Here is a 114503-nt window from a genome sequence, read left to right on the forward strand (position 1 = left end):
AGTCACCCGTAAGTGATGGCAAAATCAGCCGCCGTTGAATCAATTAGCGACGCGGGTCGTTATCGTTTTGCGGGTAAGGTTTGCCATGGCCATTGTCATTACCACGGTCATTGTCACGACCGCCGTTATCATGATGGTTACCATTGTCATGGTGGTCACCGTCGTTACGATTATCGCGTTCACCGTGGAACGGGTTACCATCCCGATCGGGGCCACGATGATCGTAGCCACGCGGCGGCGAGGATTGCCAGCGGCCACCATCCCAATACATACCCCGATTGTTGCGTTCCCCCATGCCACGCCCCTGGTGCTCATGCCACCATTGCGGTGGACGCCAGTCATAGCCATCCCAATAGTAGCCACGACGGTCCTGATCCCCCAGATGCACCGCAACCCCCGGCACGTTGATATCGATAGAGACATCCGCCTGCGCAGCCACCGGCAGCAATAGCGGTAAACACACCAGCAACAGGATCTTTTTCATTGTACGCTCCGACTTTATTTTTCTTGCTGAGGGGGTTATATCAGTGTGCTTATTTTACGCCTATCTCACCAATGCCTATTTTCGGATCGTTTTCATCTCCCTTACACATTCCATACATTTTATTTTTTGAATAAAACAGCCGCTAACAACATTTAACGAATAGCTGACACACCGAATGCCGCACGCTATTTATAATAAGAGCGACACCTACCAGAGAAATAATATTATGATTAAACGCATTGGACTGCTATTGACCGTTGCAGTACTGAGCACGGCGCTAAGCGCCTGCTGCTTCGGGCCTCACGGTGGTGGCCATCGTGGCGGTGGCGGACCGGGCCACTACTACAATCACTATTAACCTCCAGGGGCTTAGGCCCCTGATTTATTTCCACTCCCCATCAGAATATAAAATAAATATAAGAATAATCCGCAAACAATAAATTATTTAAATGTAAAGGGCTGACGTCAAGTTGATTGGATAGGCGTATTTATTTTCTATAGTCTAAGAATAAACCGAAAATTTCCTCTAAAAAGAAAAAGGCCGCAAAAGCGGCCTTTTTTGGTTTCACGCAACTTACTCTTTCGGGCTTGCGTTCTCTACCCGACTTTTCAGCTTTTGCCCTGGACGGAAAGTGACCACGCGACGCGCCGTAATCGGAATGTCTTCGCCGGTCTTCGGGTTACGCCCCGGACGTTGGTTCTTGTCACGCAAATCAAAATTGCCAAAACCTGACAGTTTAACCTGCTCACCGTTTTCCAGAGCACGACGAACCTCTTCGAAAAACAGTTCTACCAGGTCTTTGGCATCCCGTTTGCTAAGCCCAAGCTTTTCAAACAGGTGTTCTGACATTTCAGCTTTAGTAAGCGCCATAGGTTCAATCCCTCAAGGATGCTTGGAATCGCTGTTTTAGAGCCTCTACACATTTTGCAACGGTAACGGCTATCTCCTCTTCTTCCAGTGTACGAGCGGTATCCTGCAATACCAGACTGATAGCCAGGCTCTTATAACCCTCTGCCACGCCCTTGCCACGGTACACATCAAACAAGTTTACGCCAACTACCTGATTTGCGCCAACTTTCTTACACTCTGCCAAAATATCTTCTGCGGGGACATTTTCAGCCACCACAACGGCGATATCACGACGGTTTGCCGGGAAGCGAGAAATCTCCCGCGCCTGAGGTACGGCGCGGCTTGCGACCTTGTCCCACTCCAGTTCAAACACCACTGTGCGGCCGTTAAGATCCAGTTTACGTTCAAGTTCCGGATGAACTACACCGATGAAACCTACACGTTCACCCTGGAAATAAATCGCTGCGCTTTGCCCTGGATGCAAGGCCGGATTAGCCTCTGCCTTGAACTGAATTTCGGATAATTTACCGGTCAGCTCCAGGACAGACTCCAGATCCCCTTTTAAATCATAGAAGTCGACTGGCTTACGCGCCAGATCCCAATGCTCTTCATGCGTATGGCCCGCAATCACCCCTGCCAGCATGACATCCTGACGGATACCCAGATTTGCCGCAGTATCAGGGACAAAGCGCAGGCCACTTTCAAACAGGCGCAGGCGCGTCTGCTGGCGATTCTGGTTATAAACCACCGCAGACAACAAGCCGGTCCACAGCGACAAACGCATGGCGGACATTTCTACCGAGATTGGGCTTGGCAGGATCAGCACTTCTTCGCCCGGGTGCAACAAGGCCTGCACTTTAGGATCAACGAAGCTGTAGGTGATTGCTTCCTGATAACCGTGATCGACCAGCATGGTCTTCACGCGTTTCAGCGTCAGATCTGCTTCGCGATGCTTGGTCATGATCAGGTCAGCGCGCACCGGTACATCAGGAATGTTGTTGTAGCCGTAAACGCGCGCCACTTCTTCCACCAGGTCTTCTTCGATTTCCATATCGAAACGCCAGCTCGGCGCAACTGCCAGCCAGTTATCGCCCTGCTCGGTCACCTGGCAACCCAGACGACGCAAAATGTCACTGACCTGCTCGCTTGGCACCACATGGCCAATCAGGCGATCCAGTTTTTCACGACGTAAGCTAATGGTAGCGCGCTTCGGCAACTCACTTTCGGTGGTTACATCGATAACCGGACCGGCCTGGCCGCCGCAGATATCAATCAGGAGGCGAGTCGCACGCTCCATCGCTTTGTACTGCAGCGCCGGATCAACACCGCGCTCGTAACGATGAGAAGCATCAGTGTGCAGACCCTGACGACGTGCGCGGCCGGTTATGGCCAGCGGGTTGAAGAATGCACATTCCAGCAGTACGTCCTGGGTGGATTCATTTACCCCTGAGTGTTCACCACCGAAGATGCCGCCCATCGCCAGGGCTTTCTGGTGATCGGCAATCACTAAGGTATCGGTATTCAATTTGGCTTCGGTACCGTCCAGCAACGTCAGAGGCTCTCCAACGTTGGCCATACGCACCACAATACCGCCTTCGATGCGGCTCAGGTCGAAGGCATGCATTGGCTGCCCCAGTTCCAACAGCACGTAGTTGGTGACGTCTACCACCGCATCTATAGAACGAATGCCGCAGCGACGCAGCTTCTCGCGCATCCACAACGGGCTGGCAGCCTTGACGTCGATACCTTTCACTACGCGGCCAAGGTAACGCGGGCATGCCTGTGGCGCCTCTACGCGGATCGGCAGCGTATCGTTAATGGTGGCAGCAACCGGGCTCATGTCCGGTTCAGTCAGGGCAACCTGGTTCAATACACCAACATCGCGCGCCACGCCAATAATACCCAGGCAGTCGGCGCGGTTCGGCGTTACACTGATTTCGATCGCGTTGTCATCCAGCTTCAGATATTCACGGATATCGGTGCCAATCGGCGCGTCTTCCGGTAACTCAATGATACCGTCGTGATCGTCAGTAATACCCAGCTCGGAGAACGAGCAAAGCATCCCTTCCGATGGTTCACCGCGCAGTTTGGCGGCTTTGATTTTGAAATCGCCTGGCAACACCGCGCCCACAGTAGCAACCGCGACCTTCAGGCCTGTGCGGCAGTTTGGTGCACCACAGACGATATCCAGTAAGCGATCGCCGCCCACGTTGATTTTGGTCACGCGCAGTTTGTCGGCGTTCGGATGCTGACCGCACTCAACGACATGGCCCACGACGACGCCATTAAAGGCACCAGCTACTGGTTCCACACCGTCCACTTCCAGGCCGGCCATGGTGATTTGATCGGATAATGCTTCGCTGCTGATGGCCGGGTTTACCCACTCGCGCAACCAGAGTTCACTGAATTTCATGTAATATTCCCGCCTTACTTAAACTGTTTGAGGAAGCGCAGATCGTTTTCGAAGAACGCACGCAGGTCGGTAACGCCGTAACGCAGCATCGTCAGACGCTCCATACCCATACCGAAAGCGAAGCCGGAGTAAACTTCCGGATCGATACCCACGTTGCGCAGCACGTTCGGGTGAACCATGCCGCAGCCCAGAACTTCCAGCCACTTGCCGTTTTTGCCCATCACATCCACTTCAGCGGAAGGTTCGGTAAACGGGAAGTAAGACGGACGGAAACGAACCTGCAAATCTTCTTCAAAGAAGTTATTCAGGAAATCATGCAGCGTGCCCTTCAGGTTGGTGAAGCTGATGTCCTTGTCGACAATCAGGCCTTCCATCTGATGGAACATCGGAGTATGCGTCTGATCGTAGTCATTACGGTAAACACGACCCGGCGCAATAATGCGGATTGGCGGCTGCTGCTCCTTCATGGTGCGGATCTGCACGCCAGAAGTTTGAGTACGCAGTAAACGCGTAGCATCGAACCAGAAGGTATCGTGATCGGCGCGTGCCGGGTGGTGCCCCGGAATATTCAACGCGTCGAAGTTATGATAGTCGTCTTCAATCTCAGGCCCAGTTTCTACGGAGAAACCCAGTTCGCCGAAGAAGGCTTCAATTCGGTCGATGGTGCGGGTCACCGGATGCAGCCCACCGTTTTCCATACGACGGCCCGGCAGAGAAACGTCGATGGTTTCTGCCGCCAGGCGCTCATTCAACGCAGCAGACTCCAGCGCATTCTTACGCGCGTTCAGCGCTTCCTGTACCGCCTGCTTTGCCTGGTTGATCACCGCCCCGGCCGCCGGGCGATCTTCTGCCGGCACGTCACGCAGCGATTGCATCTGTAAGGTAAAATGGCCTTTCTTGCCTAAATATTCGACGCGTACCAAATCTAACGCGGCAACATCCTGGGCATCTTCTACGGCTGCCTTGGCATTGGCAACCAGCTCTGCGAGATGTGGCATTGCTTTCCTCTTCCTCTGGCCGATATGGCTCTAAGTAATTGTTATCTATTATTCGAACACGCCTTTGGCTCAACTCCAAAGCATTTTAAGTTATAGCCCGGCAAATGACTGGAGATGGCCAAAAACAAAAAAGCCTCCACAGGGGAGGCTTAGGCGCTACTTTTCGTTTATTCTCTTACGCGCAAAGCCTCCTGAAATCAGGCGCTAAAGTAAAAAAAGAAACGAAAAATAACAGAGTTCATGATTGCGTTACCTTGTCGATGATTGTCCACCAGAGATACGGCGGCGGTCAATAAAAGTCAGTATTTGTAGCTGAAAAACAAAGATTAAAGAGGGAGCAAGCTCCCTCTTTAATAACTGACTTACGCCAGTGCTGCTTTCGCTTTCTCGACCAGTGCGCCAAAGGCCACTTTGTCGAAGACTGCGATGTCAGCCAGGATCTTACGGTCAATTTCAATAGAAGCTTTTTTCAAGCCGTTAATGAATTTGCTGTAAGACAGGCCGTTCACACGAGCAGCTGCGTTGATACGTGCAATCCACAGCTGACGGAACTGACGCTTACGTTGACGACGGTCACGGTAAGCATACTGACCTGCTTTGATTACTGCCTGGAAGGCAACACGATAAACGCGCGAACGGGCACCGTAGTAACCTTTCGCTTGTTTTAAAATTTTCTTGTGACGTGCGCGTGCAATTACACCACGTTTTACGCGAGCCATATGCTCTCTCCTAAAGTCTTATTCTAGATTCAAAAAAAATGGCTTATGCGTACGGCAGGCACGCGGTAACCAGGACCAGATCGTTTTTAGACACCATGCCTTTCGGACGCAGGTGACGTTTACGCTTGGTTGCTTTTTTGGTCAGAATATGACGCAGGTTAGCATGCTTGCGCTTAAAACCACCGCTGCCGGTTTTTTTGAAGCGTTTGGCTGCACCACGTACAGTTTTAATCTTTGGCATTTTAATTAAATCCACTTCGCATTGTTAAACAACGAATCAGTTAGGCGAATAAAACCCACACAACGCAAGCGCTGCGTGGGTTTTATTACTTGGAGGCCTTACTGCCTCTTCTTCGGTGCGAGCACCATGATCATCTGACGGCCTTCGATCCTCGTAGGGAAGGATTCGACAATGGCCAAATCAGAATCTTCACACAGGTCTTTACGGACGCGGTTAAGCACTTCCATACCGATCTGTTGGTGCGCCATCTCACGCCCACGGAAACGCAGGGTGATTTTGGCTTTATCGCCATCTTCAAGAAAGCGAATCAGGTTGCGTAGTTTTACCTGATAGTCGCCATCATCGGTACCAGGACGGAATTTGATTTCCTTGACCTGAATAACTTTTTGCTTCTTCTTCTGTTCTTTTGTCGACTTGCTCTTCTCGTAGAGGAATTTGCCGTAATCCATGATTCGACAAACTGGCGGTTCGGCATTTGGGCTGATTTCTACTAAATCAACGCCCGCTTCCTCAGCTTTTTCAAGAGCTTCATTCAGACTGACAATACCAATCTGCTCGCCATCGACGCCGGTTAGGCGAACTTCTTGCGCGCGAATTTCTCTGTTAATGCGATTAGGACGCGCCGGTTGAACTCGTTTTCCGCCTTTAATACTTTATTCCTCCAGTTGATGAAGACTACGGCTGCGAATCTCTTTTAGCAGCTTGTCTACGACTTCATTTACGTCCAGGCTTCCCAAGTCTTTGCCACGGCGGGTACGAACGGCAACTTTGCCTGATTCGACCTCTTTATCACCGCACACCAACATGTAAGGAACCCGTCGTAAAGTATGTTCGCGAATTTTAAAGCCAATCTTCTCATTTCTCAAGTCCGCTTTAACGCGAATACCTGCTTCCTGCAATTTTTTGGTCAATTGCTGGACATAATCAGACTGGCTGTCGGTGATATTCATCACCACCACCTGTACCGGAGCAATCCAGGTTGGGTAGAACCCTGCGTATTCTTCGGTAAGGATACCGATGAAACGCTCCATGGAGCCCAAAATAGCACGGTGAATCATTACCGGGACCACGCGATCGTTGTTTTCGCCAACATACGATGCGCCTAAACGGCCCGGTAAGAAGAAATCGAGCTGCACGGTACCACATTGCCATGCACGATCCAAACAATCATGCAGAGTAAATTCAATTTTAGGTCCGTAGAAGGCACCCTCACCCGGCTGATATTCAAACGGAATCCCGTTTTCAGTCAGCGCAGCGGCCAGATCCTCTTCCGCGCGAGTCCACATATCGTCAGTACCAATGCGCTTCTCAGGACGGGTAGACAGTTTTACCGCAATCTTGTCGAAGCCAAAGGTGCCGTAAACATCGTAGACCATTCTGATGCATTCGTTTACTTCGGCACGCACCTGCTCTTCAGTACAGAAGATATGGGCGTCATCCTGAGTAAAACCACGCACGCGCATCAGGCCATGCAGCGAACCTGAAGGTTCGTTACGGTGGCAGCTGCCGAACTCGCCCATACGCAGCGGCAAATCACGGTATGACTTCAGGCCCTGGTTAAAGATCTGCACGTGACCCGGGCAGTTCATCGGCTTGATGCAATACTCGCGGTTCTCCGACGAGGTGGTGAACATAGCGTCTTTATAGTTTTCCCAGTGGCCGGTTTTTTCCCACAGCACACGGTCCATCATAAATGGCCCTTTCACTTCCTGATACTGGTATTCCTTGAGCTTCATGCGCACAAAAGCTTCCAGCTCGCGGAAAATAGTCCAGCCATCGTTGTGCCAGAACACCATGCCCGGCGCTTCTTCCTGCATATGGTACAGGTCGAGCTGCTTGCCGATCTTGCGGTGGTCACGCTTGGCGGCTTCTTCCAGACGCTGCAGGTAGGCATTCAGCTGTTTCTTGTCTGCCCAGGCAGTACCGTAGATGCGTTGCAGCATTTTATTTTTGCTGTCGCCACGCCAGTAAGCGCCTGAAGTTTTCTGCAGTTTGAAATGATGACAGAAACGCATGTTCGGCACGTGCGGCCCACGGCACATGTCGACATATTCTTCATGGTGATACAGGCCAGGACGGTCGTCATGGCTGATGTTCTCATCCAGAATTGCCACTTTGTAGTCTTCACCACGCGCAGCAAAGGTATCGCGAGCTTCTTGCCAACTAACCTTTTTCTTGATGACGTCATAATCTTTGTCGGCCAACTCATGCATCCGCTTTTCCAGCAGATCCAGGTCTTCCTGTGTCAGGGTACGGTCAATATCAACGTCATAATAGAAACCATTGTCGATCACTGGGCCGATCGCCATTTTGGTGTCTGGCCACAGTTGTTTGATCGCATGGCCCAACAGGTGCGCACAGGAGTGGCGCATGATTTCCAGACCTTCGGCGTCCTTGATGGTGATGATCGCCAGTTGCGCATCTGATTCGATCAGATCGCCGGCATCGACCAACTCACCGTTTACACGGCCGGCAATACAGGCTTTCGCCAGGCCAGGGCCGATATCAAGGGCAACATCCAGAGGGGAAACAGGGTTTGCGAAATGACGCTGACTGCCGTCAGGAAGAGTAATAACAGGCATTAATAATTCCTTATCTACAGTGGTGACCCACACGACAGATCACATGCAGTACGAAAATTGGGTTGGGATTTAGTCAGTTAGGTTTCAGATCTCGCCCACAATTGCCAGATTGATGCCTAACCGGGTACACAGAATGGAAAGCATACCTTCACAGCCATATTTGGCTAAGTGGATACTATCACTAAAATTGTTTCGGATAAATAAACTGCAATTCAGATCCCGTCATCGAATAGCCACAGTTCGCGACGATAAATAGCCTTTCAGGTAACCGAGGGTAGCAATCAGGCACAGGGAATACCCCAAGACTTCACAGCCTTCTTCTACCATATTCTTCACCACCCGGTTGTAACCATCGAGCATCAATGTCTGCCACAGTAAACTGATGCCGAACAGCCGTGAAAATACCAAGATACACAGCAAACCAGCGCACATCATGCCGTAGCTCGGATGCGTTACAAAATGCACCAGCCCCTGCAATGTGGCCGCGACGTGACGTGATGCATACCCCAAACAAATCAGTGCAACCGCCAGAGCAAACCAAAGCCAGGCCCCATGCCAAAGCCTATCAAAAGCAAAATCCATCTCTCGAATCAACATGCACAGAAAGAAACCCCCGATCAACATCCATGCTGGCCGATAAACAGCATCCCTGTATGCCGCAATGAAAAAACTGGATGCGATAGCGGCAAGGATCAATTCCTGAGCGACTTCAGTTAACGAGGTTTCAAAAACAAAATTATGCAGCCAATGCACGTCGATAAACATCAGGCCCACCAAGCCAGCCACTAGCAGGCTGCAAAGCAGAAAGTGGCTTACTTTTCCCAGTAAAATTTGCAGATTATGTTTCATAGTCACTCTCGTTATTATTTAAAGCGTGCCTATGGTATTCGTCGGTACCTGGGGATCGTGGCAATTAATGCGAAATGGAACCAACTCGGGACCAACTCGCGGTGAAAGGGCCATAAAAAACAAAAACAACCCGCAAAACACCCTATGACAGTGCCGAAAATCACCGTATCGGAGCACGATAGAAAGAGCATCGCTGTTTTTCCCACTGACAAATCAGCTATGGCGAACATGCCCCGCTCCCGCTATTCTGATGCCACTAACGGCAGAGTTGAGACAGCATCCCGCATCATGAATCGGTTATTGAAGTTACTCGTTGGCGTCTGCATCCTGCTGGTGGCTATTTTTGCATTGTTACACCTGGGGGCAGACCGCCACCCAAGAGCCATTGCGGTTAACGAGCCGCCCATCGAGTGTGAAGATACGCAGGAGATAACCAGCGATTGTGTGAATGATGATGATGCCAACACTGACGTGCTTCCCGAGTTGACCCCCTCCAGCACTCAGGGATAATGAGCTGCAAACGCCATTCCTCTCTATTTACAGGTCGCTTTCCTCTCGTTGCCGCTGAACACGCGGCAGGTTAGGGTAAGACTTTTATGCGGCGTCACAACAATCATTGAAACAGGAAGTCTACCCATGACGAGTATTCTGCAGTTATTCCAGGCCATTGGACTGGGTTTGGTGCTACTGCTGCCGCTGGCCAATCCACTCACCACGGTCGCGCTGTTGCTCGGTCTTTCGGGCAATATGACGCGTGAAGAGCGCAACCAGCAATCGCTGATGGCTTCGGTCTACGTGTTCTTTATTATGACGGTGGCGTTCTATGCCGGCCAGTTGGTCATGAACACCTTCGGTATCTCTATTCCCGGCTTGCGGATCGCCGGTGGGCTGATTGTGGCCTTTATTGGCTTTCGCATGCTGTTCCCACAGCAAAGTGCGGATGAGGCCCCAGAGGTTGAAAGCAAAAGCATTGAGCTGCGCAAAAAAACCTCGACCAATATCGCCTTTGTGCCGCTGGCAATGCCCAGCACCGCCGGTCCGGGAACCATTGCGATGATCATCAGCTCGGCATCGAGCGTCAAAGAGAACACCCTGGGGTTTGCGCACTGGGTGCTGCTGGTCGCGCCAGTGGCCATCTTTCTGACGGTAGCCCTGATTTTATGGGCTTGCCTGCGCAGCTCTGGCGCCATCATGAAGCTGGTGGGTCAAAGCGGCATCGAGGCGATCTCACGCCTGATGGGATTCCTGCTGGTGTGTATGGGCGTGCAATTTATTATCAACGGCATATTGGAGATCATCTCCACCTATACCCCAGCCGTTGCCTGACCCATGAATACGGGCGCTACCCGCGCCCGCTTCACTTACTTACCTGCCGGCGCCTGCGCGCCTAAAATGCCCTTACCTTCCGGCACTTCGGTAAAACGACTGAGGATCTCGCTGTAGGTTTTCGCCGGATCCAAATCCTGGAACTGGTTCGGGTAGATAAACTTCGCCAAATACTCCAGCCCAACGATATTGTACGGGTGGTTGTAGAAATTGTGATAGATGCCGTAGAAGCGGCCGTCTTTTACCGCCGAAAGCTGAGCAAAGCCTGGGCGCTGTTTCATTCTGTTGAATGCAGCATCCACCTGCTGTTGCGTCACACCATAGCCAAAAGGCACCGCGGCGTTGGTTTTACTCGCCCACTGGGAGCCTGAGACAATATAGGCATCCGGCTTCATGCTGATCACTTTTTCAAGCGATACGTCGCCCGTCGCGCCCGGTAACAGTTCCGACCCCAGGTTGCGTGCGCCTACCGCCTCAATCATCCCACCCCAGCCAACATGGGCATGGGTGAAACAGCAAGACTCCAGCCCGTTTAGGCCTGCTTTGGCCTCAATAAACACCAGCGGCTTTGGCTCCACCGTTTTGGTTTTATCGAGGATGCTCTGATAGTGCTGCTGATAAAAGTCAGTGTACTGTTTCGCTTCACCTTCACGGTTTAGAGTTTCCCCCAGCAAGGTAATGCTTTTCGGGGTGTTCTCCACCGGTTTCAGCATGGTATCGATAAACAACACCGGGATATTCAGCGCTTGCAACTTGTCGAGTACGCCAGTCTGGCTCAGAGAAGGTTTGGAGCGTAGCTGCGCCACCATCAGATCAGGGTGTTGGGCGATAACGCTTTCCAGGTTAATCTCACCCTTGTCGCTAAACCCCATATCGATAATGTTCTTGGCTTCTGGCCACTTGCTTTGCAGAATTTTCCAGGTCTCGCCATCGCTCTTCTTTAGCAGGTTGTTCCACGCCACCAGTCGGGTAAAGGGATCGGCACGGTCCAGCAAGGCCAACGTCAGAATATCGCGCCCATCCTGCACCACAATGCGTTTCGGCTCTTGTTTAATCGTCAAGGTTTGACCGGCAGTATCAGTCAGGGTGAGTGGATAAGTGGTCGCCATCACCTGAGTAGAAAAGGCGCAGGCGAAAGCCAACAGGGTCATTCGACGGTACACGTGACACTCCTTAGCGTGGGAAATTAATCCGGAAATAATAATGAGAATGGCTCACATTATCAAAGAGAACGCCGGGAGTGTTTTCGGTTAATTGAAAAGAGATGTGAACAGCAACAAGGGGGTGCGCCGGAACCGGCGCACCCGTCAGGTTAAATCAGGCCGTAAATCAGCGCCGACAGCGCAATCAGCCCCATCACCAGCACAAATACATTGCTCAGCGCGCGGTAACGACGCATGGCGGGTACCCTACGCACCGCATACATCGGCAAAATAAACAGGATTGCCGCGATCAGCGGGCCGCTGATGGTTTCAATAATATGCAACGCACTCGGATTCCAGACCGTCGCTGCCCAGGTCAACAGGAATAACAACACGCCAGAAATACGGTGCGTTATGCGCGAGCTTAGCGGTTTGCCGACTGCGCGCGTCAGGCCGTCAATCAAACTGGTCGCCCCTTCGGTCACCCCCAGTGAGGTACCCAGATAGGACTTGGCCATCGCCAGCATCGCCATCATCGGCCCCAAATACGCGATCAACGGGTTGGAAAATTTGTTCGCCAGCGTGGTCAGCACGGTAATGTTTTGATCTTTCGCCTGCTGCATATCCTCGTGGGACAGGCTCAGCACGCAGCTGAAGACAAAGAACAACACGGTGACGCAGATCAGCACGTAACTGTAGCGCATGATTCGCGCGCAGCGGCGTTCAGCCAGTTCGCCATACAGGCTCTTTTGGGTTGAGGCAAAGGACGAAATAATCGGCGCATGACTAAAGGAAAACACCATGACCGGTACCGCCAGCCACAACGAATGCCACAGATCCGGGCTACTGAACTGAGTGTTCGCCAGCCCACTGACAAAGTTGGCGGTTTGCCAGGTCGGCATCAGGTACAGCGAAATGCCCATCAAAAATACCAGCAATGGAAAGACCAGTATGCCCATCGCCGATACGATGCCGTCTTTACCGCGCAGCAGCACCAGGTTCAGCACCACTACCACCGCCAGGCTCAGCCAGATACGTGGGGGTGACGTCAGGTGAAATTGATGAGTCAGGAAGCTGTCCAGCGCGTTGGTAATCGAAATGCTGTACACCAGCACGATCGGGAAGAACGCCATCAGGTACAGCACCATGATGATTTTACCGGCCAGCACGCCAAAGTGCTCGACCACCACATCATGGATATTGCCGTCACGGCTGGAGCCGGAAAGCACAAAGCGGCTCAGTGCGCGATGCGGTAAATAAGTCAGTGGAAAGGCAAACACGGCCATCAGCAACAGCACCAGTGGGCCATTTAAGCCGGCATTAATCGGCAGAAACAACGTACCAGCCCCCACCGCAGTGGCGTAGAGACCAAACATCCAGACGGTGTCCGTCTTGTTCCATTTGCCCGGCTGGGCGGAAGCCAGCGTGCCTGAATCAGGAGAAATCGTACTCATAGGAAAGCTTACCTTAATCTGCAGCGACAACGATTGCGCCTAACGGGATATCCTTCTCCGCGAATTTTTAATAATAATCAGTTAGTTAACTCAGAATTTCATTCTTATGCCTGGTAAAAGGACGGCAAAGGATAATTAAAAACGTTGCCCAGGTCTATCTTTCACTGGTTGAGTGGCTGTTTCGCGAACAATAATCGCTGTGAAAATCGACTGAGAAGCACAAAAAACCGGGGCCTCGAACGAGGCCCCGGGAGGATGACTTACTTGTTGGCGTCCGGATGTTCCGGTACGGCGGCGCTCCCCATCTCCTTCTGGTCTTTACGCACGCTGGCCACGTCTGAGGCGCTGACCGGCTTGGCGCTGTTACCCCAGCTTGAGCGAATGAAGTTAACCACTTCCGCTACCTGCTGGTCGTTCAGGCGCCAGCCAAACGGTGGCATGGTGATGTTGGAAACCGCCCCCTTCACCGCCGGCGTGGTGTTACCGGTCAGCACGATGTGGATCAGCGAGGTCGCATCTTCGGTCTGTACCACCGGGTTGCCCTTCAGCGCCGGGAAGGCACGCTTGTAACCCACACCATCGGTACGGTGGCAGGCGGCACAGTTATCGACGTACAGCGCCGCGCCGGGCTTGCTGTCGTCACCGCGCCACAGATCCTTGGCTACGCTGTCTTCTACCGGTGCGGCCTGTTGTTTGCCGTCTTTCGGCGGCAGCGTTTTCAGGTAGCGCGAAATCGCCGTCAGATCTTCATCGCTGAGATACTGCAGGCTATGCTCAACCACGTCGCTCATGCCGCCAAACACGATGGACTTATCGTTACGACCGGTTTTCAGGAACTCGGTCAGTTCGGCCTCGCTCCAGGTTCCCAGCCCATCCTTATTGTCACCGCGCAGGCTGGATGCCACCCAACCGTCGATCGGCGCATTGCTGCCGGACAGGTAGTTGTCACCGTCGTTATTGCTCAGCGCTTTTTCCTGCATGGTAATGCTACGTGGCGTATGGCAGGCACCGCAGTGGCCCAACCCTTCCACCAGATAGCGACCCCGCTCAATCACCGGATCGGCCTTGGTGTCCGCCACAAAGTCCGCCGGTGATGGCGCAAACATGCCGCGCCAGATACTCAGCGGCCAACGCATTGACAGCGGCCAGGGGATGTCGGAATCCTTGTTGGCCTGTTCTACCGCCGGTACGCCGTGCATGAAGTAGGCATACATGGCGCGCATGTCATCCTCTTTCACCAGCGCAAACGACGGATACGGCATCGCCGGGTACAGGGTGCTGCCGTTTTTGGCGACGCCCTTGCGTACCGCATTATCGAAGTCTTCGAAGCTGTAATCGCCGATGCCGGTTTTCTTGTCCGGTGAGATATTGGTGGAGTAAATGGTGCCGATCGGCGTTTCCATCGCCAGCCCACCGGCAAACTCTTTACCGCTTTTGCCGTTGGTATGGCAGGCTACGCAGTCACCGGCACGCGCCAAATACTCGCCGCGTTTGATCAACTCGCTGCTGACCGTGGCGTCCTGCGCCCAGACGGAAAAACTCAGTGCACTGAGAACCAGTGCGGGAACAAATGCTTTCATCAATCGCGTCCTTATGCCTGCACCAAAGGGCCTGGGTTTTTCAGATACTGCTCGCGAATAGCACGTGCAGACCAGTAAGCCAACGCGGCCACGGTGCCGGTCGGGTTGTAACCCAGCCCCTGCGGGAAAGCCGACGCGCCGATCGAGAACACGTTATGGACGTCCCAGCTTTGCAAATAGCGGTTCACCGCGCTGGTCTTCGGATCTTCGCCCATCACCGCACCGCCGTTCATATGGGTGGTTTGGTAGCTGGTGGTATCGAAATGACTGTTGGCATTTTTCGGGCTGCCAGAAATCAATTTCGGGTTCATGGCCTTGGCGATCGGGGCCATTTTGTCGTACATAAATTGCGCCATCTTGATGTCGTTTTCCTGCCAGTCGAACGTCATGCGCAGCAGCGGCTGGCCGAACACGTTCTTGTAGGTAGGATCGAGATCCAGATAGTTGCTGCGATAAGACTGGTGCGCGCCATGGGCATCCATCGAGACATGATGGGTATAGGCATCGGCCACTGCCGCTTTCCACTTACTGCCCCAGGCCGGGGTGCCCGGAGGGGTTGGCAAGCCGGAGATCGGTTTGGTGCCAGCCTGGTTGACCCAGAACGGCGAACCGCCAACGAAGCCAGCCTCGGCATGGTCAAAGTTGTCGGCATTGAAGTCGTCTACGCCCACACCATTACCACCGGCACCGATGAACGGGTTGGTAAACACGTCCTTGTCGAAAAACGCCTTGATGGTGGTCAGATTTTGGTACGCGAAGTTGCGCCCAACCACACCTTCACCGGTCACCGGATCGTAAGGTTTACCAATGCCGGACAGCAGCATCAGGTGAACATTGTGGAACTGGAAGGCACCCAGGATCACCAGTTCGGCCGGCTGTTCGACTTCACGGCCCTGCGCATCGATATAATTCACACCGGTTGCGCGAGATTTATCGTCGGTCAGGTTCACCTTCAACACGTTGGCGTTGGTGCGCAACTCGAAGCGTTTCTCCATGCGCAACGCCGGCAGAATATTGACGTTCGGCGAGGCCTTGGAATACATATAGCAGGCGTAACCACTGCAGAAACCACAGAAGTTGCACGGCCCCATCTGCGCGCCATACGGATTGGTGTAGGAATCCGAAGTGTTGGCAGAAGGCAGGTTATAAGGGTGGTAGCCCACGTCACGCGCAGCTTTCTCGAACATTTGCGCCGAGAAAGTATTCTTCTGCGCCGGCAACGGGAAGTTGTCGGAACGGTCTGCCGCGAAGGGATTACCGCCCTTAGGTGCCATTTTCTGGCCCTTGACGGTCCAGGCGGTGCCGGAGGTGCCGAACACTTTCTCCGCCTTGTCGAAGAAGGGTTCCAGCTCGTCATAGGTGACACCGAAGTCCTGGATGGTCATGTCCTTCGGGATGAAGCTTTTGCCATAACGTTCTTCATAGTGGCTACGCATGCGCAGCTCGATAGGATCGATGCGGAAATGCACGCCAGACCAGTGCAGGCCTGCACCACCCACGCCGGTACCCGGCAGGAACGCCGCCAACTGGCGGTAAGGCACCGCCGTCTGGCTGGTATTGTGACGAATGGTCACGGTGCTTTTTGACAAATCCTGGAACAGCTTGCGGCGAATGTTATAGGTCAGTTCGTCGATCACCTGCGGGTAGGAGCCGTCCGGATAGGTATCGCGCATCGGGCCGCGTTCCAACGCCACCACGTTGAGGCCAGCCTCGGTCAGTTCTTTGGCCATAATAGCGCCCACCCAACCGAAGCCGACGATCACCGCGTCTACTTTTTTCATTACCGTTGCCATTGTTACCCCCTCTCCCCACGAATTGATACCGGGGGTAAGGGATAACGTTCCCCTCGCTCAACCCAGTCCATAAAGTCGGCGCGCGCGCCCGGAAAATTAATCAGCTTCCAACCGACCATGTCTTTATTGCCGCCATGGATCGGATCGCTGAAGAAACCTTCGCGGGTGTTTTGCAACAAATAGGAGAAGAACAGCTTGGCAGGCAACTGCGAAAACTCAGCTTCGCCTGACTCAAATTTCTGCAACAGCGCGTCCTGCTGTGCGGCATCCAGATCGGCAAAAGCTTTACCGGCGGTTTTCTTGCAGTAGGCATCGGCATCGGCGATACCCAGGTTGTAGATCTGTTTCGGCACCAGTGGCAGTTGGTAACCCATTTCCTTCGGTACATCCGGGTTAAACGGCCCCTGCATATACCAGATGGATCCGGTCGCGTACGGGGTATTCATCTGACGATCGATAAACTCCGGCACGCCGGCTTCCAGCGCACCTGGGCCACGATCGTCGGCCGGAATCAGGCGTGCCACCGCCGCCTTGACAAAGGCCCACTCTTCCGGGGTAAAGAAGGTAGGCTGGTAGTCGCTTGTTTTTGGGGTGTCTGTTGCCGCGACCGCCGGTATTGAGGCTGTCAGCGCGCTTACGCCACTGCCGCCAATCACCGCTGCGGGAATTAAAGTCATCGATTTCAGCAGGAAATCGCGCCGTGAATTGTTAGTTTTATCGTCCGACATATCACATTCCATCCAAAGATAATCACAACTATTTAACCTCAACCTTGCGGTCGATGCGGGTTTTAAACATAAATTGTTACTTATTTGTATATTTATTGAAGGCCATAAAGTGACCAGATGCCACAATGTTACCGGTAACTTATTGAATGAACGTAAAGATTTGCGGGTTAATGTAAAATTAACTATTCGTGCGGTTTTTCAGGTAACAGGATGGGAAATAACGAAAAATGAGAAGTGCATCGCGATTTTACCGCGCGCCAATAAAAAAAACCGGCCCCATTAAGGGGCCGATTTAGCAAAGAAATCTGAACTAGGGCGACATTGCCTGGTAGGCGGTGGTCACCTTCCATAAATAACGTGGCGCCTGCGGGGCCGGATGCTTTTTCTGGATATGCTGATAGAACTCATCCGGGCTCATCTGATTGATACGATTCACCGCTACGCGCTTGTCCGATGAGAAGGTCCGTAGCATGGCGCCCGCCCCATTCACATAAGAAACAATGGTGGCGTAACGTAACGTCTGTGGATCGTTGATCCCGGCTAGCTGCTGGCTTTGAAGAATATTGATATAGGCCGTTCCCAGATCAATATTAACCGCCGGATCCTTCAACTCACGCGAGCTTGGCTGCCCGCTTCTTCCTTTCAGACGATAGGCGTCACGCCCGGCGGTTGAAGGTTTCAGCTGCATTAATCCCACTGCGTTCGAGGTACTGACTGCATTCGGGTTAAACCCGGACTCCACCTGAATAATCGCTTTAATCAACGTTTCGTCAACACCATAGCTGTTAGCGGCCTGACGAATGTAATCGTTATAGGCTATCGGTGTCCCTGTACGGTTAACCGGCGCCTGCGGGGGGGTCTTTAACCAACCGCCACGCGATGTGCCACTGCCTGAAATATTGGTTGCTGTTTGTGGGTCTTTGGCACAACCCGACAAAAGCAAAATTGCCGTCAGGCAACCTATTTTTGTTTTCACAGAATCCCTCACTCCTTTCAATGAGTTGCGTAGCATATACAACTTGTAAGGACGCCTGTACGCTTTTTTTGGTCTAATCTCAAGCTACTCGTATACCAAGAGGTGATTTATGAGTCAATCTGCAACAACGTGTTTTGTGGTGACTTTTCGCTACCCGGAAGAAGGATTAGCTGATTTGGCCAAGCTGACAGGACAATTAACCCTTCAGGGATTTGTCACGTCGGTGGCAGACGAAAATGGGGTTCCGCATGAGCTGGGCAGCAACAGTTTTGCGCTGATAACCCCACTGGATCAACAGGATGTGCAACTGCTGGCACAGAAGCTTGGGCAGGTCGCATTGGGTAAGACTCCTGAGGTCGATATTGTCACCTACGATAGCTATGCTAAGCGGTTACATACTGATACATAAAATGCTATAACTCACCGGGCGGTATTATTTTCCTCAATGAGTAAATAACCGGCAGTCTGCCGGCAGGTGATGCTTGACTTTGCTCTAATTGATATTGATAATCATTTTCATTTGAGCCAGGAGATGTCACCATGTTTATGAAACAACGCGCTTTTCCCCGCCTATCCCTTATTGAGATCAAGGGCTTTTTCCGCCCTGGCGCCCTACTGTGCATGTTACTGACCGTCGGCCTTGCCAGCCAGGCGGCATTGGCAGAAAAAAAACTGCGGGTGGTAACCACCTTTACCATCATTCAGGACATTGCCCAGAACGTGGCCGGTGACGCCGCCGTGGTAGAGTCGATCACCAAACCGGGCGCAGAAATCCACGATTACCAGCCGACGCCGCGCGATATCGTCAAGGCGCAGCATGCCGACCTGATCCTGTGGAACGGCATGAATCTGGAACGCTGGTTCCAGCGCTTCTTCGAGAACATCAGGCAGGTGCCTGCCGCGGTAGTCACCGAAGGCATCACCCCACTGCCGATCCGCGAAGGGCCTTATAACGGTAACCCGAATCCGCACGCCTGGATGTCTGCCAGCAACGCGCTGGTGTACATCGAAAATATCCGTAAGGCACTGGTACAACACGACCCGGCCAATGTCGAAACCTATAACCGTAACGCCAAAGCCTATGCCGCCAAAATTGCCGCCTTGGACGCACCGCTGCGCGAACGCCTGGCACGCATCCCAGCGGCCCAGCGTTGGTTGGTGACCAGTGAAGGTGCCTTCAGCTATCTGGCGAAAGACTATCAGTTGAAAGAAGTGTATCTGTGGCCAATCAACGCCGATGAGCAAGGCTCACCGCAGCAGGTTCGCCGGGTGATTGACACCGTGCGCGCCAACCACATCCCGGTGGTATTCAGCGAAAGTACCATTTCCGACAAACCAGCCAAACAGGTCGCCAAAGAGACCGGCGCAAAATACGGTGGCGTACTCTATGTCGATTCGCTGTCTGCGCAGGGTGGTCCGGTGCCGACTTATATCGACCTACTCAATGTCACCGTACAAACCATTGCCAAAGGATTTGATCAATGACCACCGAGGTTTTTGTCCGCCCTGAATTGAGCGTGGACGACGTTACCGTCACCTACAACAACGGCCATACCGCGATCCACAACGCCAGTTTCACCCTGAGTGGTGGCGCCATCTGCGCGCTGGTTGGCGTCAACGGCAGCGGTAAGTCGACCCTGTTCAAAAGCATTATGGGGCTGGTCAGGCCCACCAGCGGTCGCGTACAGCTCAACGAGCAACCGGTCGCGCAGGCGCTGAAGAAAAACGTGATTGCCTACGTCCCGCAAACCGAAGAGGTTGACTGGAATTTCCCGGTATTGGTGGAAGACGTAGTGATGATGGGCCGCTACGGCAAGATGAACTTCCTGCGCATCCCTTCCAAGGAGGACCGCCTGCGGGTCGATAAGGCGCTGGAGCGCGTTGGCCTGAGCGAACTGCGCACCCGCCAGATCGGCGAACTTTCCGGCGGGCAGAAAAAACGCGTCTTTCTGGCGCGGGCACTGGCTCAGCAAGGCACCGTTCTGCTGCTGGACGAGCCCTTTACCGGCGTCGACGTCAAAACCGAGAATGCCATTATTGATCTGCTGCGCGCGTTGCGCGATGAAGGCCACCTGATCCTGGTTTCCACCCATAACCTGGGTAGCGTGCCGGAGTTTTGCGACCGGGTGATCCTGATTAACCGTACGGTGCTGGCCGCGGGGCCGACTGAAACTACCTTTACCCAGAGCAACCTGGAACAGGCATTCGGCGGCGTACTGCGGCATATCAACCTGTCCGGCCCGGACCTGCACGACGACAACGATCCGCGCACCCTGACGGTGTTGACCGATGACGAGCGCCCGGCGGTGTTCTACGGCCACACCAAGAGTGACCCGCCTGCGCAGAGCCAGCCAAAGGAGAAACAACCCTGATGCTGGAACTACTGCTGCAACCCTTCAGTTACAACTACATGGTCAAAGCCATCTGGGTCAGCGCCATCGTCGGCGCCGCCTGTGCGTTCCTGTCGGCATACCTGATGCTGAAAGGCTGGTCGCTGATGGGCGACGCGTTGTCGCACTCGGTGGTGCCTGGTGTCGCGGGTGCCTATGCGCTGGGTTTGCCCTACGCCGCCGGTGCCTTCTTTACCGGCATGCTGGCCGCGCTGGCCATGACGCTGGTACGCCACGTCACTCGCCTGCGTGAAGACGCGATTATCGGCTTTATCTTTTCCACCTTCTTCGCCGTCGGCCTGCTGATCGTTTCGCTCAATCCAACCTCGGTTAACGTGCAATCGATTATCTTCGGCAATATTCTCGGCATCGCCGACGAAGACGTGTTGCAGGTCGAGATTATCATCGGCGTATCACTGCTGATCCTGTGCCTGGTGTGGAAAGATCTGTTGGCGGTGTTCTTTGACGAAAACCACGCGGTGTCGATCGGCCTGTCGCCGCTGCGGCTGAAGATCCTGTTCTTCACCCTGCTCAGCGCCTGCACCGTAGCGGCATTACAAACCGTCGGCGCAATTTTGGTGATCGCCATGGTCATCACACCGGGCGCGACCGCCTATCTGCTGACCGACCGTTTCAGTCGGTTGGTGATCATCGCCATCGTGATCGGTGCATTGACCAGCGGCTTCGGGGCTTACCTGAGCTTCTTCCTCGACGGCGCGACCGGTGGGGTGATTGTAACCCTGCAGACGTTGGTGTTCCTGGCCGCCTTTTTCTTCGCCCCCAAGCACGGCCTGTTGGCATCCAAACGCCGCGTAGCGCGTGAACAGACCGGAGGCCACTGATGGAAACCTTGTATCAACTGCTCAGCGAACCCTTCGCCTACCCGTTTATGCAGCGGGCGATCCTGGCCGCTATTTTCACCGGCGTAGTCTGTGCGGTGCTGTCCTGTTATCTGGTGCTCAAGGGCTGGTCGCTGATGGGCGATGCCATTTCGCATGCGGTGCTGCCCGGCATCGTGTTGGCGTTCGTGCTCGGTATCCCGGTGGTGATCGGCGCGTTTTTCTCCGGTATTTTCTGCGCGGTCGCCACCGGTTACCTGAAAGAAAACAGCCGGGTGAAAGAGGATACGGTGATGGGTATCGTGTTCTCTGGCATGTTCGCCTTCGGTCTGGTGTTGTTTTCACGCGTCGATACCGATCAGCATCTGAGCCACATTCTGTTCGGCAATATGCTGGGCATTACCGATGCCGAACTGAAGCAGACGCTGCTGATGGCCGGTATTACCCTGTTGGTGGTGTTGCTCAAACGCAAAGATCTGATGCTCTACTGTTTCGATCCCAACCATGCCAGGGTAATTGGCCTGCCGGTGAAGCTGTTGCACTACGGGTTACTGTGCCTGCTGGCGCTGACCATTGTCGCTTCGCTGCAGGCGGTGGGGGTGATTCTGGTGATTGCGATGCTGATCGCTCCAGGGATTATTGCCTTTATGCTGTGCCGCAGCTTCGATCGCATGTTGATGGTCGCCACGGTGGTTTCGGTGTTCTCCTGCGTGCTCGGCACCTTGATCAGCTTTCACATCGACGGAGCCACCGGCCCCTGCATTGTGATCGTTCAGGCGATTGTGTTTGTGATCGCCCTGCTCTACAGCAAGTTCAGACCGTTACAACGTCACGAAGAAAGCTTAATCAACGTCAAACCTTAAAACAGTCGGCGGTGCACAATAGCACCGCCGACTGATGTTACTGCTGCTGGTAGATATCCGGCCGGACAATATGCCAGACAAAATCCTCACGATTCACCGCTTCATAACCCACTTTCTGATACAGCCACGGCGCAGTGCCGGTCACCAGCATAATTCGTCGCAGCCGTTGCAGCACGGGGTGTTCCAACGTGCAATCCATTAGCCAACGCGCTAACCCCTGCCCCTGGTAATCCGGAGAGACAAACACATCACACAGATAGCCAAAAGTGGCGTAATCCGTAACCAGACGGGCAAAGCCAATCTGTTGTTGCTGATGATACAAACCAAAACACAGGCTGTTATCGATGGACAACTGCACCGTCGCCAGCGAAATGCCACTCGCCCAGGTCGAGGTGGTCAAAAAAGCGTGGGTAAAGGCGATATTTAATTCACTTTTATCACTGTTGATTCGGTATTCACCGCGTTGCCACTGCTGATTTTGCTCCATTAATTTCTCATCCCATTGATAGTGAAGGACTTCAAAAAAACACCCCTTGTCTCAGCCGCAGCTGGCCTGATAAACATCGCTCTCACGCCGACAAGTTGCAATATGCGACGTACTTAAATTAATCAATAGCGTATATACTTTGAGCAAACGCGGGTGGCGAGAAAATCGCCAGTTGTTGGTGCCAGCTGTGCGCCAGGTCGTGTTTTCTTCAGGCTAAAGACGCTAACCTAATGAATTCGCAGGCAACACAGAGGGGGTGTACCATGTGGCAAGCCGTTAGCCGTCTGTTGAGTGAACATCTTGGCAGCGCAGAAATCCGCGAAAGAACCGAACTGCCCGGGGGCGATATACATCCGGCATGGCGTGTGAGTTACGGTGACCACCAGGTGTTTGTCAAATGCGATGCCCGGGAACTGTTGCCCATCTTTACCGCCGAGGCCGACCAGTTGGAGTTACTTGCCCGCAGTAAAACTGTGCGGGTCCCGCAGGTGTACGGCGTCGGCAGCGATCGCGACTACAGCTTCCTGCTGCTGGAATACCAACCCCTGAAACCCTTTGATGCCCACGGCGCCTACTGTCTTGGCCAACAACTGGCTCATCTGCACAAATGGAGCGAACAGCCGCAGTTCGGTCTCGATTTCGACAACGATTTGTCCACCACCCCGCAACCCAACGCCTGGCAGCGCCGCTGGTCTGAATTTTTTGCCGAGCAGCGTATTGGCTGGCAGTTGCAGATGGCGGCAGAGAAAGGCATGACCTTCGGGGATATTGACGAGATTGTTGACGCGGTGTATCTCCGCCTACAGCACCATCAGCCGCAGCCTTCACTGTTGCATGGCGATTTATGGCCGGCCAACTGCGCTTTAACCGCCAACGGCCCCCTGCTGTTTGATCCGGCCTGCTATTGGGGAGACAGAGAGTGCGATTTGGCGATGCTGCCGCTGTATCCGGAGTTGCCGCCGCAGATTTACGACGGTTACCAGAGTGTCTGGCCTTTGGAGAATGGATTTATCGAACGTCAGCCGCTGTATCAACTGTATTACCTGCTCAACCGCAGCAATCTGTTTGGTGGCCAGCATCTGGTCAAAGCCCAGCGCGCGGTGGAAACACTACTGCATTCCTAGCCGCAATAAAATGAGGCGCTGAACCCAGCGCCTCAACCTCATCTCACCTTAAGCCGCGCTGGCCAGTTGGCCGAGCAGCTTGATGACAAACCAGGCGATTACCGCAATCACCACCGGCAAAATGTACAGCGGGAAGTATTGCAGCAAAATGGTGTGGTGCGGCAACGTTATACGTTCTTCCAACTGCGCACGGGTGTGCCCCTCACTGCCCTTGGCCTGCTCGAGGATCATCTGGTCCTCCAGGCCCTCGCGAATAAACTTCACCTGACGCGACATGCGCGCACCTGAAGCCTGCAAAGCCAGTCCGACAAAAATCAGAATATAAATCACGATAAACATGAAATTAGCACCGCTGAACAGGCTTTTTTCTACGTCAGGAACCGGCGAGTTATACCAGAAGATATTCAGGAACGGCGTATTGAAGCGCACCATATCGACCATCACGTGGACAAAATCCAGCATTACCGCATTGATGCCTTTAGTCTTTTCGCTGTGCTGATAAACAAACATCAACATTGAGATCAGCGTCGACAGCAACGCCGGGATAAAAACCACCCAGCCAAGAATACGTTTGATAATGGCGATACGCCCAGCCTGTTGATACGTCATGTATTCCCCTTGTAAGCGACGTAACCGTAATTGGCTAAGTCTACCTGTAGTTACTGAAACTCGCCCACCGTTTTCTTCACCGTTACTGTGCTACAAGCGTAGCCGGGATTATCCGAAATCAACAGCTTAACGACATCCGCGCGTTACCATTAAATAGTTATATAGTTAAATCAATCCGTTTAGACAGGAGCCACCATGATTCGGCTGATTATCTTATTGCTGGGTGCAGAGGCGCTGCACGGCCAGCGCCGCCTGCTGATGCTGTTCGGCTGGTTATGGATCTGCGTGGGCGCACTGATGCTGTTTGATGTGTTACAAGACGGTCGTTCGGTGCTGGCGTTAGATGCTTTGGCCGTCATGCTGGCCCTGGAGGGGCTGGTGGCGATTTCCGCCGCGCTGGTGATAGGTTCTTCCGCCAGCCGACCGGTGCTGCTGAAAGGCCTGGGGTTTATCTTTATGGCCTTTACGATTTTTGACGTGCCCGCAGACGATAACATCGTCGCTACGCTGGTATTTGGCAGTGCGCTGTTGCTTGACGGCGCGGTACGTATCGCCTCCTCGACGGTGATTCAACACAGCCGATGGAAACCGGTCGCGATCGCTGGCAGCGGTGAAATTCTGCTTTCACTGATGATTTTTATCGGCTGGCCGGCACCACACCGCATGACGGTGCCCTTTTGCCTCGGCGTAATGATCCTGCTTTCCGGTTGGGCGCTGCTGCGTATTGCACGGCGACTGGAAAGCTTTTCGCTGAATCAAAATAGGGATCAGTCAGGACTGCAATGGACGCACGATTCCATCCCGCTCAGCCTGTACGTCTGGACGCCAATAGGTTCGGCAAAAGACGCGCGCCGACGTTACATCGTCGACCGCTACATCGCTGCAGTAGACGGCGGCGGTAATATCTCAACCGGTCATGCCGCTCTGGCGCTCGATCCGGATCTGTATATTAGCCACTATCCGCTTAACGATATCAGCCACTCCGCACAGGATTTCCGCCAGTTGCTGCATTCCGGCGAGCAAAACAACGTCGACGGGCGTTTTCTGCCGAGCCTGCAACAAGAGGTGGCGGCCTGGTGCCCACCGGACAAAAAAATCCAGTTTCATCGCTATAACCCGACGGCGCTGCGCACTTTCTGGCAACGCTATCAGCAGGACGCCACCTACAACCTGACCCGTCGCAACTGTTCCACCACGGTGATTCGGGCACTCGACAGCGCGCTGGAGGGCGTACTGGGCGATAAGCATTTGTGGCGCCGTTTTCTGTTGCTGGTGCTCGATCCCAATCTGTGGATGCTGGCGATGCTGCGCAGCCGTGGCGAAAGCATGACCTGGACGCCAGGATTGGTGCTGGACTATGCGCGCATGCTACAACAGGTCACCGAGCGCCAACATCAGCGTTGGTGGTTAAAACTGCGGGAAGTGTGGCGTATCCTGCGCTTTGGCCGGGCTCAGCCCAGCAGGCAAAAGTTTTAGTCTCGCCGTCAGCGATGATAAAGTGTTGGCCACATTCACCGGCGCCGGCAAGGAGTTAACCGCTAATGGCCTATTCGCAACGCATTGAAACCGCTATTTTTGATATGGATGGTTTATTGATCGATTCAGAACCGCTGTGGCTACAGGCGGAACTGGATATCTTTGGCGCACTGGGGCTGGATTTGTCCGACCGCCACAAGCTGCCGGATACCCTGGGTCTGCGTATCGATCTGGTGGTGAAAATGTGGTACCAGGCCATGCCGTGGCAAGGGGTTTCGCAGGAGGAGGTCTCAGCGCGGATCATCGAACGCGCCATAGACCTGGTACGCGAAAAACAGCCGCTGTTGCCGGGCGTGCATCAGGCACTGGAGCTGTGCCGCAGTCTGGACCTGAATATCGGCCTGGCCTCGGCTTCGCCGCTGCATATGCAGCAGCAGGTGCTGCAGATGTTTGACCTTGAAGGCTACTTTGACCAATTGGTTTCCGCCGAGTATCTGCCTTACAGCAAGCCACACCCCGAAGTGTATCTGATTGCCGCCGAACGTCTCGGCAGTGATCCACTGCGCTGTATCACTTTAGAAGATTCATTCAACGGCATGATTGCCACCAAGGCCGCCAGAATGCGTTCGATTGTTATCCCGGCGCACGAGTATCGCGACGATCCGCGCTGGGCATTGGCCGACCATAAGCTCGAAACGCTGGAACAGCTGACGCCTGATCACCTGACGTAACCTTCACGGCATCGGTCTGCTCCCGGTGCCGTTATTCATACCCTTTAAGCCCCATCACCGCTTAATTTCAAAAAAAGCGCGCTGCATCATAAAATAAATAAAACGTTATTTCATTTATATTGAGTTAGCCTGCCGCTCTCTTTATGCTAGGGCAATAAGAAAGCGCCGGGCGATCGGTACAGGCTGTTACTGCCACGCAACCTGCTCCTGCCGCCCGGAGTTTTCTTCCTCCATTAGCCTTGCCAGATTAAAAACGCATACTCCTTTAGCACTGACCATAACAAGCCGTTGTAAAACCGCATAAAATAAACAATTGGTTACAGGGTAACTGCTTCCACTACTGGGAATTTTCCCATATACTGGATAAATTAACAGTTTATCAGCCGGAACTGCAGTATGACCGCGGAAGGACATCTTATTTTCTCTGTCGCTTGCGCGATTTTCGCCAAGAAGGCCGAGGTGACACCATCGCTTGCTACCGGCGACTGGTGGCATATTATCCCCGCCGCTCTGCTGACATCGTTGTTGCCCGATATCGATCACCCCAAATCGGTGTTAGGCCAGCGCCTGCGCTGGATCGCCATTCCAATCTCGCGTGCCTTCGGCCATCGCGGGTTTACACATAGCCTGCTGGCGATCGCCGGCGGCATGGCACTGTTCCAGCTTGACGTACCTCGCAGTTGGCCGATCCCGCCCGATGTCCTGCATGCGATGATAATCGGTTACTTCAGCCACCTGTTGGCTGATATGCTCACCCCCGCTGGCGTGCCCTTGCTTTGGCCCTGCCGCTGGCGTTTTCGCCTGCCGCTGCTAAATTCTCAGAAAGGCAACCAACTTGAGCGCGCCCTGTGCCTGTGTCTGGTAGCTTTCGCGATCTACTGGCAAGGCGGTTGCACCATTCCTGTGCAGTCCTATTTTGAACAAATAAAAAATATCAGACTGTGATCACAAAAAAATGGCCATTTAATACCCGCAAAGATTATTAATTAAACAAAATCACCAACAAAGTTATATCAAATTCCATTTGGATATAAGTGAGCCGTTACGCAAACTGTTACGATATTTAGTATCGCTACGCCTTGGTGCATAGCCATTTTTATATAAGAAAAAAATAATTGGAGACATTGGGGATGAATCTTCCGCTGGTTATTAACGTGGTGATTTTTGTCGCCCTCCTTTTGCTGTTGGCGCAAACCCGCCATAAGCAATGGAGCCTGGCGAAAAAGGTATTGGTCGGTCTGGCTATGGGCGTGGTGTTCGGTCTGGCACTGCAACTGGTTTACGGCTCCGATAACCCGGTACTGAAAGAATCCATCAGCTGGTTCAACATTGTCGGCAACGGCTATGTGCAACTGCTGCAAATGATTGTGATGCCGCTGGTGTTCGCCTCGATCCTGAGCGCGGTCGCCAAGCTGCATAACGCCTCTTCCTTGGGGAAAATCAGCTTCCTGACGATTGGCACCCTGCTGTTCACCACGCTGATTGCCGCACTGGTGGGTGTGCTGGTAACCAACCTGTTCGGTCTGACCGCAGAAGGCTTGGTGCAGGGCACGCAGGAAAGCGCGCGCATGGCGGCTATTCAGAGCAACTACGTCGGTAAGGTCGCTGACCTGACCGTACCGCAACTGGTGCTGTCGTTCGTGCCGAAAAACCCGTTTGCCGATCTGACCGGCGCCAGCCCTACCTCGATCATTAGCGTGGTGATCTTCGCCGCCTTCCTGGGTGTGGCTTCGCTACAGTTGCTGAAAGACGATAAAGAGAAAGGCCAACGCGTACTGGTCGCTATCGACACCCTGCAAGCCTGGGTGATGAAGCTGGTGCGTCTGGTCATGAAACTGACCCCGTACGGCGTCCTGGCGTTAATGACCAAAGTGGTGGCCGGTTCCAACATCCACGATATTGTCAAACTCGGCAGCTTCGTGGTGGCCTCTTACCTCGGTCTGGCCATCATGTTTGGCGTGCACGCGGTGCTGCTGGCCTTCACCGGCGTTAATCCGGCGAAGTTCTTCCGCAAAGTTTGGCCGGTGATCACCTTTGCCTTCACCAGCCGCTCCAGCGCCGCCAGCATTCCGCTGAATGTGGAAGCACAAACCCGTCGTCTGGGCATACCTGAATCCATCGCCAGCTTCTCGGCGTCGTTCGGCGCGACTATCGGCCAGAACGGTTGTGCCGGTCTCTACCCGGCCATGCTGGCGGTGATGGTTGCCCCTACCGTCGGCATCAACCCACTGGATCCAGTGTGGATCGCCACACTGGTGGGTATCGTTACCATCAGCTCCGCCGGCGTTGCCGGTGTCGGTGGCGGCGCAACCTTCGCCGCGCTGATTGTGCTGCCGGCACTGGGCCTGCCGGTCACGTTGGTTGCCCTGCTGATTTCGGTTGAACCGCTGATCGACATGGGCCGTACTGCGCTGAACGTTAGCGGTTCCATGACCGCCGGTACCGTCACCAGCCAGCTGATGAAACAGACTGACAAGTCCATTATGGACAGCGAAGACGAAGTGGAACTGGCTCACCAGTAAATTTCGTCGGCATTAAAAAACCGGGGCTGAAGCAGGCCCCGGTTTTTTTACGTCTGAAAAAAACGCTAAATTCAAAATAAAAAAAGCGCTGCCCATAACTGGCAACGCCATGAATTATTCGAACCCACGGGATCAGAATGGGTAGTCGTGATAGCCCATTTGCTCGGAAATATTGCGAGCGGCGGTATGCAGACGTTTGATGTAATCGGCTTTGGCATCTTCCGAGTAACGAATGGACGGGAACGAGATGCTAAGGCCGGCGGTTACCACGCCAAAGCGGTCAAACACCGGCACCGCAATGCAGCGCAACCCTTCTTCCTGCTCTTCTATGTCTTCACCAACCCCCTGCTCACGCACCTGATCCAGCAGCGACATCAAGGCCGAGGCATCGGTCAGGGTGTTTGGGGTGCTGCGGGTAAACTCAATTTTTGACAGGATTTGCGCCACTTCAGCCCGGTCACGCCAGGCCAACAGCACTTTACCGATCGCCGTGCTGTGCAGCGGGTTGCGACGGCCAATACGCGAATACATACGCAGGTTATACATGGCGTCGATTTTATGGATATAGACAATACTGTCCTCATCCAGCGCCCCGAGGTGAATAGCTTCGCGGGTGTGGCTCGACAGTTCGCGCATTTGGATATCCGCGCTGCGGATCAGATCGACACTTTGCAGCGACTTGGCTCCCAGTTCAAACAGCTTCAGAGTGAGTGCGTATTTTTCCGACTCGCCCTCCTGCGAAACATAGCCCAATGACTTCATGGTTTGCAGAAAACGGTAGACGGTGCTCTTGGACATCATCACCCGCTGGGAAAGCTCGGTTATGCCAATCTCACGTTCTTCGCCCAGCGCCTGCAAGATACCAAATACCTTCAGCACGGATGAAACCGCATCCGGTTGTTTATCTGAGTCTGCGTTAACCATAGTCAATATCCTACCCGGCATTTTCTGTTTTAAGAAATTTGAACACGGGTTTCAGTATACGCGGTACCCCGGAAAGCACGCAATCTGCCCTGGGGATAAATGCCTGAGAAGGAAAGAATTGAGCGCTCAGCCCTCATCGGTTATTACAATTGAGCGGGAATCTGTGGATGCAATCGCAGACGAATATGATTAGCATGGTAATACTCCCCCGAATTAATACCTTCGAGATCAACATGCGTTCTTGTACTGACGGCCTCCCCGTCCCACAACGCTATGGGGCCATCCTCGCCATTGCCCTGGGCATCACCGTTTCGGTGCTGGATGGCGCGATTGCCAACGTGGCGCTACCGACCATCGCGCGCGATCTGAATGCCAGCCCGGCCAGTTCCATCTGGGTGGTTAACGCCTACCAGTTGGCGATCACCATTTCGCTACTGTCGCTGGCCTCGCTCGGTGACCTGATTGGCTATCGTCGCATCTATCAGGCCGGTCTGTTGGTGTTTAGCATTACCTCGCTGTTCTGCGCCCTGTCCGACTCGCTGACGACGCTGACCATTGCCCGCGTGCTGCAGGGCTTTGGTGCCGCCGCTATCATGAGCGTCAACACGGCGTTAATACGCATTATCTATCCGCAGCGGTTTCTCGGCCGCGGTATGGGTATCAATTCACTGATTGTCGCCTTTTCCTCGGCAGCCGGGCCTACGGTGGCGGCGGCGATCCTGTCGGTGGCCTCCTGGCAATGGCTGTTCGCGATTAACCTGCCGATTGGTATCGTCGCGTTGCTGCTGGGGATGAAATACCTGCCCGGCAATAGCCAAAAAAGTACTAACCAGCGCTTTGATCCGACCAGTGCGGTGATGAATGCCCTGACCTTCGGGCTGCTGATCACCGCCATCAGCGGCTTTGCTCAGGGCCAAAGCCTGACGCTGATATTCAGCGAAATCGCCGCGCTGCTGGTGATTGGCTACTTCTTTGTTCGTCGCCAACTGCGTCAGGCGTTCCCACTGCTGCCGGTGGACTTGCTGCGCATTCCGATTTTCGCGCTGTCGATGGGCACTTCGATTTGTTCATTCGCCGCCCAGATGTTGGCTATGGTCTCGTTGCCGTTCTTCCTGCAAAGCACGTTGGGCCGCGACGAGGTTGCCACCGGATTGCTGCTGACGCCATGGCCTTTGGCGATTATCGTCATGGCTCCGCTTGCAGGACGCCTGGTTGAGCGCATTCATGCCGGGTTGTTAGGCTGTATCGGTCTGGCGGTGTTTGCACTGGGCCTGTTTTTGTTGGCGCTGCTGCCGCAAAACCCATCAGACCTGGATATCATCTGGCGCATGGTGCTGTGCGGTGCCGGTTTTGGGCTGTTTCAGTCACCGAATAACCACACCATTATATCCGCCGCCCCGCGCAACCGCAGCGGGGGTGCCAGTGGTATGCTGGGCACCGCCCGGCTGTTGGGACAGACCTCGGGAGCCGCGCTGGTGGCGTTAATGTTCAACCTGTTCCCCACCTCCGGCACTCATGCCTCGTTGATTCTGGCCGGTACCTTCGCTACATTGGCGGCAGCGGTCAGCAGCCTGCGCATTACCCAACCGCGAGCGCAGGCGGAGCCAAGCAGTCAGCAAGCCAAATAGCGGACATAAAAAAACCCCGGTAAACCGGGGTTTTTAACGTTCTCAGGGTTACTTCAGATACTGACCTGAACGCAGCGCCTCGATACGTTTATCAAGCGGCGGGTGCGACATGAACAGTTCGCTGAACGACTTGGACTTGCCGTTGATGCAGAACGCCATCATGTTGCCCGCTTCCTGCGGCTCATAGCTGGTTTTCAGCCGTTGCAATGCGGCGATCATCTTCTCGCGGCCCACCAGTTTGGCAGAGCCTGCATCGGCATAGAACTCACGATGACGCGAGAACCACATGGTGATAATGCTGGCCAGGATGCCGAAGACCAGCTCCAGAACCATCGACACGCCGAAATAGATCATCGGGTTGCCGTTGCCTTCCCCTTCGCCGTCACGGTTGCCCAGGAAGCCGGCGGCGGCCTGTGCGATCAGACGTGAGATAAAGATCACGAAGGTGTTCACGATGCCCTGAATCAACGTCATGGTGACCATATCGCCATTGGCAACGTGGCTGATTTCGTGGGCAATAACCGCTTCCGCTTCATCACGGCTCATGCTTTGCAGCAGGCCGGTGCTGACGGCGACCAGTGACGCATTACGGCGCGCACCGGTGGCGAAGGCGTTAATGTCCGGCGCGTGATAAATAGCCACCTGCGGCATGGCAATGCCTGCCTGCTGCGACTGTCGGCGTACCGTTTCCAGCAGCCAGTTTTCGGTCTCGTTACGCGGCTGTTCAATCACTTCCCCGCCGACGGAGCGCAGCGCCATCCATTTGGACATCAGCAGTGAGACAAACGAGCCGCCGAAGCCGAACAGACCGGCCATAATCATCAGACCCTGAACGCTACTGGATTGGATTCCTGTCAGGCTGAGCACCAGCCCGAAAACCAACATCACCGCCAGGTTGGTGAGCAGGAACAGAGCTATACGCATCATAAAATGTTTACTTCCTCATAAATGTTAACAAAACGCTGCCTCGGATACCCTAGATGGTATGGGCATTCGTCACAGTTTCAAGAGTGGCACGCCATTAACCTACTAAAAATACGAAACTTTACAAAAACGGCGTTCAAGCAATACTTTTCAAATTGTAAACGATTGTTGCGCAAAACGGTGGCTTTTTTGATGCAAAATCAGCGCCGTGGGTTATTCAAACGCCCAAGGTGAGTATAGGCAAACCCTTCGGCATATTTCAGCCCGTAACCCAGCGTGCGATCAAAACCGATATGAGCGCACCAAATCAACGCTGCCATCAGCCAGCCTGCTTGCTGGAACCCCAAAAAGGCAAGGCCACACAGCGCCGGTCCTATGTATGAATGGGCAATGTTATAGCCTATGGCCCCGGCCTTTTTACCCAACGCATAGGCCAGGAAAGAGATATCGGGTAACAGGAAGCAGGCAGCGAAAAGCCCCCAGCCATAGTGCTGGCTGTGATAGACCACTACCGACAGCATCAGGGCCAGCAGTGCTTCCAGCCGCAACAGTATCCCCATCGGGCGGGTTAAATCGCTCATCATGACCTCACAGTATGTTGACTGCCAACCCGCGCCCTCAGGCGCGCCCATTAAAAAACGCACCCGAAGGTGCGTTTTTCATTTACTGATACTCGGCTGCGTTATTTCGCCGCCGCCGGCTGCGCCTGATCAAGGTGCGCCAGATCCAGTGCGATGTGCACGGTTTCATCCAGATATGGGTCAGGTTCCTGGTAATCCTTCGGCAAATCTTCCAGGGCCTTCAGCGGCTTTTTACCGGCGCGCTGCAGGCGATCATTAACACGTTGCAGACGGGTAGCGTCATCATCGTGGTTCTCTTTCTCGCGCTGAACCAGGTTGAGTGAGACGATGTTACGCTTGTCCTTCAGCGCCTTGTAATGAGTGATATCCTGCGCGATGTACTGGAACTCAGGATCCTTGGCAATACGCTGCTCATGATCCTTCAGCAGTTCAGGCTCAAACGGCTTCATATCACCGGTTTTGGTGTAGGTCGCCGCATTGATACTGTCCCACGGCATGGCGTTATCTTCAAACGCTTCACCGGTTTCCGCCGGATCGACGCCGCTCGGCATCAGGATATCCGGGGTAACGCCCTTGCGTTGGGTACTGCCGCCGTTAACGCGGTAGAACTTCTGAATGGTGTATTGCACCGAACCCAACGCTGGCCACTCCGGACGCAACATCTGATCGTAAATGCGGTTCAGCGAGCGATACTGTTGTACGGTACCTTTACCGAAGGTCGGTTCACCGACGATCAGCGCGCGACCGTAGTCCTGCATTGCCGCGGCAAAGATCTCGGAAGCCGAGGCGCTGAAACGGTCAACCAGTACCACCAGCGGCCCCTTGTAATAGGTCACGCCGTCGGTATCCGCGTCTTCACGCACCTTACCGTTGTTGTCACGCACCTGCACTACCGGGCCGCTCGGAATGAACAAGCCGGACAGCGATACCGCTTCGGTCAGTGCGCCGCCGCCGTTAGTGCGCAGGTCGATGATCAGGCTCTTAACGTTCTGCTTGGCCATCTTCTGCAACTGAACTTTCACATCATCGGTCAGGCCCACGTAGAAGCCCGGGATATCCATCACCGCGACTTTCTCTTTGCCGACGGTCTTGATGGTCATTTTCACCGCGCGGTCTTCCAGACGGATACGCTCACGGGTCAAGGTGACCACTCGGGTTTTGGTGCCCTTGCCGGCCGGCAGGATTTCCAGGCGCACCTTACTGCCCTTCGGCCCTTTAATCAGGGAAACCACGTCGTCCAGACGCCAGCCGATCACATCGACCACAGGCTTGCCCGCCTGGCCAACGCCGACAATACGGTCACCCACGGTGATCGCCTTGCTTTTTGCCGCCGGGCCACCTGGCACCATGGAGTTGATCAGGGTGTAATCGTCATCCATCTGCAACACCGCACCGATACCTTCCAGGGACAGGCTCATCTCGGTATTGAACTGTTCGGTATTGCGTGGGGAAAGATAGTTGGTGTGCGGGTCGATTTCATGCGCAAAGGCATTCATCACCAGTTGGAAAACGTCTTCGCTGTTGCTTTGCGTCAGGCGCTTGATAGCAAACTGATAGCGCTTGGTCAGCGTTTCACGAATTTCCTTGTCGGTCTTACCGGTCAGCTTGAGGTTCAGCTCGTCATATTTGACTTTCGCATTCCACAGGCTGTCCAGTTCGGCCTTGTCTTTCGGCCACGGCGCTTTGCTGCGGTCGAGATCGATAGTGTCGTTGCCGGTGAAGCTCATTGGCTTTTCCAGCAGCGACAATGCATAGGTGTAACGCTCAAAACGGCGTTTCTGCGCCAGATTGTACAACGCGTATGGCGTATCCAGCTTACCGCTTTTCAGCTCTTCGCCCAGCTGATTACGCTTGCTGGCGAATTGCGCCACGTCGGAGGCCAGCAGCACGTTATGGCTGTAGTCCAGCATATTCAGGTAACGATCGAAGATCTTGCCTGAAAAGTCCGCGTCGAGGGTAAACTGACGGTAATGAGAGCGAGTGAAGCGCGAAGTTACGCGCTCACTCACCGTTGCATGTTGCGGTTCCTGCTGCAGCTGAGGCAGTTGATCGATGCGGATGTTGGCTGGTTCCGCTCCGTAACTGACACCCGCCCACAACAGACCCGCGACTGCTGTTAATCTGACAAATTTGTTCATGCCTTGGTTGGCCTCCGTATCAGAACTGCAAGTGTTCTGCGCGCACAATCATCGCCAGACCGGAAGAGAGCTGCACACGTACGCCATCTTTGGCGATTTCAAGTACGGTTGCATCCATCGCACTCTGGCCTGCTCTGACTTTGATTTCCTGGCCAATTTGCAGTTTAGAGATATCCGTGACTGGCACACGACGCTGCTGGCTTTCCTCTTTGACTTCACGAGGTTGGCGAGCGGGCTGTGGGCGAGTTTGTGGGCGCGGCTTGCGGTTCTCCGGTGCGGCTCCGCCTTCGCGACGTGCAGCAGGTTTTTTACCGGCTGGACGTGGACGACGAGGCTCCGCAGCGGCTGATTCACCGGCAGCTTCACGTTTTTTGGCGTTTTGCTCGGCACGCTGTGCCTGAACTCGCGCTTTTGCTTCTTCAAGCTGTTGACGGGCATGATCGACATGCTGCTGTTCCAGCTCACCGCACGGGTTGCCGTCCAAATCAACGCGCTGTGCGCCAACTTTGACGCCGTACAGGTAACGCCAGCTTGAGGTGTACAGGCGCAGTGCAGAACGCAATTGCGTTTTGCTTAGGTTCTCTTCCCCCTGAACACGCTCGACCAGATCCTGAAAAATACCGATTTTCAACGGGCGAGCTTCGCCCTCGGCGCTAAAGCAGAGCGGAAAACGCTCGGCAAGAAAAGCAATGACTTCTTTACTAGAGTTCAACTTAGGTTGATTTTCCATGAAATTTCCTGATTACAACGGGTTTGCCAACCAGCGCAGGCATGAACAGGCGTCATTATAATGACGCCATCGGTAAATGCCACGTTAACCGTAGATCAACTTGCCGTTACAGTGACATATTTCGCACTATCACACTGCTCCAGCTGCGCGCAAAGCCCCGCCACCACTGCTTCCAGGCCCCTTTCGTCCTGTTCGTCGAAACGTTGATAAACTGTGCTGTCGATATCGAGAACGCCGATAATCTGACCGCCAACCCTGAGCGGCAGCACAATTTCTGCATTACTGGCCGCGTCACAGGCGATATGACCCGGGAACTCATGGACGTCGCCAACGCGCTGCACGCGATTTTCCGCCACCGCACTGCCACACACACCTTTTCCAACCGGAATGCGCACACAGGCGATTTTCCCCTGGAATGGACCCAGCACCAGTTGAGCGCCGTCCATCAGGTAAAATCCGGCCCAGTTAACGTCATCAAGACGCTCATTGATCAGCGCACTGGCGTTGGATAACGCGGCGATAAAGTTGGTTTCCCCGTCGAGCAGCGCGCACAAATCACGTTTTAATTCCGCGTAGAATTGTTCTTTTGTCATGTGTTAACCATTAGTACAGTGAAGAAGGCCACTAGCCCAAGTCTTAAGCCCTATAAAATAAGCATTAAATGCGTATAGCCACAAGGTTAATCATCTGTTGCTTCACAAAACCCTACCGGGCAAGGTATGTTTGCCGCTCAGAAACCCTGTTTTGCCGCCCGGTGCTTGGCCCTATAAGGCACGGACAGATTTATTTTTCAGCTACGCTAATCGATACGGCGAGCTCTGGGGCAGTTTTTTGTCATGATGAAAATACACGCGATCACCGGCCCGCTATCCAAAACACGCCACCAACGCTGTTGCGAATGCGACCTGCTGTTTGTGTTGCCGCCATTGAGCGGCAAACAGGCGGCCTACTGCCCGCGCTGCGATGCCAAGGTGGTCAGTGGCCGTGACTGGTCGATGACCCGACTGACCGCCATGGCGGTCACCATGCTGCTGTTGATGCCCTTTGCTTTCAGCCAGCCGCTGATCAGCATCCGCCTGCTGGGGGTGCGCATTGACGCCAGCCTGCTGGAAGGCATCTGGCAGATGAGCCACCAGGGGGATCCTCTCACTGCCAGTATGGTGGCGTTTTGCACTATTGGCGCCCCGCTCACGCTGGCGTTGTCGCTGCTGTACCTGCGTTTCGGCCACGCACTGGGCATGAATCTGCGCCCGGTGCTGCTGATGCTCGATCGTTTGAAAGAGTGGGTGATGCTCGATATCTACCTGATCGGCATGGCGGTGGCGACAATCAAAGTGAAAGAATACGCCGATATTCAGGCCGGCAGTGCGCTGATCGCTTACCTGGCGCTCACCCTGCTCAGCATCCTGACGCTGATCCACGTCAATCTGGAACAGCTGTGGGAACGCTATTATCCGCAGGAACAACCGAAAGGCCTGCCAACGGCACTGCATATCTGCCTGTCCTGCCATTTCACCGGCTATCCAGACCAACGTGGGCGTTGTCCACGATGCCACATTCCTATGTGCCATCGGCAGCCCTACAGCCTGCAAAAAACCTGGGCGGCGCTGATTGCGGCGATAATTTTACTGATCCCGGCCAACCTGATGCCGATTTCCATCATCTACGCCAATGGCGCGCGAATGGAGGACACCATCTTCTCCGGAGTGGTCTCGTTGGCAACTTCCGGCAATGTGCCGATCGCCGCCATCGTGTTCATTGCCAGCGTACTGGTGCCCTTTACCAAGGTCATTGTGCTGATCACCTTGCTGTTGAGCATTCATTTCAAGACCTCGCACAGCCTGAGAACGCGTATTCGCCTGCTGCGCCTGGTCACCTGGATCGGCCGTTGGTCGATGCTCGATCTGTTTGTTATTTCGTTAATGATGTCGCTGGTGAATCGCGACCAATTGTTATCTTTTACTATGGGGCCGGCAGCCTTTTATTTTGGGTCTGCGGTTATTTTAACTATTCTTGCCGTAGAGTGGCTGGATAGCCGATTGATTTGGGATGCACATGCAACAGGAAACGCCGAATACACCGACTGAAGCGCGGGTCAAAAACAAGCGCCGTATTTCGCCATTCTGGTTACTGCCGTTTATTGCCCTGCTGATCGCGGGGTGGCTGGTCTATAACAATTTCCAGGAACGCGGTACCACAGTGACCATTGATTTCCAGTCCGCGGCGGGCATTGTCGCCGGGCGTACTCCGGTACGTTATCAGGGTGTAGAAGTGGGCACCGTACAGAGCATCAGCCTGAGCAAGGATTTGCACAGCATCGTGGTCGAAGTCAGCATCAAAAGCGACCTGGAAGACTCCTTGCGCGACGGCACCCAGTTTTGGCTGGTAACGCCCAAAGCCTCGCTGGCGGGCGTGTCTGGCCTGGATGCCCTGGTGGGTGGCAACTATATCGGCATGATGCCGGGCAGCGGGCAGCCAAAGACTCACTTCACCGCGCTTGATACCCAGCCCAAATACCGACTCAACACCGGTGAGCTGATGATTCATTTGCACGCTGACGATCTCGGCTCGCTCAACACCGGTTCACTGGTGTACTACCGCAAGATCCCCGTCGGTAAGGTATATGACTACACCATCGCCGAAGGCAATAAGGGCGTCACTATCGACGTACTGATCGACCGCCGTTTTGCCAATCTGGTGAAGGGCAGCAGCCGTTTTTGGAACGTCTCGGGCTTCAAGGGTGATTTCAGCCTGGCGGGAGCCTCGGTGCAGATGGAAAGCCTGGCTGCTCTGGTCAACGGCGCCATTGCCTTTGACTCGCCGCCTGACGGTCAGCAGGCCAAGGCCGATCAAAGCTATACCCTGTATCCGGATCTGGCACACAGCCAGCGCGGCGTGAACATCACCCTGGATCTGCCGAGCGGCAATAACCTGAGTGAAAACCGCACGCCGCTGATTTATCAGGGATTACAGGTGGGCACCCTGACCAAGCTGACACTGCAACAGGACAGTAAGGTCACCGGTGAACTGACCATCGACCCGTCGGTGGTGGATTTAATGCGCAGCGGCACGCGGATTGTCATGCGCAGCCCGCGCCTGAGCCTTAACGACGCCAAACTCAGCCAGTTGCTGACCGGCAATACGCTGGAACTGGTACCGGGCGAGGGTGAACCACAGCAGCATTTCAACGTGCTGGACAGCAGCGAAACCCTGCTGCAACAACCGGGCGTACTGACCGTAACGCTGAACGCACCGCAAAGCTACGGAATCGACGTTGGCCAGCCACTGGTGGTGCACGGCGTTAAGGTCGGTCAGGTAATGAGTCGTGCCCTGACGGACAACGGCGTGGTATTTACTGCCGCCATCGATGCCCAATATCGCCGCCTGCTGCACAAAGACAGCAAGTTCGTGGTCAACAGCCGCGTCGACGTCAAACTGGGCCTGGACGGCATGGAAGTGCTGGGGGCCAGCGCGCAAGAGTGGCTGGACGGCGGCGTGCGTATCATTCCCGGCAGCAAGGGCGAACCTGTCGGGCAGTATCCGCTGTATGGCAATAGTGAAAAGGCCGAGGCCGGTATTATCGGCAACAGCCCTGCGCCAACCCTGACGCTGACCGCCGTCAGCCTGCCGGACGTGCAGGCCGGATCGGTGGTGCTGTACCGTAAATTCCAGGTGGGCGAGATTGTTAACGTGCGTCCCAAGGCCAACGAGTTTGAAGTTGATGTTTATATCAGCCCGGAATACCGCAAGCTGCTGACCAACGAAAGCATTTTCTGGGCCGAAGGCGGGGCCAAGGTGCAATTGAACGGCAGCGGCCTGACGGTGCAGGCTTCACCGCTCAACCGGGCGCTGAAGGGGGCCATCAGCTTCGATAATTTGCAGGGCGTGACGCTGAGCAAAGGCGCCAAACGCATGCTGTACGCCACGGAAACCGCCGCCCGCGCGGTGGGCAGCCAGATAATCCTGAAAACCTACGACGCCAGCAAGCTGTCGCCAGGCATGCCACTGCGTTATCTCGGTATCGATATCGGCCAGGTAGATTCGCTAAAATTGGCGCCAGAGCGTAATGAAGTGTTGGTCAAGGCGGTGCTGTACCCGGAATACGTGCAGACCTTCGCCCGTCTTGGCAGCCGATTCTCTATCGTATCGCCGGAGATTTCCGCCGCCGGGGTCAGCAACCTCGACACCCTGCTGCAGCCCTACATTAATGTGGAACCGGGCCGTGGGCGCGAGCTGCGCAGCTTTGAACTGCAAGAAGCCACTATTACCGACTCGCGCTACCAGGACGGCCTGAGCGTGATCCTCGACGCCGCCGAAACCGGCTCGCTGCAGATTGGCACCCCGGTGCTGTTCCGCGGTGTGGAAGTGGGAACCGTCACAGGCTTCTATCTGGGCGCCATGTCCGATCGCATCCACGTCGCGCTGCGTATCAGCAAGAAGTACCAGTATCTGGTGCGTAACAACAGCGTGTTCTGGTTGGCTTCCGGCTACAACCTGCAGTTCGGCCTGACCGGCGGCGTGATCAAGAGCGGAACCTTCCAGCAGTTTATTCGCGGCGGCATCGCCTTCGCTACTCCGCCGAGTATTCCGCTGGCACCGAAAGCGACGCCGCACAAACACTTTATGCTGAATGCAGAAGAGCCAAAAGACTGGCGTGAATGGGGTACCGCCATCCCTAAAGAGTAAATTCCTCACCCTCTCAGGGGCTCGGCAATGCCGGGCCCCTACTTTTTTCGGTTTATGGTAAACTCCTGCCCTTATTTATTTTGATTGCTGCCAGAGAGCTCACCCCGTGGCCAAACCTGCCTGCGTTTTTTTGCCGCCCGCCTTTCTTGACGCGACGCGCGCCATCATGCCCGCCGACCTGTCGATGGACGATTTCATTGCCGCCTGCCAACGCCCACTGCGCCGCAGCCTGCGGGTTAATACCCTGAAGATCAGCGTTGCTGATTTTCAAACGCTGGTGCAGGACTATGACTGGCAGCTGGAACCCATCCCCTGGTGTGCGGAAGGCTTTTGGATCGAACGCAAGGACGAAGAACTGCGGCTGGGCAGCGCGGCAGAACACCTGAGCGGCCTGTTTTACATTCAGGAAGCCAGCTCAATGCTACCGGTCAGTGCGCTGTTCGCCGGGGCCGAAGCGCCACGCCGGGTGCTGGACGTCGCCGCGGCACCGGGTTCCAAAACCACCCAGATTGCGGCGTTGATGAACAACCGGGGTGGGATTGTCGCCAATGAATACTCTGCCAGTCGGGTCAAGGTGTTGCATGCCAATATCAGCCGCTGCGGCGTGAAGAATGTGGCCCTGACCCACTTTGACGGCCGGGTGTTCGGTGCGGCGTTGCCGGAGAGCTTCGACGCCATTTTGCTGGATGCGCCCTGTTCCGGTGAAGGCGTGGTGCGTAAAGATCCGGACGCCATGAGCAACTGGTCACCGGCCAGCGTCGCCGCCATCGCCGACACCCAGCGTGAACTGATCGACAGTGCCTTCCATGCTCTGGCCCCAGGCGGCGTACTGGTCTACTCCACCTGCACGCTCAACGCGCAGGAAAACCAGCAGATCGTCAACGGACTGCTGGCGACCTACGGCGATGCGGTCAGCATTGAACCGCTGGGTGAACTGTTCCCTGGCGCAGAGCGGGCGTTAACCGCCGAAGGTTTCCTGCACGTGTTCCCGCAAATTTACGACAGCGAAGGCTTCTTTGTGGCAAGGTTGCGTAAGCACCACTCCGTCACCGCGTTGGCAAAGCCAAGCTACAAATTGGGCAAATTCCCGTTCACTCCGCTATCGGGCAAGGATTCGGCCGAGATCGCTCAGGCCGCAGCGGCCTCCGGCCTGACCTGGGATGAAACCAGCCGTCTGTGGGCTCGCGATAAAGAAATCTGGCTGTTCCCAGCCGAGCTGGAAACGCTGGTTAATAAAATACGCTTCTCGCGTATCGGGCTGAAACTGGCCGAGCGTTTCACCAAAGGTTACCGCTGGCAGCATGAAGCGGTTATCGCACTGGCGGTTGCCGATGGCAAACAGCGTTTTGAACTGGATGCCACGCTGGCGCAAGAGTGGTTCCACGGCCGGGATCTGTACCCGGAGCCGCCGCCGCAGACCGATGAATGTATTGTTACCTACCAGCAACAACCGCTGGGCATCGCCAAACGCATCGGCAGCCGGATCAAAAACAACCTGCCGCGCGAACTGGTTCGTGACGGCGTGTTGGATTTCCATCAGTAACCCCCTGTAACTGGCCGGAAAACTCCGGCCAGTTAATACCGCTAATAATATTCCGACAGAAGCATATTATTATTCTGATCATTTTACGCTCCGGATATTCTCGTCCTTTCCATTGAGAAGATAACGACTTCCTTAAAAATAAAGAAAATTTTCAGCCTTTCACCAAGACATTTCCGACTTCTTATTCTATTAATTAAACTGTAAATAAATTAATGCGTTTATCCTTTTCTGGATGGCGTCTTTTGGGGCTCACCTTTAACACGGCAAGGAAAAAGACATGAAAAAAATTCTGATGGCACTGACCTCGGCAGCCACCTTGCTGTGCGCAAGCGGCGCAGCCAATGCAGCAGGCACTATTCAGGGTAACCTCGGGGTAACCTTAACCATCGGCGCGGGTTGCGTGGTCGGCGGCGGGAACAGCGCGGGGAGCGCCAACGACTTTGGTGCCATTAGCTTCGGTACCTATTCTTCCCTGTCCAACATTATCGACGCCAGCGCAACCGGTTCCGGCGGTGCAGGGACTTTGTCGCTGACCTGTACCACAGGTACCGCCTACACCGTGGCGTTAGACAACGGTCTGCACGTAGGCGCCGGTAACCAGCGCCAAATGGCCAGTACGGCAGGTGCCTTGATCAAGTACAACCTCTACCAGGATCAGACCCGCGCTACCGCCTGGGGCATAGGTTCCAATGCCCTGACCGGTAGCGGTACCGGCGCAGCGGTCCCATTGATTGTCTATGGACGTGTCCCGGCGGCTGCCACCACGCCCGATCCTGATACTTACAACGATACGGTGACCATGACGGTAACCTGGTAACAGTGCGGCAGGTTGTTTTGGGCTGTGGATTGCTGGCGTTAAGCCTGGCGGCGAATGCCGATAGCAAAACCGCCACCATTGGCGTCAGCGCCACCTTGTTGAAGGCATGCGAAGCCGGCAGCAGTTCAGGTGGCAATGTCAGCTTTGGTTCACTGGACTTCGGTACGGTCTATTTTCTCACGACCAGTGTCAGCGTAGCCGGCCAGCAAAACGCCGGGGCCATTCGCGTCAAGTGCAACAATGGCACCAGCTACAATGTCCTGCTTAACGGTGGGCAAAGCGGCAACACCGCTGCCCGCTATCTGAAAAGTGCCGCCGGCCAGCAGGTGAACTACAACCTGTATACCAACAGTTCGCACAGCATCATCTGGGATAACCTGACCGGGGTGTCGCAAACCGCCAACGGTCAGGATAACTGGTTACCGGTGTATGGCATGATCCCGGTGCAATCCACCCCGCAGATCGGCAGCTACACCGATACCGTGCAGGTCACCATCAATTGGTAACGGCAATGCGTATTTTAAGCGGTGGTTTACTGCTCTGGATGATAACGCCGCCAGTACTGGGCGACACCGGCGTCAACGATCAGCAAAAGACCCAGGCAATGACCGTCAATGCGACGGTGGTAAAAGGCTGCATCCTGGGTAGCGGCAGCAGCGACGTCACCACTTTTGGCAACCTCAGCTTTGGTCAGGTCTCTTCGTTAGCCAGCAATATCAGCATCGTTTCCAGCTCCGGAGCCGGTTCCGTACTGTTTCGCTGTAATCCAGGCCTGAGCGTCACGCTGGCGCTTGGCATCGGCAACAACGTCACCGGCTCCCTCTCCGCCGGACGCAAACTAAAAAACACCCTGACCCCAGAAACCCTGATTTATCAACTCTATCAGGACAGTAACTATTCCACCATTTGGGGCGATGGCACCAACGGCGGCAGCACTGAGATCGTTGCTGCCACCGGTAGCACCCAGGAAATAAAAGTTTATGCCCGTTTGTTCTCGACCAGTACCCTGCCCACCAGTGGCACTTACAGCGATACGGTCTTACTGACGGTCACTTATTAGTATTTTGAAATAAGGATTTAGCCATGCGTATACCCTTCCGACTGCCATTGACGGCAGCGCTGCTGATTGTCGGCCAACAACAGGCGCTTGCCGCCGCCTCGATCCTGATTTGGCCCATTGATCCGGTAATTGAAGATCAACAGCCCGCAACGGCGCTGTGGCTGGAAAACCGCGACTCAAAACCCGTCTATATGCAAGTTCGCGTACTCGGCTGGAAGCAAACCGCCGGCAAAGACGATTACAGCAACCAGAGCGAAGTGATCGCCAGCCCGCCGGTTGCCTCTATTGCCCCTGGCAAACGCCAACTGATCCGGCTGGTTAAGCAAACCCCGCCGCCTGCCGGCCAGGAGCGTGCATACCGTATTCTGATTGATGAAGTCCCGGTGAAAGATTCTGGCAACCCATCCGCACCCGATGGTGCACAAATGGGATTGAAATTCCAGATGCGCTATTCGGTACCGCTGTTTGTCAGCGGCAAGGGTGTCTGGACCAAGCAGGATTCAGAGAAGCCGCGCGATTATGCCACCGCCAGCCAACCACAACTCAGCTACCGCCTGTTGCAGCAAAGCAGCCAGCGCTGGCTGGAGGTACGCAACCAGGGCATCGTCCACGCGCGCATATCCAAAGTGACGATGCAAGGGAAGACGCTCAATGCCGGCCTGATGGGTTACGTGTTGCCCGGATCGCAGATGCGCTTTGCCGTACCGGCCTCTGGCAGCTTCAGCAGCGGTCAACTGCAGGCCACGGTCAACGACAATAAACGGCCAATAACCCTGCCTGCTTACTGAGTGTCAGGTGCCGTTAACCAGGATACCCTCACCCAGGCGTAACGGGTTCGGGCTGAAGCCGTTAGCCTTCGCCGTACTCTGCGCAGTGGCCACGCCGTGGCCACCGTACGCCTGCGCCGATGATTTACCGCCCCCGCCCAGCGCCATCAGCATGCCGGATACCACCTTGTATCTGGAGCCGGTGGTCAATGGTCGTCAGACCGGAAAGGTGGTACCGGTCAACTACCGAGGCGGCCACTATTACCTCACGCCGCAACAATTGCTCGATGCAGGCCTGCCGGTCGCGGATAAACAGGCGAAAGAAATTGCGGTCGACCAATTGGAGAAGGTTGACGTCACCTACAGCGGCGACACCCAGCAGTTGATGATCAACGTCCCCAACGACTGGTTACCCAATCAGAAATTCAACGCTCAAAACCCGTTGGATCGGCTGCCGGCACAAAGCAGCCTCGGTCTATTGTTCAATTATGATATTTATGCCAGTCAAAGCAGCGCTAGCGGCCAGCCAGGCTACCTTTCCGCCTGGAGTGAACAGCGGATGTTCGACGGCTTTGGCGTGGTATCCAACACCGGCATTTTCCGCGGCAGCTTTAACAACGGTGCCAACACCAGTGATCAGGGCAACCGCTATATCCGCTACGACAGCCAGTGGCGCTATAACGATGATGAACGTCTGCTCAGCTATACCGCCGGCGACCTCGCCACCGGTGCCCTGACCTGGAGCAGCTCGGTGCGTATCGGCGGCGTCCAGCTGGCACGTAATTTTGCCTCACGCCCGGATCTGATTACCTATCCGCTGCCGCAGTTTTCCGGCCAGGCAGCGCTGCCCAGCAGCGTCGATCTGTATATCAACAGCTATAAAAACAGCAGCACCAGCGTTAACCCTGGCCCTTTCACCCTCAATACCGTGCCCTACATTAACGGCGCCGGGCAGGCCACGGTAGTGACTACCGATGCGCTGGGCCGACAAGTCAGCACCGTGGTGCCATTTTATGTCGCCAGTAATCTGTTGCAGGCCGGCATGAGCGATTTCAGCCTGTCCAGCGGAGCGCTACGGCGCAATTATGGTATTAATTCAGCCGATTATGGACAATGGGTGGCCAGTGGCAGTGGGCGTTACGGCGTCACGGATTGGTTAACTTTGGAAGGTCGCGCCGAAGGTGCCGCAGAGTTGGCAGTGGGCGGCGCAGGGGCCAATATTCGGGTTGGTCAGTGGGGGGTATTTAATGCCTCTTACAGCTACAGTCAGGCCGGCGACAATGCCTTTAACGATTATCAACCTTCGCAGCAGCGCAACTACTACGATCCGCTGACCGGTCAACCCATCCCTCAGCCCGACACGCAGCCGGTCTATCAATACAGCACCAACCATGGCGATCAGAGCAGCATCGGCTACACCTACAGCAATCGCTATTACAGCCTGAATGCCCAGCGCATCCTGCGCAGTGCGGGTTTTGGCGATATTTCGGTGTATAAAAGCGACTATCGCCTGAGCCGCCGTACCGATCAACTGACCGGCAGTATTGGTCTGAACCGATTCGGTAGCATCGGTGCCGGCTATTTCGATGTACGCGATGCCATTGGCCTGCGTACTCGCCTGGTTAACTTCTCTTACAGCATTTCACTGTGGCGCAATACCAGCCTGTATGCGTCAGTGAACCGCGAAATCGGCAGCAGCGGCTACAGCGCCCAGCTGCAACTGTCTATCCCCTTCGACAGTTGGGGTACCGCCAGCGTCAGCGCCTCACGTGACAATGAAAACCGCTGGAACCAACGCGTCAGCTACAGCCGCGCCGCGCCGACCGATGGCGGTTTGGGCTGGAACCTGGCCTATGCCGATGGACAAAGCAGCGAAAGCTATACCCAGGCCGACATCACCTGGCGCACCCGCCTGCTCGAAGCCCGCGGGGGGATGTACGGCAACAGCGATGATTACACCCGCTGGGGCGAAGTGAGCGGTTCACTGGTGGCGATGCAAGGCGATCTGTACGCCACCAACACCATCAACGATGCTTTTGCTCTGATCTCTACCGACGGCTACCCGGACATTCCGGTACGCTATGAAAATCAGTTAATTGGCGTGACCAACGCCAAAGGCTATTTGCTGGTGCCGACCGTCACCTCCTATTACCACGCCAAATTCCAGATCGATCCGCTCAATCTGCCGGCAGACGTGGCGGTTCCCAGCGTGGAGAAAACCGTGGCTGTCCGCGATCACAGCGGTTTCCTGGTCGATTTTCCTGTCCAGCAAATCTCCGCCGCCGACATAAAACTGGTCGACACACAAGGGAAACCGCTGGCCAACGGCAGCGAAGTCGCGGTTATAGGTACCAACCAGCAAAGCTATGTCGGCTGGGATGGCATGGTCTATGTGGATCCGGTGCAACAGCAAAACCGCCTGAGCGTCATTCCGGCCGACGGCAGCGCCCCCTGTCAGGCGCAGTTTAGCCTGACCAAAACCCAGGGGATCCAAAGCATCGGGCCCATTGTTTGCCAGTAATTCATGATGGAGAAGAATATGATTAGTGGTTCCAAAGCGTTATTACTGGCGCTGCTGCTGCTCATCGGCCGACAAGCGCTGGCCGACTGCACCACCGCCAACGGCAGCGTCACCTTGCCAGGCAGCAGTACTTTCGCGGTTTATAATGGCTCGCTCAGCGCGCAGGGCACTGCCGGACTCAACTGCAGCGGCCTTGGCCTGTCATTGCTGACGCAAAATACCGTGACGGTGAAGATTAACTCCACCACGCACAATATGGCGCTGGCTAATACCGACGGTTCCGGCGATACCATTCCCTATCTGATTTACCCCGATGCGAATTACCAATATCCCTATAGCGTCGGCCAAACCATCGATTACAGTTCATTGAACCTGTTGACGCTGATCCTTATCTCCCCAAACGTCAACTTTCCGCTGTATATCAAGACCACCGCCGGGGCTAACGTCCGCTCCGGTACCTATACCGATACCGTCAATCTGGTATGGAACTACCATATTTGCGGCCTGGGCTTGATTGGGCTGTGCATCTGGTGGGATGGCACCAATAAACCCAGTACCGTGACAATTAGCCTGACGCTCACCAAAGACTGCCTGTTTGGCACCGCGCAAAACGTCAACTTTGGCAGCATGGCGCTGGTCGGGCAGTTTAACCCGGTGAACCAGAGCATCACCCTCACCTGCACCAAAACCGAGGGTTACAACACCTACTTTACCGACGGCAATAACCCGGTGACCGGCTGGCGACGCATGAAAAGCGGCACCAGTAACTATATGCAGTACCAAATTTACCTGCCCAACAGCACCACGGTGTGGAACAGCACCAACAAGCAAGCCGGGTCTGGTACCGGGTTAGCACAAAGCATTCCTTACCTGGCGCAAATCAACGCTGCGCAAACCGAAGTACCGGTAGGTACCTATCAGGACAACATCAGTTTTGTGGTGGAGTATTAAGCCCGGCCGGTAGCCACGGATCGTTAATGTTGCCAGCCTGTATTTTTTATGTGGCATTTTTTGCTCATTTGACTATGCTGATGAAGACGGCCTCAACTGGTCACACCTCATACCAGCAGATCAAACAAGGAGTTCCAATGGGCAAAAACGTGGTAAAAATAGGCAGTTTCGAGGTCGACGATGCGCATTTGTCCTCCTCGCCCGAGCAGGCCAGTACGCTGGCGATCCCTTGCAAGTCGGATCCCGATCTGTGCATGCAGTTAGACGGTTGGGATGAGCACACCAGCATCCCGGCGATACTCGATGGCAAGCAATCGCTGCTGTATAAACAACATTACGATCGGCAAAGCGATGCCTGGGTGATGCGATTGGAATGAACGACGACAAACTGAAGAACGCGCGGTGTCCCCTCAGGAGCACGGCGCGTTTTTTTATGTGATAGCAATACCACGGCCGGCGAAGAATCGACCAAAGCTGCTCAGCGGCAAAGTTACCTGTTGGCGCGTAGCCGGGCTGTCACCGGAAGGATTGTGAAAAGTCACACCGTCCCCCTCAACCGCGGTAACCAGCACCAGATGGCCGCCCCGCTGCGGTGGCGTTTGCTCGGGCCGGCGAATGCCGGGATGTACCGAGGCGATAAAATAACGCCGTTGCGCCAGTAACTGTGGCAACGTTGCTACCTCAACACCGACCCGCACCTCGGCCTCCAGGGCAAATTGCTCACGCACATAGTCGACAAATGGCGCGTAGATCAGCCCCTTGATACGCTCACCTTCCCGCACGTAAGCGCCGTACGGCAGACTGCGGCGAGCCAGTTCCAGCAGCGACGGCGCATCCCCATCGCGATGGGTCAGCACCATTTTCAGGCAGGCCATGCCACAGACGTGATTGGCCCACTCGATATATTCCGCCCGATCGCGTGCGCCACTGAGCGCCCAGTTGACATCGTCCGCCAGCGTCGCTCGACCGGCAATCAGCGCAGCGGCCAGTTCGGGCGTCGCCCATTGACAGACGTAAGGGACAGAGGAGGTCAAATCAGAAAGTCTCTGCCACTTTGAAATTCATCAGTACCAGCGTCATATCCGGTGAGAACAGCTCATATTCTTCAAAGAAGCTTTGCAGCTCTTTACGCCAGTAGGCCAGGGAACGGTCACCCTCACCTTCGGCAAAAGCATGGGCCTCATCAACCTGATCGTAGGTTTTCATTTCAACCGACGTCAGCTCTACCGCACACACCGGCTCGCCTTTACCATCAACCACCACAAATACATCACCGGCCAGCGGGATGCCTTCACCGTCAAGATTGGCGCAGGTGGCCGTCTTGGTACCGTTGAGGATCAGTTTGACTACCTCATCGGCCTGTTGCTCGGTGTTGCCAAACGCCCAACGTTCGGTGTTTTCGTATTTCTTCGGAATTTCGTTCGCCATTGCCATACCTTTATTGAATGAATCATTGTGCAGACAGAATAGTACAACGTATTCCCCGCTGCCTGCACCTGCCGAATTCACCCTCAATCTTCTAATCCCACAGCTTTACAGGCTATTTACGGTAAATCCCTGTGCCTGCACCTGGACAACAGGCATACTGTGGACGCAATTCACTCCATGGCTATCGACCAGGTGGCAAAATGAAGCATGACGACCAAAATTCCGATGACACTTTCAGCGCATTGTTAAAGGTGCTGGCAGTAGTGGTAATTGCTATCTTTATTATCGCCGTCTGGTATTTCAGCTGATCGGCAAAACAGGAGGCCACATTGGCAACCAAACGCATGCGTACCAAGCACTGGAAGATGTTTTTGATACTGTTGCTGATCTGTCTCGCTCTGCTGTTATTGCGCTGGGCGGCGATAGTCTTTGGCTAATGGCAGGGAGCAAAACAGATGGCAAAACGAAACGGCAACGGGGTACAGATCGCCTTACTGCTGCTGGCGCTGGTGATTTTGGTCTGCGGTATATTGATGATCACCACCGAGCTGGGTCATCAGGTACTCGAAGAGATAGACGATATTCTCGAGTAATGCCAGTGCGGCCGGACACTGGCTCACACCACCTTATCCACGTTCCCGTGCCGCGGGTTGTTTGCTTTCCGGCTCCAACAGCTCGCGCAAATAGGCAATCCGCGCCTCCCCTTGCGGCAACCACAGGCGAAACAGCCAATGTGGCACTTCTGCCGGCTGGCTCCGGCGGTGGTACACAGCCAGTTGTTCAATCAGTTTCATCATTCACCCTCCACAGTATCGACACTGTCAGTATTGGGTGAAAAAACCAGAAGAAATACTGATGGCTTATTTTTTATGCTTCCTGATTTAACATTGTGCGATCGGTACGGTGGCGAACCCCAGGCTCAACTGTTACATTGACCAAAAATCACCCAGCCGAGGTAAACGATGATGTTCTCGGAGCAGGAGATAAAACCCGTGTGGGATGAAGTGGCTCGCTTGATCGGCGACAGCGTGATGCAGTTACGCCATCGTGGCGAGGTTTTATCAGTAGAAACGTTGGCGAAACACCTGGCACAGCAACTGGCCGATTGTCACGATATTGAACGCCGGATCCTGATTGGTGCCGCGATCAACATGCTGAAAGATGGAAAATGAATCGCCAACCTAAAAGGTTGGCGATTCAGCAGAAGCCCGAGGTATGCAAGCCCGGCCTTCTGTACGTAATTATGTCAGGCTAACATGACGGAATTAATAGGAATTGTCGGGTTTTCCTCAAAATACCGAATTTTTATTGCTATCTGGCCTCAGGCCAGCACGAAATCACTGGTTTCCAGCGGCTGACCCACCACTTTCACCAGAAAATCGCTAGCGTCAAACCCACCGCCCAGATTGATGGCTAAATCGCTGACGTGCGCCTGCGCGTCGTAGCTCAGCATTGCCTCACCCGCCTTGCCGCTGAACTGACTGACAAATTCGATGCCATTATTGCTGCCGGTGTTAAACAGCGACAGATCAATTTTATCCTCACCACTGACAAAATCGACGATCCAGTCCGGCGCATCAGCGCGTGACTCGTTGGCAGCGAAATAAACGAAGGTGTCTTTGCCCCCATTCCCAAACAGATGATCCGACTCGCCGCCACCGTACAATATGTCGTCCCCGGCGCCGCCCAGCAAAATGTTATTGGTGTGGTTACCGATCAGCACATCGTTTCCGGCACCGCCAAACGCGTTTTCGATAGTCACGCCGGCAGCAATAGAAACGTTGCCCTTCAGCCCCCCCACGTCGGAGAAAGATTGCTCGTTGAGGTTAATACGCTGATTTTGGCTAAAGCCGGAGAAATCGAAGGTATCGGTGCCACCGGCATCCCAGGCGCTAAACACGATTTTGTCCTGAGCGCCGGTGGCGGTGAGGAAATCGCGATCGGTGTTGGAGTTAAAACCGTAGGTCGTATCCCCGCTGCGGGTGGTCATGTTGGCGCCATAGAAATGCTGGATGGCCGTAATGTCATTTAACAAGGGAGCGGAAGAGTAAGCGCCCTGAAAATCCTGGCCCGTGCTGTTTTCGCTGAAATAGCTCATCACGCTGTGGGCGCGACTGTCCTCAAAGTAGGTCGCGTCCTTGTTGTAAGTGATACTTACCCCCGGGGCGGCATTGTAATCCCCAGGGTGCTGCAACCCCAGCGCATGACCAATTTCATGGGTTAACGTCTGACGGCCATATTCGTTTTCGTTAATCAGGTTATTGGCGAACACATTACTTTTGGCGTTATACCAGGTCTGCCCCGCCACCGAGGCAGAAGTATCCGGGTTATAAGCGAAAGCATAAGAACCACGCGAGCTAACATCGAACAGGCCAAATTTAATATTGGCGCTTTGGGTATCGCTGGTTTCGGTAAAGGTGAGATTGGCAACATCTGACCAGGATTGCAGTGAGAGTTTCGCCTGCTCGCGCTGCTGCTGATTAAAGCTGCTGAACCCACTAATCGCCATGCTCGACATATTGCCCGGTGCCTGTTCCCAAAAGCTGTAACTCAGGTTAACCGCGGTGTCAGTCACGCCTTTGTCGTGCCAGCTCCGGTCGCCGCGGATCAGTTCCAGCCCGGCATTCTCAAAGCTTTTTGAGGGATGAATCACATTCAGCAACGGATCGCTATCGGGTTTATAAGCGCCCTGCAGGGCCAATACGCTGATAGCTTCAGCGGAGGCGTTAGCCGATTGATTACTTGATGACATACCTGTATCTCCATATTTGTCATTTCAGTGTGCCGAAGGCGTCACTGACGGATGGCCTTAACGGCCGTGGTCCGGTGCTGGATAAATACGGGGATATCGGTAATGCGGCTGGCGCCCTCCATGAGCACTCTTAATGAGAACGATAATCCCTTAAATAAAAGAATAGCCACTTTTGATTAAAATACAGAATTATCTGATAAAAAATAATCTCGTCGATTTCAAACCTGTTTGAGTGCTTATTATTAGTCAGTAGCAAAATAAAAAACCGGGGCCATTCGCCCCGGTATCCATAATTTAATCTGGCCTCAGATTAACCAACCCAACAATAGCGTGGCACCAATCACGGTGGAGGCACCGCCGATGCGCGTGGCGATTTGCGCGAACGGCATCAAGCCCATACGGTTGGACGCGGAAAGGATCGCCACGTCACCGGTCCCGCCTAACCCACTGTGGCAACAGGTGACGATGGCCGCTTCAACCGGGTACATTTTCAGGTAAGGTGCAATCAGGAAGCTCACCAGCCCCATCGACAGCACCACCGAACCGCAGACCACCACATAGCCTACCGAGAACACCGCCACCACGCTTTCCAGCGGTACGTACAGCATGCCCAGGCCAATCATCAGCGGCCACACCAGCGCGGTTGAAACAAACTTATAAAAACTGTGCGCACCGGTTTCCATTGAGGTTGGGATCACCCGGCAATATTTGCACAGTACCGCAAACAGAATCATCAGCACCGGGCCGGGAATATGGACGATGTGTTCAAACAACCCGCCGACAATAAAGAAGGCGCAAATCACCAGCAGCCCGCCGCCCATCAGCTGGAAATCAACGTTGCCAGTGCTTTCCTTGATGGCAAACACCGCGTTGTCCTGCGCCGACCGGATCAACATACCGTCACCGCTCAGTGCCTTGCGCTTCATCCCCAGGCGGGCCAATACGCCAGCCGCCACAATGGCGAAGATATTGCCCAGCACCGCCGCCGGTGCCAGCTGCGCTACGTACACATCCGGCGTAGAACCAAGGATCGCTGAATAGGCCAGCGACAGCGGCAGTATGCCCTCGCCGATACCGCCACCGATAATCGGCACAATGATAAAGAAGAAGGTGTGATAGAAGGTGAAACCAAACAGCTTGCCCACCAGCAACCCGGTCACCACCGCCGTTACCGTGCCGACCACCAAAGGCACGAACATGCGGATCATGCCCTGGATCAGGATAACCCGGTTCATGCCGAGAATGCTGCCGACCACCAGGCTGGCGATAACAAAATACAGCAGGTTGGCGTCTTTCATCAGCAGATGGACGGTACCCATCACGTTCGGCTGGAAGAAATTAAAATAGACCAGCACCGAAGGCACCATCAGACACAGGATGGCCGGGCCACCGATATCACGCAGCACCGGAATGCTTTTGCCCAAATGCGCCAATGCGAAACCCAGCGTCATAATTACCGCCAGGCCACCAATCATATTCTTGGGTAAAAAATTGGCATAAGCCGACACGGTGACAATGGCACAAATAGTGATAAACAACGCCACCGGCACGGCACCGATATTCATTTGTCGGATTTGATTAATCACCCCTGATGAATCAGGCGACAACGCCTCTTTATCACAGGCCATTTCTGCATTTATCTGTTTCATTGTTCACCCTGCTGACAAGTGTTCAGTATGGAGCGGATCATCCAATAATTTATGAAATCATTTAAACGGTTAAAGATTTCACCATCATAAATACGGTTGGATATTTTATTATTGATATTAAATGAAAATAGTAGACAGCCATGACGATATGATAAAAAATAAAAACACCAAACTAAATTCCGCCTTATTAATCCAATATTGTGAGCTCCCGCCGATGTTGGCTTTAATTAATTATCGTCAGCGTTTTGTAATTAAAATAATCAGGTTTGAATTCACTGCTATGCTATAGATGGAAGTAAAAATCCGTGCGTTTATTAATGAGAACCGGAACGGTAATTAGCTGAATCCGGTCAGCTGTACCCGAACCTGCTTCTGTACGCGGCACCGTGCAGAAAACAGGCAATAATATATGCCCCATGGCTTTCAGATTGTCGCCGCCAGCGCGACAGGCCGAAAGTCTGCAGGCATAGAACTAATAAGGAAGTAGGATATGTCTTCAATCGCGATTACCCCACAAACACTGGCCCGTTACGGCATCCATCAGGCTACCGACATCGTCCATAACCCAAGCTACGAGCAACTGTTTACCGAGGAAACCCGTGCCGACCTGCCGGCACTGGAACGCGGTACGCTGACCCGCCTGGGTGCGGTCAACGTCGATACCGGTGAATTCACCGGCCGTTCACCGAAAGATAAATACATCGTGCGTGACGACACCACGCGCGATACCGTCTGGTGGTCCGATAACGGCACCGGTAAAAACGACAACCAACCGCTATCGCCAGAAGTCTGGCAGCATCTGAAAACGCTGGTGGGTAACCAACTTTCCGGCAAGCGTCTGTTTGTGGTGGACGCCTTCTGCGGTGCCAATGCCGACACCCGCCTGAAGGTGCGTTTCATCACCGAGGTGGCCTGGCAGGCGCACTTTGTCAAAAACATGTTTATCCGCCCGACGGATGAAGAATTGCAGAATTTCGAACCGGACTTCGTGGTGATGAACGGGGCCAAATGCACCAACCCGGACTGGCAACAGCAAGGGTTGCATTCAGAGAATTTCGTTGCCTTTAACCTCACCGAGCGTATTCAGCTGATCGGCGGCACCTGGTACGGCGGCGAAATGAAGAAAGGCCTGTTCTCGATCATGAACTACCTGCTGCCGTTACAGGGTATCGCTTCGATGCACTGTTCGGCCAACGTCGGCGAACAGGGTGATGTGGCGGTGTTCTTTGGCCTGTCCGGTACCGGTAAAACCACCCTGTCCACCGATCCCAAGCGTCAGTTGATCGGCGATGACGAACACGGCTGGGACCATGACGGCGTGTTCAACTTTGAAGGCGGCTGCTACGCCAAAACCATCAAGCTGTCGCCACAGGCCGAACCTGAGATCTATCAGGCTATCCGTCGCAATGCACTGTTAGAAAACGTGCAGGTGCTGGCCGATGGCAGCATCGATTTCGATGACGCCGGCAAGACTGAAAACACCCGTGTTTCCTACCCGATTGAGCATATCGATAACATCGTCAAGCCCGTGTCAAAAGCAGGCCATGCGAAGAAAATCATCTTCCTGACCGCCGATGCTTTCGGGGTGCTGCCACCGGTATCACGCCTGACGCCAGAACAGACTCAGTACCACTTCCTGTCTGGCTTTACCGCCAAGCTGGCCGGTACCGAGCGCGGTATCACCACGCCAACCCCAACCTTCTCCGCCTGTTTCGGCGCCGCGTTCCTGACGCTGCACCCGACGCAGTACGCCGAAGTGCTGGTGAAACGTATGGAAGCCGCCGGCGCGCAAGCCTATCTGGTGAATACCGGCTGGAACGGCAGCGGCAAACGTATTTCCATTAAGGACACGCGCGGCATCATCGACGCTATTTTGAACGGTGAGATTGAACACGCCGAGACCTTCACCCTGCCGATCTTTGGCCTGGAAGTCCCGACCGCGCTGCCGGGAGTTGACCCTTCCATTCTCGACCCACGTAAAACTTACGCGGACGAATCGCTGTGGCAAGAGAAAGCCCAGGATCTGGCGCAGCGCTTTATCGATAACTTTGCCAAATACACCGTGACGCCCGCCGGCGAAAAGCTGGTCAGCGCCGGTCCCAAGCTTTAAGGCTGCAAAGGCACAATGGTATCTTTAGACGTCTGACAAAGCTTGTTATTAGGGAGAGCGTGCCGGAGGGGTCGTAGCAGCCTTGGCTGCCGGAGCGCCCCTCGGTGCGCTAGGCCCGAGTATCTCGTTCTAAAAGACAATTTAGCCATCAACCTCAAGGGGCCCGTCGGCCCCTTTTTTACGCCAGTTGCTGATCCAGATTGATCAGCGCCTGCGCCAGCACCCTGGCTCCGTCGGCCAACTGCTGTTCGGTAATCGACTCCTCTGGGCAATGGCTACGCCCGTTCAGACAGGGAATAAACACCATCCCCACCGGCCCGGTGGGCGCCATATACACCGCGTCATGCCCGGCACCGCTCGGTAGCCGACGGCTGGCCAACCCAAGCGATTGCGCCGCAGCGTCGATCGCCTGCATCACCCTTTCCGCGCAGGCCGTGGGCCGTGCCCGGCTGACATGCTGCAACTGCGCCTGTAACCCCAGACTCTGCAAACGTGGCAAACAGGTTTCCAGCAGCAATTCGGGGAAGCTGTCCAGTACCTGCTGGCTGTCGCTGCGCACCTCAAGCATCAATTCCACCCGGCCCGGTACCGCGTTGGGCACATTGGGCGTCATGGCAATCCGCCCCACGGTCGCCACCACATAATGCGGATTACCACTCTGCTGCGACGCTGCCGCATACGCCTGTTCGATCACCTGCGCCGCCCCCACCAGTGCATCGCGACGAATATCCATTGGCGTGGTGCCGGAGTGATCCGGCTGGCCAATCACCGTCACCAGCACCCGACGAATGCCGACAATGTGCGTCACCACGCCAATCGGCAATTGCTGACGCTCCAGCACCGGCCCCTGTTCGATATGCAACTCAACGTAAGCGGCGGTGCCGCCGGGCAAGCGCAGTGGCTGGTTCAGTTTTTCCGGCTGGGCGCCAATTCGCGTCATCGCCTGCGCCAGCGTTTCACCCTGCGAGTTCTTCGCCGCCAGCATGCCACTGTCCAACTCCCCACTCAGTGCCCGGCTGCCAACACAGGAAATACCGTAATCGCTGGGTTCCTCGGACAGAAAATCGATCACCTCAAACGGATGCTGCAAACTGATCGCCTGCTGATGCAGGCCATGGGCGATCTCGATGCCCGCCAGCACGCCGATAATGCCGTCATAGCGGCCGCCGCCGACCACGGTATCGCAATGCGAACCGGTAACAATAGGTGCCAAATCCTGGCGCAGCCCGGCGCGACGGCCGATCAGATTGCCCCCCTCGTCCAGCGTTACCGTCAGCCCGGCCTGCTTCATTTGCTCTGCCAGCCACAGACGCGCTTCGCTGAATAACGGCGTAAACGCACGACGCGTCCAGGGCACCTCCGGCAGTGTCATCTGCGCCAGATGATTAACCCTGGCCCACAAACGCTCACTATTGATTAATTCGGTCATTGGCCTTCCCCTTGAGCGGCATGCGGGCGCAAAAACTGGCCGGCACCCGGCGAATTAACAATCTGGCCGTTGGCGAATACCGCCTGGCCGCGACAATAGGTGGTTTCCACCCGTACGCTGAATTCCATCCCCTCAAAGGCGCTCCACTTCACCGCCGACAGGCTATTGGCCGGATCAAAGCGGTAATGTTCAGGCTTCAAAATAACGAAGTCGGCATCCATGCCGATATCAAAGCCCCCCTTGCGATCGTCGAGCAAAAAATGACGTGCCGGATTGCGGCACAGCAGTTGCACCACGGTGGTCGGTGCGATGCCATGCTGCTCGCACCCGGTCCACAGGGCCGGTAACAATGTCTCCAGCCCCGGTCCGCCGGAGGCATTTTTAAACACGTTGGCGTCCCCTTTGCGTTCCAGCCCCCAGCTGACGTGGTCGGAAGAAACAAAAGTGCAGTTACCCTGCGCAATATGACTCCACAACAATTCGGTTTCCGCTTTCGGGCGGATCGGTGGGTAATGCTTGGTCTTGGCACCAAACTGGTACGTGTGCTGTTCGTGGTTCAGCATCAGATACTGCACGCAGGTCTCAATGCTGACCGGATAGCCGGCTTGCTGATACATGCGGTACAACTCAAAACCGCGCGAGGTGGAAACGTGAACCGCATGGGCACGCGCACCGCTTTCTGCCCCCATCTCATAGATCAGCGCCGTTGCCAGATTCTCGATCAACGGCGTGTGGGCCCGCATAAAGGCGTCCCAACCGGTGTCACCTGCTTCGGTCATCCGTTGGATATTCTTGCGCGTCAGTTCCTGCATCTGGTTGTGTACCGCGCAGGCCAGCCCGGTCGGGGCGATCAACTGAAAAGCGTGCATCAGGTCGTCTTCATCTACCCGCGGGAAACGGCCGGGCGTCGCTTCAAAGGTAGAAAACTTGAAGGCGCAGACCCCGCCCTCGATCAAACCCGCCGCGGCATCAAAGCCGTAGGTCGAATTCAGGGTGCCGAACAACGCCACGTCAACATGGCAGTCACGCTCTACCTCGGCGATTTTGGCCTCCAGCAGGGCGCGGCAAGCCACCGGCTGCGGATCGTCATATGGCATATCGACCATTACCGTAATGCCGCCCGCCGCTGCCGCACGCGATGCCCAGCCCAGACCTTCCTGATTAGCCTGGCTACCCGAATGCACCTGCCCATCAATCACCCCCGGCAGGATCCACTTGCCATCGGCATCGAGCACCTGTGCCGCCTCGGGTGCCGGTCCGCTGCCGCTGCCAATGATTTTGCCGCCGGCGATCGCCAGCCAGCCGTCAGGGGTCACCCGCTCGGCATCCACCAGGTTGCCCTTGACCACCAGCTCTGGCCGTTGACTCAAATTCATAACGCCTCCCCTCTTTTTAATTCGTCCGACAATTGCATAAACATGCACGCTTCTCAGCTTTTCAATCGGCCGATTGTGCCGATACCAGGGCCAGTGTAGGGTGAGGCTGTCTATTCTGTCTTATGCTTGTTTATCACTCATGCATAACAAAATGTTAACCATGTGGAGGGCGCGTGCGTTTAAACCTCAAGCAAATCGAAGTGTTCCGAGCCATCATGCTGACCGGTTCCATCAGCGGCGCCGCCAAACTGCTGCATGTGTCGCAGCCCGCGGTATCAAGGTTGATCGCCTATACCGAGCAACGGTTAGGCCTGACCCTGTTTGAACGTATCAAGGGGCGGCTGTACCCAACGCCCGAGGCCCGCCATCTGTTTGTCGAGGTCAACTCGGTGTATCAGGGAGTACAGCGGGTTAACGAAGTGGCAGAAGATTTGATCCAAAACCGTATGGGCCACCTGCGCATCGCCTGCAGTCCAAGCCTGGGCCAGGGCCTGATCCCGAGCGCCATCGCCAGGTTCCACGCACAGTTGCCCGAGGCGCGGGTGATTTTGCACACCATGATCCCGGACGTGTTGCTGCAGGCGGTACTGACGCAGCAGGTCGAGCTGGGCGTGGCCTTTCTGCATGAAGGCCATCCGAATGTGCATTCGCGCCAGCTATACGAAAACCGGTTGGTGGTGGCGCTGCCTGCCACTCACCCGCTGACCGCCAAAAACGTGATTAGCATCGAAGATTTGATCGACCAGCCCTTTATTGGCTATGGCTCCGAGATCCCGATTGGCCAATTGGTGCGCAAGCTGCTGGATGACGCCGATATGATCCTGCGCCCTACCGTCGAGGTACAGCAGATCCACGTAGCCTGTGCGCTGGTGCAGGCCGGTGTGGGCATCGCGCTGATCGACGAAATCACCGCCAACGGGCCGGTATGGACCAACGTGGTTTTCCGGCCGATAGAACCCACCGCCAAAACCCCCATCAGCATCGTGCATGGTATGTACGAGCCCCTGTCACGCCTGGCCCAGGCGTTTATCGCCACCCTGGAGTCGGTGCAGATCCACTGGTCGCGCTAAGCGGTTTTGCCCCTCTCAATGACGCGGCTATCCAGCGTGATGGCGGTTGAATTCAATCCCCCACCAAATTGGTTAACATTTTGTTATACGTAGGTGATAAAAAGTAATGCGACATTTTGCCTGACCGCCCCCTAGTATCGAATTCCGGTAGCGCTGCCATTCACAGATTATTCATTTAAGCGCAATCTCACCGATACTTTCAGGAGCACAGACCATGGGGCGTGTTTTAACACTTAATGATGTGGAGGCCGCGGTAAAAGGCGGTTCGGTATTTGCCTGCGGCGGGGGCGGTTGGGTAGCCCACGGCCTGGAGCTGGGACAATTGGCGGTCACCATCGGCCGCCCGGAGCTGGTCAGCCTCGACGAATTGGCCGATGACGCCTGGGTAGCCACCGCGGCGGCGATTGGTGCCCCCGGCGGTTTGACCGACTGGCAGATGCTCGGCGTCGACTACGTCAAGGCGGTGCAACTGGTGCAGCAACAGCTGGGCGCCCCAATAGCCGGGCTGATGATCGGCCAGAACGGTATGTCCAGCACCCTCAACGGCTGGCTGCCTGCCGCCGTGCTCGGTTGTAAGGTGATTGATGCGGTCGGCGATCTGCGCGCCCATCCGACCGGCGATATGGGCTCCATCGGCCTGGCCTCCAGCCCGCAGCCGATGATCCAGGCCGCCGTCGGCGGCAACCGAGCCAATAATGCCTATATCGAGCTGGTGGTGAAAGGCGCCACGGCCAAAGTGTCACCGGTGCTGCGCAAGGCGGCCGACATGTCCGGCGGCTTTATCGCCAGTTGCCGCAACCCGATCCCGGCCGCTTATGTGCGCCAACACGCGGCTCTGGGGGGCATCAGCCAGGCGATCTCATTGGGCGAAAGTATTCTGGCCGCGCGGGGCAACGGCGTGGTTGATGCCATCTGCCGTCATACCGGTGGCCAGATTATTGGCAGTGGCGTAGTCACAACCAACAGCCTGCGTTATACCGAGGAGGCGTTTGACGTCGGCATCGTGACCCTCGGTCGGGGTAATGACCTGCGTCGTATCCACATCATGAACGAACACATGGCGGTAGAAGATGCGCACGGTGAGCGTATCGCCAGCTACCCGGACGTGATCACCACGCTCGACAGCGCCGGTAACCCAATCAGCGCCGGGCAATTGAAGCCAGGCCTGGAAGTGATGATTTTCCATATGCATCACTCTCAGTTCCCCCTCTCGTCGTCGGTCACCGATCCGGCAGTCTATCCCCCGGTGGAGAAAACCCTGGGTATCGATTTGCGCAGTTACCTGCCAGCAGGAGATGCCGCATGAAAAAAACCTTTGAGGTGACCTCTGGCAACACGCTGCGCTGCCTTGGCTGGCGCCAAGAGGCGCTGCTGCGCCTGCTGGAAAACGTGCTGGCGGTCGGTGAAAATCCGGATGATCTGGTGGTGTACGCCGCGTTGGGCCGTGCAGCGCGCGACTGGCCGTCACACGATGCCATCGTTCACGCGTTAAAAACCATGCGTGAAGACCAGACCCTGCTGGTGCAGTCCGGCAAGCCGATTGGCCTGCTGCAAACCCACGCCAACGCCCCGCTGGTGATCATGGCCAACTGCAATATGGTCGGCCATTGGGCGAAGGCGGAAAACTTCTACCGCTGGGAAAAAGAGAACCTGATCTGCTGGGGCGGTCTGACCGCCGGAGACTGGCAATATATCGGTTCACAGGGGGTGATCCAGGGCACTTATGAAATCTTCTCGCGCATTGCCGAACGGTATTTCGACAACGAACTGCGCGGGCGTTTTATTCTTACCGCCGGTCTGGGTGGTATGGGTGGCGCTCAGCCGCTGGCAGGCACCCTGGCCAACGCGGCAATTCTGACCATCGAGGTCAATCAGGCCAGCATCGACAAACGGCTGAAAAACGGATTTTTGCAGCACCAGGCGGCCAATCTCGACCAGGCACTGATGATGATAGCCGGCGCGCAACAGCGTAAAGAAGCCCTTTCGGTCGCGTTGCTGGGTAACGCCGCCGAAGTCTACCCGGCCATCCTGGCGCGCGGCGTGATCCCGGACATCGTGACCGACCAGACCGCGGCGCATGACCTGGTGTACGGCTATGTCCCCGCCGGTTACAGCCCGGAACAGGTGGCCAAACAGCGCGAGGAAGATATCCATGCGCTGATGGACGCCAGCCGTCGCTCCATCGTTCAGCATGTACAGGCGATGATCGGCTTTATGGACCACGGGGCAGTGGTGTTCGACAACGGCAATCTGATCCGCACCCACGCCCATCAGGGTAGCGTTGAGCGCGCCTTCGAGATCCCGATTTTCACCGAAGCCTTTCTGCGGCCGCTGTTCTGCCGCGCCATCGGCCCGTTCCGCTGGATCGCCCTGTCCAACAACAGCAACGATATTGGCGTCATCGATGACTACTTGCTCGAGCGCTTTGCCGACAACCGTATCGTCAGCAACTGGATCACCCTGGCGCGTCAGCATGTGCCCTTTGAAGGCTTACCGGCGCGCATCGCCTGGCTCGGCCACGGTGAACGCACCGAGCTGGCGCTGGAAGTCAACCGCATGGTGGCGGACGGCCGCCTGTCCGGCCCGATAGCCTTTACCCGCGATCACCTCGACGCCGGGGCGATGACCCACCCGAATATCATGACCGAAAAAATGAAAGACGGCTCCGATGCGATCGCCGACTGGCCGCTGCTCAACGCGCTGGTCAACTGCGCCTCAATGGCCGACCTGGTGGCGATCCACTCCGGCGGCGGCGGTTACAGCGGCTATATGACCAGCTCCGGCGTCACGACCATCGCCGATGGCAGTGACGCTGCAGCACAACGTCTGCAACTGTCGATGACCAATGACACCACCACCGGCGTGATGCGTTACGCCGATGCCGGTTATCAGGAATCACTGGATGAGATCGCTGACAAATCCTTGCCGTATATCTCACTGCCCCGCGGAGAATAATAATGATCAATAAAAGCACGCTTCCGCCCATCGCCCCCCTGCTGGTCGCCGATGCCGCCACACCGCGTAAAAACAGCGGCCGCAAGGCGATTGCCGCAGCCTCCATCGGCAACGCGCTGGAATGGTATGACTTCTCGGTGTACGCCTTCTTCGCGGTGTATATCGCGCAGAACTTCTTCCATCAGAACGATGCGGGCACCCAGCTGTTTGAAGCCTTCCTGGCCTTCGGTCTCAGTTTTGTTATTCGTCCGCTTGGCGCATTGGTGATCGGCGCTTACGGTGACCGGGTCGGCCGCAAGGCGGCTCTGACGTTGACCATCATGACCATGGCAGTCGGCACTGCAATCATTGCCTTTGCACCGCCGTACAGTGCCATCGGCATCGGTGCGCCGCTGCTGATCCTGTGTGGCCGGGTGTTGCAGGGCTTTTCCGCCGGTGGCGAAGTGGGCGGCGCGGCCGCATTTTTGATCGAGCACGCCCCCGCCCATCAAAAAGGCCAATACGCTTCATGGCTGCAGGCCAGCATGGGGATATCCAATATCCTCGGCGCGCTGGTGGCAACCGCGGTTACGCTGACGCTCAGCCACGAACAAATCGGTGACTGGGGCTGGCGTATTCCGTTCATCATCGGCCTGTCGATCGCACCGATTGGCCTGTGGATGCGGAAAACGCTGGAAGAAACGCCGCTGTTTGCCGAAGAGCAGGCGCGCCAGCAGCGGGAACCCCGCGTGCCGGAAATGCCGCTGCGCTTGCTGTTCCGTACCCATCGCCGCGCGGTGCTGCTCGGTACCGGGCTGTCGATTCTGTGGGCGGTAAGCATCTATGCACTGATCATCTATATGCCGATTTATGTTCAGCGAGTGATGCACTTTGAAAGCCACCAGGCGTTTCTGGCGGCGCTGATCGGCAACTGCTTTATGGTGGTGTGCTGCGTGGCGGCCGGGGCCTGGTCTGACCGTATTGGCACCCTGAAAATCCTGCAGGTCGGGGCACTGCTGTTACTGGTGGCCAGCTACCCGCTGTTGTTGTTGCTCGATGCCTACCACACCACCGCAATGCTGATCCTGGTGCAGACACTGTTTTGCATCCTGGTGTCACTGTTCGTCGGCGTGGCACCGGCGGCACTGTCCGATCTGTTCCCTACCCAGGTGCGGGCCAGCGGCATGTCGGTGTCCTACAACCTGGCGGTGACGGTGTTCGGCGGCTTTGCCCCGGCGATCCTCACCTGGCTGACCCAGAATACCGGCACCCGTTTTGCCCCTGCCTGGTACGTGATGATCGCCAGCCTGCTGGCCTTGGTCACCCTGTATTTGATCGCCCGTCACCCGGTGCGGCAGCCCTGAACACAACACAATAACGACATCATAATAATCAATAAAAAGGGTTCACTTATCATGCCAGGAAAACTCGCCTTATCGCTGCTGGCCGCGCTGACGCTCGGTTACAGCCAGCTTGGATTGGCCACCGTCACGCTCGACGGCCACTCCATTACCCCGCAGATGATCGCCAACGTCGCCGATGGCGAAGCGGTGGCCGTCGCCCCTGCCGCCATCAAGCGCGTGACATTGTCACATAAGGTGCTGATCGAGGCGGCACAGAACGGTTTGAAAATTTATGGACTGACGGTCGGCGTCGGGTTGAACAAGGATCGGCCCATGGTCGACGTGCATGGCAAGCTGACGCAGGAAGTGATCGACGCATCGAAAAAATTTAACGTCGGTCTGCTGCATGCCCATTCCGGCGGCATCGGTGAACCCATGAGCATCCGCGTGGCACGGGCCACCCTGGTCACCCGGCTTAATGGTCTGCTAAACGGGGGCGGGGGCGTTCAACCGGCGATTGTCGACACCTATGTCGCCTTTCTCAACAAAGGGATTACCCCGGTGATCCCGGCGGACGGTTCGGTGGGTGAAGGCGATATCACGGTGATCAGCCACATCGGGCTGGCGATGCTCGGCGAGGGCGAGGTCTATTATCAGGGCAGCAAAGTGGCCGCCAGTGCGGCGCTGCAGAGCAGCCAAACGCCGGCTATTACGCCCTATGCCAAGGACGCACTGGCGATCCTCAGTTCCAATGCCTATTCCGCCGCCAGTGGCGCACTGGCGCTGGATTCACTGGCCCATCTGATGCAGGTCAATACCCTGACCTATGCCCTGAGTTTGCAGGCGCTAAACGGCAACGTATCGCCGTTTCTGGCCAATACCCTGGCGCTACGTCCCTATCCGGAAGTGGCGGCGATGGGCAAAAACCTGCGTGAACTGTTGGCCGGTTCCAGCCTGTGGCAGCACGACGACAGCCGCCCGCTGCAGGATCCGCTCAGCTTCCGCTCCGGCGTCTATCTGCTGGCGGAACTTCAGCGTAGCTACCGGCAGGCCTACGATCAATTACTGGTGCAGTTAAACAGTTCCGACGACAACCCGGGGGTGGCGCTGAACGTCACGGCACCGTCACAGCGTCCGCAGGAGGCGGTCGGCTACGTGAGTGAAGGCAACCTGCAGGGCGCAGTGCTGCCAAGCGCTAACTTTGAGCCACTGCCGTGGGTGCTGGCCTTCGAACAGTTGGGACTGGCACTGGCGCACAACTCGCTGGCCAGCGCCCAACAGGTGGTCAAACTGAATAACCCGGCGTTTACCGGCCTGAGCCGCTTCCTTGGCACCGCACGCACCGTGCATGCCTTTGGCGCGATGGAAAAGCCGGTGATGATGCTGGCAATGCGCAATAAAGAGCTGGCGATGCCGGTGTCGCTCGATTACTTCCCGGTGGCCGGCGATATCGAAGACATTGCCACTAACGCCCCGTCGGTGGTTGAGCGCGTTCAACAGCAGGTGGATAACGCCTATCAACTGCTGGGGATCCTGCTGGTGCACGACGCCCAGGCGGTGAGCCTGCGCCAGCAGCGGCACAACGGTTTTACGCTCTCCGCGCCGACAGCGGCACTTTACACGGCGCTACGCCAACGGGTGCCGTTTATCGAAATCGATCGCCCACTGGCACCCGACTTCGCCGCCGCAGAGCAGGTGCTGCGCCAATACGGCAGGTAATCCCCAACTTTTTATCTCCCTTCCTGAACTCAGGGTGCCCCATGGCACCCTGTTTTTTTATCCAAATAAACAAAACTCATACCTCGTTAATCATTTTCCGGCAGACACCGGCAGCCACAGTCCCTAACGTGGTAACTGAGTCGTCAGCCAGGAATCACACAATTAGCTGTTTTTTATAAAATAAATGATATAAATATTCTGACAATGCCCACTGGCGCTCATTCAATACGTTTCCGGCCTGCAACCAAAGTTTTAATCCGATCACATATTAATAAAAAAAACAGAGAGCGTACCCGATGAGCAACCGCAACATTGTCGACGTCAAAGCGTGGATTGATTCCCGCCCTATTTCCGGCTATCAGTGGCTGGTATTGATTCTGTGTTTCGTGATCATTATGTTTGATGGTTATGACGCCGCGGTGATGGGTTTTATCGCCCCCGCACTGATTGAAGACTGGGGGATTTCGCGCGCCGAAATGGGCCCGATCCTCGGTGCTGCGATGTTTGGTGTCGCTTTGGGAGCGCTGATCGCCGGCCCCTATTCCGATCGTTTTGGCCGCAAGAAGATACTGCTGCTGTCAATCCTGTGCTTTGCGTTGTTCAGCCTGCTGAGCACCTTTGCCCGCACCCCGCTGGAAATGGCCTTGCTGCGTTTTCTTACCGGCCTGGGCCTGGGCGCGGTGATGCCCAACTGCGTCACGCTGGTGTCAGAGTATATGCCCGAACGCCGCCGCGGCCTGATGATCACCCTGATGTACAGCGGCTTTAATATTGGTTCCGGTGCCGGCGGGTTTATCGCCGCCGGTATGCTGCCGCACTACGGCTGGAAAGCGGTGCTGTTTTTCGGCGGCATCATGCCGCTGGTGCTGTTGCCGCTGCTGGTTTGGATCCTGCCGGAATCGACGCTGTATATGGTGGTACGCAACCACCACAAGGACAAGATTGCCCAAATTCTGCGCCGCGCCGGCGGGGTGTTCAGCGCCGGCACCACGTTCATACTGAAAACCCCGGTGATCCCAAAGAAAGCCCGCGTACTCCAACTGTTCAGTAATGGTTACGCCAGGGGCACAGTGGTGCTGTGGCTGACCTATTTTATGGGGCTGTTCGTCATCTACCTGCTCAACGGCTGGCTGCCGACCATCGTGCGCGGCGCCGGTTTCTCGCTGGAGCGCGCGGCGATAATCGCCGGTCTGTTCCAACTGGGCGGCACCCTGGGTGGCCTGCTGGTCGGTTACCTGATGGACCGCTTCGTCGCCAAACGGGTGATCGGACTGTTTTATCTGCTGGGCATGTTCTGCCTGCTGTCACAGGGTATCTGGGGCTTTGGCCCCACGCCGCTGGCGGTGTTGGTCTTTGTCAGCGGCATCTGTATCAACGGAGCGCAAACCGGTCTGCAGGCATTCTCACCGGCATTCTACCCCACAGAAATGCGGGCCACCGGCGTCAGCTGGATGCACGGCATTGGCCGCAGCGGCGCCATTATCAGCTCGTCAATGGGCGGCGTATTGCTGGGTATTTTCCCCGGAGCCACCAGCATTTTCATCATCCTGGCGATCCCGGCGTTACTGGCGGCGATCACTATCATTAATCATCAAAAGGCACATCCGGCTGAAATGGTTAAAGGCATCGATATTACCGACCTGCCTGCGTTGTCACGCACCATGAATAACCGGTAATTCTTATTAATACAGAGGTAGACGATGGCTAAGATCATTGGCGGACTGGCGGTGTCACACACCCCAACCATCGGTTTTGCAGTAGATCACAACAAGCAGAACGAAACGGCCTGGGCACCGATTTTTGACGGTTTCGCCCCGATGCAGCAATGGCTCGAAGAGAAAAAACCGGACGTGTTGCTGTATGTCTTCAACGATCACGTGACCTCGTTTTTCTTCGATCACTATTCGGCATTCGTGCTCGGCATTGACGACAGCTACGCGGTGGCCGACGAAGGCGGCGGCCCACGTGATTTGCCGCCGATTCGAGGCCATGCGGCGCTGTCGCAACATATCGGTGCCAGCCTGATGGCCGACGAGTTTGATATGTCGTTCTTCCAGGATAAACCTCTCGACCATGGGCTATTCTCCCCCCTTTCCGCCCTGCTGCCGTGGCAGAACGGCTGGCCAATGCAGGTGGTGCCGCTGCAGGTCGGGGTGCTGCAGTTCCCGATCCCTTCAGCCCGCCGCTGCTACAAGCTCGGTCAGGCTCTGCGCCGGGCGATCGAAAGCTTCCCGGAAGACTTGCGCGTCGCGGTGGTCGCCACCGGTGGCGTCTCGCATCAGGTACATGGAGAACGTTGCGGTTTTAATAACCCGCAGTGGGATGAGCAATTTGTCGACTTGCTGGTTAACGATCCGCAGCGCCTGACCGAAATCACGCTGGCGGAGTACGCCACCCTGGGTGGGCTGGAGGGCGCGGAGGTGATCATGTGGCTGATTATGCGCGGTGCCCTGTCGGCCAATGTCGAAAAGTTTCATCAGGCCTATTATCTGCCCTCAATGACCGGCATCGCCACGCTGATCCTGGAAAACCAGGCGCGCGAGGCACCGGTAGATGTCCATCAGCGCCAGCGCGACAAGATCAACCTGCAACTGGCGGGTGTTGAGAAACTGCCGGGTACCTATCCCTTTACCCATGCGCGCAGCCTGAAAGCCATCCGTATCAACCGTTTCCTGCACCGGCTGATCCAGCCGGCCTGGCGCGATCGCTTCAATAACGCCCAGCAGGCGCTGTTCGACGAAGCGCAGCTGACCCTTGAGGAACAGCAACTGTTGCGCGAACTCGACTGGCGCGGACTGATCCATTATGGCGTCAGTTTCTTCCTGTTGGAAAAGCTCGGGGCTGTGGTCGGGGTATCCAACCTGCATATCTACTCGGCGATGCGTGGCCAGACGCTGGAAGAATTCCAGCAAACACGCAATCAGCAGGTGTTGTATTCCGTTGCGGGGAAAGCGCCAAAATGACTATTTTTGACCAGCCGAAAATTGACTGTCACCACCATATTTTCGACCCAAAGCGCTTTCCCTATGCGTCAGACAGTGGTTACAACCCACAAGGTCACGAACTGGCAACCCTGGAACATTATCGCGCGGTGATGCAGGCCTACGGTATTCGCCACTCGTTGATTGTCGGCCCGACGTCGGCTTACAACACCGATAACCGCTACCTGCTGGCGGCACTGGCCGCTGGCGAAGGCCGTCACAAAGGTATTGCCGTGGTGCCGCGTGATGTGGACAGCCAAACGCTTGCCGGATTGCAGTCACAGGGCGTGGTCGGCATCGCGCTTAACGTGGCGATGCTCGGGGTCGAACCTTTCTTGCAGTTGGATCGGCTAATGGGGCAACTGGCAGAACTGGAAATGTTCGCGCAAATCCAGGTGCAGGACGACCAGTTACCGGCGCTAATGCCGCTGCTGGCACGCACCCGCACCCGGCTGCTGTTCGACCATTCGGGTCGGCCGGACGTCAGCGCAGGTCTTCAACAACCGGCTTTTCAGGCCCTGTTGTCGTTGGCACAGCGTGAGCACACTTACGTCAAGCTTTCCGGTCTGGCCAAGTTTTCACGCCGGCACTACCCGTTCAGCGACGCTCAGCCTTACCTGTTGGCGCTGTTGGCGGCCTACAGCGGTGAGAAATGCATGTGGGGATCGGACTGGCCTTTCCTGCGTGCCACCGAACGCATGGACATGGGCACGCTGTTGATGCTGGCCGAACAGATGTTCCCCGACGCACAAACGCGCCGGCAAATTTTATGGCAGACGCCGCAGCGGCTGTTTGGTTTTAGCGAATGATCGGAGTAAAGATGAAAACCATTTACGTGCTCAATGGCCCGAACCTTAACCTGTTAGGCACCCGCGAGCCTGAGACCTACGGCACCGACACGCTGGCGACCATCGAACAGCTGTGTCGCAGCACTGCGGCCGAACTGGAATGCCGGCTGGAATTTCGCCAAACCAACCATGAAGGTGAAATGATTGACTGGATCCAACAAACGCGCGGCAAGGCAGATGCACTGGTGATCAATCCGGCAGCCTGGACGCACACTTCGGTGGCAATACGTGACGCTGTCACGGCAGTAGCCCTGCCCCTGTTCGAGGTGCACATCACCAACGTGCACAAGCGCGAACCGTTTCGCCATCATTCCTACCTGTCCGACGTGGCCAACGGCGTGATTTGCGGCTTTGGCATTCAGGGATACCGTTATGCGCTGATGCAAGCGGCGCAGCTTTAGTCCCTACAGACCTCGCGCAAGCAGGCGATCAGTGCTTGCGCCGCCGGGGAATGAAGGCTGCCCGTACGGCAGATCAGGCCAATGGCGCGTCCGGTATCAGGCAGCGCCATTGACAGCTGAACCAGTTCGCCGGAAGCCAGTTCATATTCCAACTGGTGGGCGGATACCGCCGCCAGCATGTCTGAATTCAGCAGCAAGCCTCTCACCAACGCCAGATCACCGGTTTCCACCACCGGGCTGGGCGCCGGGATATTCATCGCCATGAAGCAGCCGTCCAGCAAGCGCCGCGCCGGAGTGGCCGAACGTGGCAATACCCAGCGCGCCGCTCTCAACTGTTCTGGCCTTACCCCCGGGACCGACAGCGGATGGCCACGACGTGCCAGTAGAACCATGTCTTCGGTAAACAGCGTTTCACTGTACACATCGGCGGCATAATCGCTGGCGCGCAGGGCACCAAAAATAAAATCAATATCCCCGGAACGCAGCTCGCTAACCAGGGCCTCAAAGGCACTTTCGTTGGTCACCACGCTGACACCCGGATAGCGGGAGGTCAGTTGAATGATGGCCTGTGGCAACAGCCGGGTACGTCCCAACGGTAACGCCCCCACCCGCACTCGCCCCTCCAGCACCCCGCGGCGGGCTGCGATATCAGCGGGAATATGTTGCAGTTCATTCAGCGCACGGCGAATGTTAGCCTCGATTTCACGGCCGGCCAGCGACGGTACCATCCCCTGTGGGGTGCGCTCCAGCAACGGCACCCCGGCACCGTTTTCCAACACCTTGAGCGCGGCACTGATCGCCGGCTGGCTTAGTCCGAGCAGCGTGGCGACGGTTTGCATATGCCGGGTTTCACACAGGCAGACAAAAATCTGCAGTCGTCGCACATTGAACAGGTACAAGGGTTCGGGATCGCCGCGCGTCTGCCCCCCTTTGCCCTGTAAGCGCTTTAGCAGCGCCGGTATCTGGTGCAATTCATCAATCGCCCGCCGGGCGCGCGGCAGCACGCATTTACCAAAGTCGGTCAGCAGCATGCCGCTGGCATGGCGTTCAAACAAGGGTGCCGCCAGTTGCTGCTCCAAATCGCGGATTGAGCGGGTGACAGCTGACTGGGTTCGGAATAGTTCATCGGCTGCGCGTGAGACGCTTCCCTGGGTCACTACCTGACTAAACGCCCTGATTTGCATCAGGTTTGTCAGCAGATTCTCATCATAGTCCATCGCATCATCTCCTTTACCCGTGGCTGGCAATATAAATAAAACGCATACCTGCTGCAATCAAATGAATTATCCGTCCTCCGTCAGAACTGACAGCATGAAGTCATTACACCGACCCAAGGAATCCGATGATGAACTCAGTATCTTCAAACAAAACCGCCCTGGTAGTCAGCGCCCATTCTGCCGATTTTGTCTGGCGTGCCGGCGGCGCGATTGCCCTGCATACCCAACTTGGCTATCAGGTCCACGTGGTTTGCCTGTCGTTTGGCGAGCGAGGAGAATCCGCCAAGCTGTGGCGTAAAGGCCAGATGACCGAGGACAAAGTGAAAGCCTCCCGTCGCGAGGAGGCCCACGCCGCCGCCGAGATCCTGGGCGCCAGCATCGAATTCTTTGATATGGGTGACTATCCGCTACGGGCCGATAAAGAGGCGCTGTTCCGTCTGGCCGACGTATTCCGAAAAGTACAGCCGCACTTTGTGCTGACCCATTCGCAAAAAGATCCGTACAACTACGATCACCCGCTGGCCAGCCACCTGACGCAGGAAGCCCGCATTATCGCTCAGGCAGAAGGCTATCGCCCAGGTGAAACCATCGTCGGTGCACCACCGGTGTACCTGTTCGAACCGCATCAGCCGGAACAATGCGAATGGAAGCCGGACGTGCTGCTGGATATCACCGACGTCTGGGACAAAAAATACCAGGCGATCCAGTGTATGGCCGGTCAGGAGCACCTGTGGGAATACTACACCCGCGTCGCCCAGCAGCGCGGCGTGCAGGCCAAACGCAACGTCGGCATCACCAGTAGCAAAAATATCGTTTACGGCGAAGGCTACCAAAGCATCTTCCCGCGCGTGACGGGAGAACTGGCATGAGCCCGATCGGTAAAAAAGGCGTGGTGATCCGCAATATCCCACGGGCAAACGCCCACACTCTGGATGCCCTGGCCGAATTTGGCGTAGCCACGGTGCATGAAGCACAAGGCCGCAAAGGCCTGCTGGACCCGGCAATTCGCCCCATTCAGCAGGATCGCGGAATTGCCGGCAGCGCGGTGACGGTGTTGGTCGCCCCCGGTGATAACTGGATGTTTCACGTGGCGGTGGAGCAATGTCGCCCCGGCGACATTCTGGTAGTCGCCCCCACGTCCCCGTGCGGTGACGGCTACTTCGGCGATTTGCTGGCCACTTCACTGCAAGCGCGCGGCGTGCGCGGCCTGATCGCCGACCTCGGCGTGCGTGATACTCGCACCCTGCGGGAAATGGGCTTTCCGGTCTGGTCACGGGCGGTGTATGCCCAGGGCACGGTGAAAGAGACGTTGGGTTCAGTCAACGTCCCGTTGATTTGCGCCGGACAACTGATTTATCCCGGCGATGTGATGATCGCCGATGACGACGGCGTGGTGGCGGTGCGACAAACCGAGGCAGAACAGGTGCTGGCAGCCAGCCGTCAGCGTGCCGAGCTGGAAGAGAGCAAACGTCTGCGCATGGCCGGAGGCGAACTGGGGCTGGATATCTATCAAATGCGCCCACGGCTGGCGGAAAAAGGCCTGAAATATTACGACTCACTGGATCTGCTGGAGGATTAACATGCGCCAACGCCGGATCCCCTGTTTACTGATGCGCGGTGGTACCTCCAAAGGAGCCTTCTTTCTCGCCGGGGAGTTGCCCGCCGACCCGAACCAACGCGATCGAGTCCTGCTGGCGGTGATGGGTTCCCCCGACCTGCGGCAGATTGACGGCCTCGGCGGCGCCGATCCGCTGACCAGCAAGGTGGCGATCGTTAACCGCTCACAGCGTGACGACGCCGATGTCGACTACCTGTTCGCCCAGGTCAGCGTTGACCAACCGCAGGTGGACTACGGCCAGAACTGCGGCAATATCCTGGCGGCGGTGGCTCCGTTCGCCATCGAACGCGGGCTGGTCAAGCCCGGCCCCACGTCGACCGACGTCCGGATCTTCATGCAGAACACCGGGCAGATTGCTCTGGCCCGCATCGCCACCCCCGGGGGCGAAGTGCAATACGACGGGGACCTGGCCATTGATGGCGTACCGGGCCGCGCAGCGGAAATCGTGCTGACCTTCAGCGATATTGCCGGTTCCAGCTGCGGTTCGCTGCTGCCGACAGGCAATCCGCAGGACAGCTTTGACGGCGTGGCGGTGACCTGCATCGACAACGGTATGCCGGTGGTGGTGCTGCGTGCGGCGGAGGTCGGCCGCAGTGGCTATGAAACCCGCGAACAACTGGATGCCGATCAAGAGCTGAAAGCCCGTCTGGAGAGCATCCGCCTGCAGGCCGGGCCAAAAATGAACCTCGGTGATGTCAGCCGGCGCACGGTCCCCAAAATGACCCTGATTGCCGAAGCGCGTCACGGTGGCACCCTCAGCAGCCGTACCTTCATTCCGCACCGCTGCCATGCCTCTATCGGCGTTCTGGGCGCGGTCAGCGTTGCCACCGCCTGCCTGATCCCCGGCAGCGTCACCCAGGGGCTGGCCCAGGTCAGCGATGGCGCAGAACTGCGTCTGAGCGTTGAACACCCCAGCGGCGAGTTCAGCGTGTTGCTCCAACGCGATCCAACCCAAAGCGGCGCGGCCTCGCTACTCGGTGCCGGTTTACTGCGCAGCGCACGACTGATTTTTAGCGGTGAAGTCTGTATTCCCGGCGCGGTATGGCCTCAATAATCAAGGAGCATCCTTGACTGCTCCCCGCCCTAAAGGGCGAGGATTCCCACTTCACTGAGTCGAACCTAAGCCGCTTGATGCGATTCAGGATTTACAGACTCTCCGTGGGCTAACGCTGCCAGCCCGGCAGCTTTTATATTCCGTGCCGCATTAATGTCACGGTCATGGCTTGTCTGGCATTCCGGACAATTCCATTTACGAACATCAAGAGGCAATTTTTTCATGGTGAAGCCGCAACAACTACAACGCTTTGAGGACGGGAAAAACGGGGCAATTGCGACCAGTGAACGCCCGCCCCATTCAGCCTTGTATGCGAGCTGGCGCACAAACTCGCCCCAACTTGCATCGGCTATCGCTTTCGACAGCTTAGGGTTGCGGATCATGTTCTTTACTTTCAGGGATTCAACGCAAACAACTTGGTTATCGTTAATCAGTTTGCGGGACAACTTGTGCAAGTTATCCATGCGGCAATCGGCAATTTTCGCGTGGAGTCGGGTCACCTTCAAGCGGGCTTTAGCGCGGTTTTTCGAACCTTTCGCTTTTTTGCTTAAACGGCGCTGAAGTAGCGCCAGGCGAGCCGCGTATTTAGCGGTATGGCGGGGATTGCCTTGTTTAAATCCAGCGTCAGTAACGAACAAATCCTTTAAGCCCACATCAATGCCCACGGTTTTAGCGGAAATGGGCAGTGATACGGGTTCAAACTCGCACAGACAGGAAACGAAATATCGTCCGGCTGCATCTTTGGAAATAGTGACGGTTGACGGCACGGATGGGAGTTCACGGCTCCAGCGCACGTCCAATGGGGCTTTGCTCTTAGTCATATGCAGCTTGCCATCACGATATTTAAACGCGCTGGCGGTCAATTCAGCGACCTGTTTGTGGCGTTTGCTTTTGAATGCTGGATATTTAGCCTGACCTGCAAAAAAGTGAGAAAAGGCCGTCTGTTGGTGGCGTAGCGATTGTTGCAAGGGGACACAGGAAACGTCATTGAGCCATGCGCATTCAGGCTCTTTTTTAAGCGCGGTTAACCGCGCATTAGCTTGCAGATAGCCGATCTTCTCCTGGCGCTCATAGTAAGCATCAGTACGCCAGCGAAGGATTGAATTATAGACAAAACGCACACAGCCGAACGTTTGAGCCAAAAGCTCAATCTGATCGGCTGTTGGATAGAATCGGTATTTGTATGCGCGTTTCATATGTACAAAATTACAGGAGCCATCGTGAAAAGACAAAAAGAAGTTAGCTCGAAAACCGCCTCCTTTCCTCCCCGGCCTGAAGGCCTAGGTTTCCCGGAGGCACTCTGATGAGCTTAGCTCTCCCCTCGGTAGCGTTAATCGGCTTTGGTGAAGTCGGCGGCATTCTGGCGCAGGAACTGCGCGCGCAAAACATTACCGTCAGTGTTTTTGACCCACAAGCCTCACTGGCAATGACAGAGAAAGCGGCGGCCTGCGGGGCTCACTTCACCGCGACGCTGCCACAGGCGCTGGACGGTGCAACGCTGGTGTTTTCCGCCGTCACCGCCGCCAATACGCTAAGGGTTGCGCAGCAGTGCGCGCCGTTGCTGCACCCGGGCCAAACTTTTCTCGATCTCAACTCTGCGGCCCCCAATACCAAACGCGCCGCCGCCGAGGCAATCAGCGCCAGCGGCGCGGTCTACGTGGAAGTCGCGGTGATGGCCCCGGTTCCACCCAAGCGTTTGAAAACGCCCCTGCTGCTGGGCGGAAACGGGGCCATGGCGGTTAGCACCCAGCTCAACGCCCTGGGGTTCAACAGCCAGGTCTACAGCTCTCACATCGGGGAGGCCTCGGCAATCAAAATGTGTCGCAGCGTCATGATCAAGGGGCTGGAAGCCCTGACCACCGAATGCCTGCTCGCCGCCCAGCGTTACGGTGTCGAACAACCGGTACTGGATTCCCTGCACGCCAGCTTCCCGTCACTGGGTTGGGACCAGCAGTTGCCCCACTACCTGATCAGCCGGATTGCGGAGCACGGTAAGCGCCGTGCCGAGGAGATGCGTGAAGTGGTGCAAACGCTGCGAGACGTTGGCATTGAGCCACACCAAAGCCTGGCGACCGTCGCCAGCCAACAGGGATTGGTGGACGCCATGAGCGCCCAAAGGCTGGCCTATTCGGAACTGACGCCTTTCGTTTGGCAAACCGCATTGAGCAAAATTTATCCGGGCGGTGATTAACATCAAAAAAACCAAAATATTTCACACGCCGAACATTGTTAACAATCTCATAACGACGTATTTTGTACCAAATGATTCATAGCAAGCTAACCATTTACCTCTTCGGGGGCTACGACGCCCTCTTTGCACTGGAAAACCATGTGATGAAATGTCTTTCTTCTTCCTTCTGCGCCATTGCCCTGATGGCATTAGCCGGCACGGCCTCCGCCGCGCAACTCAATAACGCACAGGCAAATCAGGCGATCGCCAGCGTGCAGTCAACACTGAAATCGCAAAACAGCTTCGGCTGCGTAGCAGTGGTCGACAGCAGTGGCACGTTGCTGGCCTTCCAGCGTTTCGACGGTGCCCCGCTCGGTTGCGTTGATGCCTCCATCGGTAAAGCGCGGGCCTCCGCGCTGTATCGTGCCCCCACGTTGAAATTTATGCAGCGACTGCAAAACGGTGAAATCACCGTACTGAGCATTCCGCACGTGGTAGCGCTGGGCGGCGGTTATCCACTGACGCTGAACGGCGAAGTTGTTGGTGCTGTCGGTGTCAGTACGCCGAAGCAGGAGATTGACAACCAGGCGTCCCAAACCGCCGCCGGGACGCTGAAATAAGCCCAGCCTGGCCTTCCCGCTTGAGGAACTCATTTTGATTTCAATTTCACGCCGCCGGCTGGTGCTGGCTTCGGCGAGTCTGTGGGCGGTTGGCGTTGTCAGCCAAAACCTGCTGGGCCGCGCCGTATTTGCTCAGTCGCAACCTGGCACTATGCCGGACAACTTTCTGGCTATTTCGCGCCTGCTGACCGACATCCCCCTGCCGGATCCGCACCTGGCGCTGCGACTTTATGTCGCGTTGCAGCCCCTGTTCCCGCAGCTTGAGCAGCAGGTTGACACGCTGGCTGCTTTGATGGCGCAGCATGCCGATCTGACTGGCGAAGACTTCCACGCGCTGATTCAGCGCCAGCCTGCCCCCCTCACTGCGCTGTACCAGTCACTCATCAGCGGCTGGTATCTCGGCGTGATCGGCGATCCGGCCAGGCCAATCTGTATCGCGTTTGAAAATATCCTCAGTTACCAACGGGTGCGCAACTCGCTGATGCCGCCAAGCTATTGCCCTGGCGAACCCAACTTTTGGACTCATCCCCCGCGTAAGGAGACGGCGCATGTCTGATTCATTAAATGCCGATGTTGTGGTGATTGGCGCCGGTATCGCCGGTTCGTTGGCGGCATTGAAAATGGTGCAGGCCGGAGCTTCGGTGTTAATGCTGGAGTCCGGGCCGGAAATCAAACGCGATGAGGCCGTCGAGTTGTTTCGCAACTCGCCGTTCAAAGGTGATTTCACCGAACCCTACCCACCCGAACCCTGGGCACCACAGCCGAAATTTATTCCGACGGACAACAACTATCTGATCCAGAAAGGCCCGGATCCGTACCGCGCCCAATATTTGCGCGGCGTCGGCGGTACCACATGGCACTGGGCCGGGCAGGCTTTTCGCCTGCTGCCAAACGACATGCGGATAAAAACCCTGTACGGCGTCGGCCGCGACTGGCCAATCGGTTATGAACAGTTGGAACCTTATTATTGCGAAGCGGAGTACCAGATGGGGGTGTCCGGCGACAGCGAACTGGACTCACCGCGCTCACGCCCCTACCCGCTGCCCGGCATCCCTCTGCCTTACGGTTTTGAACGCCTTAAACAGCGCATCGCAGGGCTGGGTTACCAGGTGGGCATCGGCCCGCAGGCGCGTAACAGTGTACCTTATGACGGCCGCCCGGCCTGCTGCGGCAATAATAACTGCATGCCGGTTTGCCCGATCGACGCACAGTATCACGGCGGTATTTCGGCGCGTAAAGCCTTGGCAGCCGGGGCGCGAATTATTGCCAATGCCGTGGTTCATCGTATTGAGGCAAATGAACAGGGACAGATCGTGGCGGTGCATTATCTCGACCGCAACAAGGTCAGCCATCGCGTCACCGGCAAACGCTTCGTGCTCACCGCCAACGGTATCGAAAGCCCAAAAATCCTGCTGATTTCCACCAGTGAACGCTACCCGAACGGTATCGCCAACGGCTCCGGCATGGTGGGCCGCAACCTGATGGACCACCCCGGCAGTTCGGTGGAGTTCTACGCTGATGAACCTGTCTGGTTTGGCCGCGGTCCAATGCGCCCGGGTAGCATCAACAACCTGCGTGATGGCGCCTTCCGGGCTGAACGCTCGGCGCTGCGTGTTGACGTGTCCAATACCTCACCGGTACGTTATCTGACCGAAAGACTGATCCGTCAGGGTTACTACGGCAAAGCGCTGAACGACAAGCTGGCATTCCAGTCCGAGCGCTATATCCAGCTGAAATGCCTGCTGGAAATGCTGCCGGAACCGGAAAATCGCGTTCAGCTGAGTCAAACCGAAAAGGATGCCTGGGGCATTCCCAAGCTGGAGGTGTACTACAAATTCCCGGAGTATGTTCACCGTGGCTACGACCAGTCCATGCTCGATTTTCAGCGTATCGTCAAGCAAATGGGCGGTAGTGAAGCGATTTACAGCAAACGTGGCCTGTATGACAACAACCAGCATATCACCGGCACCATGATCATGGGCCGCAGCGGCAGCGACTCGGTGGTGGATGGCGACTGCCGCAGCCACGATCACCCTAATTTGTTTATCGCCGGTACCGGCGTGATGCCCTCGGCCTCGACCGTTAACTCAACCCTGACCGGCGTCGCGCTGGCGCTGCATATGGCCGACCGGGTGTTGGACAGCCTGAAAGGAGGCATGGCGTGAAAAAAACCTTATTGGCGTTGCTGCCACTGCTGTTCAGTCACCCTCTGTGGGCTCAGCCTAATGGCGCAGAACTGATCAAACGCGGCGAATATCTGGCGCGCGCCGCCGACTGTACCGCCTGCCATACCGCGCCGGGCGGCCCGGCGTTTGGCGGGGGCTATCCAGTTAATACGCCGTTCGGCGTGATTTATGGCACCAATATTTCCGCCGATAAACAGTTCGGCATCGGTAACTGGAGCGACGAGGAATTTGTTGCGGCGGTGCGTGACGGTATCGGCAAAGATGGCGGCCAGCTATACCCGGCTATGCCATACGATGCCTTCACCAAAATGACCCGCGACGATGTGCTGGCGATCAAGGCTTATCTGCTGTCACTGCCGGCGGTAAAACAGGCCACGCCGAAAACCGATCTCTCCTTCCCGTTCAACCAGCGCTGGGGAATGCGTTTCTGGAAATGGTTCAATCTTGACCAGGGTGAGTTAAAGCCAGACCCAGCCCAGAGCGCCCAGTGGAATCAGGGCCGTTATCTGGTCGAAGCCCTGGCCCACTGCGGCACCTGCCATACCCCGCGGAACCTCACCATGGGCATGGACAGCGACAAAGCTTTCGCCGGTGGCGATCTCGGCGCCTGGACCGCCTATAACATCACGCCAGACAAAAACGCCGGCATCGGCAACTGGTCACAGCAGGATCTGGTCGGTTACCTGAAAACCGGCAATGCACCTGGCCGTGCGTCGGCGTCTGGCCCAATGGCCGAGGCGGTCGAACACAGTTTGCAGTACCTGCCGGAGGCGGATCTGCAGGCGATCGCGGTATATCTGCGCAGCGTTCCGGCCATCGCCGATGCGCAGCAAAGCCGACCACGGGACAGTTGGGGCAACGCATCACAGGATTATCTTGACCGGCGCGGTAACGGTAGCTCCCCGCAGGACGGTGCCACGCTGTTTAACGGCAACTGTGCCACCTGCCACGGTGCGGGAGGTGGCGGCATCGGCAAAGGGTTCCACGCCTATCCATCGTTGTTTAACCATGGCAGCACCGGCGCGGCCGAAGGGAATAACCTGGTTTCGGTGATCCTCAATGGTGTGCACCGCGACATGCAGCAAGGGGAGATCCTGATGCCGTCTTTCGCCAGCGAACTGAGCGACTCGCAGGTTGCCCAGCTGAGTAATTACGTCAGCATTCAGTTCGGCAACCCGGCGGCGGCCAACGTCAGTGCCAAACAGGTACAGAAACTGCGCGCTGACGCCGGACTCCCCCAGCCACCGGCGGTTTTACAGGGCGACAAACCCTGATGCCAACCCCACCAGGGTAATGCCGCACTTACCCTGGTGATCCCCCCTCACAGTTCCCGCTGAAAATAATTGATTGTTTTGCCATAAGAATTTAGAACGGAGTAACAATAATTCCAATACCGGGGAATGGGATGAGCACACAAACGACGGTGATTGACGCACGTCAGTCGCGGCAGGCATTACTGGCCGGATCGGTCGGCAATTTTATCGAGTGGTATGAATTCGGCGTTTACGGTTTTCTCGCCACCGTGATCGCCGCCAACTTTTTCAGCCTGCAGGGCGAAAGCGAAATCACCAGCCTGATCCTCACCTACGCCGCCTTTGCACTGGCCTTTTTCTGTCGGCCGATCGGCGCGGTGATATTCGGCCGCATCGGCGATCGCATTGGTCGCCGACCGACGCTGATTGCCGTATTGCTGCTGATGACGGTAGCCACGGCGCTGATCGGCGTGATGCCCACCTATGCCTCTATTGGCGTCGCCGCCCCGCTGTTGCTGACCCTGTTGCGCATGTTCCAGGGGCTGTTTGCCGGCGGTGAGTTCGGCGGCGCGGTGTCGCTGATGACCGAGTTCGCACCCAAGGGCAAACGCGGCCTGTTCGGTGCCTGGCAATCGCTGACCGTCGCGTTCGGGCTGCTGGCCGGTGCCGGGTTGGTGGCACTGCTAGCCGCGTTATTGACGCCGGAACAGCTGCACGACTGGGGCTGGCGCATTCCCTTCCTGCTGGCACTGCCAATGGGCGCGGTAGCACTGTGGCTGCGGTTGAAACTGCAGGAAACGCCGACCTTTACCCAGGCACAGCAAACCCGTAGCCGGGCGACGCAGCCACCGGCAGTAAAACTGAGCGGCGTAGCAAAAACCATTGCTCTGGGCATTGGCCGCATGATGGGCTGGTCCGCCGCCGGTTACACCTTTTTGGTCGTCATGCCCTCCTACCTGCAAACCTCACTGCACGCCACCTTCCAGCAGGCACTGGTCGCCACGGTGCTGGCCAACGTCGGTTTTGCGTTGACCATTCTGCCCGCCGGTATCCTCAGCGATAAGCTGGGACGTAAAACGGTGATGCTGACGGCAGTGGTGGCGGTTATCCTGTTTACCTTTCCGCTGCTGCACCTGTTGCAGGACCCACAAAGTTCATTGCTGACCAAAGGTATCGCGGTGATGATTGCCGGTGCGGTCGTCGGCTTGCTGGCGGGCCCCGGCCCGGCCATGCTGGCAGAAATGTTCCCCACCCAGGTGCGTTATACCGGTCTGGGGCTGGCCTACTCACTGTCCAATGCGGTGTTCTCAGGCTCCGCCGGGCTAATCATCACCGGGCTTATCAAGCAGACCGGCAACCTCGATATCCCGGCCTACTACGTGGTAGCCACCTCAGTGGTCAGCCTGTTTGCGCTGCTGACCCTGCGACGCGACGATCATCTGCGTTCGCTTAACGAACGTTAATCCCTGTCGGGCGCCCTGCGCGCCCCATTTTCCCTAGGGTGATTTTGATCACACCCGCAAAATGTTAACGTTAACTTTTGTGATTAACATCGCAATCCCTCACTTTGAACGCTTTATTTGGTGCGAAGTTAACGTTAACAATAGAGCCAATTTCATCCATCAGGGCATTCCACATGAACCGCGAAACAAAAAAATATTATGTGCTCCTCAGCGGCCTGTTGTTTTTCTTCTTCTTTACCTGGTCATCCAGCTTTTCACTGATCTCTATCTGGCTGAACCAGAAAATCGGCCTGAAAGGGACAGAAACCGGGCTGATCTTCGCGGCAATGTCGATAATGGCGCTGTGCGCCCAACCGCTGTACGGCTTTATTCAGGACAAGCTTGGGCTGCGTAAGCACCTGCTGCTGTTTGTCGGCGTGCTGCTGTTGCTCACCGGCCCGTTCTTTATCTACGTCTACGCCCCGCTGTTGCAGAGCAATCTGGTGGTCGGCGCACTGGTGGGCGGCGTGTTTGTCAGCCTGGCGTTCAATGCCGGTATTGGCGCGCTGGAATCCTATACCGAACGGGTCAGCCGCATCGTCGGTTTCGAATTCGGCCGGGCGCGCATGTGGGGGTCATTGGGCTGGGCCAGCGCGACCTTCTTTGCCGGCTTTAACTACAATATCAACCCCAATATCAACTTCTGGATCGCCTCGGCCTCGGCGGCGGTGTTTCTGCTGCTACTATGGCAAGTGCGCGAGCTGAAACCCAACGCCATGGCCGGTCTGGAATACGGCAAGCCGGAAAACCTGAAGCTGCATGACGCACTGGCCCTGCTGCGCCTGCCTGGGTTCTGGGCGCTGGTGGTGTTTGTGCTGGGCACCAGCATCTACGGCGTGTTTGACCAGCAGTTCCCGGTGTATTTCGCCTCGCAGTTCCCCACCCACGAAGAAGGCAACCGCATGTACGGTTTCCTCAATTCGCTACAGGTGTTTCTGGAGGCCGGCGGCATGTTCCTGGCCCCGCTACTGGTCAACCGCATTGGCATAAAGCAAAGCCTGTTGCTGGCCAGCAGCGTGATGGCGCTGCGCATGGTCGGTTCCGGCTTTGCCAGCGGCGCACTGATGATTTCCGCCATGAAACTGCTGCACGCCGTAGAATTGCCAATCCTGCTGGTGGCGATGTTCAAGTACATCACCACCCGTTTCGACAGCCGACTGTCCTCCACGCTGTACCTGGTGGGCTTCCAGTTTATCAGCCAAATCGTCGCCGGTTTTCTGGCACCGCTGGCCGGTTATGGTTACGACCGCATCGGCTTTGCCGACACCTATTTGCTGATGGGCTGCGCGGTGGCCGGCACCACGCTGATTTCCTGCTTCCTGCTGCGCGGCGAGACCGTCGCCAGCACTCCTCAATTTCAATCCACGTTAAAATCAAGTGAGCCAACCCAATGAAAAATGCCTTAGCTCAAGCCGATCATGCGGTCGAAGCCCTGCGCGCTCAGCGTCAGGATCTCTACTACCCGCGCTTTCATCTGGCCCCGGCCGCCGGCTGGATCAACGATCCCAACGGCCTGGTGTGTATTAACGGCGTTTATCACGCTTTCTACCAGCACCACCCTTACGACCAGAACTGGGGGCCGATGCACTGGGGCCATGCCACCAGCCGGGATCTGGCGCACTGGCAGCACCAGCCGATCGCTCTGGCCCCCGGTGACGACTATGACAAGGACGGCTGTTTCTCCGGCTGCGCAGTAGATGATAACGGCGTACTGACGCTGCTCTATACCGGCCACGTCTGGCTGGGCAAAGCCGGTGATGACGATCAGGTGCGCGAGGTTCAGTGCCTGGCCACCAGCGAGGATGGGATCCATTTTGTTAAACACGGGCCGGTGCTGTTGCCGCCGGAAGGCATTCAACACTTTCGCGATCCGAAAGTCTGGCGAGCCGGTGACTGCTGGTGGATGGTGGTCGGTGCCAAAGAGAACGGGCTGGGACAGGCGCGCCTTTATCACTCCAGCGACCTGCGCGACTGGCAGTTTGACCGCGTGCTGAGCGGAGCGCAAACGCTGAGTCAGGGCTTTATGTGGGAGTGCCCGGACTTCTTCCCGCTGGGCGAAAAACAGGTTCTGTTGTTTTCACCACAGGGGCTGGCGGCCCAGGGTTACCGGAATCGCAACCGCTTCCAGAGCGGCTATTTACTCGGTCACTGGCTGCCGGGTGAGGATTTTGGCGTCACACAGCCCTTCTGCGAGCTGGACAACGGGCACGATTTCTATGCGCCGCAAAGTTTCACCGCCGCCGATGGCCGTCGCATGCTGTTCGCCTGGATGGACATGTGGGAATCCCCCATGCCGAGCAAAGCGCACGGCTGGGCCGGTGCACTTACCCTGCCGCGCGAATTGACGCTGGCAACCGATGGCAATGTGCTGATGAACCCGGCACGGGAACTGACGGCGTTGCGCGGTCAGCAACATTCGTTTGCTGCAGTCACATTGAGCAACCAGCGGCAGGCTCTGGACGGCGAAGTGCAAGAATTGATGTTGACGCTGAACCTGGCCAACAGCAAAGCCGAACGCTATGGCATCACTATCGGCAACGCGGCGAGGCTGTACGTCGACAATCAGGCCCATCGCCTGGTGGTAGAGAGGTTTAGTGAGGAGCCAGGGCTGTGCGGTTGTCGCAGCGTTCCCCTACCGGAGGGGGACGAACTGTCGCTGCGAGTCTTTATTGATCGTTCATCGCTGGAGGTGTTCGTCAATCAGGGCGCGGCCTGTCTGACCAGCCGCATCTACCCGACCGACGGCCAACGCGGCGTGAGTCTGTTTGCCGAAAGCGGACTGGCGCAGTTTACTGCATTGCAGGCCTGGGAGCTGGAGAGTATCTGGGACTGATCTTTTTTTGCAGGCTATTGGGAACGTCCGCTATTAGGGAGAGCGTGCCGATGGGGTCGTAGCGGCTTGTCCGCCGACCAATTTGCCGGGAGCAAATTGGAACGACTTCCAGTCGGCCCGTAGGGTGGGACACATGAATGTGTCCCATAATGGCCCCTCGGTGCGCTAGGCCCGGGTATCTCAGCCTTAAAGGCAACTTAGTAATCTGACAAGGCACATATAGCGCGCCCTGATTGATTAAAGTGACTCGCGCAGCAGCAGCGGGCACGCCACTTTTCGCGTCTCCCGATGATCCCATTGATTAATCAGGTGCAGCGCCGCCTGGCGGCCCAGTTCGTAGTGCGGCAGTTGTACCGTGGTCAGCGGCGGCAGGAACAGTTGACCAATGCCGACCATATTGTCATACCCCAGCACCCCGACCTGCTGGGGGATTTTCCAGCCCTGCGCCAACAGCACCTGATAGACCATAAACGCCACCCGGTCGTTGCCGCACACCACCACATCGCAATCGCGCTGCCCCGGCGAAAAGTGCCGTTCCAGCAGTTCCACGCTGTCGCGGTAACGCTCGTCACCGTCGGTCAGATCGAGATGATATTGCCGCAACTGGTCAACGTCGCCCCCCGCCTCATGCCAGGCGCGCTCCAGCCCACGGCGGCGCAACCCGGCCGCCAGGGTATTTTCCGGCAGGTGAATGCACAGCGGCGCACGATAGCCTTTGGCGATCAATGTGCGCATGGCATCGTACTGCCCCTGCTCATCATCGGGGATGTAGCTGGCAACCGCATGTTCCGGGCAGACGCAGTTGGCCAGCACCAGCTTTTTATCCAGCAATTTGGCAGGCAGACTCACCTGCCGCAGCCCCATGGTGGTGAAAATCACCCCGTCCGGCCGATGCGCCAACAGCAGATCAATGGTGTGCTCCGCGCTGTCATCGGCGAACAAGTTGACCACAAAGCTGTTCCAGCCGTGTTCACGCGCGGTTTTTTCAATCGACAGGATCATGTCCACCGAGAAGGGGGTGGTCGCGGTATCCAGTGCCAGCACGCCGAGCGTTTGCACCCGGCTGCTGTCACCACGAATACGCCGCGCCGCGAGATCGGGCACGTAATCGAGTTGGTCAATCGCCAGCTTAACGCGTTGGTAGGTTTCCGGCCGCAGTTTGTCGGGCTCGTTGATGGCGCGGGATACCGTCATTAACGATACCCCGGCAAGTTTGGCAACGTCTTTCAGCGAGGCCATGCGCCCTTCTCTGTGTGGAATAGAAAATCAGATAATCCCACAACTTAGCGCCGGACTCTAGCCCGCTTTAGCCGGGTGTGATGTCGGCCCACAGAATAACGCTATCCTCCGTCAGCGGCGTCAGCGAACCGGAGTGCTCACCTGCCGCCCACCAGCCACCTTCACGCACCGTCAAAGTGACACCGTCACCCAAAACCCAACGTCCCTGCAACACATACAGCACGCCCGCATGTTGCACCGGCAGCGTGGTCGCCGCTGTTACGCGTTGCACCCTGGCAGCCCAGCGCCCGCGCCGGGTCATGATATTGAAATCCTGACTGCTGCCCCCCAGCAAGGTCGCCTGCAGCGCCACATCGCCGGAGAATGCGAACGGTTCGCCGACCTGTGCCAGATGATGATCAATCTGCCCTGCGCTGAACAGGTGGACACCGTCACCTTCCAGCAGGGTGATAGAGCGATCTATGCCGTTGAACGCCGAAAACGGGCCGTCCTGCGCGATGGTAGCGATACTGGCGCGCCAGTCAAAGTCCTGAGCCTCCGGCGGCCAGCAGGCAATCTCGCGGGTTTCCCCGCCGCCATTGCGCCACGGCGTGACCGGCAACGCAGCAAAATCAAAACGCGTCAGGCTCATTATGCCTCCTGCTGGAAGGTTTTCAGCACCTGCAAGAACGCCGTGCTGCTTTGCTGCTGTAACCTATGACGCCCCTGGTCGATCACCTGACGGCCGCCGACAAACACGTCGCGAATTTGTTCTTTCCCCCCGGCAAACAACCAGCGATTCAGAATGGAGGCGTCCGGCGCAGCGGCCAGGTAAGGATCGTCACCGTCCAGCACCAGCCAGTCGGCACGGTAGCCGCTTTGCAAACGACCGATCGGCGCGCCACAGGCCTGCGCTCCACCCTGCAGGGCCTGCTGGTAAAGCACGTCAGCTACCGCAGGCTGCTCTGGCGTGGTCAGGCGGTTACGCCGCTGGTCGCGCAGGCGCTGACCGTATTCGAACCAGCGCAGCTCCTCTACCACGTTGAGCGACACATGGCTGTCGGAACCTATACCCCAGCGGCCCTGATGCTGCAGATAAGCATCACCGGGGAAGATACCGTCGCCCAGATTGGCTTCGGTGGTCAGGCACAGGCCCGCCACTGCCTTGCTGCGTGCCAACTGCTCAAGTTCGTCCCGATCAAGATGGGTGGCGTGCACCAGACACCAGCGGCTATCCACCGGCAGATGCTCATACAACCAGGCCACCGGACGGCGACCGCTCCAGGACAGGCAGTCATTGACCTCTTTTTGCTGCTCGGCGATGTGGATATGCACCGGCAGCGCTTGATCGGATGCCGCCAGCACCTGCTGCATCTGGCCCAGTTCCACCGCACGCAGCGAGTGGAAGCACAAGCCCTGGTTCTGCAGGGGCTGATCCACTAACTGCCGCGCGATCGCCTGCTGTTGTTCCAGATAGCCGTCCGCATCCTGGATAAAACGTCTTTGCCCAGACTGGGCGGGCTGACCGCCGAACCCGGCGTAGCTATACAACACCGGCAATAGCGTCATGCCGATCCCCGCCTGCGCCGCCGCCTGACTAAGCCGCCCGGTCATTTCACCACGATCGGCATAAGGATTGCCGTCGGCACCGTGATGCAGATAGTGGAACTCGGCCACCTGGGTATAACCCCCTTTCAGCATTTCGATATACAGTTGACGGGCGATCACCTCGACCTGCTCCGGCGTCAGTCGTTGTACCAGGCGGTACATCAGATCGCGCCAGGTCCAGAAACTGTCCTGCGGATTGCCCGCCACCTCCGCCAGACCGGCCATCGCGCGCTGAAAGGCGTGAGAGTGAAGGTTCGGCATACCCGGCACTACGTCGCCGTGCAGTCGGGTGCAGCCCTCAGGATCGGCATCGGCAGTCACCTGTGTCAGGTGACCTTGCGCATTAACGTCCAGCCGAACGTTATGCGCCCAGCCTTCAGGAAGCAGAGCACGTGAGGCAAAATAAGCAGGCATGGCAGAATTCCACTGTTAGTGTAACGGCTAATAACGCGCGATAATCGCGCATCCGAAAAATGCACTGGCCCATCGCATTGCTGTGGCGAACCGGCCCTTAGTTGTATATACATATACATACGCCGACACCAACAGTAAACTGGTGTTATTATTTTTTTATTTGACGAGGTTAACGTCTTGGTTGATCAACAGACCGTGCTGCAACTGGCTGCTGCCATGAGCGATACCCCCGCCCCGATCTATCAACGGGTCAAGCAGGCGATCGTAAACCAAATCCGTGCCGGCCACTGGTTACCGCACCAACGCGTCCCCTCGGAAAGTGAACTGGTGGCCGAGCTTGGCGTCAGTCGCATGACCATCAACCGTGCGCTGCGCGAACTGACCACCGAAGGTTTCCTGATCCGCATGCAGGGCGTCGGGACCTTTGTCGCCGAAGCCAAAGCGCACACCGCGCTGCTGGAAGTGCATAACATCGCCGACGAAATCGCCGCCCGTGGCCACCGCCACAGCAGCAAGATCCTGCAGCTAAAGGCCCGTCCGGCCAGTGAAGAAGAAGCGCTGGCGCTAGGCATTCAACCCGGCCAGCAGCTGTTCTATTCGCAAATCGTGCATTATGAAAACGACCTGCCGGTGCAGGTGGAAGACCGCTGCGTCAATCCTCTGATAGCCCCCGACTACATGCTGCAGGATTTCGATCGCGTCACGCCTTATATCTACCTGACGCAGGCCGCCCCGCTGACCGCAGGCGAGCACATCGTGGAAGCCGTGGTGCCAACCCACCATGAGCGCGAACTGCTGCAACTGGAAGACCACGAACCCGGCCTGCTGATCCATCGCCGCACCTGGTCCGGCAAAACCGTCGTGACCTCGGCGCGCCTGCTGTACCCCGGCAGCCGCTATCAACTGTTTGGCCGCTTCACCAGCGAAGTCTGAGCCCGGCGGGTGCTGCTTTGGCACCCGTCCTTCCACAACGATCACATCCCGATAACAAATTTTTATCCCGCCTCTTGTGACAACTCAATGAATGCGCTAGGTTGTTTTTAATTGTATATACAACCATGTGGGAGCCAAGGCTCCGGCGGAGAAAAGCCATGACTTCTGAGACTCACTGCGACAGCCTGTGGTATGGGGCCGACATCGTCACCATGCGCGACGGCAAGTATCACACCCTTAGCAACGGCGCGATCGCCACGCGCGACGGCAAAATTGTCTGGCTGGGCGAATATGACGCGCTGCCGGCGACGCTTACCGCAGATGAAAGGGTGAAATTCGACGGCGGCATCATCACGCCGGGCTTTGTCGACTGCCACACCCACCTGGTGTTCGGCGGCAACCGCAGCGCAGAGTTCGAACAGCGCCTGAACGGCGTGAGCTATGCCGAGATCGCCGCTCAAGGCGGCGGCATCATTTCCACGGTCAAGGCCACCCGCGATGCCGACGAAGAACGGCTGCTGGAACAGGCTCTGTTCCGGTTACGCCCTCTGCTGGCGGAAGGCGTGACCTGCGTGGAGATCAAATCCGGTTATGGACTGACGCCGGAAAGCGAACTGAAAATGCTGCGCGTGGCGCGGCGACTGGGCGAACTGCTGCCGGTAGAGGTGAAAACCACCTGCCTGGCGGCGCACGCACTGCCGCCGGAATATGCCAATCGGGCCGACGACTATATCGATTTGGTGTGCAACACCATCATTCCTCAGGCCGCAGCCGCCGGGCTGGCTGACGCGGTTGACGCCTTTTGTGAACATCTGGCGTTCTCGCCGGCACAGGTAGCGCGAGTGTTTGCCGCCGCAGAAGCCGCCGGACTGCCGGTAAAACTGCATGCCGAACAGCTTTCCGCGCTGGGAGGCAGCGAATTGGCGGCGCAGCACCATGCGCTTTCCGCCGATCATCTGGAATATGCCACCGAGCAGGATGCCCGGGCGATGGGCGACGCCGGTACCGTTGCGGTGCTGCTGCCGGGCGCTTACTACCTGCTGCGCGAAACCCAATGCCCACCGGTTGATTTATTCCGTAAACACAACGTGGCGATGGCGATTGCCAGCGACGCCAACCCAGGCACCTCTCCGGCACTGTCGCTGCGCCTGATGATCAACATGGCCTGCACACTGTTCCGCCTGACGCCTGAAGAAGCTTTGGCGGGCGTAACGACCCACGCGGCGAAAGCGCTGGGCCTGCAGGCGAGCCACGGCACGCTGGAAACCGGCAAGGTGGCCGACTTTATACACTGGCCGCTGTCGCGACCGGCTGAACTGGCTTATTGGTTGGGTGGACAACTGCCCTGTACGGTGATTTTCCGAGGAGAAGTACGTCAATGACCATTCGCGATCCTTTTAATTTCCACGCCGGCAGCCTGCCGCTGCTGATCAGCATTCCCCACGCCGGAACCCGGCTCACTCCGGCGGTTGAGGCCGGTTTGACCGAGGAAGCTCGCCCCCTGCCCGACACCGACTGGCATATCCCGCAGTTATATGACTTTGCCCGTGCGATGGGCGCCAGCGTGCTAGTCGGTAATTACTCGCGCTTTGTCATTGACCTGAACCGCCCGGCGGACGATAAGCCGCTGTATACCACCGCCACCACTGGCCTGTACCCGGACGTGCTGTTTGACGGCCGCCCGAGCTTTCTGCCGGGCAAGGCGCCTTCTGACCAGGAACGGGCCGGCTATCTGCAGCAGATCTGGCAGCCGTACCATCAGCAGTTGCAAGCCGAACTGGCGCGGTTAAAGGCTAAACACGGCTACGCGCTGCTGTTTGATGCGCACTCTATTGCCTCGGTGATCCCACGTTTATTCGACGGTAAACTGCCGGATCTCAATCTGGGTACCAACGGCGGCGAAAGCTGCGCCCCGGCGCTGAGCGACCGTCTGGTTGCCTGTTGTGAACAACAACAGCAGTTCACCCACGTGCTTAACGGCCGCTTCAAGGGCGGTTATATCACTCGCGCTTATGGCCAACCGCACCAGCAGCAGCATGCGATCCAACTGGAGTTGGCGCAGGTGAACTACATGTCCGAGCAGTATCCCTTTGCCTTTGATCCGCAGCGCGCGGCCTCCCTGCAACGCCTGCTGAAACAAATGATCGACAGCCTGCTTGCCTGGAACGACCCGCCGCGTTAACCCTTTTCGACCCTGCTGCGGGGCCGCGTTATTGCCCCGCAGACACCACGCCCTCCGAACAGCAATTTTTTGTCGGCTGATTTTCTGGCACACGGCTACCGCCTCCCTGTCACCGTTTCGATTTGCGTACTGCATCGCAGTTTTGACCGAAAATCTGCCTATCTGGTCGGAACAGCGCACAAAACAGCGGCACAGGGATTTCGCGGTACGCGACAATCTGGCGAAAAGCCCGCTGAGGCACAAATCAGGAACTCACTCTGGAGGCGATGTATGTCTGAAATCCCACTAAACTGGCGCGCCGCGCAGGCTGTCGCCGAGCGGCTGCTGGCTGACTGGCAGCACGGCGGCGAGCCCGGTGGCGCCATTACCCTGTTCAACGCCGCACAGATCCAGGCGTGCGCCAGCGCCGGTCTGGCCGATCTGGCACAAAACACGCCTTTTACCGCCGACAGCGTGGTGCGTTACGCGTCGGTGACCAAGCATATTTTTGCCGCGCTGGCGCTGAATGCCACCGACAACGCCCTGAGCCTGGATGACCGCCTTGGCGACTTGCTGCCTGAGCTACTGGTTCCGCTGGCGGACGTCACTGTCGGCCAGGCGCTCGACATGACCAGTGGGCTGCCTGACGTGCGTGAAACCCTCGGGCTGTTGGGCATCTCGGTACATACCCGCAGCGAAGCACAACCGGTGATGCAGTTCCTTCAGGGGCTTGGCGGGCTGAACTATCCGGCCGGCAGCGAAATAACCTATACCAATACCGGCTACCGGTTGGTTGAGGCGGCGCTGCAAGCCAAGGGGTATGACTTTGACCAACTGGTGCAGCAACACATCGCCGAGCCGCTAAAAGTGCAGCTGCGGGCGCCAGAGAGCTGGTTTGACGTGGTGCCGGGGTTAACCCCCGGTTATTGGCGTTCAAAACAGGGTTGGCAACTGGCCAGTGCCGGCCTGCATCTCTCCGCCTCCGGCAGTCTGACCGGCAGCGCCAATGCCCTCACTCGCTGGTTGCAAACGCTTCTGGCCGATCAGGGGCCGGGGCGCGGCGTACTGGCGCAACTGAGCGCCCCGCGTCATCTCAATCAGGGCCAACTGAGCGCTTACGGATTGGGGCTGGCGCAAACCCCGCTCGGCAAACATCGTCTGCTGGGACACGGAGGTTCCCACGCCGGTTACAAAAGCTACTTCCTGCTGGCACCCGATCGGCAAGCCGGTGTTGCGCTGGTGGCTAACCGCGAGGACTGCGACAGTTTCGGTATGGCATTGCAGGTGATGGCCGCCTTACTGGGCGAAACACTACCGCAACGCAGCAGCGCCATTCCCGATGGCATTTACACCACGGTGGCCGATCCCTACTGGCTGGAAGTGAAGGACGGCAATGTCGCCTATATGGGGAGTGATGAATCGCTGTATCAGGCCGATGACGGCTACGCGGTCTCGCTTTCCGCCCATATGCCAATGCGGCTGAAATGGACCGGTGAAGCGGTTGAGGGTGAAGTCTGCCACGTGGCGCGCCGTTTCCTGCCGGTAACGACCAACCGCGAGTGTCTGAAACACGTGCAGGGTTTGTGGTATCACCCGCAATACCGCACCGCCTTTGAAATTTGCGGTGACCAGGTACACATCGGCGTGGGCCCCGCAGCGCAGTACGGCACTATCAGCTCTCTGGGTCAGGGCCGCATGTTGGTCGAAAGCAGTGACGGCCCGTGGCAGAAACGTTTTTGCCTGTACTTTCGTGGTTACAGCGTGGACTTGATCGCCAATCGCAGCCGGGTGCTGACCTTTCAGCGTAGCGGTGCCGGTGGCGATTAATCCTGCTGATCACCCCGGTTTGCGGGCCCGAACGGCCAGTAAGGCGGTAAACAGCCGCTGCTTGTCGGCCTCACTGAGGTTAGTCTGCGTTAGAGCATGGATGAAACTGTTACGGGCAGTTTCGGTCAGCGGGCCGGCTTTCAACTGCTGCGCCAGCCGCTGTAAAATGCGGCTGCTGAGTTCGGCAATCTGCGGCCGCACGCTATCCAGCGGGCGCGGCTGCCAGTCACTTTCCGGTTGTGCCAGCCAGTCTGCGCGGAAACGGTACTGAATTGCCTTGGCGGCATCCATTTGCGCCAGGATAAACGGCCGTACCGTGAGCGGATCCAATCCCAGGCGATTTGCCTCTGCTTGCGCGCCAGCCAGCACTTTAGACTCCTGCGCCAAGTCCTCGATCGGCAGATGCTGTTGTGCCTTGTAACCGGCAACGTCTTTCATATAAGCCAGCCGCTGATTAACCAGTTCGCCGAGCGCTGCACCACCGTCCGCCAGCGCGGAAAAGCTGACCAGGCAGCAGGCAATCAATAACGTCCTGAACATGACAATTCCCTTATCTTCTCGAAAATAACCTGGAAAAGAGTTCACCACGTTCCCCCTGCTTCAGGCAAATAAAAAGCCTCGCCGAAGCGAGGCTTTAAAACGGAAAGCGTAACTTAGTTAAATACGCCGTTGATCACCGAGGCCACCAGGGCAGTACTCAGTGCTACCAGCACCAAATCGTCACCGGCAATACGCCATTCATAGCCCGGATAGTAAGGCAGCTCGTGCAACATGGGCGATGGCACCATTTTCTTGGCGATGCCCGGAGGCAACGGCTTGCCGCGCGCCAGATTTTTTGCAATCCCCGGCGGCAAAGAGCGGTAGCCGGTCAAACCATAGTTTCGCGCCAGTGAACGTGCACGATCGCGGGAAATGCTGACGGAAACCAGCCCCTGGTCGTTCTCGTTGCCCTTGGCTTTATTACCCTGATTACCGTTGTGGCCATGACCGTTACCGTTGCCTCCTTTATCGGCCCAAACCGGGGCGGATGACAGGCCCAACGAAGCAATCAGCGCCAGCACTGTAAGAGTAGTACGACGTTTGTTCATAATGTCACTTCCTGCACGGGTTATTGCGTCACTATAAGCCTAATTTCCCCTATAAAGCATACGGAAAGCTCTGAGAGTGTGATCCCATTTAGAGACCTTTGGCAGGTAATGTTACGAAAGATTATTCCAGCGCAAAACAATTCGATAAAACCGAATTTTAAACCGAAATTTTTCTTGCAGCGAAATAGGCCTTGCCGTAGTTTGGCAGTGTCACAAAAAAGAGTTAGCTTGCTCTTTTTCGTCGCACCTCAAATCATTTATTATCATCCAGAATGATAATTCGGACGATTTCCCGCCACTCAGTGCGGGATTCTTTTTACCAATAATTAGACATCAGATGCACCGATACGGTGCTTTTTGTTGAGATTTGGTTGCCAATACTTTAAATTCAGCGTCTGAGAAACCTTAACCTCCCGCGGTGGCCAGTTGGCAACGGGTGGGCGTTCAGGAGCAAAAGACATGCAAATGACCCTCATGGAATACATCACGCAGCACTTTAATGGCGATCTTCACCGCTACGCGCAATCCGAAGGCGTGAGCCGTGAACAAATCATCAGTTGGATTGATAATGAATGCCACGTAATCAAAGGACGATTATTTATGCCGGTGCGACATTTACCCGCTGAACAAGTGCAGTGATGACGAAAAAAAATCCCGCCAAAGCGGGGTTTTCTGTTTCTGATACCACGGAAAATCAGAAGTTATAACCGGCAACCAGATAGTAACCCCAGCCGGTAGATTTGATTGGACCCTGCGGGGTACCAATATCTGCCCCATCCTGCCATTGGCCACCGTTATGGAAATAACGAGCCACGAAGGAGTAGTGCCAGTGATCGTAGTTCAGCGCCAGAATATGGCTGGAAGCGATCGAGTTGCTGGTGCGGACCTGTTTGCCAGTGCCGTCGGTCCAGTTGCTGTCTTTGCCCAGATCGGAACCAAAGTCAAAGTTGGTAAAGCCGATGTAACTCAGATTGCCGCCCCACAGTTGGGTCAGCGGCACAAAGTATTTCACCTTGAAGCGGTAACCATCCCAGCTGTTTTCGTTGGCAGCCTGGTAGTTTTCCCACTGGTATTTGGCATAGATGTTCATCGACAGGCTCATTGGCAAGCCGGTCTCGATATCGGTGCCCAGACCCATGTACCAGGTGTTCTGACGGCCGTCGGTGTCGTGGCCCAGGTCATAGATGTAGTTGTTGGCGAAGTACCATTCTTTGAATGGACCAAAGCTCAGATCGGTACCGGTCAGTTTGTCGATAGAGAAACGAGGTTCGATCTCCATAAACATCGGTGAGCCCTTGTCCCAGATGCCGCGGTCCGGGGTGTTGCCAACGCCGAAGAATTTAGGCACATCGACGTAGCCATAGAAATCAAACCAATCTTTTTTAGCGAAGGCTTCGTACTCCAGGTAAACATCGTTGTTCAACTGAGGTCCGAAACGTGTGTGGTAGCTACCCACCACGTTAACGCTCTGGTGCCACCAATCCGAGACGTATTGGCTGTCTTTGCTATCAGCCATTGATGATGCACTGTAAGACGCTGCGAGCAGGATACCTGCTGCGAGAGCTATTTTTTTCATTTTATTACCACATGCTTAAAGGGCCATTTCCTGCCCGTTAGAAAAGATGACAATGAGTCTGACGACACCTGGCGTTGCCTCCGCTTACAAACTTCTTTGGCGACGCGCGCATTATAGAAATCACCGGGTGTAAGAATCTGTGATCCAGTTATGCATTTCGCGAATAGGTAATCGATTGCGTTCACATTTGTCAAATTATGTTTCATGAAAATTCACGATCGCTGTGATTTTTATCATGCACGGTGATTTTTAAAGCAGTTTCTGTGCCAATTGTGCTCAGCACAAAAAAGTTACCGGGTCTGTCGTAGAAATGAAAAAGCCGGTGTTTTTAGCACCGGCTTTTCTTGGGAATACTGCTGAGGAAAACGGAGGATACGGCGGAACACTTGCCAGGATTCAGCTAATTGAAGGTATCGCTTTGGCGATATTTTCCTTACGGAACACCACCTCTTGCCCCGGCTGGATCTCCCACTCCTTGGGCGGGATATCCACCTTCGGCGCGGCGGCGATCACCGAACCATAAATCAGCTTGTCTTCCCGGCGCAGAATGCTGACATCAAGCTGATATTCATGGCGCAGATTGGCAGTAGTCAGGCGCACGGTATCACCACGCATATAACTTCCACCGTCAATCTCTGGCTGTTGAATGAATTGGATATCGTCTCTCATTGTTATGTTCCTTCATGTTTGTCTGCTAGTTAGATTCTAGTTCAACATTGGGCAACCGGCGGATCATTTCCGTTAGTTTCCTCGGGTTGCACGCCAACAAATTAACGATCCCAGAGTCACCATTAGCACGCCCTGCCAGAAACTTGCGGTCAGTGCGGTATTCAATACCAGTGCGGCAAACACTGCCGACAGCACCGGGGTAAAATAAGACACCGTCGCCAATAGCGTCATATTGCCGTGCAAAATACCCACATTCCATGCCGCGTACCCCGCGCCCATCGCCATGCCGGCACAGAGTAACGTCAGGGTCACCGGCAGGGTGAACTGCATGCCGCTTTCGTGGCTAAAGGCGTATTTCACCCACAGCGCAACGGCGGTCAGGGTAATAAACAGCACTACGCCGTTATGGCCCTGGGCAATTTTCTTGGTCAGATTGCAATATAACGCCCAAATTATCGCGCCACCGAAGGCCAGCGAATAACTCAATGGATTGCTGCGCACGTTTGCCAGCATTTGCGCCGGCGACCAACCGCCCTCGCCGCTCATGATCCAACCGATACCGAACAATGACAGTAATAGTCCGGGCAACAGCCACCATTTGGCCTTTTGTCCGTTAAACACCAGCGCCATCAGTACGGTGAAACAGGGCCAGAGGTAGTTGATCATCCCTACTTCGATGGCCTGCAGGCGGGTGTTGGCATAGCCCAGCGACAGCGACAGACAGATCTCATAGCTGACAAACAGCAGACTGCCGAGGATCAGATAGGCACGCGGAAACTGACGAAGGTTTGGCAGGCGCAGCGCTAACAGCAAAAAAACCGCGCTGACGCTGTAGATCATCGCAGCACCGCCAATGGGCCCCAACCCTTCGCTGACGCTGCGGATCAGGCCAACCACGCTGCTCCACAGCAGGATTGCCAGCAGACCGAGCAAAGTGGCTTTATACGAAACGGGGAGTGAAGGCATGGCGGTGATCCAATCGGTTATTTTTTATCGGTATTTTCACTCTACTGCCCGAAAGGATAAAAAGAAAGGCGGGCCCCCCCGCCTGACTCAGTTATTGCTGAGGTTGCCGTTCCAGCTGCGGTGGCGGCTGGCGGAAACGCCGGGTGAGATACGCCAGGTAACCAAAGCCCATAACCGCCCAGATCAATCCCATGGTCAGCGAGCTTTTTTCCAGGTTTAGCCACAACACGCCGACCGTTAACGCCCCGACCAAGGGCAGGAACAGATAGTTGAAGCGATCCTTCCAGCTCTTATTCCGCCCCTCGCGAATATAGAAATGACTGATCACCGACAGGTTAACGAAGGTAAAGGCCACCAGCGCACCGAAGTTGATCAATGCGGTCGCCGTGACCAGGTCAAAAGACAACGCGGACAGTGCGACCAACCCTACCAGCAGCACGTTGAGTGAAGGCGTGCGCCATTTCGGGTGGATATAGCCAAAATATTTTTCCGGAAATACGTTATCGCGGCCCATCACATACAACAGCCGCGAAACGCTGGCATGCGACGCCAGGCCCGAGGCCAGAGTGTTGATAAAGGTGACACACAGGAAAATCGACTGGAACAGCTTGCCGCCCACGTACAGCGCAATTTCCGGCAGTGCCGCATCCGGCTGATGGAAACGCTGAATGGACGGGAAAAACAGTTGGATAAAGAATGACACGCTGATGAAGATCACCCCGCCATACAGCGCAGTCAGGAAGATAGCGCGCGGGATCACCCGGGCGGCATCGGGCGTTTCTTCACACAGCGTGGTTACCGCATCAAAGCCGAGGAACGAGAAACACAAAATGGTCGCACCGGTGATAATCGGCAGTAGATGCGCATTTTCGCTGACGAAGGGTTGCAGGCTCCACACCGTCCCCAGCCCTTCACCGTTATGCAGGCCGCGCACCACCAGGAAGATAAACACCACAATGATCGCCACCTGGGCCAGTACGAACAGGGTATTGAAGTTGGCCACCAGATTGACGCTTTTCAGGTTGATGGCGGTAATGATAATCACAAAGCCCACGACCCATATCCACGGCGGCACTTCAGGGAACAACGCCGTCAGGTAAATCTTCGCCAACAGGGTATTGATCATCGGCAGGAACAGATAGTCGAGCAACGAAGACCAACCCACCAAAAAACCGACGTGCGGATTAATGGCCTTCTGCGCATAGGTGTAGGCTGAACCGGCGGTAGGGAACTGGCGCACCAGTTTGCCGTAGCTGATGGCGGTAAACAGCACGCCGGCCAGCGCCAGTATATAGGAGGCCGGTACGTGGCCGTCGGTGAGTCCGGAAACAATCCCAAAGGTGTCGAACACCGTCATTGGCGTCAGATAGGCCAGCCCCATCATCACCACCTGCCACAGCTTCAGGCTTTTACGCAGTTGCGGCTTGGCCGCCTCATTGACGTCAGTCACATTAGTCGTCATGGCTCTTCCCCTCGTTGTCCTCTGCTGGTAACCGTTTAACGTCATTCAGAGAGGCCGCGGGGAAACTGCTGCTCAGGCGGCGGGAGGTACGATTTAAAGACACTAAAACTCGGCCAGCGGCTGGCCCGTATTCACTGCGGCACAGGCAGATGCCTGCGCAGACGGATGAAACAGTTATGGCTGTCATGGTTATTTCCTCGCCGGCGTCCTGTACGCCAAAGTGGAAGCAATGCTTTACCGCAGCGCGCAGCATCGCAGGCCACAGGATAGCCGGCGGAATGCGCCATACGCGCGCGGTAGGATTGGCGTCGAGCGGGTCAGGCGTTTTTCAGCATCCACTCGATTTCGGTTTCGGTGATCAGGCGCTCGAACTGCACCAGCTCATCCGTTTTACAAGCCAGGTAAACATGGCTGAACCTTTCGCCCAGCAGGGCATTGAGTACCGGCTGATGCTCAAATTCATACAACGCATCGCTTTGGCGGATCGGGAACGGCAGCCCCTCCTGCTCCAGCCCGTTGCCGGTGACCGGCTCTTGCAGCGGCAGCGTGGTTTCCAGGCCGTAGACAATGCCTGCCAGAATGGTCGCCATGACCAGATAAGGGTTGGCGTCAGCACCGGCTACGCGATATTCCACGCGATGACTGTCGCGATCGCCGCAGGGAATGCGCAGCGCCACGGTGCGGTTGTTATGGCCCCAGGACGCCTGGGTCGGCACATACATGCCCGGCTGGAAACGACGATAGGCGTTAACGTTCGGTGCCAGCAACGCAATAGAAGAAGGCATCAGGGCAATCATCCCGGCCAGCGCCTGTTTCAGCAGCGCGGAGTCTTCACCGTCATCATCTGCCAGTACGTTGTTGCCCTGCCGATCCAGCATGCTGATATGAACATGCATGCCGCTACCGGCGTGTTCTTCGTAGGGCTTGGCCATAAAGGTGGCCTGCATGTTGTGATTTTCCGCCACCATGCGGATCAGGCGTTTTAACGCCAGCGCATGGTCACAGGCCTGCAGGACGTTGTCGGTATGATGCAGGTTAACTTCAAACTGGCCGGGTGAGGCCTCCGCCACCGCGCCATCGGCCGGCAGGCCCTGCATACGCGCCAATTCGTCAATCTCGCTCAACACATCGGCAAAGTGGTTGAGGTTATCGACCGAGTACACCTGGCTCTGGGTGTTGCGTTCCTGGGTGCCCGGCGCACACGGCGGCTGCAGATAGCCTTCCGAATCGCGCTGGCGATCGATGAGATAGAACTCCAACTCTACCGCTACTACGGGGGATAACCCGCGCTGACGCAAACGCTGCCACACTCGGTTCAGCACATTGCGCGGTTCAACGTCAAAGGGAGTACCATCTTCATCGAGCATGGTGAGCAACACCTGGCCGATATATTGCGGATCCGCCGCCGACGGTGTCAGGGTGCCCAGTACCGGCACACAGATATGGTCCGGCTCGCCCAGCTCCTGCCCCAGTCCGGCTTCCTCAACCACGTTGCCGAGAATATCCATTGCAAACACCGACGCCGGGAAGTAACACCCCTTCTCCAGCTTGCTCAACCCAGCGACCGGGATACGTTTGCCGCGGAAGCTGCCGTTAAGGTCGGTCAGCAGAACGTCAACGTGCTGAGTTAATGGATAACGCTCCAGGTAGTTCTTCACTTCACGCTGGAACGCGCTACTTCGCTTTTCTTCATGATGCTGAACAAAGTTTTCCACTTCTACTATGTTGGTCTGCATGATTCACCCGCCATGTATGTTTTTGTCTGTGGTTCTCACACTTATTGCCGTCGATGTTTTTTGACCATCTTGCTCAATATAATGTCCACCAATGAAACATAGATGCAACAAAATTGTTTTGCAAGTGTTACTTTGAGTTTGAATATTGCCCATTTGACTGCTAGATTTATAAAATATTGAACGAAAACGGCACTGGAGAAGCTTATCGTTCATAATTTCGAACATACCAAGGGGATAGCATGGGCAATATATTTAACAGACCAGTGGTCGGCGTAGTGATGTGCAGGTATAGGTTAAACGAGCACCTCACTCAGACCTTGCAAGAAAAGTACCTAAATGCCGTAGTTGCTGCAGGAGGGCTGCCAATCGCCCTGCCACACGCGCTGGCGGAACCGAAACTTCTGGAAGAATTGCTGGAGCACCTTGACGGTATTCTGCTGCCGGGCAGCCCCAGTAATGTGCAGCCGCACCTTTATGGTGAAAACGGCGATGAGCCTGACGCCGATCCCGGGCGAGATGAATTGAGCCTGGCACTGATCCGCCACTCGCTCGACAGGCGCATTCCCCTTTTCGCCATTTGCCGCGGTATGCAAGAAATGGTGGTCGCCAGCCAGGGCACCCTGCACCGTCGGCTGTTTGAATTACCCGAACTGCTCGAACACCGTGAAGATCACGACCTGCCGCTGGAACAACAATACGCCCCCGCCCACGAAGTCATCGTTCAGGAAGGCGGCTTGCTCTCGCAGCTGATACCGGATTGCAACCGATTCTGGGTCAACTCACTGCATGGCCAGGGGGCAAAAAGCCTCGGCCCTGGCGTACGCATTGAGGCCCACGCCGCCGATGGGTTGGTGGAGGCCATCAGTCTGCGCGACCAGCCTTTTGCGTTGGGTGTGCAATGGCACCCGGAATGGAACAGTGAGGAGTACGCCCTGTCACGCCTGCTGTTTGAGGGGTTCATTAGCGCCTGTCGGAACTATCAAAAGGAAAAACGCCCATGAGCGATGTCAGCTTGGCACCGGGAAAACGCCTGTCGCAAATCCGCCAGCAATTGGGATTATCGCAGCGCCGCGCGGCCGAACTGTCTGGATTAACCCACAGCGCCATCAGCACCATCGAGCAGGACAAGGTCAGCCCGGCCATCAGTACCTTGCAAAAACTGCTGACGGTATACGGGCTGTCACTGTCGGCGTTTTTCGCCGAACCGGAAATACCGGATGAACCACAGATTGTTATCGACAGCCAGGATCTGATTGAGATTGGCAGCCAGGGGGTATCGATGAAATTGATCCACAACGGCGACCCTAATCGCACCCTGGCGATGATGATCGAAACCTATGAACCGGGTACCACCACCGGCGAACGTATCAAGCATCAGGGGGAAGAGATCGGCACCCTGCTGGAAGGTGAAGTGGTACTGCAGGTCAACGGGCAGGCCTATCACCTGCTGGCGGGCCAGAGCTACGCCATCAACACCGGCATTCCCCACAGTTTCAGCAACACGTCGGCGCGGATTTGCCGGATTATCAGCGCCCATACGCCGACGACATTCTGATCAACGGAGCAAGGTATGGACTTCCACCATTTGCAGTATTGGCAACACCGGGCGCAAGCCCTGAAAATTGAGAACCGACTGTTTATCAATGGCCGCTACCAGCAGGCCGTCGAAGGCCAAACCTTTGCCGTGGAGGATCCTGCCGGGCAACGCGAGTTGACCCAGGTTGCCCGGGGCAGCGGCGTCGATATCGATCTCGCGGTCTGCGCAGCGCGTGAAGTATTTGAGCGCGGTGACTGGTCCAGGGCGGCTCCGGCACAGCGAAAAGCCACTTTGTTGCAGTTGGCGAACCTGATGGAACAGCATCAGGAGGAACTGGCGCTGCTGGAAACGCTGGATACCGGCAAGCCGATCCGCCATAGCCTGCGCGATGACGTACCGGGAGCCATCCGCTGCCTGCGCTGGTACGCCGAAGCGGTCGACAAGGTTTATGGTGAAATCGCCCCCACCGGCGGTGATGCGCTGGCGTTGATTGAACGCGAGCCGATCGGCGTAGTGGGTGCCATAGTGCCGTGGAATTTCCCGCTGTTATTAGCCTGCTGGAAACTCGGTCCGGCGCTGGCCAGCGGCAATAGCGTGATCCTTAAGCCCTCCGAGAAATCCCCGTTGACCGCGATCTATCTGGGCAAGCTGGCCCAGTTGGCCGGTCTGCCGGACGGCGTGCTGAACATCGTGCCCGGCTACGGTCATGATGCCGGCAAGGCGCTGGCGCTGCACAACGACGTCGACGCCCTGACCTTTACCGGATCCACCCAGGTCGCCAAACAGCTGATGATTTACGCCGGCCAATCCAATATGAAGCGGGTCTGGCTGGAGGCTGGCGGCAAGAGCGCCAATATCATCTTTGCCGACTGCCCGGATCTGGACAAGGCCGCGCAGAGTGCCGCCGCCGGCATCTTCTATAATCAGGGACAGGTGTGCATTGCCGGCACCCGGCTGCTGGTGGAAGAGAGTATTCAGCAGGCGTTCTTAGAGGCGCTACGGCGACATGCGGCAGCCTTCGCCCCGGGCGATCCGCTCGATCCGGCGACGGTGATGGGCACGCTGATCGATCAGGGCCACTGCGAGAAAGTGGCTGACTATATCGAACAGGGTCTGAGCCAGGGCGCCGACCTGTTCCTCGACGGTCGCGAACACCCACAAAACGGTCATGTCGGCTACCTCGGCCCGACCATTCTTACCCAGGTGGATAACACCATGAGCGTGGCGCGTGACGAGATTTTCGGCCCGGTGCTGGCGGTCACCAGTTTTAGCGGTGAACAGCAGGCCATGCAGTTGGCCAACGATAGCGAATACGGTCTGGGTGCCGCCATCTGGACGCGTGACCTGTCCCGCGCCCATCGACTGGCTCGCCAGTTAAAAGCCGGTACGGTGTTCGTCAATAACTACAACGACGGCGATATGACGGTGCCCTTCGGCGGCTACAAGCAAAGCGGTAACGGTCGCGACAAATCGCTGCACGCGCTGGAAAAATTCACCGAACTGAAAACCACCTGGATTTCGCTGGAATAAGGGCAGATATCATGACTGAACATGTAAAAAGCTATTATGCGGCCTCGGCCAACAGCCACGCGCCCTACCCGCAGTTAAATGACTCGATCGAATGCGACGTCTGCATCGTCGGCGGTGGCTATACCGGTCTGTCTTCCGCACTGTTTCTGGTGGAAGCCGGTTATAACGTGGTGTTGCTGGAGTCTGCGCGCATCGGTTTCGGTGCCAGCGGCCGTAATGGCGGCCAACTGGTCAACTCTTACAGCCGCGATATTGACGTGATTGAACAACGCTATGGGGCAGAAAGCGCCCGCGTTCTCGGCAGTATGATGTTTGAGGGCGCAGAGATCATTCGCAGCCGTATCCAAAGGTACGCCATCGAATGTGACTATCGCCCCGGCGGCATCTTCGCCGCACTGAACAACCGGCAATACCACGCGTTGATCGAGCAGAAGCAGAACTGGGAACGCTACGGTAATACTCAACTTGAGCTGCTGGACGCCGGACGTATCCGTCAAGAGGTCAATAGCGATCGCTACGTCGGCGCGCTGCTGGATCATAGCGGTGGTCATATTCATCCATTGAATCTGGCGCTCGGTGAAGCCGAAGCCATTCGTCTGCAGGGTGGGCGGATCTTCGAGCAATCGGCCGTGACCAACATCCGCCACGGCGAACCGGCCATGGTCAGCACCGCCAATGGGCAGGTGAAGGCGCGTTATGTGATCGTGGCCGGTAATGCTTATCTGGGCGATAAACTGGAGCCAAGACTCGCCAAACGCAGTATGCCTTGCGGCACACAGGTGGTGGCCACCGAGCCGCTGGCACCGGAAGTGGCGCAGTCGCTGATCCCACAAAATTACTGCGTCGAGGACTGTAACTATCTGCTGGATTATTACCGCATTACCGGTGATAACCGCCTGCTGTACGGCGGTGGCGTGGTGTACGGAGCCCGCGATCCGGACGATATCGACAACCTGATCCGCCCCAAACTGCTGAAAACCTTCCCGCAGTTGAAAGGGGTGAATATCGACTACCGCTGGACCGGCAATTTCCTGCTGACGCTGTCACGTATGCCGCAGTTCGGCCGATTGGAAAATAACGTCTATTACATGCAGGGCTACAGCGGCCACGGCGTGACCTGTACCCATCTGGCGGGTAAATTGATTGCCGAGTTAATGCAGGGCGATGCGGAACGCTTCGATGCCTTTGCCAAGCTGCCACACCTGCCGTTCTTCGGCGGTCGCAACCTGCAGATCCCGTTTACCGCCATTGGCGCAGCCTACTACCAGCTGCGCGATCGGATTGGCGTGTAAGGTTCACAGGCCCGGCGATGCCGGGCCTGATGATTAACGCTTAAACAATCTTCGGTTGGCCGTCTGAGGCGGTCGCCCCACCGTCAACCGGGATATTGGCACCGTTGATAAAGCTGGCGTCGTCACTGGCCAGGAATGCCATCACCGCCGCCACTTCTTCCGGCTCTGCCGCTCGGCCCAAAGCAATGCGCTCGTTGAATTTGTCGCGAATTTCCTGCGGCCAGCCGTTGGTCATATTGGTTTTTACCAGGCTCGGGCACACCGAGTTCACCCGCACGCCGTCACCGCCGTGATCCAATGCCATGGCTCGCGTCAGGTTTACCACTGCCCCTTTGGCCGCGCAGTAGTATGCCGCGCCCCAGTCGCCGCCCAGGCCAGAAACCGAAGCGGTGTTAACGATGCAGCCTTTGGTTTTCAGCAGATAGGGCATGGCAAACTTGGAACAGAACACCACGCCGTCGATATCAACGCCGGCGATGCGACGCCAATCAGCTACGCTGGTTTCCAGCACGCTGCCCGCCACGTGCACACCGGCATTGTTCAGCAGCACGTCGATGCGGCCCAATTTATCCGCCACTTCATTCATCATTTTTTCAACCGCGACGTGGTCAGAAACGTCGATATGCACCGCCAGCGCCTTGCCTTTCGGCAACGATGCCGCCACTTTGTCTACCGCTTCCTTCGCCCAGTCAGCCAGCACCACGGTAGCGCCCTCAGCAGAAAACCGGCGTGCCGCCGCTTCCCCCATTCCGTTGCCTGCCCCGGTGATGATGACCACTTTATTGTCGAAACGCATAAGAACTCCTCCATGTGAATGTATTTTTATAAATCATACAAATACTGATTGAGTCCGAGGATAAAACTCGTGGGCGCAGAGAGACAGTCAAAACGTGCGGTTTACTAATCACAAAGAGGTATCTGGTGCAAATTCAATGCGCTAAGTCAGGCATTATCGGAATTAAGCCAAGTATTTGATAGGGTTAATAAAATTTATCACAGTAACTATTCCCGATGTGCATTATCACCTATCAATAAGTTCCGTACCGGCGCGATAACGCCGTTGGCATGCACAAAGAGCCATCGCCTTCACCTGCCTTTATCGTTCCTTAAATAGAACGATGCATCCTGAGTTAACCCTCTAGCGGAATTTCCCCCTGCCCCTACACTGTTTCCAAGCACTGAGATTACATCTTGGTTAGGCAGCATTAATTGTTTTCAGCGTCCCGATTACAGAGGAATAAAAGATGAGCACTCCAGCAAACTTTAATGGCCAGCGTCCTGTTATTGATGCCAATGACGCGGTCATGTTGTTGATTGACCACCAGAGTGGCCTGTTCCAAACCGTCGGCGATATGCCAATGACGGAACTGCGCGCTCGCGCTGGTGCACTGGCCAGTATCGCTACGCTGAGCAAGTTGCCGGTCATTACCACAGCATCAGTACCGCAAGGTCCGAATGGACCTTTGATCCCTGAGATCCACCAAAATGCCCCGCATGCGCAATATGTGGCGCGCAAAGGTGAGATCAACGCCTGGGATAACCCTGATTTTGTGGCAGCCGTTAAAGCGACCGGCCGCAAAACCCTGATTATCGCCGGTACCATCACCAGTGTTTGCATGGCCTTCCCGTCGATCAGCGCCGTTGCCGAAGGCTATAAAGTCTTTGCCGTTATCGACGCCTCAGGCACCTATTCGAAAATGGCGCAGGAAATTACCCTGGCGCGTGTGGTGCAGGCAGGTGTGGTACCGATCGATACCGCCGGCGTGGCCTCTGAACTTCAGGGCAGTTGGAATCGCGAGGACGCACAACAATGGGCCGAGGTTTACACCAAAATCTTCCCTGCGTATCAACTGCTGATTGAAAGCTACGTTAAAGCCCAGGACGTAGTGAAAAATAACGAAGTGCTGGATTCCCAGCGCGGCTAACGCTCATGCTCCGGCTGGTCTGCTTCTCCCTGGGCCAGCCCTGCTCGCCTGAGCAATATGCATAAAAAAACCCCGGCTTTCGGCCAGGGTCATCAATGTTTGTCGGTCACTTTCCCGACTGTCATGTTATGGCGTAAGCGTCCGTCCAACACTCCAACCTTACGCAGCCTAAGCACAACTTTTTCACAACAGAAAAATAGACTGAATTACTGCCGTTATTATTATTACGGCGCCAATCGTTTTTGCTGTTGCCAATAACTTTCGTTATTGAGACAGGCTAAATACCGTTATTTTTAGATAAACTCCGGGTAATCCCGGAGTTTATTCAGGTAATTCTTTTATTTCTTAGCTGCTCCGGTTTATACCTTCTTCGCTATCGTAAGAAATAAAACACTACCTATAAATTATAAAACTACTACGTTGCCGGCAGAAGGACCCTTCTGACCGTTTTCGATAGTGAATTCAACGCGCTGACCTTCATCAAGCGTTTTGAAATCGTTGCTCTGGATAGCAGAGAAGTGCACGAACACGTCTTTGCTGCCGTCTGCCGGAGAGATAAAGCCAAAACCTTTACCTGCATCAAACCATTTTACCAAACCAGTCATTTTAGTAGACATAGATATTTCCTTTATATTTTTGAGACGCCATAAGGCGATTGAGGTCTGTTTTTATTGGAAACTTACTTGGGCACTAGAGAAGGAAATTCGCGGAAGAAGAGGTATCTATGGGATATCACTAATACTGAGAACTGCTTTACTAAAACTGCTTTCATAAGGTCTGTACTACAAACCGATGACGCTATTTATACACGAGGGATTTATTTAAGCAAGGAATATTTATTATAATATTTATACACACCATTTATTATTCAACCACCGCTACCCCCTTAGCCGTGCCCCGTAAGGGCCCGACGGCCCCAGAGTGCTAAAAGGCTTAGCCGATAACCGCAATGCCCAGCCGTTCCATCATCTGGAACACCTGGTAACTGTCCAGCTTCACGCCCTGCAGGTCGGTACCGCGCAGATCCAGCTCACCCAGTTCCGAATTGGTCAAATCACAATGGGTAAAGTTGGCGGCACGCCAATCAAACGACGCAAACTCGCCACCAGACAGATCCGAACCGCTAAAAGTCGCGCCGAGGATCTGCGCACTGTTCCAGCGATTTTCCCACAGCTCACATTTCTCCAGTACCACTTTCGAAAAGTTGGCGTAACTCAGGTTGCTTTTGGTGATATAAGCGCTGCAAAACCAGGTGCGCGAAGTGATCATATTCATAAAGCTGGCACCACGAAAGTCTGCGCCCTGCGCACGACACTCGCGGATTTCGATACCCAGCGCGCTGGCATTTCTGAAGTCCGCCATCGACAGATCACAGCTTTTAAAGCTGGCATCCTTCAACAACGCACGGCTGAAATTAGCGCCCTGCTGGCTCTCGCGATCGTAAAACTGACAGCCGATAAACTCGGTACCGGTCAGGTCAACACCCGAAAAATCGCAGTTAATAAAGCTGCCGTTTTCAATTTTCTTGCCGGTAAAACGGCCATGAGCAATTTTTTCACCATCCACTATCAGCGTCATTGCGATACCCCTGTTTATTTGTACAGTCAATCGCGCATTATAAGCAGATCCTGGGGACGGAGAAAAACGCTTTACCCGAATTTATCCCTCTCACAGCACAAAAAAACACATACGTGTTGATACCCCTCAAGCTTGCCTGACCTGGAGTCGGTTCATGTTCACGCCGGTAGCCTGGGCATGCAATACGCCCTGTTCAATTAACGCATACAGGCGGAAATTCAAAAAGGTGTCGCCCACCGAATAGGGAGTATTCACCATGGCGTTTCCCACCACCCTGGAGCCCTGGGTATACTCGCTCGGGCAATGTTCCAGCAGCAGCGGATCGTAGTAATCCAACGCTTTCCCCTGCACTTCTCCCTGCGTAAAAATCCTCACGGGTGCAGTGTCCGCCAACAACCGCCGCCAGTCTTCAATGAGCGCCACTTTATCTTCTTGAGTCAATTCACGCCGACGGATCCACAGTGGCTCCAACATGTCTACCGGACACCAGTTGGTGCTCATCCGCCCGGTGTGTTCGGTGACGTTAACCACAAAGACCTGCCGCTCGCCGATCAGCGGCAACAGCGCGCGCAACATCAGTTGCTCATCGGGGTTATCGCCAATCCACAGAGTCACCTGACCGGTGACGGCGGCTAGCTGTATTTTTAAGCTTTCCACTACCGCCAAACGCTGTACGGAAGTGTCCCACTCCGGCGCGTAAACCGATTGGTGCAGATCGCGAAACCAGCGGGACCTCGCCTGCTGTCCCTGATCATCATCCAGCGCACACAGCGGCCCGAATGACAAGGTATCGGTGAATTCCAATACGTCCTCTCCGGGGTAGGCCAGCCGTACGCAGCCCCCCGACAGGGCGATATGCACATCCTTCATCAATGATCTCCTCCGCCTATTCCTTAAAATAATCCTGAAGGATTTTGCCAACATTTCTGCGCAGTCACTAGACAAAAAATCCGAATTTGCCTGCCCAAATGACACAAAAAAACCGCCCTTGGGCGGTTTATTATCGCTGACGGAATTTATTTCAGCGCTTCCTGGATCGCATCAGCCATCGGGCCAATATGCTTTTCAGCGGCCTTCAACTGAAAATCCACACCGTTGCCGTCGTTGGTATCAGACAGCGTGGCCTTGATCAGCTCCAGCGCCGCCTGCACCGCCACCAGTCTTTTATGTTGCTCATCCGTGATCGGTTTGGAGCTCATCGTCGTCGGATAGTATTGCTCTAACATCGTTCTCTCCTTGTGATTAGGCTAGTGGCTAACTTAACAGAATTTAAAGATATTTCTAATGGATCGCGCCGCATAATCCACATTCTCTGCGTTGATGTATGCCGCAGTCAAATCAACATGGTGAATAAGTGAACTATAATTGGGCGAACTGAGGTTTTCAGCAGGTAGCCCATTATGTCATTTCAAGGTAGCTGTCACTGCGGCGCCGTCACCTTTACGGTGAACGCCGATCTGCCCCATGAGGCTCTGAGTTGCAACTGTTCAATCTGTCGCCGTAAAGGCATGTTGCTGGCGTTTTTCCCAATCGACAGCTTTGTGCTTAACAGCGGGGAAGACCAAATTCGCGGTTATACCTTTAATAAACACATCATTCAGCACCAGTTCTGCCAGACCTGCGGTACTGAGGCTTTTGCCTACGGAAAAGGCCCGGATGGTGCGGCAATGTGCGCCGTCAATCTTCGTTGCGTGCCGGAATTGGCGCTGGATTCGTTGAAAATCCATCCGTTTGATGGCGCCAGCGCCTGAATAGTCATCAGGCGGGATATCCCCGCCTGCCTGCTACTCCAGATAAAACACTTCGGTTAACGCCTCGCTCACCGGGCTGTTATCGGCATGGCTGGGCATCAGTTCACGCATCGAAAGCCACCAGCGTTGACATACCTCTGTCGCCGCTACGGCCTGCCAGCGCGCTTCTGACTCAATCTCCACCACTGCAAACAGCAGGTTGCGACCGCTATCAAGGAAGATACTGTAGTGGTGCGCGCCGTGCTGCTTTAAGGTCTGCGCCAGCTCCGGCCAGATTGGCGCATGGCGACGCTGATATTCCTGATGTGCATCGGGGTGTATCTGCATGACAAACGCCTTGCGGATCATAGCTCACGCACCACATTCAGCGCCGCCGCCCAGGGCTTAACCTCGAAGCGTTCGCCCAGCGCGATCAACTGCGCTTTACTGATGGTTTGCTTCATGCCGTTCATCGATAGCACCTTCACCAGTACCTGAGCCGATTTTTCCGCAGTGTCGATCAGGCCGAAGGCTTCGTCCAAAGAGGGGCCGCTGGCGAAAATACCGTGGAACGGCCACAGTACCAACGAGTGCGACCCCATCTGCTGCGAGGTTTGCTCACCAATGCCGTCGGTACCCGGCACCATCCAGGGCACAATACCAACGCCGTCCGGGAACACCACCAGGCATTCGGTGCTGCCTTCCCACAGCATGCGGGTGAAACTCGCCGAGTCCAGCTCCAGCACATAGCTCAGGGCGATCAGGTTGGTGGCGTGGCAGTGCATAATCACCCGGTCACGTCCGTCGGTCAGGGTTTTGCGCACGCAGTGTGACTGCAAGTGCGATGCCAGCTCCGACGTCGGCACGCCGCCGTTGGTCAACCCCCAGTGAATACTGTAGGCGTGGCCATCCTCGCTAATGCGCAGCAATACCAGGCTATCGGCCGGATCGAGCTGCACATTGCGGAAAAACTTGCCGGAGCCGGTCACCAGGAACCAACAGTTAGCCAATTCCACCGCCGGTAGGTTCAGTTCGACGCGGCGGGGTTGAGGATAAAAATCCGCCGCGTACGGCTGTACCTCTTCGTCCAGCAGACGCAGGCTGACGTTGCCGCCGTTACGTTCATCCCAGCCTTTCAGCCACATATCCGCGGTGGCTTTCACCATGCCCTGAACAAACCATGAAGAAAGAAGTTGTTGCATACGGCGCCCTTAACGTTGATTGAGAATGTGTTTTTCGTATTGGCGAACTTCGCTGAGCCAGCCGGCATCGGCGGGTACCTCGTGGCGCAGGCAGTACATCTCCCAAACCGCCTGCCACGGCAGTGATTTCTGCTCTTCCAGCATCGCCAGCCGCGCGGTGTAGTCGCCGTCATTTTCCAGACGACGCAGCAATTCCACCGGTTCCAACAACGCGCGCAAAAGTGCCTTACGGGCATTGCGCGTGCCGATTACCCAGGCAGCAATGCGGTTGATCGAAGCATCAAAGAAATCGAGGCCAATATGCACCTTGTCAAACAGGCCGTGGCGCACAATTTCGTGGGCGATGGCCTGGGTTTCATCATCCAGCAGTACCACATGGTCGCTGTCCCAGCGCACCGGACGGCTGACGTGCAGCAACAGACGCGGCACGAACAGCATGGCGGTGGAAATTTTGTCAGAAATCACCTCGGTCGGATGGAAATGTCCGGCATCCAGCGTCAGCGCTACCTGGCGGCTGGTGGCATAGCCCAGATAGAACTCGTTGGAGCCGACGGTGTAGCTCTCTGCGCCAATGCCAAACAGTTTGCTTTCCACCGCGTCGATATGGTGGCGGGGATCCAGCGGTTGGCCGATCACCTCATCCAGCGCGCTCAACAGACGTTGCCGCGGCGCCATACGATCGACGGTGAGGTCTTTCATGCCATCCGGCACCCAGATATTCATCACCGACGGCGTGCCAAGCTGTTCGCCGAAATAGGCCGAAACCCGGCGACTGGCCTGACAATGTTCGATCCAAAAGCGCCGAATCGCCGGATCGGCATGGGCCAGGGTGAAGCCGTCGCGGCTCAAAGGGTGTGAAAAACAGCTCGGGTTAAAATCCAGCCCCAGTCCCTGCGCCTTGGCCCATTCCACCCAATGGCTGAAGTGCGCCGGTTCAATGGCATTACGCTCCACCGGCACCTCGCTTTCCAGATAGATCGCATGCAGGTTCACCCGTTTTGGCCCCGGGATCAGCGACATGGCCCGCTGCAGATCGGCGCGCAACTGGTTGGCATTGGTTGCCCGGCCCGGATAATTGCCGGTGGCCTGAATGCCGCCGGTCAGCGCTCCCTGTGGATTTTCAAAGCCGCGTACGTCATCGCCCTGCCAGCAGTGCATTGAGATCGGAATACCATCCAATTGCGCCAGCGCCTGCTCGACGTCGATGCCGAGATCCTCAAAACGTATTTTGGCGAACTCATACGCCTGTTCAATAAGTCGGGTCATAAGCAAAGCTCCTTGGTCGTGGGAATAAGCATCTGGAACCGCTGCCAGTTGGCCGTAAAGGCCTCGAACGGCTGCGGTGAAAAAGTCTGTTGCGGGAAGTTGTCTGCCACCAATTGCCGGAAAGCGGTGACATCCGCCAGCTCACCCAGCGCGATCAGTTGGCTGCCGATGTTGCCCAGCGTCGAGGCTTCGACGGGCCCGGCCGACAGCGGGATACCGCAGGCGTCGGCACAAAGCTGGTTGAGCAACGGGTTCTGGCTACCCCCACCGACGATATGCAGATGGCTGAAGGGATGCCCGCGCAAGGCCTGCAATTCGCCCAGCACCTGGCGGTAAAGCAGCGCCAGGCTATCGAAAATACAGCGCGCCAGCGCCGGGGGCGTTTGCGGTGGCAGCATTCCCTGCTCAACACTGGCCTGGCGGATCTCTTGCACCATTGATGTCGGGTTGATAAAACGCGGATGGTTGGGGTTGATTAGCGATCGACAGCCCGGCTGCGCCGCCGCCTGTTCGACCAGTTGGCACAGGTCGGTGATATTCAGTTCCTCGCACACCCGCTGCAGCAGCCACAGGCCCATGATGTTTTTCAATACCCGATACCGCCCTTCCGCGCCGCCCTCGTTGGTGATGTTGGCCGCCAGCGCCGCCGCGCCGGTGTAAGGGTGCTGACTCTCAAAGCCCATCAACGACCAGGTCCCGGAGCTGAGGTAGGCGGCGTGTTTACCCCGTAGCGGCGTTGCCAGCACGGCGCTGGCGGTGTCATGGGTGGCCACCGCAATGACCGGCACTAGCGCCCCATTGGCCATCCGCCAATGGCCGAGGGTGTTGCCCGGCGGCGTCGGACGACCGAACCAGGCCGCTTTGGCACCGGCCCAGGCCAGCAAAGCCGGATCCCAGTCTCCACTGTGAATATTCAGCAATTGGCTGGTGGTGGCATTGGTGTATTCCCAGTTCAATTGCCCGGTAAGCCGATAGTGCAGGTAGTCCGGGAGCAACAAGGCATGGGCGACGCTTGCCAGCAATTCAGGGTGGCGCTGGCTGAAGGCACGCAGTTGGTAAAGGGTATTAAAAGGCAAGAACTGGATGCCGGTACGCTGATACAGCCATTGCGCCCCCATCTCGTGCTGCGCCTGTTGCATCAGCCCGTGAGTGCGAGCGTCGCGGTAGGCAACCGGTAGCCCGACGCGCCGCCCTTCGTTATCGAGCAGCAGATAATCCACGCCCCAGGTATCGATACCTATGCTGTCCGGCGTGACGCCCTGTAGGTCCAACTGTTGCAACCCCTGACGTATGGCGTACTCCAGCCCGTCGATATCCCAGCAGTCATGGCCGTCGATCGACACCAGATGATTACTGAAGCGGGTGATTTCCTGCAGGCTGATTGTCCGGTCGTCGGATTGATAGCGCCCTAACATTACACGGCCGCTGGAGGCACCAAGATCGATGGAGACAATGTTGCGAATGGTCATGGGGTGGCTTCCTGATGAATCGATGGCATCAGTCTAAAACCCCAGATAAACGGCACCTTATCACCACTGCCAGCCCACCGTGCGGGCTGGCAATACGGCAAAGATTTACGCGATACAGCTCACGTTTTGTTTTTTTACCGCCTGTGACGCTGCGCGCACTTTGGCATTTTTCCGCGCCTTTCTTGATAAATGAACGCGGCATGACCGCTTTTTACGTTGCAAATTAAAGGCGACCACCCGACGCCTCCTTTAGTATCTGTTAAAGATTGGTTAACGGAGATCGAAAGATGGCTATCCTGCACGGCAGTGATTTTTTCGCTTCAAGCCCCTACCCGGTCGCTATCGAACCCCGGGAGCCGCAGCCGAGCTTTCCTGAG

General features: G+C 56.1%; 113 protein-coding genes and 1 other annotated feature (1 of these 114 cut by a window edge). Of the genes, 60 read left to right on the forward strand and 53 right to left on the reverse strand.

Going from position 1 to position 114503, the window contains the following annotated elements; translation table 11 throughout:
* Positions 1-43: 43 nt before the first annotated feature.
* Positions 44-484 (reverse strand): DUF2502 domain-containing protein, encoded by a 441-nt coding sequence (locus OCH02_RS07275; protein WP_261430586.1) that lies wholly within the window; start codon positions 482-484, stop codon positions 44-46.
* A 226-nt stretch (positions 485-710) separates the two neighbouring features.
* Between OCH02_RS07275 and OCH02_RS07280 the strand changes: the two genes are divergently transcribed.
* A complete protein-coding gene (locus OCH02_RS07280; RefSeq protein ID WP_261430587.1) occupies positions 711-842 on the forward strand; it encodes a hypothetical protein in 132 nt (43 codons plus the stop codon).
* Positions 843-1058: 216 nt separating this feature from the next.
* Here OCH02_RS07280 and ihfA read toward each other — a convergent pair whose 3' ends face one another.
* The 9 genes from ihfA to OCH02_RS07325 all read right to left on the reverse strand — a co-directional run bounded on the left by ihfA (position 1059) and on the right by OCH02_RS07325 (position 9136).
* Positions 1059-1355: an integration host factor subunit alpha gene (ihfA, locus tag OCH02_RS07285; protein ID WP_004943604.1), complete on the reverse strand. Its 297-nt coding sequence runs from the start codon at positions 1353-1355 to the stop codon at positions 1059-1061.
* Between the two features lie 4 nt (positions 1356-1359).
* On the reverse strand, positions 1360-3747 hold the full coding sequence (gene pheT / locus OCH02_RS07290; RefSeq protein WP_261430588.1) for a phenylalanine--tRNA ligase subunit beta: 2388 nt from the start codon (positions 3745-3747) through the stop codon (positions 1360-1362).
* A gap of 14 nt (positions 3748-3761) precedes the next feature.
* Positions 3762-4745 carry a phenylalanine--tRNA ligase subunit alpha gene (gene pheS / locus OCH02_RS07295; protein ID WP_012144881.1) on the reverse strand — a complete coding sequence of 328 codons (984 nt, stop codon included), beginning with the start codon at positions 4743-4745 and terminating at the stop codon, positions 3762-3764.
* A 123-nt stretch (positions 4746-4868) separates the two neighbouring features.
* Positions 4869-4991: a sequence feature (Phe leader region), on the reverse strand.
* Positions 4943-4987, reverse strand: a complete 45-nt coding sequence (gene pheM, locus OCH02_RS07300; protein ID WP_197724622.1) for a pheST operon leader peptide PheM — start codon at positions 4985-4987, stop codon at positions 4943-4945. It overlaps the preceding feature by 45 nt.
* Before the next feature lie 116 nt (positions 4992-5107).
* Positions 5108-5464: a 50S ribosomal protein L20 gene (gene rplT / locus OCH02_RS07305; RefSeq protein ID WP_004943595.1), complete on the reverse strand. Its 357-nt coding sequence runs from the start codon at positions 5462-5464 to the stop codon at positions 5108-5110.
* A gap of 43 nt (positions 5465-5507) precedes the next feature.
* Positions 5508-5705 carry a 50S ribosomal protein L35 gene (gene rpmI, locus OCH02_RS07310; protein WP_004931418.1) on the reverse strand — a complete coding sequence of 66 codons (198 nt, stop codon included), beginning with the start codon at positions 5703-5705 and terminating at the stop codon, positions 5508-5510.
* 98 nt (positions 5706-5803) lie between these two features.
* Positions 5804-6355, reverse strand: a complete 552-nt coding sequence (infC, locus tag OCH02_RS07315) for a translation initiation factor IF-3 (RefSeq protein ID WP_013812633.1) — start codon at positions 6353-6355, stop codon at positions 5804-5806.
* A gap of 3 nt (positions 6356-6358) precedes the next feature.
* A complete protein-coding gene (gene thrS / locus OCH02_RS07320; RefSeq protein ID WP_135316295.1) occupies positions 6359-8287 on the reverse strand; it encodes a threonine--tRNA ligase in 1929 nt (642 codons plus the stop codon).
* 222 nt (positions 8288-8509) lie between these two features.
* Positions 8510-9136 (reverse strand): hypothetical protein, encoded by a 627-nt coding sequence (locus OCH02_RS07325; RefSeq protein ID WP_261430589.1) that lies wholly within the window; start codon positions 9134-9136, stop codon positions 8510-8512.
* A gap of 144 nt (positions 9137-9280) precedes the next feature.
* Between OCH02_RS07325 and OCH02_RS07330 the strand changes: the two genes are divergently transcribed.
* A complete protein-coding gene (locus OCH02_RS07330) occupies positions 9281-9646 on the forward strand; it encodes a hypothetical protein (protein WP_261430590.1) in 366 nt (121 codons plus the stop codon).
* A 126-nt stretch (positions 9647-9772) separates the two neighbouring features.
* A complete protein-coding gene (locus tag OCH02_RS07335; protein ID WP_315899165.1) occupies positions 9773-10462 on the forward strand; it encodes a MarC family NAAT transporter in 690 nt (229 codons plus the stop codon).
* A gap of 35 nt (positions 10463-10497) precedes the next feature.
* Here the strand turns inward: OCH02_RS07335 and OCH02_RS07340 are convergent, their stop codons facing one another.
* From OCH02_RS07340 to OCH02_RS07365, 6 genes are all read right to left on the reverse strand, one after another.
* The gene (locus OCH02_RS07340; protein ID WP_261430591.1) at positions 10498-11625 is read right to left on the reverse strand and encodes an ABC transporter substrate-binding protein; all 1128 of its coding nucleotides are present in this window, start codon (positions 11623-11625) and stop codon (positions 10498-10500) included.
* A gap of 149 nt (positions 11626-11774) precedes the next feature.
* Positions 11775-13058 carry an HAAAP family serine/threonine permease gene (locus OCH02_RS07345; protein WP_261430592.1) on the reverse strand — a complete coding sequence of 428 codons (1284 nt, stop codon included), beginning with the start codon at positions 13056-13058 and terminating at the stop codon, positions 11775-11777.
* 260 nt (positions 13059-13318) lie between these two features.
* Complete coding sequence (locus tag OCH02_RS07350; RefSeq protein ID WP_261430593.1) at positions 13319-14638, reverse strand: c-type cytochrome; 1320 nt, start codon at positions 14636-14638, stop codon at positions 13319-13321.
* Between the two features lie 11 nt (positions 14639-14649).
* Entirely contained in the window at positions 14650-16431 is a 1782-nt protein-coding gene (locus OCH02_RS07355) for a GMC family oxidoreductase (protein ID WP_135316289.1), read from the reverse strand.
* Positions 16432-16433: 2 nt separating this feature from the next.
* A complete protein-coding gene (locus tag OCH02_RS07360) occupies positions 16434-17159 on the reverse strand; it encodes a gluconate 2-dehydrogenase subunit 3 family protein (RefSeq protein ID WP_261430594.1) in 726 nt (241 codons plus the stop codon).
* 310 nt (positions 17160-17469) lie between these two features.
* A complete protein-coding gene (locus OCH02_RS07365; RefSeq protein ID WP_017892622.1) occupies positions 17470-18135 on the reverse strand; it encodes a transglycosylase SLT domain-containing protein in 666 nt (221 codons plus the stop codon).
* A 109-nt stretch (positions 18136-18244) separates the two neighbouring features.
* On the opposite strand from OCH02_RS07365, the gene ghoS reads away from it, so the two are divergent.
* The 5 genes from ghoS (at position 18245) to OCH02_RS07390 (ending at position 22227) form a co-directional block, all read left to right on the forward strand.
* Positions 18245-18544 (forward strand): type V toxin-antitoxin system endoribonuclease antitoxin GhoS, encoded by a 300-nt coding sequence (ghoS, locus tag OCH02_RS07370; protein ID WP_261430595.1) that lies wholly within the window; start codon positions 18245-18247, stop codon positions 18542-18544.
* Positions 18545-18675: 131 nt separating this feature from the next.
* Positions 18676-19620: a metal ABC transporter substrate-binding protein gene (locus tag OCH02_RS07375; RefSeq protein ID WP_261430596.1), complete on the forward strand. Its 945-nt coding sequence runs from the start codon at positions 18676-18678 to the stop codon at positions 19618-19620.
* On the forward strand, positions 19617-20507 hold the full coding sequence (locus OCH02_RS07380; protein ID WP_012144868.1) for a manganese/iron ABC transporter ATP-binding protein: 891 nt from the start codon (positions 19617-19619) through the stop codon (positions 20505-20507). Before OCH02_RS07375 ends, OCH02_RS07380 begins: the two co-directional genes overlap by 4 nt.
* Positions 20507-21367: an iron/manganese ABC transporter permease subunit YfeC gene (gene yfeC / locus OCH02_RS07385; RefSeq protein ID WP_112348367.1), complete on the forward strand. Its 861-nt coding sequence runs from the start codon at positions 20507-20509 to the stop codon at positions 21365-21367. Before OCH02_RS07380 ends, yfeC begins: the two co-directional genes overlap by 1 nt.
* Complete coding sequence (locus OCH02_RS07390) at positions 21367-22227, forward strand: metal ABC transporter permease (RefSeq protein ID WP_261430597.1); 861 nt, start codon at positions 21367-21369, stop codon at positions 22225-22227. Before yfeC ends, OCH02_RS07390 begins: the two co-directional genes overlap by 1 nt.
* A 37-nt stretch (positions 22228-22264) precedes the next feature.
* Here OCH02_RS07390 and OCH02_RS07395 read toward each other — a convergent pair whose 3' ends face one another.
* Entirely contained in the window at positions 22265-22714 is a 450-nt protein-coding gene (locus OCH02_RS07395; RefSeq protein WP_261430598.1) for a GNAT family N-acetyltransferase, read from the reverse strand.
* Positions 22715-22977: 263 nt separating this feature from the next.
* Between OCH02_RS07395 and OCH02_RS07400 the strand changes: the two genes are divergently transcribed.
* Entirely contained in the window at positions 22978-23838 is an 861-nt protein-coding gene (locus OCH02_RS07400) for a fructosamine kinase family protein (RefSeq protein WP_261430599.1), read from the forward strand.
* 48 nt (positions 23839-23886) lie between these two features.
* Here OCH02_RS07400 and OCH02_RS07405 read toward each other — a convergent pair whose 3' ends face one another.
* Complete coding sequence (locus tag OCH02_RS07405) at positions 23887-24447, reverse strand: YniB family protein (RefSeq protein ID WP_261430600.1); 561 nt, start codon at positions 24445-24447, stop codon at positions 23887-23889.
* Between the two features lie 195 nt (positions 24448-24642).
* On the opposite strand from OCH02_RS07405, the gene OCH02_RS07410 reads away from it, so the two are divergent.
* The 4 genes from OCH02_RS07410 to OCH02_RS07425 all read left to right on the forward strand — a co-directional run bounded on the left by OCH02_RS07410 (position 24643) and on the right by OCH02_RS07425 (position 29176).
* Complete coding sequence (locus OCH02_RS07410; RefSeq protein ID WP_261430601.1) at positions 24643-25923, forward strand: HdeD family acid-resistance protein; 1281 nt, start codon at positions 24643-24645, stop codon at positions 25921-25923.
* Between the two features lie 65 nt (positions 25924-25988).
* The gene (gene hxpB / locus OCH02_RS07415; protein WP_261430602.1) at positions 25989-26654 is read left to right on the forward strand and encodes a hexitol phosphatase HxpB; all 666 of its coding nucleotides are present in this window, start codon (positions 25989-25991) and stop codon (positions 26652-26654) included.
* Positions 26655-27050: 396 nt separating this feature from the next.
* Complete coding sequence (locus tag OCH02_RS07420) at positions 27051-27599, forward strand: metal-dependent hydrolase (protein WP_012144860.1); 549 nt, start codon at positions 27051-27053, stop codon at positions 27597-27599.
* A gap of 185 nt (positions 27600-27784) precedes the next feature.
* Positions 27785-29176, forward strand: a complete 1392-nt coding sequence (locus OCH02_RS07425; RefSeq protein WP_261122485.1) for an L-cystine transporter — start codon at positions 27785-27787, stop codon at positions 29174-29176.
* Positions 29177-29308: 132 nt separating this feature from the next.
* On the opposite strand, the gene kdgR is transcribed toward OCH02_RS07425, so the two are convergent.
* Entirely contained in the window at positions 29309-30100 is a 792-nt protein-coding gene (gene kdgR, locus OCH02_RS07430; RefSeq protein ID WP_261430603.1) for a DNA-binding transcriptional regulator KdgR, read from the reverse strand.
* 233 nt (positions 30101-30333) lie between these two features.
* On the opposite strand from kdgR, the gene OCH02_RS07435 reads away from it, so the two are divergent.
* A complete protein-coding gene (locus OCH02_RS07435; protein ID WP_261430605.1) occupies positions 30334-31728 on the forward strand; it encodes an MFS transporter in 1395 nt (464 codons plus the stop codon).
* 48 nt (positions 31729-31776) lie between these two features.
* On the opposite strand, the gene htpX is transcribed toward OCH02_RS07435, so the two are convergent.
* The 5 genes from htpX to OCH02_RS07460 all read right to left on the reverse strand — a co-directional run bounded on the left by htpX (position 31777) and on the right by OCH02_RS07460 (position 36694).
* Positions 31777-32655, reverse strand: a complete 879-nt coding sequence (htpX, locus tag OCH02_RS07440; RefSeq protein ID WP_012144856.1) for a protease HtpX — start codon at positions 32653-32655, stop codon at positions 31777-31779.
* A gap of 197 nt (positions 32656-32852) precedes the next feature.
* Complete coding sequence (locus OCH02_RS07445) at positions 32853-33236, reverse strand: DUF4260 domain-containing protein (RefSeq protein ID WP_261430606.1); 384 nt, start codon at positions 33234-33236, stop codon at positions 32853-32855.
* Positions 33237-33334: 98 nt separating this feature from the next.
* Complete coding sequence (prc, locus tag OCH02_RS07450; RefSeq protein WP_261430607.1) at positions 33335-35371, reverse strand: carboxy terminal-processing peptidase; 2037 nt, start codon at positions 35369-35371, stop codon at positions 33335-33337.
* Between the two features lie 19 nt (positions 35372-35390).
* On the reverse strand, positions 35391-36101 hold the full coding sequence (gene proQ / locus OCH02_RS07455; RefSeq protein WP_012144854.1) for an RNA chaperone ProQ: 711 nt from the start codon (positions 36099-36101) through the stop codon (positions 35391-35393).
* A gap of 95 nt (positions 36102-36196) precedes the next feature.
* A complete protein-coding gene (locus OCH02_RS07460) occupies positions 36197-36694 on the reverse strand; it encodes a GAF domain-containing protein (RefSeq protein WP_261430608.1) in 498 nt (165 codons plus the stop codon).
* A 246-nt stretch (positions 36695-36940) separates the two neighbouring features.
* On the opposite strand from OCH02_RS07460, the gene yebS reads away from it, so the two are divergent.
* The 7 genes from yebS to OCH02_RS07495 all read left to right on the forward strand — a co-directional run bounded on the left by yebS (position 36941) and on the right by OCH02_RS07495 (position 44995).
* A complete protein-coding gene (gene yebS / locus OCH02_RS07465; RefSeq protein ID WP_261430818.1) occupies positions 36941-38188 on the forward strand; it encodes a membrane integrity lipid transport subunit YebS in 1248 nt (415 codons plus the stop codon).
* Positions 38157-40787 carry a PqiB family protein gene (locus tag OCH02_RS07470; RefSeq protein WP_261430609.1) on the forward strand — a complete coding sequence of 877 codons (2631 nt, stop codon included), beginning with the start codon at positions 38157-38159 and terminating at the stop codon, positions 40785-40787. Before yebS ends, OCH02_RS07470 begins: the two co-directional genes overlap by 32 nt.
* A 106-nt stretch (positions 40788-40893) precedes the next feature.
* Positions 40894-42330, forward strand: a complete 1437-nt coding sequence (gene rsmF / locus OCH02_RS07475; protein ID WP_261430610.1) for a 16S rRNA (cytosine(1407)-C(5))-methyltransferase RsmF — start codon at positions 40894-40896, stop codon at positions 42328-42330.
* Positions 42331-42607: 277 nt separating this feature from the next.
* Positions 42608-43147 carry a spore coat U domain-containing protein gene (locus OCH02_RS07480; RefSeq protein WP_261430611.1) on the forward strand — a complete coding sequence of 180 codons (540 nt, stop codon included), beginning with the start codon at positions 42608-42610 and terminating at the stop codon, positions 43145-43147.
* A gap of 2 nt (positions 43148-43149) precedes the next feature.
* On the forward strand, positions 43150-43653 hold the full coding sequence (locus OCH02_RS07485) for a spore coat U domain-containing protein (RefSeq protein ID WP_261430612.1): 504 nt from the start codon (positions 43150-43152) through the stop codon (positions 43651-43653).
* Positions 43654-43658: 5 nt separating this feature from the next.
* The gene (locus OCH02_RS07490; RefSeq protein WP_261430613.1) at positions 43659-44207 is read left to right on the forward strand and encodes a spore coat U domain-containing protein; all 549 of its coding nucleotides are present in this window, start codon (positions 43659-43661) and stop codon (positions 44205-44207) included.
* Between the two features lie 23 nt (positions 44208-44230).
* Entirely contained in the window at positions 44231-44995 is a 765-nt protein-coding gene (locus OCH02_RS07495; protein WP_261430614.1) for a molecular chaperone, read from the forward strand.
* A 3-nt stretch (positions 44996-44998) separates the two neighbouring features.
* Here the strand turns inward: OCH02_RS07495 and OCH02_RS07500 are convergent, their stop codons facing one another.
* The gene (locus OCH02_RS07500) at positions 44999-45148 is read right to left on the reverse strand and encodes a hypothetical protein (protein ID WP_261430615.1); all 150 of its coding nucleotides are present in this window, start codon (positions 45146-45148) and stop codon (positions 44999-45001) included.
* On the opposite strand from OCH02_RS07500, the gene OCH02_RS07505 reads away from it, so the two are divergent.
* The 3 genes from OCH02_RS07505 (at position 45147) to OCH02_RS07515 (ending at position 48823) form a co-directional block, all read left to right on the forward strand.
* Positions 45147-47495 (forward strand): fimbria/pilus outer membrane usher protein, encoded by a 2349-nt coding sequence (locus OCH02_RS07505; RefSeq protein ID WP_261430616.1) that lies wholly within the window; start codon positions 45147-45149, stop codon positions 47493-47495. The genes OCH02_RS07500 and OCH02_RS07505 overlap by 2 nt on opposite strands.
* 18 nt (positions 47496-47513) lie before the next feature.
* Entirely contained in the window at positions 47514-48446 is a 933-nt protein-coding gene (locus tag OCH02_RS07510) for a spore coat protein U domain-containing protein (RefSeq protein ID WP_261430617.1), read from the forward strand.
* A gap of 137 nt (positions 48447-48583) precedes the next feature.
* Entirely contained in the window at positions 48584-48823 is a 240-nt protein-coding gene (locus OCH02_RS07515; RefSeq protein WP_261430618.1) for a YebV family protein, read from the forward strand.
* A 54-nt stretch (positions 48824-48877) separates the two neighbouring features.
* On the opposite strand, the gene OCH02_RS07520 is transcribed toward OCH02_RS07515, so the two are convergent.
* Entirely contained in the window at positions 48878-49480 is a 603-nt protein-coding gene (locus OCH02_RS07520) for a C39 family peptidase (RefSeq protein WP_261430619.1), read from the reverse strand.
* Between the two features lies 1 nt (position 49481).
* On the reverse strand, positions 49482-49874 hold the full coding sequence (locus OCH02_RS07525; RefSeq protein ID WP_261430620.1) for an ASCH domain-containing protein: 393 nt from the start codon (positions 49872-49874) through the stop codon (positions 49482-49484).
* Between the two features lie 329 nt (positions 49875-50203).
* On the opposite strand from OCH02_RS07525, the gene yniD reads away from it, so the two are divergent.
* Complete coding sequence (gene yniD, locus OCH02_RS07530) at positions 50204-50311, forward strand: small membrane protein YniD (RefSeq protein WP_012144841.1); 108 nt, start codon at positions 50204-50206, stop codon at positions 50309-50311.
* An 18-nt stretch (positions 50312-50329) separates the two neighbouring features.
* Positions 50330-50467, forward strand: a complete 138-nt coding sequence (locus OCH02_RS07535) for a hypothetical protein (protein WP_261430621.1) — start codon at positions 50330-50332, stop codon at positions 50465-50467.
* Positions 50468-50500: 33 nt separating this feature from the next.
* Here OCH02_RS07535 and OCH02_RS07540 read toward each other — a convergent pair whose 3' ends face one another.
* Complete coding sequence (locus tag OCH02_RS07540; protein WP_261430826.1) at positions 50501-50671, reverse strand: hypothetical protein; 171 nt, start codon at positions 50669-50671, stop codon at positions 50501-50503.
* A 165-nt stretch (positions 50672-50836) separates the two neighbouring features.
* Here OCH02_RS07540 and OCH02_RS07545 point away from each other — a divergent pair, with 165 nt between their 5' ends.
* Positions 50837-51046, forward strand: a complete 210-nt coding sequence (locus tag OCH02_RS07545; protein WP_085116409.1) for a hypothetical protein — start codon at positions 50837-50839, stop codon at positions 51044-51046.
* Positions 51047-51195: 149 nt separating this feature from the next.
* Here OCH02_RS07545 and OCH02_RS07550 read toward each other — a convergent pair whose 3' ends face one another.
* The gene (locus tag OCH02_RS07550) at positions 51196-52626 is read right to left on the reverse strand and encodes a serralysin family metalloprotease (protein ID WP_261430622.1); all 1431 of its coding nucleotides are present in this window, start codon (positions 52624-52626) and stop codon (positions 51196-51198) included.
* Positions 52627-52931: 305 nt separating this feature from the next.
* A complete protein-coding gene (locus OCH02_RS07555; protein ID WP_261430623.1) occupies positions 52932-54275 on the reverse strand; it encodes a 2-hydroxycarboxylate transporter family protein in 1344 nt (447 codons plus the stop codon).
* 490 nt (positions 54276-54765) lie between these two features.
* Between OCH02_RS07555 and pckA the strand changes: the two genes are divergently transcribed.
* Positions 54766-56385, forward strand: a complete 1620-nt coding sequence (pckA, locus tag OCH02_RS07560) for a phosphoenolpyruvate carboxykinase (ATP) (protein WP_261430624.1) — start codon at positions 54766-54768, stop codon at positions 56383-56385.
* 178 nt (positions 56386-56563) lie between these two features.
* Here the strand turns inward: pckA and OCH02_RS07565 are convergent, their stop codons facing one another.
* Both OCH02_RS07565 and OCH02_RS07570 read right to left on the reverse strand, forming a co-directional pair.
* The gene (locus tag OCH02_RS07565) at positions 56564-57814 is read right to left on the reverse strand and encodes a Zn-dependent hydrolase (RefSeq protein WP_261430625.1); all 1251 of its coding nucleotides are present in this window, start codon (positions 57812-57814) and stop codon (positions 56564-56566) included.
* Positions 57811-59190 (reverse strand): dihydroorotase, encoded by a 1380-nt coding sequence (locus OCH02_RS07570; RefSeq protein WP_261430626.1) that lies wholly within the window; start codon positions 59188-59190, stop codon positions 57811-57813. Before OCH02_RS07570 ends, OCH02_RS07565 begins: the two co-directional genes overlap by 4 nt.
* Before the next feature lie 173 nt (positions 59191-59363).
* Between OCH02_RS07570 and OCH02_RS07575 the strand changes: the two genes are divergently transcribed.
* The 9 genes from OCH02_RS07575 to aroQ all read left to right on the forward strand — a co-directional run bounded on the left by OCH02_RS07575 (position 59364) and on the right by aroQ (position 70486).
* Entirely contained in the window at positions 59364-60260 is an 897-nt protein-coding gene (locus OCH02_RS07575) for a LysR family transcriptional regulator (protein WP_261430627.1), read from the forward strand.
* Between the two features lie 214 nt (positions 60261-60474).
* On the forward strand, positions 60475-61566 hold the full coding sequence (locus tag OCH02_RS07580; RefSeq protein ID WP_261430628.1) for a DUF917 domain-containing protein: 1092 nt from the start codon (positions 60475-60477) through the stop codon (positions 61564-61566).
* Positions 61563-63215 carry a urocanate hydratase gene (locus OCH02_RS07585; protein ID WP_261430629.1) on the forward strand — a complete coding sequence of 551 codons (1653 nt, stop codon included), beginning with the start codon at positions 61563-61565 and terminating at the stop codon, positions 63213-63215. Before OCH02_RS07580 ends, OCH02_RS07585 begins: the two co-directional genes overlap by 4 nt.
* Before the next feature lie 2 nt (positions 63216-63217).
* Entirely contained in the window at positions 63218-64558 is a 1341-nt protein-coding gene (locus tag OCH02_RS07590; RefSeq protein WP_261430630.1) for an MFS transporter, read from the forward strand.
* Positions 64559-64609: 51 nt separating this feature from the next.
* Complete coding sequence (gene hutH, locus OCH02_RS07595) at positions 64610-66256, forward strand: histidine ammonia-lyase (protein WP_261430631.1); 1647 nt, start codon at positions 64610-64612, stop codon at positions 66254-66256.
* A gap of 296 nt (positions 66257-66552) precedes the next feature.
* Complete coding sequence (locus OCH02_RS07600; protein ID WP_261430632.1) at positions 66553-67932, forward strand: MFS transporter; 1380 nt, start codon at positions 66553-66555, stop codon at positions 67930-67932.
* Positions 67933-67956: 24 nt separating this feature from the next.
* Complete coding sequence (locus tag OCH02_RS07605) at positions 67957-69219, forward strand: gallate dioxygenase (RefSeq protein WP_261430634.1); 1263 nt, start codon at positions 67957-67959, stop codon at positions 69217-69219.
* Complete coding sequence (locus tag OCH02_RS07610; RefSeq protein WP_261430636.1) at positions 69216-70046, forward strand: amidohydrolase family protein; 831 nt, start codon at positions 69216-69218, stop codon at positions 70044-70046. Before OCH02_RS07605 ends, OCH02_RS07610 begins: the two co-directional genes overlap by 4 nt.
* A gap of 11 nt (positions 70047-70057) precedes the next feature.
* Positions 70058-70486: a type II 3-dehydroquinate dehydratase gene (gene aroQ / locus OCH02_RS07615; protein WP_174352562.1), complete on the forward strand. Its 429-nt coding sequence runs from the start codon at positions 70058-70060 to the stop codon at positions 70484-70486.
* Here aroQ and OCH02_RS07620 read toward each other — a convergent pair.
* Positions 70483-71703, reverse strand: coding sequence for a LysR family transcriptional regulator (locus OCH02_RS07620; protein WP_261430637.1), 1221 nt, complete (start codon positions 71701-71703; stop codon positions 70483-70485). The genes aroQ and OCH02_RS07620 overlap by 4 nt on opposite strands.
* A gap of 125 nt (positions 71704-71828) precedes the next feature.
* Between OCH02_RS07620 and galB the strand changes: the two genes are divergently transcribed.
* From galB to OCH02_RS07635, 3 genes are read left to right on the forward strand one after another with little or no spacing between them, the layout of a single operon-like run.
* Positions 71829-72572 (forward strand): 4-oxalmesaconate hydratase, encoded by a 744-nt coding sequence (gene galB / locus OCH02_RS07625; RefSeq protein ID WP_410001238.1) that lies wholly within the window; start codon positions 71829-71831, stop codon positions 72570-72572.
* Complete coding sequence (locus OCH02_RS07630) at positions 72569-73282, forward strand: 4-carboxy-4-hydroxy-2-oxoadipate aldolase/oxaloacetate decarboxylase (protein ID WP_261430638.1); 714 nt, start codon at positions 72569-72571, stop codon at positions 73280-73282. Before galB ends, OCH02_RS07630 begins: the two co-directional genes overlap by 4 nt.
* 1 nt (position 73283) lies before the next feature.
* Complete coding sequence (locus OCH02_RS07635; RefSeq protein ID WP_261430639.1) at positions 73284-74375, forward strand: 4-oxalomesaconate tautomerase; 1092 nt, start codon at positions 73284-73286, stop codon at positions 74373-74375.
* Between the two features lie 65 nt (positions 74376-74440).
* On the opposite strand, the gene OCH02_RS07640 is transcribed toward OCH02_RS07635, so the two are convergent.
* Complete coding sequence (locus OCH02_RS07640) at positions 74441-75571, reverse strand: transposase (protein ID WP_261430640.1); 1131 nt, start codon at positions 75569-75571, stop codon at positions 74441-74443.
* Between the two features lie 107 nt (positions 75572-75678).
* Here OCH02_RS07640 and OCH02_RS07645 point away from each other — a divergent pair, with 107 nt between their 5' ends.
* The 8 genes from OCH02_RS07645 (at position 75679) to OCH02_RS07680 (ending at position 84939) form a co-directional block, all read left to right on the forward strand.
* Entirely contained in the window at positions 75679-76566 is an 888-nt protein-coding gene (locus OCH02_RS07645) for an NAD(P)-dependent oxidoreductase (RefSeq protein ID WP_261430641.1), read from the forward strand.
* Between the two features lie 143 nt (positions 76567-76709).
* Positions 76710-77165, forward strand: coding sequence for a GlcG/HbpS family heme-binding protein (locus OCH02_RS07650; RefSeq protein ID WP_410001245.1), 456 nt, complete (start codon positions 76710-76712; stop codon positions 77163-77165).
* A 34-nt stretch (positions 77166-77199) separates the two neighbouring features.
* A complete protein-coding gene (locus OCH02_RS07655) occupies positions 77200-77721 on the forward strand; it encodes a sorbitol dehydrogenase family protein (protein WP_261430642.1) in 522 nt (173 codons plus the stop codon).
* Positions 77714-79330 (forward strand): GMC family oxidoreductase, encoded by a 1617-nt coding sequence (locus OCH02_RS07660; RefSeq protein WP_261430643.1) that lies wholly within the window; start codon positions 77714-77716, stop codon positions 79328-79330. Before OCH02_RS07655 ends, OCH02_RS07660 begins: the two co-directional genes overlap by 8 nt.
* A complete protein-coding gene (locus OCH02_RS07665; protein WP_410001239.1) occupies positions 79327-80625 on the forward strand; it encodes a c-type cytochrome in 1299 nt (432 codons plus the stop codon). The genes OCH02_RS07660 and OCH02_RS07665 overlap by 4 nt, the downstream gene beginning before the upstream one ends.
* Before the next feature lie 131 nt (positions 80626-80756).
* Entirely contained in the window at positions 80757-82067 is a 1311-nt protein-coding gene (locus OCH02_RS07670) for an MFS transporter (protein WP_261430644.1), read from the forward strand.
* 173 nt (positions 82068-82240) lie between these two features.
* Positions 82241-83500, forward strand: a complete 1260-nt coding sequence (locus OCH02_RS07675) for an MFS transporter (RefSeq protein WP_261430645.1) — start codon at positions 82241-82243, stop codon at positions 83498-83500.
* Complete coding sequence (locus OCH02_RS07680) at positions 83497-84939, forward strand: glycoside hydrolase family 32 protein (protein ID WP_261430646.1); 1443 nt, start codon at positions 83497-83499, stop codon at positions 84937-84939. The genes OCH02_RS07675 and OCH02_RS07680 overlap by 4 nt, the downstream gene beginning before the upstream one ends.
* A 237-nt stretch (positions 84940-85176) precedes the next feature.
* Here the strand turns inward: OCH02_RS07680 and OCH02_RS07685 are convergent, their stop codons facing one another.
* The 3 genes from OCH02_RS07685 to OCH02_RS07695 form a co-directional block, all read right to left on the reverse strand.
* The gene (locus tag OCH02_RS07685) at positions 85177-86178 is read right to left on the reverse strand and encodes a LacI family DNA-binding transcriptional regulator (protein ID WP_261430647.1); all 1002 of its coding nucleotides are present in this window, start codon (positions 86176-86178) and stop codon (positions 85177-85179) included.
* A 67-nt stretch (positions 86179-86245) separates the two neighbouring features.
* Positions 86246-86809, reverse strand: coding sequence for a HutD family protein (locus OCH02_RS07690; protein ID WP_261430648.1), 564 nt, complete (start codon positions 86807-86809; stop codon positions 86246-86248).
* Positions 86809-88179: a formimidoylglutamate deiminase gene (locus OCH02_RS07695; protein ID WP_261430649.1), complete on the reverse strand. Its 1371-nt coding sequence runs from the start codon at positions 88177-88179 to the stop codon at positions 86809-86811. Before OCH02_RS07695 ends, OCH02_RS07690 begins: the two co-directional genes overlap by 1 nt.
* Before the next feature lie 177 nt (positions 88180-88356).
* Here OCH02_RS07695 and hutC point away from each other — a divergent pair, with 177 nt between their 5' ends.
* The 4 genes from hutC (at position 88357) to OCH02_RS07715 (ending at position 93100) form a co-directional block, all read left to right on the forward strand.
* The gene (hutC, locus tag OCH02_RS07700) at positions 88357-89112 is read left to right on the forward strand and encodes a histidine utilization repressor (RefSeq protein WP_261430650.1); all 756 of its coding nucleotides are present in this window, start codon (positions 88357-88359) and stop codon (positions 89110-89112) included.
* Positions 89113-89270: 158 nt separating this feature from the next.
* The gene (gene hutI, locus OCH02_RS07705; protein ID WP_261430651.1) at positions 89271-90494 is read left to right on the forward strand and encodes an imidazolonepropionase; all 1224 of its coding nucleotides are present in this window, start codon (positions 89271-89273) and stop codon (positions 90492-90494) included.
* The gene (gene hutG / locus OCH02_RS07710) at positions 90491-91294 is read left to right on the forward strand and encodes an N-formylglutamate deformylase (RefSeq protein WP_261430652.1); all 804 of its coding nucleotides are present in this window, start codon (positions 90491-90493) and stop codon (positions 91292-91294) included. Before hutI ends, hutG begins: the two co-directional genes overlap by 4 nt.
* 270 nt (positions 91295-91564) lie before the next feature.
* Positions 91565-93100 carry a serine hydrolase domain-containing protein gene (locus OCH02_RS07715; RefSeq protein ID WP_261430653.1) on the forward strand — a complete coding sequence of 512 codons (1536 nt, stop codon included), beginning with the start codon at positions 91565-91567 and terminating at the stop codon, positions 93098-93100.
* A 9-nt stretch (positions 93101-93109) separates the two neighbouring features.
* On the opposite strand, the gene OCH02_RS07720 is transcribed toward OCH02_RS07715, so the two are convergent.
* On the reverse strand, positions 93110-93640 hold the full coding sequence (locus tag OCH02_RS07720; RefSeq protein WP_261430654.1) for a chorismate mutase: 531 nt from the start codon (positions 93638-93640) through the stop codon (positions 93110-93112).
* A gap of 113 nt (positions 93641-93753) precedes the next feature.
* A complete protein-coding gene (locus OCH02_RS07725; protein WP_261430656.1) occupies positions 93754-94188 on the reverse strand; it encodes an RcnB family protein in 435 nt (144 codons plus the stop codon).
* Positions 94189-94647: 459 nt separating this feature from the next.
* Between OCH02_RS07725 and OCH02_RS07730 the strand changes: the two genes are divergently transcribed.
* On the forward strand, positions 94648-94827 hold the full coding sequence (locus OCH02_RS07730) for a hypothetical protein (RefSeq protein WP_041418544.1): 180 nt from the start codon (positions 94648-94650) through the stop codon (positions 94825-94827).
* Between the two features lie 55 nt (positions 94828-94882).
* On the opposite strand, the gene OCH02_RS07735 is transcribed toward OCH02_RS07730, so the two are convergent.
* The 5 genes from OCH02_RS07735 to OCH02_RS07755 form a co-directional block, all read right to left on the reverse strand.
* Positions 94883-95764: a nucleoside-specific channel-forming protein Tsx gene (locus OCH02_RS07735; RefSeq protein ID WP_135316228.1), complete on the reverse strand. Its 882-nt coding sequence runs from the start codon at positions 95762-95764 to the stop codon at positions 94883-94885.
* Positions 95765-96160: 396 nt separating this feature from the next.
* Complete coding sequence (locus tag OCH02_RS07740) at positions 96161-96433, reverse strand: hypothetical protein (protein ID WP_174352580.1); 273 nt, start codon at positions 96431-96433, stop codon at positions 96161-96163.
* A gap of 72 nt (positions 96434-96505) precedes the next feature.
* Entirely contained in the window at positions 96506-97399 is an 894-nt protein-coding gene (gene yddG, locus OCH02_RS07745) for an aromatic amino acid DMT transporter YddG (RefSeq protein WP_261430657.1), read from the reverse strand.
* A gap of 91 nt (positions 97400-97490) precedes the next feature.
* Positions 97491-98861, reverse strand: a complete 1371-nt coding sequence (locus tag OCH02_RS07750; protein ID WP_261430658.1) for an APC family permease — start codon at positions 98859-98861, stop codon at positions 97491-97493.
* A gap of 317 nt (positions 98862-99178) precedes the next feature.
* On the reverse strand, positions 99179-100597 hold the full coding sequence (locus OCH02_RS07755) for a glutamine synthetase family protein (RefSeq protein ID WP_012006490.1): 1419 nt from the start codon (positions 100595-100597) through the stop codon (positions 99179-99181).
* A 239-nt stretch (positions 100598-100836) separates the two neighbouring features.
* On the opposite strand from OCH02_RS07755, the gene puuD reads away from it, so the two are divergent.
* Genes puuD through OCH02_RS07775 form a run of 4 tightly spaced genes read left to right on the forward strand, consistent with a single transcriptional unit; the run spans position 100837 to position 104956 of the window.
* A complete protein-coding gene (puuD, locus tag OCH02_RS07760; RefSeq protein ID WP_261430659.1) occupies positions 100837-101598 on the forward strand; it encodes a gamma-glutamyl-gamma-aminobutyrate hydrolase in 762 nt (253 codons plus the stop codon).
* Entirely contained in the window at positions 101595-102152 is a 558-nt protein-coding gene (gene puuR / locus OCH02_RS07765) for an HTH-type transcriptional regulator PuuR (RefSeq protein ID WP_085116363.1), read from the forward strand. Before puuD ends, puuR begins: the two co-directional genes overlap by 4 nt.
* A 15-nt stretch (positions 102153-102167) precedes the next feature.
* Positions 102168-103664: an aldehyde dehydrogenase PuuC gene (gene puuC / locus OCH02_RS07770; RefSeq protein ID WP_261430660.1), complete on the forward strand. Its 1497-nt coding sequence runs from the start codon at positions 102168-102170 to the stop codon at positions 103662-103664.
* 11 nt (positions 103665-103675) lie between these two features.
* Positions 103676-104956 (forward strand): NAD(P)/FAD-dependent oxidoreductase, encoded by a 1281-nt coding sequence (locus OCH02_RS07775; protein ID WP_261430661.1) that lies wholly within the window; start codon positions 103676-103678, stop codon positions 104954-104956.
* A gap of 40 nt (positions 104957-104996) precedes the next feature.
* Here the strand turns inward: OCH02_RS07775 and OCH02_RS07780 are convergent, their stop codons facing one another.
* Positions 104997-105752 (reverse strand): SDR family NAD(P)-dependent oxidoreductase, encoded by a 756-nt coding sequence (locus tag OCH02_RS07780; RefSeq protein ID WP_261106852.1) that lies wholly within the window; start codon positions 105750-105752, stop codon positions 104997-104999.
* Between the two features lie 448 nt (positions 105753-106200).
* On the opposite strand from OCH02_RS07780, the gene OCH02_RS07785 reads away from it, so the two are divergent.
* Positions 106201-106881, forward strand: coding sequence for a hydrolase (locus OCH02_RS07785; protein ID WP_261430662.1), 681 nt, complete (start codon positions 106201-106203; stop codon positions 106879-106881).
* A gap of 404 nt (positions 106882-107285) precedes the next feature.
* Here OCH02_RS07785 and cspA read toward each other — a convergent pair whose 3' ends face one another.
* From cspA to OCH02_RS07805, 4 genes are all read right to left on the reverse strand, one after another.
* Positions 107286-107498, reverse strand: a complete 213-nt coding sequence (gene cspA, locus OCH02_RS07790; RefSeq protein ID WP_012006483.1) for an RNA chaperone/antiterminator CspA — start codon at positions 107496-107498, stop codon at positions 107286-107288.
* Positions 107499-107814: 316 nt separating this feature from the next.
* The gene (locus OCH02_RS07795; protein WP_261430663.1) at positions 107815-108459 is read right to left on the reverse strand and encodes a Qnr family pentapeptide repeat protein; all 645 of its coding nucleotides are present in this window, start codon (positions 108457-108459) and stop codon (positions 107815-107817) included.
* Positions 108460-108585: 126 nt separating this feature from the next.
* Entirely contained in the window at positions 108586-109329 is a 744-nt protein-coding gene (locus OCH02_RS07800; protein WP_261430665.1) for a DUF1835 domain-containing protein, read from the reverse strand.
* Between the two features lie 146 nt (positions 109330-109475).
* Positions 109476-109685 (reverse strand): hypothetical protein, encoded by a 210-nt coding sequence (locus tag OCH02_RS07805; protein ID WP_012006479.1) that lies wholly within the window; start codon positions 109683-109685, stop codon positions 109476-109478.
* A gap of 174 nt (positions 109686-109859) precedes the next feature.
* Here OCH02_RS07805 and OCH02_RS07810 point away from each other — a divergent pair, with 174 nt between their 5' ends.
* Complete coding sequence (locus OCH02_RS07810; protein WP_174352590.1) at positions 109860-110210, forward strand: GFA family protein; 351 nt, start codon at positions 109860-109862, stop codon at positions 110208-110210.
* A gap of 33 nt (positions 110211-110243) precedes the next feature.
* Here the strand turns inward: OCH02_RS07810 and rhaM are convergent, their stop codons facing one another.
* The 4 genes from rhaM to rhaB are packed head-to-tail and all read right to left on the reverse strand — an operon-like array spanning position 110244 to position 114126.
* Positions 110244-110558, reverse strand: coding sequence for an L-rhamnose mutarotase (gene rhaM, locus OCH02_RS07815; protein WP_261088665.1), 315 nt, complete (start codon positions 110556-110558; stop codon positions 110244-110246).
* Positions 110555-111391 (reverse strand): rhamnulose-1-phosphate aldolase, encoded by an 837-nt coding sequence (gene rhaD, locus OCH02_RS07820; protein WP_261430666.1) that lies wholly within the window; start codon positions 111389-111391, stop codon positions 110555-110557. The genes rhaM and rhaD overlap by 4 nt, the downstream gene beginning before the upstream one ends.
* A gap of 9 nt (positions 111392-111400) precedes the next feature.
* Complete coding sequence (locus OCH02_RS07825) at positions 111401-112657, reverse strand: L-rhamnose isomerase (RefSeq protein ID WP_261430667.1); 1257 nt, start codon at positions 112655-112657, stop codon at positions 111401-111403.
* Positions 112654-114126, reverse strand: a complete 1473-nt coding sequence (gene rhaB, locus OCH02_RS07830) for a rhamnulokinase (protein WP_261430668.1) — start codon at positions 114124-114126, stop codon at positions 112654-112656. The genes OCH02_RS07825 and rhaB overlap by 4 nt, the downstream gene beginning before the upstream one ends.
* Positions 114127-114413: 287 nt before the next feature.
* Here rhaB and rhaS point away from each other — a divergent pair, with 287 nt between their 5' ends.
* A protein-coding gene (gene rhaS / locus OCH02_RS07835) for an HTH-type transcriptional activator RhaS (protein WP_261430669.1) crosses the window boundary here: on the forward strand, positions 114414-114503 show its 5' portion. Its footprint extends 741 nt past the window's final position; 90 of the gene's 831 nt are visible here — the first part of the coding sequence; it begins with the start codon at positions 114414-114416; the stop codon falls past the right edge of the window.

This window comes from Serratia quinivorans (assembly GCF_946227985.1).
Lineage (GTDB): Bacteria > Pseudomonadota > Gammaproteobacteria > Enterobacterales > Enterobacteriaceae > Serratia > Serratia quinivorans_A.

Excerpts from the sequence above, each read along its gene's own strand:
- OCH02_RS07275 (WP_261430586.1), bottom strand. The coding sequence starts at position 484 with ATGAAAAAGATCCTGTTGCTGGTGTGTTTACCGCTATTGCTGCCGGTG.
- OCH02_RS07280 (WP_261430587.1), top strand. The coding sequence starts at position 711 with ATGATTAAACGCATTGGACTGCTATTGACCGTTGCAGTACTGAGCACG.
- ihfA (WP_004943604.1), bottom strand. The coding sequence starts at position 1,355 with ATGGCGCTTACTAAAGCTGAAATGTCAGAACACCTGTTTGAAAAGCTT.
- pheT (WP_261430588.1), bottom strand. The coding sequence starts at position 3,747 with ATGAAATTCAGTGAACTCTGGTTGCGCGAGTGGGTAAACCCGGCCATC.
- pheS (WP_012144881.1), bottom strand. The coding sequence starts at position 4,745 with ATGCCACATCTCGCAGAGCTGGTTGCCAATGCCAAGGCAGCCGTAGAA.
- rplT (WP_004943595.1), bottom strand. The coding sequence starts at position 5,464 with ATGGCTCGCGTAAAACGTGGTGTAATTGCACGCGCACGTCACAAGAAA.
- rpmI (WP_004931418.1), bottom strand. The coding sequence starts at position 5,705 with ATGCCAAAGATTAAAACTGTACGTGGTGCAGCCAAACGCTTCAAAAAA.
- thrS (WP_135316295.1), bottom strand. The coding sequence starts at position 8,287 with ATGCCTGTTATTACTCTTCCTGACGGCAGTCAGCGTCATTTCGCAAAC.
- OCH02_RS07325 (WP_261430589.1), bottom strand. The coding sequence starts at position 9,136 with ATGAAACATAATCTGCAAATTTTACTGGGAAAAGTAAGCCACTTTCTG.
- OCH02_RS07330 (WP_261430590.1), top strand. The coding sequence starts at position 9,281 with ATGACAGTGCCGAAAATCACCGTATCGGAGCACGATAGAAAGAGCATC.
- OCH02_RS07335 (WP_315899165.1), top strand. The coding sequence starts at position 9,773 with ATGACGAGTATTCTGCAGTTATTCCAGGCCATTGGACTGGGTTTGGTG.
- OCH02_RS07345 (WP_261430592.1), bottom strand. The coding sequence starts at position 13,058 with ATGAGTACGATTTCTCCTGATTCAGGCACGCTGGCTTCCGCCCAGCCG.
- OCH02_RS07350 (WP_261430593.1), bottom strand. The coding sequence starts at position 14,638 with ATGAAAGCATTTGTTCCCGCACTGGTTCTCAGTGCACTGAGTTTTTCC.
- OCH02_RS07355 (WP_135316289.1), bottom strand. The coding sequence starts at position 16,431 with ATGGCAACGGTAATGAAAAAAGTAGACGCGGTGATCGTCGGCTTCGGT.
- OCH02_RS07360 (WP_261430594.1), bottom strand. The coding sequence starts at position 17,159 with ATGTCGGACGATAAAACTAACAATTCACGGCGCGATTTCCTGCTGAAA.
- ghoS (WP_261430595.1), top strand. The coding sequence starts at position 18,245 with ATGAGTCAATCTGCAACAACGTGTTTTGTGGTGACTTTTCGCTACCCG.
- OCH02_RS07375 (WP_261430596.1), top strand. The coding sequence starts at position 18,676 with ATGTTTATGAAACAACGCGCTTTTCCCCGCCTATCCCTTATTGAGATC.
- OCH02_RS07380 (WP_012144868.1), top strand. The coding sequence starts at position 19,617 with ATGACCACCGAGGTTTTTGTCCGCCCTGAATTGAGCGTGGACGACGTT.
- yfeC (WP_112348367.1), top strand. The coding sequence starts at position 20,507 with ATGCTGGAACTACTGCTGCAACCCTTCAGTTACAACTACATGGTCAAA.
- OCH02_RS07390 (WP_261430597.1), top strand. The coding sequence starts at position 21,367 with ATGGAAACCTTGTATCAACTGCTCAGCGAACCCTTCGCCTACCCGTTT.
- OCH02_RS07395 (WP_261430598.1), bottom strand. The coding sequence starts at position 22,714 with ATGGAGCAAAATCAGCAGTGGCAACGCGGTGAATACCGAATCAACAGT.
- OCH02_RS07400 (WP_261430599.1), top strand. The coding sequence starts at position 22,978 with ATGTGGCAAGCCGTTAGCCGTCTGTTGAGTGAACATCTTGGCAGCGCA.
- OCH02_RS07405 (WP_261430600.1), bottom strand. The coding sequence starts at position 24,447 with ATGACGTATCAACAGGCTGGGCGTATCGCCATTATCAAACGTATTCTT.
- OCH02_RS07410 (WP_261430601.1), top strand. The coding sequence starts at position 24,643 with ATGATTCGGCTGATTATCTTATTGCTGGGTGCAGAGGCGCTGCACGGC.
- hxpB (WP_261430602.1), top strand. The coding sequence starts at position 25,989 with ATGGCCTATTCGCAACGCATTGAAACCGCTATTTTTGATATGGATGGT.
- OCH02_RS07420 (WP_012144860.1), top strand. The coding sequence starts at position 27,051 with ATGACCGCGGAAGGACATCTTATTTTCTCTGTCGCTTGCGCGATTTTC.
- OCH02_RS07425 (WP_261122485.1), top strand. The coding sequence starts at position 27,785 with ATGAATCTTCCGCTGGTTATTAACGTGGTGATTTTTGTCGCCCTCCTT.
- kdgR (WP_261430603.1), bottom strand. The coding sequence starts at position 30,100 with ATGGTTAACGCAGACTCAGATAAACAACCGGATGCGGTTTCATCCGTG.
- OCH02_RS07435 (WP_261430605.1), top strand. The coding sequence starts at position 30,334 with ATGCGTTCTTGTACTGACGGCCTCCCCGTCCCACAACGCTATGGGGCC.
- htpX (WP_012144856.1), bottom strand. The coding sequence starts at position 32,655 with ATGATGCGTATAGCTCTGTTCCTGCTCACCAACCTGGCGGTGATGTTG.
- OCH02_RS07445 (WP_261430606.1), bottom strand. The coding sequence starts at position 33,236 with ATGATGAGCGATTTAACCCGCCCGATGGGGATACTGTTGCGGCTGGAA.
- prc (WP_261430607.1), bottom strand. The coding sequence starts at position 35,371 with ATGAACAAATTTGTCAGATTAACAGCAGTCGCGGGTCTGTTGTGGGCG.
- proQ (WP_012144854.1), bottom strand. The coding sequence starts at position 36,101 with ATGGAAAATCAACCTAAGTTGAACTCTAGTAAAGAAGTCATTGCTTTT.
- OCH02_RS07460 (WP_261430608.1), bottom strand. The coding sequence starts at position 36,694 with ATGACAAAAGAACAATTCTACGCGGAATTAAAACGTGATTTGTGCGCG.
- yebS (WP_261430818.1), top strand. The coding sequence starts at position 36,941 with ATGAAAATACACGCGATCACCGGCCCGCTATCCAAAACACGCCACCAA.
- OCH02_RS07470 (WP_261430609.1), top strand. The coding sequence starts at position 38,157 with ATGCAACAGGAAACGCCGAATACACCGACTGAAGCGCGGGTCAAAAAC.
- OCH02_RS07480 (WP_261430611.1), top strand. The coding sequence starts at position 42,608 with ATGAAAAAAATTCTGATGGCACTGACCTCGGCAGCCACCTTGCTGTGC.
- OCH02_RS07490 (WP_261430613.1), top strand. The coding sequence starts at position 43,659 with ATGCGTATTTTAAGCGGTGGTTTACTGCTCTGGATGATAACGCCGCCA.
- OCH02_RS07495 (WP_261430614.1), top strand. The coding sequence starts at position 44,231 with ATGCGTATACCCTTCCGACTGCCATTGACGGCAGCGCTGCTGATTGTC.
- OCH02_RS07505 (WP_261430616.1), top strand. The coding sequence starts at position 45,147 with ATGCCGGATACCACCTTGTATCTGGAGCCGGTGGTCAATGGTCGTCAG.
- OCH02_RS07500 (WP_261430615.1), bottom strand. The coding sequence starts at position 45,148 with ATGCTGATGGCGCTGGGCGGGGGCGGTAAATCATCGGCGCAGGCGTAC.
- OCH02_RS07510 (WP_261430617.1), top strand. The coding sequence starts at position 47,514 with ATGATTAGTGGTTCCAAAGCGTTATTACTGGCGCTGCTGCTGCTCATC.
- OCH02_RS07515 (WP_261430618.1), top strand. The coding sequence starts at position 48,584 with ATGGGCAAAAACGTGGTAAAAATAGGCAGTTTCGAGGTCGACGATGCG.
- OCH02_RS07525 (WP_261430620.1), bottom strand. The coding sequence starts at position 49,874 with ATGGCGAACGAAATTCCGAAGAAATACGAAAACACCGAACGTTGGGCG.
- OCH02_RS07535 (WP_261430621.1), top strand. The coding sequence starts at position 50,330 with ATGGCAAAACGAAACGGCAACGGGGTACAGATCGCCTTACTGCTGCTG.
- OCH02_RS07540 (WP_261430826.1), bottom strand. The coding sequence starts at position 50,671 with ATGATGAAACTGATTGAACAACTGGCTGTGTACCACCGCCGGAGCCAG.
- OCH02_RS07545 (WP_085116409.1), top strand. The coding sequence starts at position 50,837 with ATGATGTTCTCGGAGCAGGAGATAAAACCCGTGTGGGATGAAGTGGCT.
- OCH02_RS07550 (WP_261430622.1), bottom strand. The coding sequence starts at position 52,626 with ATGTCATCAAGTAATCAATCGGCTAACGCCTCCGCTGAAGCTATCAGC.
- OCH02_RS07555 (WP_261430623.1), bottom strand. The coding sequence starts at position 54,275 with ATGAAACAGATAAATGCAGAAATGGCCTGTGATAAAGAGGCGTTGTCG.
- pckA (WP_261430624.1), top strand. The coding sequence starts at position 54,766 with ATGTCTTCAATCGCGATTACCCCACAAACACTGGCCCGTTACGGCATC.
- OCH02_RS07565 (WP_261430625.1), bottom strand. The coding sequence starts at position 57,814 with ATGACCGAATTAATCAATAGTGAGCGTTTGTGGGCCAGGGTTAATCAT.
- OCH02_RS07570 (WP_261430626.1), bottom strand. The coding sequence starts at position 59,190 with ATGAATTTGAGTCAACGGCCAGAGCTGGTGGTCAAGGGCAACCTGGTG.
- OCH02_RS07580 (WP_261430628.1), top strand. The coding sequence starts at position 60,475 with ATGGGGCGTGTTTTAACACTTAATGATGTGGAGGCCGCGGTAAAAGGC.
- OCH02_RS07585 (WP_261430629.1), top strand. The coding sequence starts at position 61,563 with ATGAAAAAAACCTTTGAGGTGACCTCTGGCAACACGCTGCGCTGCCTT.
- OCH02_RS07590 (WP_261430630.1), top strand. The coding sequence starts at position 63,218 with ATGATCAATAAAAGCACGCTTCCGCCCATCGCCCCCCTGCTGGTCGCC.
- hutH (WP_261430631.1), top strand. The coding sequence starts at position 64,610 with ATGCCAGGAAAACTCGCCTTATCGCTGCTGGCCGCGCTGACGCTCGGT.
- OCH02_RS07600 (WP_261430632.1), top strand. The coding sequence starts at position 66,553 with ATGAGCAACCGCAACATTGTCGACGTCAAAGCGTGGATTGATTCCCGC.
- OCH02_RS07605 (WP_261430634.1), top strand. The coding sequence starts at position 67,957 with ATGGCTAAGATCATTGGCGGACTGGCGGTGTCACACACCCCAACCATC.
- OCH02_RS07610 (WP_261430636.1), top strand. The coding sequence starts at position 69,216 with ATGACTATTTTTGACCAGCCGAAAATTGACTGTCACCACCATATTTTC.
- aroQ (WP_174352562.1), top strand. The coding sequence starts at position 70,058 with ATGAAAACCATTTACGTGCTCAATGGCCCGAACCTTAACCTGTTAGGC.
- OCH02_RS07620 (WP_261430637.1), bottom strand. The coding sequence starts at position 71,703 with ATGGACTATGATGAGAATCTGCTGACAAACCTGATGCAAATCAGGGCG.
- galB (WP_410001238.1), top strand. The coding sequence starts at position 71,829 with ATGATGAACTCAGTATCTTCAAACAAAACCGCCCTGGTAGTCAGCGCC.
- OCH02_RS07630 (WP_261430638.1), top strand. The coding sequence starts at position 72,569 with ATGAGCCCGATCGGTAAAAAAGGCGTGGTGATCCGCAATATCCCACGG.
- OCH02_RS07635 (WP_261430639.1), top strand. The coding sequence starts at position 73,284 with ATGCGCCAACGCCGGATCCCCTGTTTACTGATGCGCGGTGGTACCTCC.
- OCH02_RS07640 (WP_261430640.1), bottom strand. The coding sequence starts at position 75,571 with ATGAAACGCGCATACAAATACCGATTCTATCCAACAGCCGATCAGATT.
- OCH02_RS07645 (WP_261430641.1), top strand. The coding sequence starts at position 75,679 with ATGAGCTTAGCTCTCCCCTCGGTAGCGTTAATCGGCTTTGGTGAAGTC.
- OCH02_RS07650 (WP_410001245.1), top strand. The coding sequence starts at position 76,710 with ATGAAATGTCTTTCTTCTTCCTTCTGCGCCATTGCCCTGATGGCATTA.
- OCH02_RS07660 (WP_261430643.1), top strand. The coding sequence starts at position 77,714 with ATGTCTGATTCATTAAATGCCGATGTTGTGGTGATTGGCGCCGGTATC.
- OCH02_RS07670 (WP_261430644.1), top strand. The coding sequence starts at position 80,757 with ATGAGCACACAAACGACGGTGATTGACGCACGTCAGTCGCGGCAGGCA.
- OCH02_RS07675 (WP_261430645.1), top strand. The coding sequence starts at position 82,241 with ATGAACCGCGAAACAAAAAAATATTATGTGCTCCTCAGCGGCCTGTTG.
- OCH02_RS07680 (WP_261430646.1), top strand. The coding sequence starts at position 83,497 with ATGAAAAATGCCTTAGCTCAAGCCGATCATGCGGTCGAAGCCCTGCGC.
- OCH02_RS07685 (WP_261430647.1), bottom strand. The coding sequence starts at position 86,178 with ATGGCCTCGCTGAAAGACGTTGCCAAACTTGCCGGGGTATCGTTAATG.
- OCH02_RS07690 (WP_261430648.1), bottom strand. The coding sequence starts at position 86,809 with ATGAGCCTGACGCGTTTTGATTTTGCTGCGTTGCCGGTCACGCCGTGG.
- OCH02_RS07695 (WP_261430649.1), bottom strand. The coding sequence starts at position 88,179 with ATGCCTGCTTATTTTGCCTCACGTGCTCTGCTTCCTGAAGGCTGGGCG.
- hutI (WP_261430651.1), top strand. The coding sequence starts at position 89,271 with ATGACTTCTGAGACTCACTGCGACAGCCTGTGGTATGGGGCCGACATC.
- hutG (WP_261430652.1), top strand. The coding sequence starts at position 90,491 with ATGACCATTCGCGATCCTTTTAATTTCCACGCCGGCAGCCTGCCGCTG.
- OCH02_RS07715 (WP_261430653.1), top strand. The coding sequence starts at position 91,565 with ATGTCTGAAATCCCACTAAACTGGCGCGCCGCGCAGGCTGTCGCCGAG.
- OCH02_RS07720 (WP_261430654.1), bottom strand. The coding sequence starts at position 93,640 with ATGTTCAGGACGTTATTGATTGCCTGCTGCCTGGTCAGCTTTTCCGCG.
- OCH02_RS07725 (WP_261430656.1), bottom strand. The coding sequence starts at position 94,188 with ATGAACAAACGTCGTACTACTCTTACAGTGCTGGCGCTGATTGCTTCG.
- OCH02_RS07730 (WP_041418544.1), top strand. The coding sequence starts at position 94,648 with ATGCAAATGACCCTCATGGAATACATCACGCAGCACTTTAATGGCGAT.
- OCH02_RS07735 (WP_135316228.1), bottom strand. The coding sequence starts at position 95,764 with ATGAAAAAAATAGCTCTCGCAGCAGGTATCCTGCTCGCAGCGTCTTAC.
- OCH02_RS07740 (WP_174352580.1), bottom strand. The coding sequence starts at position 96,433 with ATGAGAGACGATATCCAATTCATTCAACAGCCAGAGATTGACGGTGGA.
- yddG (WP_261430657.1), bottom strand. The coding sequence starts at position 97,399 with ATGCCTTCACTCCCCGTTTCGTATAAAGCCACTTTGCTCGGTCTGCTG.
- OCH02_RS07750 (WP_261430658.1), bottom strand. The coding sequence starts at position 98,861 with ATGACGACTAATGTGACTGACGTCAATGAGGCGGCCAAGCCGCAACTG.
- OCH02_RS07755 (WP_012006490.1), bottom strand. The coding sequence starts at position 100,597 with ATGCAGACCAACATAGTAGAAGTGGAAAACTTTGTTCAGCATCATGAA.
- puuD (WP_261430659.1), top strand. The coding sequence starts at position 100,837 with ATGGGCAATATATTTAACAGACCAGTGGTCGGCGTAGTGATGTGCAGG.
- puuR (WP_085116363.1), top strand. The coding sequence starts at position 101,595 with ATGAGCGATGTCAGCTTGGCACCGGGAAAACGCCTGTCGCAAATCCGC.
- puuC (WP_261430660.1), top strand. The coding sequence starts at position 102,168 with ATGGACTTCCACCATTTGCAGTATTGGCAACACCGGGCGCAAGCCCTG.
- OCH02_RS07775 (WP_261430661.1), top strand. The coding sequence starts at position 103,676 with ATGACTGAACATGTAAAAAGCTATTATGCGGCCTCGGCCAACAGCCAC.
- OCH02_RS07780 (WP_261106852.1), bottom strand. The coding sequence starts at position 105,752 with ATGCGTTTCGACAATAAAGTGGTCATCATCACCGGGGCAGGCAACGGA.
- OCH02_RS07785 (WP_261430662.1), top strand. The coding sequence starts at position 106,201 with ATGAGCACTCCAGCAAACTTTAATGGCCAGCGTCCTGTTATTGATGCC.
- cspA (WP_012006483.1), bottom strand. The coding sequence starts at position 107,498 with ATGTCTACTAAAATGACTGGTTTGGTAAAATGGTTTGATGCAGGTAAA.
- OCH02_RS07795 (WP_261430663.1), bottom strand. The coding sequence starts at position 108,459 with ATGACGCTGATAGTGGATGGTGAAAAAATTGCTCATGGCCGTTTTACC.
- OCH02_RS07800 (WP_261430665.1), bottom strand. The coding sequence starts at position 109,329 with ATGAAGGATGTGCATATCGCCCTGTCGGGGGGCTGCGTACGGCTGGCC.
- OCH02_RS07805 (WP_012006479.1), bottom strand. The coding sequence starts at position 109,685 with ATGTTAGAGCAATACTATCCGACGACGATGAGCTCCAAACCGATCACG.
- OCH02_RS07810 (WP_174352590.1), top strand. The coding sequence starts at position 109,860 with ATGTCATTTCAAGGTAGCTGTCACTGCGGCGCCGTCACCTTTACGGTG.
- rhaM (WP_261088665.1), bottom strand. The coding sequence starts at position 110,558 with ATGATCCGCAAGGCGTTTGTCATGCAGATACACCCCGATGCACATCAG.
- rhaD (WP_261430666.1), bottom strand. The coding sequence starts at position 111,391 with ATGCAACAACTTCTTTCTTCATGGTTTGTTCAGGGCATGGTGAAAGCC.
- OCH02_RS07825 (WP_261430667.1), bottom strand. The coding sequence starts at position 112,657 with ATGACCCGACTTATTGAACAGGCGTATGAGTTCGCCAAAATACGTTTT.
- rhaB (WP_261430668.1), bottom strand. The coding sequence starts at position 114,126 with ATGACCATTCGCAACATTGTCTCCATCGATCTTGGTGCCTCCAGCGGC.